The sequence below is a fragment of the Devosia nitrariae genome, from assembly GCF_030160115.1.
Classification (GTDB): Bacteria; Pseudomonadota; Alphaproteobacteria; order Rhizobiales; family Devosiaceae; genus Devosia; species Devosia nitrariae.
This window is the reverse complement of the sequence record NZ_BSNS01000007.1, coordinates 297501-408712: the sequence shown is the minus strand read 5'-3', so window position 1 is coordinate 408712 and position 111212 is coordinate 297501. Positions and strand designations below refer to the sequence as shown.

At 64.8% G+C, this 111212-nt stretch carries 108 protein-coding genes and 2 tRNA genes (2 of these 110 cut by a window edge); 59 read left to right on the top strand and 51 right to left on the bottom strand.

Going from position 1 to position 111212, the window contains the following annotated elements:
* Positions 1 to 588: the 5' portion of a tRNA glutamyl-Q(34) synthetase GluQRS gene (gene gluQRS / locus QQK18_RS07200; protein WP_284339619.1), read on the bottom strand. It extends 255 nt beyond the left edge of the window; only the first 588 of its 843 coding nucleotides appear in the window; it begins with the start codon at positions 586 to 588; its stop codon lies off the left edge, out of view.
* A gap of 134 nt (positions 589 to 722) precedes the next feature.
* Between gluQRS and QQK18_RS07195 the strand changes: the two genes are divergently transcribed.
* The 4 genes from QQK18_RS07195 to QQK18_RS07180 all read left to right on the top strand — a co-directional run bounded on the left by QQK18_RS07195 (position 723) and on the right by QQK18_RS07180 (position 3029).
* Positions 723 to 1382, top strand: a complete 660-nt coding sequence (locus QQK18_RS07195; RefSeq protein ID WP_284339618.1) for a DNA-3-methyladenine glycosylase family protein — start codon at positions 723 to 725, stop codon at positions 1380 to 1382.
* A complete protein-coding gene (locus QQK18_RS07190) occupies positions 1379 to 2041 on the top strand; it encodes an alpha/beta hydrolase (protein ID WP_284339617.1) in 663 nt (220 codons plus the stop codon). The genes QQK18_RS07195 and QQK18_RS07190 overlap by 4 nt, the downstream gene beginning before the upstream one ends.
* A gap of 101 nt (positions 2042 to 2142) precedes the next feature.
* The gene (locus QQK18_RS07185) at positions 2143 to 2700 is read left to right on the top strand and encodes an HNH endonuclease (protein WP_284339616.1); all 558 of its coding nucleotides are present in this window, start codon (positions 2143 to 2145) and stop codon (positions 2698 to 2700) included.
* Positions 2701 to 2774: 74 nt separating this feature from the next.
* Positions 2775 to 3029 (top strand): type II toxin-antitoxin system ParD family antitoxin, encoded by a 255-nt coding sequence (locus QQK18_RS07180; RefSeq protein WP_284339615.1) that lies wholly within the window; start codon positions 2775 to 2777, stop codon positions 3027 to 3029.
* Between the two features lie 270 nt (positions 3030 to 3299).
* Here the strand turns inward: QQK18_RS07180 and QQK18_RS07175 are convergent, their stop codons facing one another.
* Entirely contained in the window at positions 3300 to 3812 is a 513-nt protein-coding gene (locus QQK18_RS07175) for a disulfide bond formation protein B (protein WP_284339614.1), read from the bottom strand.
* Positions 3813 to 3965: 153 nt separating this feature from the next.
* Between QQK18_RS07175 and QQK18_RS07170 the strand changes: the two genes are divergently transcribed.
* Positions 3966 to 4050, top strand: a tRNA-Leu gene (locus tag QQK18_RS07170).
* A gap of 47 nt (positions 4051 to 4097) precedes the next feature.
* Here QQK18_RS07170 and QQK18_RS07165 read toward each other — a convergent pair.
* The 5 genes from QQK18_RS07165 to QQK18_RS07145 all read right to left on the bottom strand — a co-directional run bounded on the left by QQK18_RS07165 (position 4098) and on the right by QQK18_RS07145 (position 8441).
* Positions 4098 to 6065 carry a putative bifunctional diguanylate cyclase/phosphodiesterase gene (locus QQK18_RS07165; RefSeq protein WP_284339613.1) on the bottom strand — a complete coding sequence of 656 codons (1968 nt, stop codon included), beginning with the start codon at positions 6063 to 6065 and terminating at the stop codon, positions 4098 to 4100.
* A gap of 16 nt (positions 6066 to 6081) precedes the next feature.
* Positions 6082 to 6612: a putative pterin-binding protein gene (locus tag QQK18_RS07160; protein ID WP_284339612.1), complete on the bottom strand. Its 531-nt coding sequence runs from the start codon at positions 6610 to 6612 to the stop codon at positions 6082 to 6084.
* A gap of 160 nt (positions 6613 to 6772) precedes the next feature.
* Positions 6773 to 7075: an AzlD domain-containing protein gene (locus QQK18_RS07155; protein ID WP_284339611.1), complete on the bottom strand. Its 303-nt coding sequence runs from the start codon at positions 7073 to 7075 to the stop codon at positions 6773 to 6775.
* The gene (locus QQK18_RS07150; protein WP_284339610.1) at positions 7059 to 7802 is read right to left on the bottom strand and encodes an AzlC family ABC transporter permease; all 744 of its coding nucleotides are present in this window, start codon (positions 7800 to 7802) and stop codon (positions 7059 to 7061) included. Before QQK18_RS07150 ends, QQK18_RS07155 begins: the two co-directional genes overlap by 17 nt.
* An 81-nt stretch (positions 7803 to 7883) precedes the next feature.
* A complete protein-coding gene (locus QQK18_RS07145; protein WP_284339609.1) occupies positions 7884 to 8441 on the bottom strand; it encodes a TetR/AcrR family transcriptional regulator in 558 nt (185 codons plus the stop codon).
* A 157-nt stretch (positions 8442 to 8598) separates the two neighbouring features.
* Between QQK18_RS07145 and QQK18_RS07140 the strand changes: the two genes are divergently transcribed.
* A complete protein-coding gene (locus QQK18_RS07140; protein WP_284339608.1) occupies positions 8599 to 9348 on the top strand; it encodes an SDR family NAD(P)-dependent oxidoreductase in 750 nt (249 codons plus the stop codon).
* On the opposite strand, the gene aac(3) is transcribed toward QQK18_RS07140, so the two are convergent.
* From aac(3) to QQK18_RS07125, 3 genes are all read right to left on the bottom strand, one after another.
* A complete protein-coding gene (aac(3), locus tag QQK18_RS07135; protein WP_284339607.1) occupies positions 9349 to 10137 on the bottom strand; it encodes an aminoglycoside 3-N-acetyltransferase in 789 nt (262 codons plus the stop codon). It abuts the gene before it with no gap.
* A 91-nt stretch (positions 10138 to 10228) separates the two neighbouring features.
* A complete protein-coding gene (locus tag QQK18_RS07130; protein ID WP_284339606.1) occupies positions 10229 to 10645 on the bottom strand; it encodes a winged helix-turn-helix transcriptional regulator in 417 nt (138 codons plus the stop codon).
* Between the two features lie 60 nt (positions 10646 to 10705).
* Positions 10706 to 11224 carry an anthrone oxygenase family protein gene (locus QQK18_RS07125; RefSeq protein ID WP_284339605.1) on the bottom strand — a complete coding sequence of 173 codons (519 nt, stop codon included), beginning with the start codon at positions 11222 to 11224 and terminating at the stop codon, positions 10706 to 10708.
* 136 nt (positions 11225 to 11360) lie between these two features.
* Here QQK18_RS07125 and QQK18_RS07120 point away from each other — a divergent pair, with 136 nt between their 5' ends.
* Positions 11361 to 13784 (top strand): beta-glucosidase, encoded by a 2424-nt coding sequence (locus QQK18_RS07120; RefSeq protein ID WP_284339994.1) that lies wholly within the window; start codon positions 11361 to 11363, stop codon positions 13782 to 13784.
* Here QQK18_RS07120 and QQK18_RS07115 read toward each other — a convergent pair.
* Positions 13768 to 14349, bottom strand: a complete 582-nt coding sequence (locus tag QQK18_RS07115; protein ID WP_284339604.1) for a type 1 glutamine amidotransferase family protein — start codon at positions 14347 to 14349, stop codon at positions 13768 to 13770. The genes QQK18_RS07120 and QQK18_RS07115 overlap by 17 nt on opposite strands.
* 74 nt (positions 14350 to 14423) lie before the next feature.
* Here QQK18_RS07115 and QQK18_RS07110 point away from each other — a divergent pair, with 74 nt between their 5' ends.
* Together QQK18_RS07110 and QQK18_RS07105 are read left to right on the top strand one after the other, a co-directional pair.
* Positions 14424 to 15119, top strand: a complete 696-nt coding sequence (locus QQK18_RS07110; RefSeq protein WP_284339603.1) for a helix-turn-helix transcriptional regulator — start codon at positions 14424 to 14426, stop codon at positions 15117 to 15119.
* A gap of 105 nt (positions 15120 to 15224) precedes the next feature.
* Positions 15225 to 16394, top strand: coding sequence for a D-alanyl-D-alanine carboxypeptidase family protein (locus QQK18_RS07105; protein WP_284339602.1), 1170 nt, complete (start codon positions 15225 to 15227; stop codon positions 16392 to 16394).
* Between the two features lie 19 nt (positions 16395 to 16413).
* Here QQK18_RS07105 and QQK18_RS07100 read toward each other — a convergent pair whose 3' ends face one another.
* The 3 genes from QQK18_RS07100 to QQK18_RS07090 all read right to left on the bottom strand — a co-directional run bounded on the left by QQK18_RS07100 (position 16414) and on the right by QQK18_RS07090 (position 17343).
* Complete coding sequence (locus QQK18_RS07100; protein ID WP_284339601.1) at positions 16414 to 16653, bottom strand: sulfurtransferase TusA family protein; 240 nt, start codon at positions 16651 to 16653, stop codon at positions 16414 to 16416.
* Complete coding sequence (locus QQK18_RS07095) at positions 16643 to 17146, bottom strand: CAP domain-containing protein (RefSeq protein ID WP_284339600.1); 504 nt, start codon at positions 17144 to 17146, stop codon at positions 16643 to 16645. The genes QQK18_RS07100 and QQK18_RS07095 overlap by 11 nt, the downstream gene beginning before the upstream one ends.
* A gap of 120 nt (positions 17147 to 17266) precedes the next feature.
* Positions 17267 to 17343: transfer RNA gene (locus tag QQK18_RS07090), tRNA-Arg, on the bottom strand.
* 177 nt (positions 17344 to 17520) lie between these two features.
* Here QQK18_RS07090 and QQK18_RS07085 point away from each other — a divergent pair.
* Both QQK18_RS07085 and QQK18_RS07080 read left to right on the top strand, forming a co-directional pair.
* Complete coding sequence (locus QQK18_RS07085; RefSeq protein ID WP_284339599.1) at positions 17521 to 17991, top strand: GNAT family N-acetyltransferase; 471 nt, start codon at positions 17521 to 17523, stop codon at positions 17989 to 17991.
* Positions 17992 to 18006: 15 nt separating this feature from the next.
* Positions 18007 to 18627 (top strand): GNAT family N-acetyltransferase, encoded by a 621-nt coding sequence (locus QQK18_RS07080; protein ID WP_284339598.1) that lies wholly within the window; start codon positions 18007 to 18009, stop codon positions 18625 to 18627.
* 31 nt (positions 18628 to 18658) lie between these two features.
* Here the strand turns inward: QQK18_RS07080 and QQK18_RS07075 are convergent, their stop codons facing one another.
* Positions 18659 to 19561, bottom strand: a complete 903-nt coding sequence (locus tag QQK18_RS07075; protein WP_284339597.1) for a LysR family transcriptional regulator — start codon at positions 19559 to 19561, stop codon at positions 18659 to 18661.
* 95 nt (positions 19562 to 19656) lie between these two features.
* On the opposite strand from QQK18_RS07075, the gene QQK18_RS07070 reads away from it, so the two are divergent.
* Positions 19657 to 20532, top strand: a complete 876-nt coding sequence (locus tag QQK18_RS07070) for an aldo/keto reductase family oxidoreductase (protein WP_284339596.1) — start codon at positions 19657 to 19659, stop codon at positions 20530 to 20532.
* Between the two features lie 158 nt (positions 20533 to 20690).
* Complete coding sequence (locus QQK18_RS07065) at positions 20691 to 20909, top strand: hypothetical protein (RefSeq protein WP_284339595.1); 219 nt, start codon at positions 20691 to 20693, stop codon at positions 20907 to 20909.
* A gap of 65 nt (positions 20910 to 20974) precedes the next feature.
* Here QQK18_RS07065 and QQK18_RS07060 read toward each other — a convergent pair whose 3' ends face one another.
* Both QQK18_RS07060 and QQK18_RS07055 read right to left on the bottom strand, forming a co-directional pair.
* The gene (locus QQK18_RS07060; protein ID WP_284339594.1) at positions 20975 to 22648 is read right to left on the bottom strand and encodes an alpha-amylase family protein; all 1674 of its coding nucleotides are present in this window, start codon (positions 22646 to 22648) and stop codon (positions 20975 to 20977) included.
* Positions 22649 to 22795: 147 nt separating this feature from the next.
* Positions 22796 to 22939, bottom strand: a complete 144-nt coding sequence (locus tag QQK18_RS07055) for a hypothetical protein (protein WP_284339593.1) — start codon at positions 22937 to 22939, stop codon at positions 22796 to 22798.
* A gap of 114 nt (positions 22940 to 23053) precedes the next feature.
* Between QQK18_RS07055 and QQK18_RS07050 the strand changes: the two genes are divergently transcribed.
* A complete protein-coding gene (locus QQK18_RS07050) occupies positions 23054 to 24559 on the top strand; it encodes an inorganic phosphate transporter (RefSeq protein WP_284339592.1) in 1506 nt (501 codons plus the stop codon).
* On the opposite strand, the gene QQK18_RS07045 is transcribed toward QQK18_RS07050, so the two are convergent.
* Positions 24526 to 25029 (bottom strand): NUDIX hydrolase, encoded by a 504-nt coding sequence (locus tag QQK18_RS07045; protein WP_284339591.1) that lies wholly within the window; start codon positions 25027 to 25029, stop codon positions 24526 to 24528. The two genes, QQK18_RS07050 and QQK18_RS07045, sit on opposite strands and share 34 nt — an antisense overlap.
* A 226-nt stretch (positions 25030 to 25255) precedes the next feature.
* On the opposite strand from QQK18_RS07045, the gene treZ reads away from it, so the two are divergent.
* The 10 genes from treZ to QQK18_RS06995 all read left to right on the top strand — a co-directional run bounded on the left by treZ (position 25256) and on the right by QQK18_RS06995 (position 40214).
* Positions 25256 to 26923: a malto-oligosyltrehalose trehalohydrolase gene (gene treZ, locus QQK18_RS07040; protein ID WP_284339590.1), complete on the top strand. Its 1668-nt coding sequence runs from the start codon at positions 25256 to 25258 to the stop codon at positions 26921 to 26923.
* Positions 26924 to 26937: 14 nt separating this feature from the next.
* A complete protein-coding gene (treY, locus tag QQK18_RS07035) occupies positions 26938 to 29169 on the top strand; it encodes a malto-oligosyltrehalose synthase (protein ID WP_284339589.1) in 2232 nt (743 codons plus the stop codon).
* Between the two features lie 97 nt (positions 29170 to 29266).
* Entirely contained in the window at positions 29267 to 31351 is a 2085-nt protein-coding gene (gene glgX, locus QQK18_RS07030) for a glycogen debranching protein GlgX (RefSeq protein ID WP_284339588.1), read from the top strand.
* Positions 31352 to 31454: 103 nt separating this feature from the next.
* On the top strand, positions 31455 to 33053 hold the full coding sequence (locus QQK18_RS07025; protein WP_284339587.1) for a sensor histidine kinase: 1599 nt from the start codon (positions 31455 to 31457) through the stop codon (positions 33051 to 33053).
* A 290-nt stretch (positions 33054 to 33343) separates the two neighbouring features.
* Positions 33344 to 35527, top strand: coding sequence for a PAS domain-containing sensor histidine kinase (locus QQK18_RS07020; protein WP_284339586.1), 2184 nt, complete (start codon positions 33344 to 33346; stop codon positions 35525 to 35527).
* The gene (locus tag QQK18_RS07015) at positions 35524 to 35904 is read left to right on the top strand and encodes a response regulator (protein ID WP_284339585.1); all 381 of its coding nucleotides are present in this window, start codon (positions 35524 to 35526) and stop codon (positions 35902 to 35904) included. Before QQK18_RS07020 ends, QQK18_RS07015 begins: the two co-directional genes overlap by 4 nt.
* A gap of 106 nt (positions 35905 to 36010) precedes the next feature.
* Positions 36011 to 36475, top strand: a complete 465-nt coding sequence (locus QQK18_RS07010) for a glutathione peroxidase (protein WP_284339584.1) — start codon at positions 36011 to 36013, stop codon at positions 36473 to 36475.
* A gap of 157 nt (positions 36476 to 36632) precedes the next feature.
* Positions 36633 to 37784, top strand: coding sequence for a GGDEF domain-containing protein (locus tag QQK18_RS07005; RefSeq protein ID WP_284339583.1), 1152 nt, complete (start codon positions 36633 to 36635; stop codon positions 37782 to 37784).
* Between the two features lie 145 nt (positions 37785 to 37929).
* A complete protein-coding gene (locus QQK18_RS07000) occupies positions 37930 to 38742 on the top strand; it encodes a thermonuclease family protein (RefSeq protein ID WP_284339582.1) in 813 nt (270 codons plus the stop codon).
* Positions 38739 to 40214, top strand: coding sequence for a M48 family metalloprotease (locus QQK18_RS06995; protein WP_284339581.1), 1476 nt, complete (start codon positions 38739 to 38741; stop codon positions 40212 to 40214). The genes QQK18_RS07000 and QQK18_RS06995 overlap by 4 nt, the downstream gene beginning before the upstream one ends.
* A gap of 69 nt (positions 40215 to 40283) precedes the next feature.
* On the opposite strand, the gene QQK18_RS06990 is transcribed toward QQK18_RS06995, so the two are convergent.
* The 7 genes from QQK18_RS06990 to QQK18_RS06960 form a co-directional block, all read right to left on the bottom strand.
* Positions 40284 to 40916, bottom strand: a complete 633-nt coding sequence (locus QQK18_RS06990) for a histidine phosphatase family protein (protein WP_284339580.1) — start codon at positions 40914 to 40916, stop codon at positions 40284 to 40286.
* Positions 40917 to 41031: 115 nt separating this feature from the next.
* Complete coding sequence (locus tag QQK18_RS06985) at positions 41032 to 41595, bottom strand: CarD family transcriptional regulator (RefSeq protein ID WP_284339579.1); 564 nt, start codon at positions 41593 to 41595, stop codon at positions 41032 to 41034.
* A gap of 486 nt (positions 41596 to 42081) precedes the next feature.
* Positions 42082 to 42420 (bottom strand): ferredoxin FdxA, encoded by a 339-nt coding sequence (fdxA, locus tag QQK18_RS06980; protein ID WP_284339578.1) that lies wholly within the window; start codon positions 42418 to 42420, stop codon positions 42082 to 42084.
* A gap of 153 nt (positions 42421 to 42573) precedes the next feature.
* Positions 42574 to 42903 (bottom strand): RNA-binding S4 domain-containing protein, encoded by a 330-nt coding sequence (locus tag QQK18_RS06975; RefSeq protein WP_284339577.1) that lies wholly within the window; start codon positions 42901 to 42903, stop codon positions 42574 to 42576.
* Positions 42904 to 42906: 3 nt separating this feature from the next.
* The gene (locus QQK18_RS06970; protein ID WP_284339576.1) at positions 42907 to 45987 is read right to left on the bottom strand and encodes a helicase-related protein; all 3081 of its coding nucleotides are present in this window, start codon (positions 45985 to 45987) and stop codon (positions 42907 to 42909) included.
* Positions 45988 to 46126: 139 nt separating this feature from the next.
* A complete protein-coding gene (locus QQK18_RS06965) occupies positions 46127 to 46438 on the bottom strand; it encodes a hypothetical protein (protein WP_284339575.1) in 312 nt (103 codons plus the stop codon).
* Between the two features lie 268 nt (positions 46439 to 46706).
* Complete coding sequence (locus tag QQK18_RS06960; protein WP_284339574.1) at positions 46707 to 47504, bottom strand: DUF3108 domain-containing protein; 798 nt, start codon at positions 47502 to 47504, stop codon at positions 46707 to 46709.
* A gap of 240 nt (positions 47505 to 47744) precedes the next feature.
* Between QQK18_RS06960 and rpmB the strand changes: the two genes are divergently transcribed.
* A complete protein-coding gene (gene rpmB, locus QQK18_RS06955) occupies positions 47745 to 48029 on the top strand; it encodes a 50S ribosomal protein L28 (protein ID WP_284339573.1) in 285 nt (94 codons plus the stop codon).
* 281 nt (positions 48030 to 48310) lie between these two features.
* Positions 48311 to 48949 carry a queuosine precursor transporter gene (locus tag QQK18_RS06950; RefSeq protein ID WP_284339572.1) on the top strand — a complete coding sequence of 213 codons (639 nt, stop codon included), beginning with the start codon at positions 48311 to 48313 and terminating at the stop codon, positions 48947 to 48949.
* A gap of 163 nt (positions 48950 to 49112) precedes the next feature.
* On the opposite strand, the gene QQK18_RS06945 is transcribed toward QQK18_RS06950, so the two are convergent.
* The 5 genes from QQK18_RS06945 to QQK18_RS06925 all read right to left on the bottom strand — a co-directional run bounded on the left by QQK18_RS06945 (position 49113) and on the right by QQK18_RS06925 (position 54681).
* A complete protein-coding gene (locus tag QQK18_RS06945) occupies positions 49113 to 50117 on the bottom strand; it encodes an esterase-like activity of phytase family protein (RefSeq protein ID WP_284339571.1) in 1005 nt (334 codons plus the stop codon).
* On the bottom strand, positions 50117 to 52003 hold the full coding sequence (gene cobT / locus QQK18_RS06940) for a cobaltochelatase subunit CobT (RefSeq protein ID WP_284339570.1): 1887 nt from the start codon (positions 52001 to 52003) through the stop codon (positions 50117 to 50119). Before cobT ends, QQK18_RS06945 begins: the two co-directional genes overlap by 1 nt.
* A 3-nt stretch (positions 52004 to 52006) precedes the next feature.
* On the bottom strand, positions 52007 to 52765 hold the full coding sequence (locus QQK18_RS06935) for a class I SAM-dependent methyltransferase (RefSeq protein ID WP_284339569.1): 759 nt from the start codon (positions 52763 to 52765) through the stop codon (positions 52007 to 52009).
* 195 nt (positions 52766 to 52960) lie between these two features.
* Positions 52961 to 53941, bottom strand: coding sequence for a cobaltochelatase subunit CobS (gene cobS / locus QQK18_RS06930; protein ID WP_284339568.1), 981 nt, complete (start codon positions 53939 to 53941; stop codon positions 52961 to 52963).
* 110 nt (positions 53942 to 54051) lie between these two features.
* Positions 54052 to 54681 (bottom strand): J domain-containing protein, encoded by a 630-nt coding sequence (locus QQK18_RS06925; protein WP_284339567.1) that lies wholly within the window; start codon positions 54679 to 54681, stop codon positions 54052 to 54054.
* A 58-nt stretch (positions 54682 to 54739) separates the two neighbouring features.
* Between QQK18_RS06925 and QQK18_RS06920 the strand changes: the two genes are divergently transcribed.
* Both QQK18_RS06920 and QQK18_RS06915 read left to right on the top strand, forming a co-directional pair.
* Positions 54740 to 55030 (top strand): BolA family protein, encoded by a 291-nt coding sequence (locus QQK18_RS06920; protein WP_284339566.1) that lies wholly within the window; start codon positions 54740 to 54742, stop codon positions 55028 to 55030.
* A 91-nt stretch (positions 55031 to 55121) separates the two neighbouring features.
* On the top strand, positions 55122 to 56009 hold the full coding sequence (locus tag QQK18_RS06915) for a phosphotransferase (RefSeq protein ID WP_284339565.1): 888 nt from the start codon (positions 55122 to 55124) through the stop codon (positions 56007 to 56009).
* A gap of 87 nt (positions 56010 to 56096) precedes the next feature.
* Here the strand turns inward: QQK18_RS06915 and QQK18_RS06910 are convergent, their stop codons facing one another.
* From QQK18_RS06910 to QQK18_RS06895, 4 genes are all read right to left on the bottom strand, one after another.
* Positions 56097 to 57365: an HlyC/CorC family transporter gene (locus QQK18_RS06910; RefSeq protein ID WP_284339564.1), complete on the bottom strand. Its 1269-nt coding sequence runs from the start codon at positions 57363 to 57365 to the stop codon at positions 56097 to 56099.
* Positions 57362 to 58477: a 3-dehydroquinate synthase gene (gene aroB, locus QQK18_RS06905; RefSeq protein ID WP_284339563.1), complete on the bottom strand. Its 1116-nt coding sequence runs from the start codon at positions 58475 to 58477 to the stop codon at positions 57362 to 57364. Before aroB ends, QQK18_RS06910 begins: the two co-directional genes overlap by 4 nt.
* Positions 58467 to 59081: a shikimate kinase gene (locus QQK18_RS06900; RefSeq protein ID WP_284339562.1), complete on the bottom strand. Its 615-nt coding sequence runs from the start codon at positions 59079 to 59081 to the stop codon at positions 58467 to 58469. Before QQK18_RS06900 ends, aroB begins: the two co-directional genes overlap by 11 nt.
* An 82-nt stretch (positions 59082 to 59163) precedes the next feature.
* Positions 59164 to 59847: a class I SAM-dependent methyltransferase gene (locus tag QQK18_RS06895; RefSeq protein WP_284339561.1), complete on the bottom strand. Its 684-nt coding sequence runs from the start codon at positions 59845 to 59847 to the stop codon at positions 59164 to 59166.
* 121 nt (positions 59848 to 59968) lie between these two features.
* On the opposite strand from QQK18_RS06895, the gene QQK18_RS06890 reads away from it, so the two are divergent.
* The 5 genes from QQK18_RS06890 to QQK18_RS06870 all read left to right on the top strand — a co-directional run bounded on the left by QQK18_RS06890 (position 59969) and on the right by QQK18_RS06870 (position 64378).
* On the top strand, positions 59969 to 60175 hold the full coding sequence (locus QQK18_RS06890; protein ID WP_284339560.1) for a histidine kinase: 207 nt from the start codon (positions 59969 to 59971) through the stop codon (positions 60173 to 60175).
* Positions 60172 to 61089 carry a site-specific tyrosine recombinase XerD gene (locus QQK18_RS06885; protein WP_284339559.1) on the top strand — a complete coding sequence of 306 codons (918 nt, stop codon included), beginning with the start codon at positions 60172 to 60174 and terminating at the stop codon, positions 61087 to 61089. Before QQK18_RS06890 ends, QQK18_RS06885 begins: the two co-directional genes overlap by 4 nt.
* A 169-nt stretch (positions 61090 to 61258) precedes the next feature.
* Complete coding sequence (locus tag QQK18_RS06880) at positions 61259 to 62215, top strand: acetyl-CoA carboxylase carboxyltransferase subunit alpha (protein WP_284339558.1); 957 nt, start codon at positions 61259 to 61261, stop codon at positions 62213 to 62215.
* 393 nt (positions 62216 to 62608) lie between these two features.
* Positions 62609 to 63541: a L,D-transpeptidase family protein gene (locus QQK18_RS06875; RefSeq protein WP_284339557.1), complete on the top strand. Its 933-nt coding sequence runs from the start codon at positions 62609 to 62611 to the stop codon at positions 63539 to 63541.
* A gap of 174 nt (positions 63542 to 63715) precedes the next feature.
* Positions 63716 to 64378, top strand: a complete 663-nt coding sequence (locus tag QQK18_RS06870; protein WP_284339556.1) for a hypothetical protein — start codon at positions 63716 to 63718, stop codon at positions 64376 to 64378.
* Here the strand turns inward: QQK18_RS06870 and QQK18_RS06865 are convergent.
* The 3 genes from QQK18_RS06865 to secA all read right to left on the bottom strand — a co-directional run bounded on the left by QQK18_RS06865 (position 64351) and on the right by secA (position 67867).
* Positions 64351 to 64764, bottom strand: coding sequence for a type II toxin-antitoxin system VapC family toxin (locus tag QQK18_RS06865; RefSeq protein ID WP_284339555.1), 414 nt, complete (start codon positions 64762 to 64764; stop codon positions 64351 to 64353). The two genes, QQK18_RS06870 and QQK18_RS06865, sit on opposite strands and share 28 nt — an antisense overlap.
* Positions 64761 to 65018 (bottom strand): type II toxin-antitoxin system Phd/YefM family antitoxin, encoded by a 258-nt coding sequence (locus QQK18_RS06860; protein WP_284339554.1) that lies wholly within the window; start codon positions 65016 to 65018, stop codon positions 64761 to 64763. The genes QQK18_RS06865 and QQK18_RS06860 overlap by 4 nt, the downstream gene beginning before the upstream one ends.
* 74 nt (positions 65019 to 65092) lie before the next feature.
* Positions 65093 to 67867: a preprotein translocase subunit SecA gene (gene secA / locus QQK18_RS06855; protein ID WP_284339553.1), complete on the bottom strand. Its 2775-nt coding sequence runs from the start codon at positions 67865 to 67867 to the stop codon at positions 65093 to 65095.
* Positions 67868 to 68315: 448 nt separating this feature from the next.
* Between secA and QQK18_RS06850 the strand changes: the two genes are divergently transcribed.
* Complete coding sequence (locus QQK18_RS06850; protein ID WP_284339552.1) at positions 68316 to 69311, top strand: peptidylprolyl isomerase; 996 nt, start codon at positions 68316 to 68318, stop codon at positions 69309 to 69311.
* A gap of 317 nt (positions 69312 to 69628) precedes the next feature.
* Here the strand turns inward: QQK18_RS06850 and QQK18_RS06845 are convergent, their stop codons facing one another.
* Positions 69629 to 70228, bottom strand: a complete 600-nt coding sequence (locus QQK18_RS06845) for a TetR/AcrR family transcriptional regulator (RefSeq protein ID WP_284339551.1) — start codon at positions 70226 to 70228, stop codon at positions 69629 to 69631.
* Between the two features lie 99 nt (positions 70229 to 70327).
* On the opposite strand from QQK18_RS06845, the gene QQK18_RS06840 reads away from it, so the two are divergent.
* The 4 genes from QQK18_RS06840 to QQK18_RS06825 all read left to right on the top strand — a co-directional run bounded on the left by QQK18_RS06840 (position 70328) and on the right by QQK18_RS06825 (position 73195).
* Positions 70328 to 70591, top strand: a complete 264-nt coding sequence (locus QQK18_RS06840) for a putative antibiotic biosynthesis monooxygenase (protein ID WP_284339550.1) — start codon at positions 70328 to 70330, stop codon at positions 70589 to 70591.
* A 70-nt stretch (positions 70592 to 70661) separates the two neighbouring features.
* On the top strand, positions 70662 to 71897 hold the full coding sequence (gene argJ / locus QQK18_RS06835) for a bifunctional glutamate N-acetyltransferase/amino-acid acetyltransferase ArgJ (protein ID WP_284339549.1): 1236 nt from the start codon (positions 70662 to 70664) through the stop codon (positions 71895 to 71897).
* A 111-nt stretch (positions 71898 to 72008) separates the two neighbouring features.
* Positions 72009 to 72800 carry a GNAT family N-acetyltransferase gene (locus tag QQK18_RS06830; RefSeq protein ID WP_284339548.1) on the top strand — a complete coding sequence of 264 codons (792 nt, stop codon included), beginning with the start codon at positions 72009 to 72011 and terminating at the stop codon, positions 72798 to 72800.
* Positions 72797 to 73195 carry a (deoxy)nucleoside triphosphate pyrophosphohydrolase gene (locus QQK18_RS06825; RefSeq protein ID WP_284339547.1) on the top strand — a complete coding sequence of 133 codons (399 nt, stop codon included), beginning with the start codon at positions 72797 to 72799 and terminating at the stop codon, positions 73193 to 73195. Before QQK18_RS06830 ends, QQK18_RS06825 begins: the two co-directional genes overlap by 4 nt.
* 141 nt (positions 73196 to 73336) lie before the next feature.
* Here the strand turns inward: QQK18_RS06825 and QQK18_RS06820 are convergent, their stop codons facing one another.
* Positions 73337 to 74188, bottom strand: a complete 852-nt coding sequence (locus QQK18_RS06820) for an SAM-dependent methyltransferase (protein WP_284339546.1) — start codon at positions 74186 to 74188, stop codon at positions 73337 to 73339.
* Between the two features lie 168 nt (positions 74189 to 74356).
* Here QQK18_RS06820 and QQK18_RS06815 point away from each other — a divergent pair, with 168 nt between their 5' ends.
* The 5 genes from QQK18_RS06815 to QQK18_RS06795 all read left to right on the top strand — a co-directional run bounded on the left by QQK18_RS06815 (position 74357) and on the right by QQK18_RS06795 (position 77784).
* Complete coding sequence (locus QQK18_RS06815; RefSeq protein ID WP_284339545.1) at positions 74357 to 75154, top strand: ComF family protein; 798 nt, start codon at positions 74357 to 74359, stop codon at positions 75152 to 75154.
* A 26-nt stretch (positions 75155 to 75180) separates the two neighbouring features.
* Positions 75181 to 75438, top strand: a complete 258-nt coding sequence (grxC, locus tag QQK18_RS06810) for a glutaredoxin 3 (RefSeq protein WP_284339544.1) — start codon at positions 75181 to 75183, stop codon at positions 75436 to 75438.
* 5 nt (positions 75439 to 75443) lie between these two features.
* Positions 75444 to 76283, top strand: coding sequence for a carbon-nitrogen hydrolase family protein (locus tag QQK18_RS06805; protein ID WP_348523213.1), 840 nt, complete (start codon positions 75444 to 75446; stop codon positions 76281 to 76283).
* A 55-nt stretch (positions 76284 to 76338) separates the two neighbouring features.
* The gene (locus QQK18_RS06800; RefSeq protein ID WP_284339543.1) at positions 76339 to 76764 is read left to right on the top strand and encodes a DUF1178 family protein; all 426 of its coding nucleotides are present in this window, start codon (positions 76339 to 76341) and stop codon (positions 76762 to 76764) included.
* 147 nt (positions 76765 to 76911) lie between these two features.
* Positions 76912 to 77784 (top strand): aldo/keto reductase, encoded by an 873-nt coding sequence (locus QQK18_RS06795; RefSeq protein ID WP_284339542.1) that lies wholly within the window; start codon positions 76912 to 76914, stop codon positions 77782 to 77784.
* A 56-nt stretch (positions 77785 to 77840) separates the two neighbouring features.
* Here the strand turns inward: QQK18_RS06795 and ilvD are convergent, their stop codons facing one another.
* Positions 77841 to 79682 (bottom strand): dihydroxy-acid dehydratase, encoded by a 1842-nt coding sequence (ilvD, locus tag QQK18_RS06790; protein WP_284339541.1) that lies wholly within the window; start codon positions 79680 to 79682, stop codon positions 77841 to 77843.
* Between the two features lie 367 nt (positions 79683 to 80049).
* Here ilvD and QQK18_RS06785 point away from each other — a divergent pair, with 367 nt between their 5' ends.
* From QQK18_RS06785 to QQK18_RS06775, 3 genes are read left to right on the top strand one after another with little or no spacing between them, the layout of a single operon-like run.
* Positions 80050 to 81567 carry a DUF4153 domain-containing protein gene (locus tag QQK18_RS06785; RefSeq protein WP_284339540.1) on the top strand — a complete coding sequence of 506 codons (1518 nt, stop codon included), beginning with the start codon at positions 80050 to 80052 and terminating at the stop codon, positions 81565 to 81567.
* A gap of 24 nt (positions 81568 to 81591) precedes the next feature.
* Positions 81592 to 82290, top strand: coding sequence for a response regulator transcription factor (locus QQK18_RS06780; protein WP_284339539.1), 699 nt, complete (start codon positions 81592 to 81594; stop codon positions 82288 to 82290).
* Positions 82260 to 83318 carry a HAMP domain-containing sensor histidine kinase gene (locus tag QQK18_RS06775; RefSeq protein WP_379993985.1) on the top strand — a complete coding sequence of 353 codons (1059 nt, stop codon included), beginning with the start codon at positions 82260 to 82262 and terminating at the stop codon, positions 83316 to 83318. Before QQK18_RS06780 ends, QQK18_RS06775 begins: the two co-directional genes overlap by 31 nt.
* A gap of 14 nt (positions 83319 to 83332) precedes the next feature.
* On the opposite strand, the gene QQK18_RS06770 is transcribed toward QQK18_RS06775, so the two are convergent.
* The 6 genes from QQK18_RS06770 to QQK18_RS06745 all read right to left on the bottom strand — a co-directional run bounded on the left by QQK18_RS06770 (position 83333) and on the right by QQK18_RS06745 (position 90808).
* A complete protein-coding gene (locus QQK18_RS06770) occupies positions 83333 to 85543 on the bottom strand; it encodes an amylo-alpha-1,6-glucosidase (protein ID WP_284339537.1) in 2211 nt (736 codons plus the stop codon).
* Between the two features lie 75 nt (positions 85544 to 85618).
* Complete coding sequence (locus tag QQK18_RS06765; RefSeq protein ID WP_284339536.1) at positions 85619 to 86713, bottom strand: glycosyltransferase family 4 protein; 1095 nt, start codon at positions 86711 to 86713, stop codon at positions 85619 to 85621.
* Positions 86714 to 87045: 332 nt separating this feature from the next.
* Positions 87046 to 88674, bottom strand: coding sequence for a chaperonin GroEL (groL, locus tag QQK18_RS06760; RefSeq protein WP_284339535.1), 1629 nt, complete (start codon positions 88672 to 88674; stop codon positions 87046 to 87048).
* 35 nt (positions 88675 to 88709) lie between these two features.
* Positions 88710 to 89024 (bottom strand): co-chaperone GroES, encoded by a 315-nt coding sequence (gene groES / locus QQK18_RS06755; protein ID WP_284339534.1) that lies wholly within the window; start codon positions 89022 to 89024, stop codon positions 88710 to 88712.
* A 239-nt stretch (positions 89025 to 89263) separates the two neighbouring features.
* A complete protein-coding gene (locus tag QQK18_RS06750) occupies positions 89264 to 90178 on the bottom strand; it encodes an alpha/beta fold hydrolase (RefSeq protein WP_284339533.1) in 915 nt (304 codons plus the stop codon).
* A 129-nt stretch (positions 90179 to 90307) separates the two neighbouring features.
* Positions 90308 to 90808: a hypothetical protein gene (locus QQK18_RS06745; RefSeq protein WP_284339532.1), complete on the bottom strand. Its 501-nt coding sequence runs from the start codon at positions 90806 to 90808 to the stop codon at positions 90308 to 90310.
* A 149-nt stretch (positions 90809 to 90957) separates the two neighbouring features.
* On the opposite strand from QQK18_RS06745, the gene QQK18_RS06740 reads away from it, so the two are divergent.
* The gene (locus QQK18_RS06740) at positions 90958 to 91332 is read left to right on the top strand and encodes a hypothetical protein (protein WP_284339531.1); all 375 of its coding nucleotides are present in this window, start codon (positions 90958 to 90960) and stop codon (positions 91330 to 91332) included.
* 164 nt (positions 91333 to 91496) lie between these two features.
* On the opposite strand, the gene efp is transcribed toward QQK18_RS06740, so the two are convergent.
* Positions 91497 to 92066 carry an elongation factor P gene (gene efp, locus QQK18_RS06735; RefSeq protein WP_284339530.1) on the bottom strand — a complete coding sequence of 190 codons (570 nt, stop codon included), beginning with the start codon at positions 92064 to 92066 and terminating at the stop codon, positions 91497 to 91499.
* Positions 92067 to 92222: 156 nt separating this feature from the next.
* On the opposite strand from efp, the gene epmA reads away from it, so the two are divergent.
* Entirely contained in the window at positions 92223 to 93275 is a 1053-nt protein-coding gene (gene epmA, locus QQK18_RS06730) for an EF-P lysine aminoacylase EpmA (RefSeq protein WP_284339992.1), read from the top strand.
* Positions 93272 to 94333: a lysine-2,3-aminomutase-like protein gene (locus QQK18_RS06725; protein ID WP_284339529.1), complete on the top strand. Its 1062-nt coding sequence runs from the start codon at positions 93272 to 93274 to the stop codon at positions 94331 to 94333. The genes epmA and QQK18_RS06725 overlap by 4 nt, the downstream gene beginning before the upstream one ends.
* Before the next feature lie 27 nt (positions 94334 to 94360).
* On the opposite strand, the gene ubiG is transcribed toward QQK18_RS06725, so the two are convergent.
* Entirely contained in the window at positions 94361 to 95104 is a 744-nt protein-coding gene (gene ubiG / locus QQK18_RS06720; protein ID WP_284339528.1) for a bifunctional 2-polyprenyl-6-hydroxyphenol methylase/3-demethylubiquinol 3-O-methyltransferase UbiG, read from the bottom strand.
* Between the two features lie 119 nt (positions 95105 to 95223).
* Positions 95224 to 95676, bottom strand: coding sequence for a VOC family protein (locus tag QQK18_RS06715; protein WP_284339527.1), 453 nt, complete (start codon positions 95674 to 95676; stop codon positions 95224 to 95226).
* A gap of 184 nt (positions 95677 to 95860) precedes the next feature.
* Between QQK18_RS06715 and QQK18_RS06710 the strand changes: the two genes are divergently transcribed.
* From QQK18_RS06710 to clpB, 7 genes are all read left to right on the top strand, one after another.
* Positions 95861 to 97126: an aspartate kinase gene (locus QQK18_RS06710; protein WP_284339526.1), complete on the top strand. Its 1266-nt coding sequence runs from the start codon at positions 95861 to 95863 to the stop codon at positions 97124 to 97126.
* Positions 97127 to 97189: 63 nt separating this feature from the next.
* The gene (gene ptsP, locus QQK18_RS06705) at positions 97190 to 99454 is read left to right on the top strand and encodes a phosphoenolpyruvate--protein phosphotransferase (RefSeq protein ID WP_284339525.1); all 2265 of its coding nucleotides are present in this window, start codon (positions 97190 to 97192) and stop codon (positions 99452 to 99454) included.
* A 117-nt stretch (positions 99455 to 99571) separates the two neighbouring features.
* Positions 99572 to 100087, top strand: coding sequence for a hypothetical protein (locus tag QQK18_RS06700; protein ID WP_284339524.1), 516 nt, complete (start codon positions 99572 to 99574; stop codon positions 100085 to 100087).
* Positions 100088 to 100290: 203 nt separating this feature from the next.
* The gene (gene prfA, locus QQK18_RS06695) at positions 100291 to 101367 is read left to right on the top strand and encodes a peptide chain release factor 1 (protein WP_284339523.1); all 1077 of its coding nucleotides are present in this window, start codon (positions 100291 to 100293) and stop codon (positions 101365 to 101367) included.
* A complete protein-coding gene (locus QQK18_RS06690; protein WP_284339991.1) occupies positions 101364 to 102530 on the top strand; it encodes a N5-glutamine methyltransferase family protein in 1167 nt (388 codons plus the stop codon). Before prfA ends, QQK18_RS06690 begins: the two co-directional genes overlap by 4 nt.
* A gap of 338 nt (positions 102531 to 102868) precedes the next feature.
* Positions 102869 to 103501 carry a DUF4167 domain-containing protein gene (locus QQK18_RS27385; RefSeq protein WP_348523212.1) on the top strand — a complete coding sequence of 211 codons (633 nt, stop codon included), beginning with the start codon at positions 102869 to 102871 and terminating at the stop codon, positions 103499 to 103501.
* A 184-nt stretch (positions 103502 to 103685) separates the two neighbouring features.
* Positions 103686 to 106307 carry an ATP-dependent chaperone ClpB gene (gene clpB / locus QQK18_RS06680; RefSeq protein WP_284339522.1) on the top strand — a complete coding sequence of 874 codons (2622 nt, stop codon included), beginning with the start codon at positions 103686 to 103688 and terminating at the stop codon, positions 106305 to 106307.
* A 56-nt stretch (positions 106308 to 106363) separates the two neighbouring features.
* Here the strand turns inward: clpB and QQK18_RS06675 are convergent, their stop codons facing one another.
* On the bottom strand, positions 106364 to 107266 hold the full coding sequence (locus QQK18_RS06675; protein WP_284339521.1) for a transglutaminase-like domain-containing protein: 903 nt from the start codon (positions 107264 to 107266) through the stop codon (positions 106364 to 106366).
* 86 nt (positions 107267 to 107352) lie between these two features.
* Between QQK18_RS06675 and QQK18_RS06670 the strand changes: the two genes are divergently transcribed.
* The 3 genes from QQK18_RS06670 (at position 107353) to QQK18_RS06660 (ending at position 109918) form a co-directional block, all read left to right on the top strand.
* Positions 107353 to 107925, top strand: a complete 573-nt coding sequence (locus QQK18_RS06670; RefSeq protein ID WP_284339520.1) for a DUF6157 family protein — start codon at positions 107353 to 107355, stop codon at positions 107923 to 107925.
* A gap of 38 nt (positions 107926 to 107963) precedes the next feature.
* A complete protein-coding gene (locus QQK18_RS06665; protein ID WP_284339519.1) occupies positions 107964 to 108308 on the top strand; it encodes a VOC family protein in 345 nt (114 codons plus the stop codon).
* A gap of 92 nt (positions 108309 to 108400) precedes the next feature.
* Complete coding sequence (locus QQK18_RS06660) at positions 108401 to 109918, top strand: MFS transporter (protein ID WP_284339518.1); 1518 nt, start codon at positions 108401 to 108403, stop codon at positions 109916 to 109918.
* Between the two features lie 332 nt (positions 109919 to 110250).
* Here QQK18_RS06660 and QQK18_RS06655 read toward each other — a convergent pair whose 3' ends face one another.
* Positions 110251 to 111212, bottom strand: the final stretch of a protein-coding gene (locus QQK18_RS06655) for a M23 family metallopeptidase (protein WP_284339517.1). 1003 nt of this gene lie beyond the right edge of the window; only the last 962 of its 1965 coding nucleotides appear in the window; its start codon lies off the right edge, out of view; its stop codon occupies positions 110251 to 110253.

Genomic DNA, 111212 nt, shown 5'->3' with positions numbered 1-111212 from the left:
GTGGTAGCTCGTCGGAGTATCCTTGCGCACGATCACCGCGTCGCCCCAATCCTGCGGCCTGACCTGCCGTTCGGACCGCTCTCCCGTGAGATCGAAGCTCGTCATCGTCAGCGGACCGGCCAGGGCCAGCGCCTCGTTCGTGCGCAGCCGCCATTGATGGGGATGTCCTTGCGCCATCAAGTCCGCCCGCTTCTCAGGCGAGAGATTGCGGCAGGTGCCGGGGTAGAGCGGCTTCCCGTCCGGATCGACACCAGCCGCCCGTTCCGCCACTTCCTTGCGCGTGCAGAAGCAGGGATAAAGCAGGCCAGTTGCCTTCAGCCTGTCGGCGGCTGCCGCATAGGCGGGAAAACGGCTCGACTGGCGCAGCACCGGCTCGGGCCAGGACAGCCCAAGCCATTGCAGGTCCTCGATGATTGCCGCGTCGAATTCGGGTTTACAGCGCGCGGTGTCGATGTCCTCGATGCGCAGCAGCGTCACCCCTCCCAGCGCTTCGGCGGCTGCCCAGGTAAAGAGCGCCGAATAAGCGTGGCCGAGGTGCAGCCGCCCGTTCGGGCTCGGCGCGAATCGCAAAACCGGACGCGATGCCATATAGGTTCCCTAGAGCTTTTACCGTTCCGATTTAATCGGAACGGGACCTCTAAGTCCTTGAAGTGTAGCGTTTTCGAACCGCAAAAGTGGCATCCACTTTTGCTGAAAACACTCTGGAGGAGGTTCTCCGTAGCATGCAGGCCAACGCATTGACAGATCGGCTGAATTCGGAGGCGGCGGTCGCGCGCCACCTCAATGCGCTCCTTGCGCGCGATCCGCGGCTCAGGGCCGTCAACGAGCGCGCCGGCCCGTTTCCGCCGCGCTCGGCGCCACGCGGGTTCGTAGGCCTCGCCAAGATTATCTGCGGGCAGCAATTGTCGGTTGCCAGCGCCAACGCCATCTGGTCCCGCTTCGAAGCGCTGCCCGGCGCGCTCGACCCGCAAACCTATCTCGGACTCGATGAATCCACTGTGCGCGCCACCGGCTTTTCGGCTGGAAAGTACCGCACCGTACGAGTCATTGCCGAAGCAGTGGTTTCGGGCGAGCTCGATTTTACCCTTGTCGAAGGGCTCGCCGCCGAGGAGGCGGTCGCGTATCTTACCGCCCACAAGGGCATAGGCCCCTGGACGGCAGAGATTTACCTTATGTTCTGCGCCGGGCATCCGGATGTCTTCCCGGCCGGCGACCTTGCCTTACAAAAGGCGGTCGGCCATGCCTTCGGCCTTGACGCGTCGCCTTCGGTCAAGCAGTTGGTGTCGATGGCGCTCGACTGGTCGCCGCACCGCGCCACCGCCGCGCTGCTCTTCTGGCGCTACTACGCGGCGATCCGCGACAGGGAAGGGATCATTCTTTGACCGCAACGCTCTCCGGTCCGATGCTGGCGCCTCGATCGGGCGGCGCACCCCGCCAGGCGGTGGTGCTGCTGCACGGATATGGGTCGGACGGCAACGATCTCATCTCGCTTGCGCCCCATTGGCAGCCGGTGCTGCCCGAGGCGCTGTTCCTGGCGCCCAATGCGCCCGAGCCTTGTAGACATTTGGATGTCGGCCATCAGTGGTTCGACGTCGAATTCGATGGCGATCGGCTGGCAAGCCGGCAAGCGGGCGTGGCGCTCGCCCGGCCGGTTCTCGTGCGGTTCCTGGAGGATCTGTGGGCGCAGACGGGGCTTTCGGCCAGCGATACCATCCTTGCCGGTTTCAGCCAAGGCGCGATGATGGCGCTGCATGCCGGGCTTTCGCTGCCCGAACCGCTGATGGGGATCGTCGCCTTCTCGGGAGCCTTCGTGCCACCGGAAGGGTTCGGTCCGACGTCGATCAAACCGCCGGTCTGCCTCGTCCATGGCGACCTCGACACGGTTGTCGATGCGCACCTCAGTGCCGAGGCTGAGCAGGCCCTGGCTGCTGCCGGCATCAGCGTGCGCCACCACGTCTCGCACGGCGTCGGCCACGGTATCGCGCCCGATGGCCTCGCCTTTGCCACTGCGTTTGTCCGGGAGATTTCCGGCAGCGATTGATCGCCGCCACAGCGCTGCTTTGCCCGCTTCACAGCCATGTCACAAACGGCTTAGTATAAGGGCGCTATGGACTTGACTGATTCCCGCTTCGGGAGGCTCAAGTGACAATCCATGTGTCGCCTGAGGGCTGTCCCGCACTCGTGCTGAATGCCGACTTCCGTCCGCTCAGCTATTACCCTCTCTCGCTTTGGTCCTGGCAGGATGCGATCAAGGCGGTGTGCCTGGACCGGGTCAATATCGTTTCCGAATACGATACCGCCATCCACAGCCCGTCCCTCGAGATGAAGCTGCCGAGCGTTGTCTCGCTCAAGGAATATGTGAAGCCCGCCAAGCACCCGGCCTTTACCCGCTTCAACGTGTTCCTGCGCGACCGCTTCCTGTGCCAGTATTGCGGATCGAAGGAAGACCTGACGTTCGACCATGTCGTCCCGCGCTCCAAGGGCGGGCGCACGACCTGGGAGAACGTGGTGGCGGCCTGCGCGCCCTGCAACCTCAAGAAGGCCAATCGCATGCCGTGGGAAATCAACATGTTCCCGCGCCAGAAGCCGTATCACCCGACGGTCTTCGACCTGCACAACAACGGCCGTGCCTTCCCGCCCAACCATTTGCACCAGAGCTGGCTTGATTATCTCTACTGGGATATCGAACTGGAGCCGTAAGCCGCTGCCACACTGTGCGCGTTGTCTTAAGCACGCCAATAACTATTATTGATTGGCAACGCGGAGAACGGGCTATGGCGATCAGCGCGGAACTGGGTGAAACCCTCGAGAAGGTGGTGAACGATCTCGTCGCCACAGGCCGGTACAATTCCAAGAGCGAGGTATTGCGCGAGGGCGTGCGCCTGGTGCAGGAGCGCGAAGCGCGGTTACGTGCAGCGCTCGAGCGCGGCCTCAAGGACGTCGAGGAGGGACGGGTCAAACCGCTCGATGAAGTTGCCGAGCGGCTGATCGCGAAATATCGGAAGATGGCCGAGATGTCGCGTCGATGACGGTTACGATTTCTGAGGAGGCGCAGGAAGATTTAGCATCCATCGCCTACTATATCGAATGGAGAACGGTAACGGGCCGCGACCTTTATCGAGGAACTGGTGGCTCACTGCCACAAGCTCATTGATCAGCCCTTGCGGTATCCGTTGGTGTCCGATTTCAAGCATCGCAACCTGCGGCGCATGCCCTATCGTTGATACTCGATCTTCTATCAAGTTACCACGAGGATGTCGTCGTCATCCATATCTTGAGCGACGCGAGGGACTATCGCTCTATTCTCCAGGGTTAGTCTTGCGCCACTGGAACAGCGCTGCCAGCCCCAGCAGTCCGACGACCGCTACCGAGATCAGGGCGTTGTAGCCGGCAAGCGAGAGCCCGAGGAAGCGGAACTGTACCTGGTCGCAGGGCACGATGCGGGCCGAGTTGAGGTCGGCGAGCGCATCGAAGCCGACCGCATCACCGACTCCCGTGCAGGAGGTAGGGCCGGGCCAGAAGCCCCACTCGACCCCGGCATGATAAGTGCCCAAATAAGCGCCCCAGACGAAGAGCGCGGCAACGATGGCGATCGCCAGATACCAGACGGCAATCGGCAGCCGGTTCCACAGCACCAGGATGACGGCGAGCAGTGGCAGGCCCCAATAATAGGCGAGACGCTGCTCGAGGCAGAGTTCGCACGGCACCAGGCCGCCGATATATTGCGAGCCGAGTGCGCCCATGATCGCGGCAAGGCCAAGAAGGAACGCCGCGCCGGCGGCGAGCTTGTCGAGGGGAGCGGTTCGGGTCATGCGGATCTCGCAAAGGACTCTGGACGAGGCTCGTTAACGGGCGCCGGCCGAAAACGCCAGCGTCATGGCACGCTTGTGATCACGCCAATTGACGGAGCGCAGCTTTCGGGCTAGTCGGCTGTCATCCTACCGATGGCGCTTGTCGCCAAAGCTGCGGGCGTGGCGGAACTGGTAGACGCGCCGGACTCAAAATCCGGTTCCGAAAGGAGTGTCGGTTCGATTCCGACCGCCCGCACCATCATCCTCCAGAAGTGCGGTACCGAACACACTCCTCGCCCTGCCAAATCAGGCGGCGAGGATTCGTTTGGCGCCCTCAATCAACTCGGGGGTGACCCGGTTCTTGCTGGCCAGGAGCCCTGTCAGTTCATCCGGGCTGATCGGGCGCGACAACAGGAAGCCCTGCGCGTAGCGGCATCCGAGCTGCATCAGGAAGGCGGTCTGCTCGGGCGTCTCGACGCCTTCGGCGACGATGTCGAGATCGAGAGAATGGGCGAGCGCCATGATCGACTGCACGACGTTGCGCTTTCCGGTCGACACCATCACGTTGGAGATGAAGGATCGGTCGATCTTCAGGCGTGTTACGTCGAGATCGATGAGGTAGCTCAGCGACGAATAGCCTGTGCCGAAATCGTCAAGGGCAAAACGCACGCCAAAGGCTTGCAACTGCGAGAGCACCTTGAGCGCCGCCTGCTTGTTCTCGATGAACGCACTTTCGGTGATCTCCAGCTCCAGGCGGCCAGGTTCCAGCCCTGTCTCGCTGAGCGTCTTGCGGACGAACTCGGGCAAATCCGGACGCTGCATGTGCTTGGCGGAGATGTTGACGCTGAAGGTGAAGTCGCCGGGGACTTCGGCGCGCCATGCGACGGCCTGTTGGCAGGCTTTGGTCAACACGAATCTGTCGATGTCGAGGATGAGTTCGCTTCCCTCGGCCGCGGGTATGAATTCGGCCGCAGGGACAGTCCTTCCGGTTGTCGGGTCGTGCCAGCTCACCAAAGCCTCAGCTCCGCTGAGTCTCCCGGTTGTGAGTTCGTATTGTGGTTGCCAGTTGAGGAACAGTTCATCGGCGGCAATCGCACTGCGGATCGCCGCGTCCAGGCGGTGCTGGTTTTCCATCCGGTGTGCGGCCTCGGGAGAAAACAGCACGTCGTACCCACCACCGCGGGCCTTTGCCGAATAGAGCGCATAGTCGGCACACCGCAACAGGGCGCCGAGATCGGCTGCGTGCTCGGGAAAGCGCGCCACACCTATGCTTGCGCTCATGCGCGTTTCAATACCGTCGAGGTCGAGCCGCGTGTTGAGACCTTCGCGCAGCTCATCAGTGACGCGCTGGAGGATCGAGCGGGAAGCTATTGGCAGCAACAGGGCGAATTCGTCTCCGCCGAGCCGAACAGCGTGGCCCGCGCATCTCTTCTCCACATCGAGGAGCAGGCGCCCGACTGCCTTGAGCAGCGCGTCGCCGGCTGCATGCCCAAACGTGTCGTTCACTTCCTTGAAGCGATCGACGTCGATAAGGAGAAGGGCAACGCTACGATTGGCGCCTGTGGCTCTGCGCAGGACGCCCTCGGCATTGGTCAGCAGCCAGGCACGATTCTTCAGTTCGGTCAGCGGATCGTGCCAGGCGAGATGCCGCATGAACCGAAGCGTGCGGTGCCGGTTGACCAAGAGAACGGCCACACCGATCGCCATTGCCGAGAACACGGAAAGAACGATTGCGGTCAGTACATTGAGTTGACCCAGGCGGATCTGGATTTCGGCAAGTTCTACGTTGGTTGCCTGGCCAAAGGCGTGGTAGGCGTCGGCCATGCCGTCTTTGGTCGCCGCCAGTTCCTCGCCGACCTGGGTAAGCACCAGGACCGAAAGGGGAGGGCCCCGGTCGAGAAGCCGGTCTAGCCTGGCGACAACCGCGCGGGCGCGAGTGACGGCAGGGCCGTATGTGGGGTACCCACGGATCGTGGACGCCTGATCCTGGCGGCCGAACCGGACGTAGACCAGGTCGTTGGCCTTCGAGATCAGGTCGATGCTCTCCTGCTGGTCCGGCGCAAGACGCGCCAGCGTGACCATGTCCTTGAGGTGCGCGACGTCGCGGATGGCGAGGTTCAACTCGCGCATCGAAAAGAAGCCGAAGTTGGGAAGCGAATTCTCGATCTCATTGAGCGTATTGTAGAAGCTGAAGATCGTGGCGGCGGACATCACTATGGCCACCAAGACCGATACCAGGAGCGCCAGCCGCGTGCGAATAAGGCGGATCAGCATCGGGTTTCCTCGGCGGCTACTCCACCGGATCCATGCTCTCGATGAGCCAAACCCATCGCCCATCGTGCACGGCAGAATCGTAGGCGGGATATTCGGAAAGCGGATAGACGACGCGCGTCGGCCCCTGCGTGCGTCGCGTCAACAGCTCGCCGTTCTGGCGCGTCGCGAGGATCAGGGGTCTGTCGATCCAATCCTCGCGAGGGATCACCTGTGTGTAGCTGTCAAGGCCCCGTAATCGGATCGCATCCGCGTCACCGAGCCCGACATGTTCGACGACATCGCTGAAAAGTACGCCCTCGAAGACTAGTTCGCCCTTCTCCCACGGGCTCGTGGTCGTGACCCGATAAAGCCCCAGGGCCTCGAGTTCTCTGACCGTGACCGGAACTTCCCGGTCGCCATTGATCGCCTTGAACGCGACCGTGGCGCCAGCCTCGGGCAGGGTCACGGGCTCCAGCGCACCGGCAGCCGCTGAAAGAAGAAAGATTACCACGGCGGCGATCGTCGCTATTGGTGCTGTGGTAGGGGCGAATAGTCGTATGCTGCGCATCAGCAGCTCCTTTTCCGCACCTACTCTATTTACTGCTGACATTTTCCCGATGTTGGAATCCAAAGCCAGCACTAATATTCAAATTCTCGGAATTGCGGTAAGAATGCTATTGTATGTTGAGAGTTGTCCCTTGGCGTTTCCGACCGCAAAGTGGTGACCACTAGACGAAGAGCCGCGCGATATAGACGGCGACCACACCGGCAGCCATGGCCGGAAAGAGGCTCCTGGTCGCAATGAACACCAGGGCGGTGACGGCGGCGGCAACCGCTTCGGCAATGCTGCCCGAAGCGATCGCAGGAGCGACGAGCGCCGCGAGCACGGCGCCGGGAATGTGGCGGAGCCACGCGGCAACGAACCCCTCGCGCGGCAGTCGGTCGGCGAGCAGCAGACCGCCGACGCGGATGGCGTAGGTGGCAAGCGCCATGAGGGCGATGGCGCTGAGGGCTTCAGGCGAGACGGTCACGACGTGCCCTCGTCTCGAATACGGCACCGGCGAAGCTGCCGATAAGGCCGCCGACAAGGATGTACCAATTGCCCTCGATCAGCCGCGCGGCAATGAGCGCGGCACCGGCGCCGACCAGCCACGGCACGAGATCCCCTTTGCCGCGCCACATGCCGAGGAGGAGGGCAAGGAAGGTGGCGGTGAAGGCGAAGTCAAGGCCGAAGGCGGCGGGGTCGTCGATGGCCGCACCCAGCAGCCGGCCAATGGCGGTCGAGGCCAGCCAGCTGACGTAGATCATCAGTCCGCCGCCGACGAGGAAGGCGGCGCCGGTTGGGCGGCGGCGCATCTCGGCAACGGTCAGCGCCCAGTTCTCGTCAGTGGCAACGAAGATGGCGGCAAGGGCGCTGGGACGGAGTCGGGAGGCGAAGAGGGGCCGCAACGTCGCCGTCAGCAGCACGTAGCGCAAGTTGACGATGGCGACCGCGAGGACCAGCGCCCCGATCGGCAGAGCGGCGGGATTGCCGGTCCACAGGTCGAGCGCGACGAACTGCGAGGAACCGGCAAAGACCAGTCCGCTCATCAGCAGCACCTCGAGCACGGAGAGGCCCGCCTGGCCGGCCAGCACGCCCCAGACGAGGCCGTAGGCGGCAACCGAGATGCACACCGGCAGGCAGGCGCGCGCGCCGCGCGCCAGGTCCTGGTAAGCGCTTGGCTTTTCTGTCGTGACAGGACTGGCGGGTGAGCTCATCGGGCCAGCACCTTTGCAGATTCGCATGGGCCAGCCCAATGACAAGTGCTGATGCCCATGATCGACGGCGCTGATCGGCGATCACGAGGTTTTGCGGGCGCAGACCGCGTCCCAGGCGGCCATAGCGCCGTCGACGATGGCGTCGAGCAGCTCGCGCGGCGCGCCGTCGCGCGCCTGGATGGCGATGCCGTTGATGACGGTTGCATAGAACGAGGCGACGGCGCGGGCGTCGGTGCCGGCCGGCACGTCGCCGTCGGCGATGCCGCGCTCGATACGCCTTTCGAAGTGCTCGAGCGAGGCCTGGCGGCGTCGGGTGAGGTTGGCGCGCACCTCCACGTCCTGCGGAGGACCGACTGCGGCCGAGAGCACGATGAAGCAGCCGCGGGGCGTATGGGGATCGACGGCCGTCTCGGCGTTGCGGGAGAGCGTGCTTTCGATTGCCTCGCGGGCGGTTGCAAACCCGTCGAGCTCGTCGGGAGAGATGCAGCCATAGGTGCGCTCGTAAAGGTCGAGCGCATCATAAAAGAGCTGCTCCTTACAGCCGAAGGCGGCATAAAGGCTGGGCTTGCCGATGCCGAGCGTCTCGGCCAGGTCGCCGACCGAGGTGCCCTCGTAGCCGCGCTCCCAGAAGAGGCGCATGGCCCTGTCGAGGGCTTCGTCTCTGTCGAATTGTCTGGGGCGTCCTGCCAAAACCGGGTGTCCAAAGAGATTGTGTACCGATCATTATAAAATCGTTGACCGCGACGGACAAGTCGTGCAGCTATTATATACCGATCGTTACAGAATGGAGTGACCGATGCGATCCAAACCGCAACTCGAAGGACAGGTGGCGCTGGTGACTGGCGCCAGCCGGGGGATCGGTGCCGCCATCGCCGAGACGCTGGCGCGTAACGGCGCCGACGTCGCTTTCACCTTCGCCAGCAACGGGCGCGGCGCCGAGGAGACGGAGAACCGCATCAGGAGCTTCGGGCGCAAGTCGCTTGCCATCCAGGCGGATTCGGCCGATCCCGACGCGGTGACAGCCGCGGTAGAGCAGGTTGTCGAGGCATTCGGGCGCATCGATATCCTCGTCAACAATGCCGGTATCGCGCTCGGCGCGCCGTTCGAGGCGGCAACCCGCGAGGAGTTCGACCAGACCTTTGCCATCCATGTGCGCGCGCCCTTCTTTGCGGCGCAAGCGGCGGCCCGGCACATGGGCGAGGGCGGTCGGATCATCTCGATCGGCAGCAACCTGGCCGAGCGGGTGGCCCTGTCAGGCCTCAGCGTCTACACGGCGAGCAAATCGGCGCTGACGGGCATGACCCGGGCGCTGGCGCGCGAGCTGGGGCCGCGCGGCATCACCGTCAACCTCGTCCATCCTGGCTCGACCGACACCGACATGAACCCGGCCGACGGACCGTTCGCCGAGCCGCAGGTGGCATTGACCGCGCTCGGACGGTACGGGCAAGCAGAGGACGTGGCGGCAAGCGTATTACATCTTGCCGGTCCCGGCGGGCGCAGCATTACCGGCACCGCCATCCTCGTCGACAACGGCGCCAACGCCTGATCAGGTCTTGAATCGCGCCTCCAGCCAGTCGACGGCGAAGGCGACGATGGCCGGGGCATCGACCAATACCGAGGGCGCGGCACCGATGGTGCCGCGCTTTCCCCTGCCGCTGGCAAGAAACGCTTCGACGATAGTGGCGAAGTAATCATCGGGCAGCCCTTCGACGATGGGGTCGCTGGTGTCGAATTCCTCGAACTGCCGCCAACCCGTCCCGCCATCGATCAGCATCGGCGCCTGGAAACGGCGCACCCGCTTGTTGGGAATGTCGGCGAGGTGCTCGGCATGGTGAAGCAGGGTCATGGTGTCGAGTGGCGCACCCAGCAGCAGCGTCTTGCCGCCGGTGGAAACCAGCTTGCCGAACGGCGATTGCGGGCCATAGCCATAGTCGAGGGCGTGGTCGGCGGTGAACCAGTCCGCCCGGCCGCCGAGAGCCGCGCAGGACGCGCCGGGGTTACCGCTGCGGCGTGCGCCCGGCCGCGTGCGCAGCAATTCGGGAAAAGCGCCGTTGTCGCGCGTTGCGCGTGAACGCGCCGGATCGAACGGGGGGACGTGCGGACGCAACGCGGGATCCGGAAGGTCGCGGTCGTCGTAGTCCCAGTCGCAATAGCCCAAGATGGTGCCGGCCGGGCCGACGGCATCGAGCAGCGCGTCGATCAGGGCGTCCGGACCGCCGAGGATCGGTCCGACCGAGCGAAGCCCCGCGTGGACCAGCATCGCATCGCCGGGCGCGAGGCCAAGTTCGGCCGCGTGACGGGCAAGTTCCGCCCGCGTCCAGAGTGTCGCCGTCATCGCGCTAGCTCTTTGTTGTCGTGGGATTCTTCGCGAAAAAACCGGTTCCCATCCCGGATCAAGTCCGGGATGGGCTTTTTCGCATTCCGCTCTAGCCGCGGGCGTAGGCGATCTTGCGGGTGTTCTCCTTGGCGATCGCGCCCTCGCGCGTATCGTAGACGGCGCGGGCCTCCAGAATAGCCTGGTGGTGATCGGACGACCAATCCCAGAGGCTCGAGATCGGACCGTCGAGGGTCTTACCCATCTTGGTCAGGCTATATTCAACGCGCGGCGGAACCTCGGGATAGATGGTGCGGGTGACGAGGCCATCGCGCTCGAGGTTGCGCAGGGTGAGGGTGAGCATGCGCTGGGAGATGCCGTTGATCATGCGCTTCAACTCGTTGAAGCGCAGCGTGCCGCTCTTGCCGAGGATGCCGACCACCATCACGCTCCATTTGTCGCCGATGCGGTTGAGGACGTCCGACATGGCCAGGCAATTGGCGGATTTGCTGGTGTCTGTGATGGGCATGGATGCGCCTTTAGCTGTTGGTGCCTTAGGCACTAATATAGAGACGGTTACTGGTTGTGACTAGTGGCCCGCCTGCACCGCTTGATGCCGGCCGGCGACATAGAGCGCCAAGCCGATCAGCAGCAGGGCCGAGAGGCTCGCGGCGGTGCGCAGGTGGTTCCAGGCGGTCCATGCCGGCGAATAGTCCTGCCAGATGCGGTGCGCCGCCTCGACGTCGTCGGGTATGGCGGTCGCGCCTAGAGCTTCGTTCATGGGCACGTTGACCACGACCGTGACGCCGAAGGCGCCGACTGCATAGGCGAGGAAGGCGAGAAGAGCGAGGAGGCCGGACGTCCGCATCCGCGCCAGGAAGAACAGCCCGCTCGTCAGCAGCAGCGCGATCGGCGTGCCGAAGAAGCCGGGCGCAAAGACCGGGTTGACGATCAATCGGTTGATCGCCTGCATGGCTTCGATGGCGTGGCGCGGGTCGATGGCATCGAGCCCAAGCATGGTCGAGCATGACCAGGCATAAAAGAAACCGGCGATGGCGCCGGTCAAAAGCATGGCGACAAAGGCGGCGATGGTGGCTAGAAGGCTCATCCTATGCTCCGGTCGTTTCTAGATGTGCTGGGGCGGGATTAGCGCCATCGCGTTACAGATCGGTGATGGCTGACCGAACTGGCCGAGAAGGATGCTTGCCGTGACCGAGACTGAACTGGAAGACCTCGTCGATGCCATGACGCTCGAAGAGCAGGTGTCGATCCTTTCCGGCGAGGATTTCTGGTCGGTGCCGGCGGTGCCGCGGCTGGGCGTCGGCAAGCTCAGGGTCACCGACGGGCCGAACGGCGCGCGCGGCGGCGGCTCGCTGATTGGCGGGGTCAAGTCGGCGAGCTTTCCGGTCGGCATCGCGCTCGGGGCGACGTGGAGTGTTGCTCTAGTGGGCGAGATTGGCGCGGCGCTCGCCGACGAGGTCAAGTCCAAAGGGGCGCACATGCTGCTGGCCCCGACGGTCAACATCCACCGGTCGGTGACCAACGGGCGCAATTTCGAATGCTATTCGGAGGATCCGATCCTGACGGCGGAGCTGGCCTCGGCCTACGTCACGGGCCTGCAGGGGCAGTGGATCGCCGCCACCATCAAGCACTTTGCCGGCAATGAATCCGAAATCGAGCGTACCACCATCTCGTCGGAGATCGACGAACGGAGCTTGCGCGAGATCTATCTCGTCGCCTTCGAGCGGGCGGTGAAGGTCGCCGGCACCTGGGGGGTGATGAGTTCCTACAACAAGCTCAACGGTACCTATACCTCTGAGCACAACTGGCTGCTGACGACGGTCCTGCGCAACGAGTGGGGCTATGATGGCATCGTCATGTCGGACTGGTTTGGCTCACATTCGACCGCCGAGACGGTCAATGCCGGGCTCGACCTCGAGATGCCGGGCCGGACCCGCGATCGGGGCGACAAGCTCGTTGCGGCGGTGAGGGAAGGTACGGTCAAGGCGCCGACGGTGCGCGAGCGCGCCCTCAATATGCTGCGCCTCATGGACCGTACCGGGGCCCTCACCGACACGCGTCCGTTCGCCGAGCGGGCCGACGACCGGCCTGAGCACCGGTCGCTCATCCGCCGCGCCGGCGCGGAGGCGGCGGTGCTTCTCAAGAATAACAACGTGCTACCGCTGACCGGCGCCGGCAAGATCGCCGTCATCGGCCCCAATGCCAGAATAGCGCAGATCATGGGTGGCGGCAGCGCGCAGCTCAACGCGCATTATCGCGTCAGCCCGTGGGAGGGACTGGTTGCCGCGCTTGGCGAGGCGCAGCTCACCCACGCACCCGGCTGCACCAACCATCGCTTCGAGCCGCTGCTCAAGGGCCAGTTCAAGGTGGAGTACTTTGCCAACGAGACGCTTTCCGGCGAGCCGGCGCATGTCGGCGAGCAGGAGGACGCCCAGGCGTTCTGGATCGGTGAGGTGGCCGAGGGCAAGGTTGACCCGCTGCAATTCTCTGCCCGGCTGACCGGCAGCTACACGGCAAAGGAAAGCGGCGAACATCGCGTCGGCGTCCATAGCGCCGGTTTTGCCAAGGTCTATGTCGACGGCCGACTCGTTGCCGATGCCTGGACCAACTGGACCAAGGGCCGCACGTTCTTCGAGGAAGGGTGCGATGAGGTCGTTGGTGTCGTCGTGCTCGAGGCCGGACGGTCCTATGAGATCACCATCGAGTTCGCCACCAAGGACTTCGCCACCCTCGGACTTGCGGCCTTTGCCGTCGGCATCGGCTTCCCGCTCGGCGATAAGGCCATTGCCGAGGCGGCGCGGGTCGCGGCCGAGGCCGAGATCGCCATCGTCTTCATCGGACGCAATGGCGAATGGGATACCGAGGGCAGCGACCTCTCCGGAATAGTGCTCCCCGGCCGGCAGAACGAGCTCGTTGCGGCGGTTGCCGGCGCCAACCCGCGCACCATCGTGGTGCTGCAGACAGGCGGACCGGTGGAGATGCCATGGCTCGACGACGTCGCCGCGGTGCTCCAGGCCTGGTATCCGGGCCAGGAGGCGGGCAATGCGATCGCCGACGTGCTGACGGGTGCCGCCGAGCCCGGCGGACGGCTGCCGCAGACGTTTCCGGTCAAATGGACGGATAACCCGACCAACAGCCAGGACGTGGAAGTCTATCCTGGGCTCGACGGCAAGGTGCGCTACGAGGAGGGGGTGTTCGTCGGCTACCGGCACTACGACAAGCACGGCATCGCACCGCTGTTTCCGTTCGGCTACGGGCTCTCCTATACCAGCTTTGCCTTGTCGGACTTGGCCGTCGACGATGGCCAATTCGAGGCGGACGGATCGGTCACGGTGTCGGTGACACTTGCCAATACCGGCGAGCGTCCCGGCGTCTGCGTCGTGCAGCTTTATGTCACCGACGACATCGCCTCACTCGACCGGCCGCATAAGGAACTCAAGGCCTTCGCCAAGGCGAGCCTTAAGCCCGGCGAGAGCCGCAGGCTCGACTTGCGGCTCGATGCACGCGCCTTCGCCTTCTATTCCACCTCGGCCCGCCATTGGCTGGTCGAGGCGGGCGACTTTACGCTCAGGGTCGGCACATCGTCGGCCGACCTGCCGCTGTCGGCCAAGGTCAGCCGTTCGACGACGCTCATGCTGCCGGTCTAATCGCCTTGTGCTCGGCCGCATGCATGCCGAGATAGAAGTCGAGGTTGGCGTCCTTGAGGCCCAACTGGTCGAGAATGGCGGCCATGAAGCTGACCGGGGCGGTGCCGGGCGCGGTCACGATCCTGCCGTCGGTAACGGCATGCGGAACGTCCTCATAAAGGCTTTCGCCCTTGTAGCCGGAGGGTGGCAGGTTTTCCGGCGAGTTGGAGGTATGACGCACGCCATCGAGCACGCCGGTGCGGGCGAGAGCCAGGGTGCCGTCGCAGATGCCGCCGACGATCTTGCCGGCCGCGACCGCGTCCTGCGCGAGCTTTGAAATGTCGGGCGCGCCGGGCACGGCCCAGGCCGTACCGCCATTGACGAGCAGCACGTCGACAGTTTCAAGGTCGATGTCCTCGATGGCCATGTCCGGGGTGACCCTGAGGCCGCCCGCCGAGGTCACCGGCATGCCGCCGGGGGTCGCAAAGTGTGTCTCGACGCCATAGTAGCCCTTTGCCACGGCATTGAGCAGGGCAGTTTCCCAATCGGCATAGTCGTTGGTCAGGATGGTGACGAAGGTTGTCATTGCCGTCTCCTCGTGTCTGATGGCAAAGAGGATAAGCCAGCAGGCGACCATTTTTTGTCAGCAGCGCATGAGTTATGGCCAAGCGTTCCGAACGCCTTCTTGCCCTGATGCAGGCGCTGCGGCGCCGGCGGCGGCCGGCCACCGGCCAGGTGCTGGCCGAGGAGACGGGCGTATCGCTGCGCTCGCTCTACCGCGACATCGAGACGCTCAAATCCATGGGTGCGGCCATCGACGGAGAGGCCGGGCTCGGCTTCCAGCTGCGCGCCGATTATTTCCTGCCGCCGCTGATGTTTTCCAACGAGGAGATCGAGGCGCTGGTTCTTGGCCTGCGCACGCAGATCTATGGGCGCGATGCCGAGATGGGTGCGGCGGCCCGCGATGCGCTCGCCAAGGTCTCGGCCATCCTGCCTGAGAGCCGGCGCGACGAGATGGAGGCGATAGGGCTCTTCGCCCTGCCGCCGCGGGGTGGGGAAGGGCAGGACGCGCGCCTTGCAGACCTGCGCCGGGCGCTGCGCGCCGAGCGGCAGGTGGAGATCGCCTATTGCGACCTCAAGGGCGTTGCCAGCCGGCGCGTCGTCTATCCCGTGGCGCTCGGCTATTATGAGGAGCGGCAGGTGCTGGTGGCCTGGTGCACCCTGCGGCAGGACTACCGGCGGTTCCGCATCGACGGGATGGGAACAGTCGTCGTGCTCGCCGACCCGCTGCCCGAGCCGCGCCGGACGCTCTTCCATCGCTGGCGCACGGCGCTTGGCCTGCCGGAACTAACTTGAGCTGTTCAAAAATGCCTGTCGCGGACAGCCCGCCACATTGAGGCCGCGTTCATCGGCTGGTAAGACTTCCGCTCGTCCCCTCTTGCCATTCGGAGACCCAGACTCGTGCATTTCGCCCGGCGCCTCGGCCTCGCCTTCCTCTTTGCCCTTATTTCGTTCGCCGGTCTCGTGCCGGCCGCCTCGGCCAATCCGCTGCTGCTCGTCGACATGGAGACGCTCGAGGTCCTGGAGGCGCAGGATGCCGGCCAGCCCTGGCATCCGGCGTCGCTGACCAAGCTGATGACGGCGTTCGTCGTCTTCGAGCAGATCGGTCTCGGCACCGTCACCCTCGACACACCCGTCGTTCTCTCGGGGAATGCGGTCAACCAGCCGCCAAGCAAATCGGGCCTGCTGGTCGACAGCGCCGTCTCTTTGAAGGACGCGCTCTATATCCTCCTCGTCAAGTCGGCCAACGACATGGCGGTGGCCGTCGCCGAGACGGTCGGCGGATCGGAGGCCGAGTTCGTAACCCTGATGAACGACGCAGCCCGACGCATGGGGCTTTCGGCGACGCATTTCGTCAACCCGCACGGATTACACCATGCCGCCCAGGTCACCTCGGCGCGGGACCTTGCCGTCCTCTCGCTCTATATCCAGCAGTCCTATCCGCAGTATGGGCCGATCTTCGCCACCGAGGAGGTCACCGTCGGTAAACACGTCTATGAGTCGCAGAACGAGCTCCTGACCAAGTTCGTCGGCACCACCGGTATGAAGACCGGCTATGTGTGTTCGTCGGGCCTCAATATCGTCGCGACCGTCGAGCGCAACGGCCGGCGGCTGCTGGCGGTGGTGCTTGGCGCCTCCTCGGCGCGCGAGCGTAACGAGCGTACCGCGGAACTGGTGCTGCGTGGGCTTTCGGGCAACGCGGCACGCACCGGGCAGAACCTGCTGGCGCTCACCAACCGGACGGGTGCGGTTCCTGTCGACATGCGCCCGATGATCTGCGGGGCACGGGCCAAGGACTATGTTGCCGCCCAGGAGGCCGCCTTTCCCATGGGACTCGATGGCCAGCCGAGCTACCTCACCGACGCTGTTACCGCGCACAGCTATGCGGCGGTCGACCTCGGGCGGTTGCGCACGGGTATTCCCCTGCCACGTCCGCGTCCCGAGCACATGCCGATGACCATCGCCACGGGCGTGCCCGCCGAGGTTGCCGAGGCGGAGCTGCGGCCGGGGCTTTCGGCAACGCCTGCGACCGCAGGCATTCCGTTTCCGCGCCCGCGACCCAACTTCTAAACAGCTGCAAGAGTGCAAGCTACCGCTCCGCGCCATTCCTGACGATGGCGAAGCGCATGACGCCCGCCTCCTCGGCGAGCGTCACGGCGTGGCCGTTCTGCCGGCAATAGAGGGGGATGTCGATCTTGGCGATGGGGTCGGTGGCGAGTACGACAAGCTCAGCGCCCGGAGCGAGCACTGTCAGGCGCTTTTCCATGCGCAGCACCGGCAGGGGGCATTTCTGCCCCCTGGCATCGAGAATCTCCGGATCACTGACCAAGCACCAGCACCCAGTGGACACCATATGTCGAGGCGGGGTTGGCGGCAACGGCGATGCCGGCCCGCTGTGCATTGGCCGTGGCGAGCGCGGCAGCGTCCGGCGGGCTGTTGCGCCAGCCCGAAAAGGTCTCGGCGAAGGTTGCATAGCCGGCACTGGTGCGCATCGCCGCCAGGCCCTGGGGCGTACGCGGCGTGCTGCCGCTCGCGGCATACTGGTTGGCGAGCTCCTGCGCCTGCGCATCGAGGGCGGCATCGGCGGTGAGCGCCGGGGCGCCGACGGTGGCGCGATAGGCGTTGACGAGGCCGAGCGCCTGCGCCCGGTCGAGGCTGGCGCCGGGCTGGTCCATGCGGGCCGAGAGTCCCACAGGCAGCGCCTCCGGCGTCCCGCCGCCCGAAAAGGCGCTGCAGGCGGCAAGAACCGCCGAGAGCGCGGCCGCGGCGGCGATGGCCGACAGCGGGCGAATGGCGCGGCGGGTGAAGTTGGGGTCGGTCATTCGTCTTCCTTTAAAGGTTGGCACAGCGAACTCGGCCCCCGCAGTCGACCTATAGCGCATCCCTCAAGAAAAGCTGAATCCCCGCCCACTCGGGTGCTTTGCAGAGCGTTTGGTGGGGAGTGGTGATCCCGACGCGATTCGAACGCGTGACCCCAGGATTAGGAATCCTGTGCTCTATCCAGCTGAGCTACGGGACCACGCTGTGGCAAATAGCAAAATTGCCGCCTCTGGCAAAGCCACTATTCGCGCATCAGCGCTTTCCACTCACTCTTGTGCTCGAAGGTGGTGGGTGAAAGTCTCCGGGAGCCCGAGCCAAGTTTGGAAGACACATTTCGATGATGCCGACGGAACAAACAGGCAGACCAGCCCCGACAGTGTTGATTGTCGCCGCAACAGCCGAGGACAAGCCGGTCGTCGCCAATCTCATCCAGCTCTATCTCTACGACATGACCGCGGAGTTGCCGTTTCCGGTCGGGCGGGACGGGAAATTTGAATATGATTATCTCGACCGCTTCTGGCAGTACCCTTACCTGGTCTTGGTCGATGACGAGCTTGCCGGGTTTGCGCTGGTCATCGACTCCTGCCCGGTCACATCGGCCGCGCCGTGCTTCTTCATGGCGGAGTTCTTCGTGCTCAAGGCCTATCGTGGCCAGGGTGTCGGAAGGGCAGCATTTGCGGATATCCTGCGCCGGCACCATGGACGATGGCATATCGGGGTGATCGATAGGAACGAGGGCGCCAACGCGTTCTGGGCCAGGGCGCTGGCTGACCGCGACGCGGCGACATTCAACCGGCAGTTCGACGGGGAGAACTGGCTGGTCTACGAATTCAGCTCAAATGCGTGATCTACGCGGACCGGGATGACACCAGCTCACACCAGCCAAAACCAGCCAGGCGTTATGCGAGAAGGCCCGGTAGAAGGTCTTCCGGCAGTCGACCTGCTCCACACCTGGCAGCTGTCGAAGGAGACGCTGTTCACGATCCGCAGGCTTCTCGAAGAAACGTTCGACGGGCAGTTCAGCGAAGAGGACTGGGACCATACCCTCGGTGGCGTGCACGCTCTCGTCTGGGAGGATGGCCAGCTCATCGGCCACGGCTCGCTGGTGCAGCGTCGGCTTATCCACACATGGCGGGCAGCGGGCGGTCCGACCGAGCCGCTTGCGTTACGGACAGGTTACCTCGAAGCCATGGCGGTACGCGCCGACCGGCGCCGGCAAGGCATCGGTGGGGCGATCATCCGAGCCTTGGGCGACGTCGTGCAGGGTGCCTACGCGCTTGGCGCTCTCAGTGCATCGGACGACGGTCTGAGATTTTATGCGGCGCATGGTTGGCAGCGCTGGCAGGGGCGCACATTCGCGTTGACGCCTTTTGGCGTCGAGCGGACGCAGGAGGAGGATGCGGGTATTTTTGTTCTTCCGGTTGTCGAGGTCGACCTTTTCGGCGACCTCACCTGCGATTGGCGCGACGGGGATGTGTGGTAACGCAGTGCGATCAGGCGTGCCCTTTCCGAATTCAGCCGGGATGGGCCTGGATAAAATCGATGAACGCCCGCAGCGGAGCGGGAACGAGGCGGCGGCCGGGGTAGTAGAGGAAGGGTCCTGAGAAGCGCTCCCACCAGGGTTCGACCACCGGCTCCAGGGCGCCGCTGTCGAAATGCGGGCGCAGCCAATCCTCGAACAGGCCGACGACACCGAGGCCGGCGATGGCCGCATCGACGGCGAGGTCGGTTGCACCGCCCGCGGTGACGATCAGCGGGCCGTTGACGTCAATCCGCAGCACCTCGCCGTCGCGCGAGAATTCCCATGGCGGCATCACCCCGCTCGGAAAGCGGTGGCGCAGGCACGCGTGGTGGAGGAGGTCACGCGGGTGCTCGGGGCGGCCGTTTCGGTCAAGGTAAACGGGTGAAGCGCCCAAGGCGTAGCTTTGCACGCGCGGCCCGATCGGCACGGCGATCATATCCTGCTCCAGCCGCTCCTCGTAACGGATCCCGGCATCGCACCCGGCGGCGACGACGTCGACGAAGCTCTCGTCGGTCGCTACTTCCAGCCGGATATCGGGATAGGCGGCAAGGAATGGCGGGACGATGCGCGGCAGCACCAGCCGCGCTGCACTCACCGGAACGTTGAGCCGGAGCGTCCCGACGGGCCTCTCGCGAAAGCTGTTGACCACATCGAGGGCGGCTTCCACCTCGATCAAAGCTGGTTGGAGCTGCTCGAGCAGACGCGCGCCCGCTTCCGTCGGCACGACGCTGCGGGTGGTGCGGTTGAGAAGCCTCACCCCGAGCTGAGTTTCCAGGCGCCGCACCGCCTCGCTCAGGCCTGACGCGCTGAGGCTTGCCTGGCGCGCCGCGTCGCGAAAGCCGCGCGCCCGCGCCACTGCCACGAAGGCATTCAGATCGCCAAGATCTGCTTTCATTGTCCGGAAATCCGCACAGTCTGTTCGAATTGTATCCGGTTATCCCCAAATCGAGCAACGCCTATTTTTGCCGCGTTTGGAAAAGGGGAAAGATCATGACCAGCATCGACAAGGCCGGAACCTTCAAGCTCGGCGACCGCACCGTGAAGCGCCTGGGCTATGGCGCCATGCAGCTTGCCGGGCCCGGCGTCTTCGGCCCGCCCAAGGATCACGAGGCGGCACTGGCAGTGCTGCGCGAAGCAGTGGCGGCGGGCGTCAACCATATCGACACCAGCGACTTCTACGGCCCGCACGTCACCAACCGGCTGATCCGTGAGGCACTGGCGCCCTATCCCGACGATCTCGTGATCGTCACCAAGATCGGCGCGCGGCGCGGCGCGGACGGGTCATGGCTTCCCGCCTTCGCACCCGAGGAACTGTCGAGCGCCGTCCACGACAACCTCGGGAATCTCGGGGTCGATGTCATCGACGTGGTCAATCTGCGCATCATGTTCGACACGCATGGCCCGGCGGAAGGGTCGATCGAGGCACCGCTGACAGCGCTTGCGGATCTGCAGCGGCAGGGCCTGGTGCGTCACATCGGGCTCAGCAATGTGACGCCGATACAGGTCGCCGAAGCGCGGCGGATCTGCGAGGTCGTGTGCGTCCAGAACCACTATAACCTCGTACATCGTGCCGACGATACGCTGATCGACGATCTCGCCCGCGACGGGATCGCCTATGTGCCGTTCTTCCCGCTGGGAGGCTTCACGCCGCTGCAGTCGGCAACCCTCTCCGATATCGCCGCAAGGCTTGGGGCGACGCCGATGCAGGTCGCGCTCGCCTGGCTGCTCAACCGTTCACCCAACATCCTCTTGATACCGGGCACTTCGTCTCCCGCGCACCTGCGAGAGAACCTTGCGGCGGCAGAGATCGAACTGCCGGACGACATGACGATGGAGTTGAGCAAGGGGTTGGTAAACCCTGCATGATCACAGGCGTGCGCCTGTGGTCGGCGGTTGCACCATGTTTGATCCAGGTTAAGCCGCGCATGTTTTGATCGGCCAAAGCCGGACAAAACCTTTCCCCCGCGTGTTCGCGCACCTATCTTGAGACGACCCCAGGTGCACAACGGCAAGGGAGAAGGACAGTGCGACTGGACGAAATCACTTCTATCCTCGGTCCAACCGATGAAGTGCTCGCTGCACAGATCAGCCGGACCGGGGCAACCGAAGAGGACCTGGCTGAGGCATGGGCCTGGTTCAGCGCCGATGAGGCGCTGGTCAACGAGGGGCGTGCGATGCCGTCCGGACGAGTGGCGGAACTCATCTCCGTGCTGGAGGCGGCCGAACTCGACACGGAGGAGTGAGGGCCGTCTGTCGCGAGCAAGGGCTCAGCCTCTATCGCCGCTGAACCCTTGCTCGCGACAACAGATCACTGATGCATGCGTGCGTCGTCACGCCGAATACGCAGCCATCGACACCCATAACGATCGAGTGTCAGAGAAGCCGATCCGTCGCTGCTCACGGAAATGCCGTCCCCGCCAAACAGGTCGATCAGGTCGCCTTTCTCGAGGGTATGGCCCAACCTGAACAAGATCCTCTGAGGCTTGCCCGCCAGGTTGTGCAGAACAATGGAGCTTTGCCCATTCCAGTCATAGCGCAGTGCCAGGATGGCCGGTTCGGAGACCGGGACAAGGCTCCAGTCGCCAAAGACGATCTCGGGCGTCTCCCGCCGGTGTCGAATTAGGCGCTCCATCCAGCTCAGTAGAGAGTCAGGATCACGTTTCTGATCGGCAACATTGACTGCGGCAGGCCCCCACTTCCTCGCGTCGACAACGCGCCGGCACAACTGCTCGGGCGGAGCCTTGGAGAATCCGCCATTTGGCTCGTTGGACCATTGCATGGGTGCACGTACGCTCAAACGGCCGGGAATGTTCAGGTTTTCCGCCATGCCAATCTCCTCGCCATAGAAAAGAACCGGCGCGCCGGGAAGGGAAAAGGTCAGGCTATAGGCCAAGCGAATCCGAGCCGGATCGCCGTCGACCATCGTCGGCAGCCGGCGGCGCAGGCCGCGGCCAAAGAGCTGCATCTCGGGCTTGGGCCCAAAGACGCCGAAGATTTCCTGCCGCTCCGCCTCGGTTAGCTTGTCGAGCGACCACTCGTCGTGATTGCGCACGAAGTTGGCCCAGGCGGCATCGCGCGGCAGGCTGGGCATGGCGCGCAGGCTATGGACCAGCGCCCCGGCGTCCTCGCGCACCATCGCCAGGGCAAAAGCCTGGTTGAGGTTGAAGTTGAGGCACATATGCAGTTCATCGCCGCCCGCGCCGCCGTAGAAGCGGCGCACCTCCTCATATTCGAGATTCACCTCTCCCAGGAGCATCGCGTCGCCGCGCCTGCGCCCGAGAAAACTGCGCAATTCGCGCAGCCAGTCGTGCGGGGCGATGTTCATTTCACTGGTTATGCCCACGGTCTCGAGCAGAAAGGGCACCGCGTCGACGCGGAAGCCGGAAAGTCCGATTTCCAGCCAAAAGCCGACGATCCTGCGGATCTCCTCGCGCACCTTTGGATGGGCGATGTTGACATCGGGCTGGTGCTTATAGAAGCGGTGAAGGTAGTACTGCCCGGCTGCCTCATCCCATTCCCAATTGCTGTCTTCCTTGTCCGGAAAGACGAGGCCATCGGTGCCACCCTTCGGCACCTCGTCGCGCCAGACATACCAGTCGCGGTACGGCGAGTTACGGTCCTGACGCGCTGCCTGAAACCAAGGATGCTCGCGCGAGGTGTGGTTGACGACCAGATCGGCGATCACCCGGATGCCGCGGTCACGTGCGGTGCGCACGAACTCGACGAAATCGCCTAGCGTGCCGAGCCGCGGATCCACCGCATAGTAGTCGATGATATCATAGCCATCGTCGTGGTTCTTGCTCGGGTAGAAAGGCATCAGCCAGATGCAGGTCACGCCCAGCCCTGCCAGATAGTCGATCTGCTGCGCCAGACCGACGAAATCGCCGATCCCGTCACCGTTGCCGTCACGATACGTCTCGACATCCAGGCAGTAGAACACGGCGTTCTTCCACCAAACGTCGCTGGTTCTGCTGATATCCATGGCGATCAACTCCGAGCCGGCTCCAGGACTGGCGGCTAACCAACCGTTTTAATAGGTCCTTTCCGCACAGCTCCCTATGACGCGCGCCGGCAGGTTGCGCATCTGGATAAGGCAGTCGCCTCAAGGAAGGACCGGTGTGATGCTTGGTCACGAGAACGGGGCGAGCTCTGTGGGGTTCCCTGAGGCCGCACTTTGCGGAAATTCGCCGGTCGCTATCTGCATGCCCAGGGAAACGCCTTCTCCGTCGACCACGGCCAACAGCAGAACCGCGGCGGCGCCGAGCCGATTCATTGCTGATTCCCGTGGATAAACCCAATTGCGCATCCAGGCGTTGGCCAGTTGCTGGCCTTGCCAGCGGAAATCGCTATGAGCTGACGCACCGCATCGAAACAAAAGCCCGTTTTCATGAACAAGAGCGTGCTCGACAAGGACCTCAAGAAGGTCGTCCGCCTGGAAACGGCGATGCACGACCTTTCACTGAAGCTCGCAGCGCCGGGGCTTGCCGCCCTGTTCATCCTGGCCGTGCTGATGGCGGTGCTGTTCTCCATACCGGGCGGGCCGTTCTCCTACCTCGTCGTCATCGCCGCGGTGATCTCGGCCTATATGGCGCTCAATGTCGGCGCCAACGACGTGGCCAACAATATGGGCCCGGCGGTCGGCGGTAGGGCGTTGACCATGGCCGGTGCGCTGATCATTGCCGCCATTTGCGAGGCGGCAGGCGCATTGCTGGCGGGTGGCGACGTGGTCACGACCGTGTCGAGCAAATTGCTTTCGTCGGACCTCGACATCAGCACACGCGATTTCATCCTGGTGATGAGTGCGGCGTCGCTGGCTTCAGCCATGTGGATCCATATCGCCACGGTCCTCAATGCGCCGGTTTCCACCACGCATTCGGTGGTTGGCGGCGTCGTGGGCGCGGGCATTGCCGCAGCGGGCTTTTCGGTGGTGGCCTGGCCGGTGATCGGCACGATCGTGCTGTCCTGGATCGTATCTCCAATGATGGGTGGCGTGCTCGCTTCGGCGCTGCTGGCGGTTGCCCATTTCACCATTCTCGACAAGGCGGACAAGCTCGGGGCCGCGCGGCGATGGGTGCCGATCTTCGTTGCCCTGATGACCGGCGTCTTTGCCATGTACCTGGCCGCCAAAGGCCTTTCGCGCGTGTGGAAGCCGGACCTGCCGATGGTTGTCGGCCTCGGCGTAGTGGCCGGCGTTGCCGGCTATGCGGCGGCCGTCCCGTGGGTCGGCCGGCGAGTGCCCGGACTCGAGAACCGCGTCAAGCACGTCAGCGGGCTCTTCCGTCTGCCGCTAATCCTGGCCACCGCTCTCCTCTCCTTCGCGCATGGGGCCAATGACGTGGCCAATGCCGTCGGGCCGCTGGCCGCCATCGTGGCGGCAGCGAATGCGGGCGTGGCCAGCCCCGATCAGGTGCCGCTGCCGCTCTGGGTCCTAGGCATCGGCGCCATAGGTATTGCCGTGGGCCTTGCGCTGTTCGGGCCGCGTCTCATCCGCGTGGTGGGCGAGAAGATCACCAAGATGAACGAGGTGCGCGCCTATTGTGTCGCCCTCTCCGCAGCCGTCACCGTGCTCATCGCTTCGGCGCTGGGTCTGCCGATCTCCTCGACCCATGTAGCGGTCGGGGCGATCTTCGGCGTGGGCCTGCTGCGCGAGTACCACTCCAACGAAATTATCCGGAATCCGCCCCTCAAGGTGAAGGTCGCCGAAGCGCGTAGCGATCAGTTCAACCGGACTGCCGAAGAGGCCGTCAAACAGCTCAAGGGGCGCGACAAACGCAGGCTCGTGCGCCGCCGGCACGCCCTGACCATCGGCACGGCCTGGATCATCACCGTGCCGGCTTCCGCGCTGGTGGCGGGGCTGCTCTATGCGCTGATGCGGCTGCTTCCCGGCGGATAGCTACTCACAACGATGCGTCGGTGGAGGTCGCTTGCGACCCTTGCGGCCTCCTTGCTGGCGAGCAGACGCCGGACCTGCGGGAGCAGGGCCCAGTGGCGGAAGCGCTGCGGCTCCTCGCGCCAGTCATCGAGCTGCTCGGTCACCAGGAGCGGGTAGAGCTCGATCCTGACGAGGCCGGAGGGATCGTCGTTGCGCGGGTGCAGATAGCTGCCGACGGGCTCGGGCTCGATCTCTCCGCGCACGCCAGCTTCCTCGAAGGCTTCCTCGGCCGCTGTCTCCCACGGCGTCAGGCCCTTCATCGCCGATCCCTTGGGGAACACCCAGTTGGCGCTGCGCCGCGAGGTGATCATCAGGAAGACGACATGGCCATCGACGATCCGGTAGGGGATAGCGCCGAACTGCGTGCCGCTGGGCTCAGTTGCGGCAGCGGAGGGCAGCAGGAGCTTTCTGGCAATGCGAACTAGGAACATGGAGCTATCCGGCCGAACACACTCCGGTAAATAAGCCTTTCATGTCCCGTGGTCAAAGACGCGCCTACCCGCGCCACCCGATAAAGTTCCAGATGCTGCTGCATGTCGTGCCGCCGCGCCTTACGGAACGGGCATCGCATCTTCCTCGTTCAGCAGCATTCACTGGGCGAGCTAGGTGATGGAATTTCATTGGGGGGCCCGACCGACCGGGCCGGAGAGCTGGTCAATGGGCATGTGGGCACCTGGGGCCAAGCATGTTGCGATCGAGCTTGGTCAGCAGCAGATCGCGCTTCAGAAAGAGCAACGAGGCTTTTGGACGGGCAGGTTGGAGGCGCCCGCCGGAACGCCCTACTCCATCCATGTCGATGGTGACCGAATCCCCGACCCAGCAAGCCGCCTGCAACACGACGATGTCCATGGCCCGTCCGTCCTCGTCGACCACGACACCTACGCCTGGGGCGTGCCCTGGACCGGCCGACCCTGGCACGAGGCCGTGATCTACGAGATGCATGTGGGGACCTTCACGGCCGAGGGCACCTTTGCCGCGGCAGCGGCAAAGCTCGACCGGCTCGCCGAGCTCGGCATCACGGCGCTCGAGATCATGCCCGTCGGCCAGTGGTCGGGAAGGCGGGGATGGGGCTATGACGGCGTGCTGCCCTTCGCCCCGCATCCGGCCTATGGCACGCCGGACGATTTCAAGGCGTTCGTCGAACGCGCGCACGAGCTTGGCCTGATGGTGCTGCTCGACGTGGTTATGAACCATTTCGGCCCCGACGGCGCCTACATCCACCGGCTGGCGCCCGAGTTCTTCGACGACGACCGCCACACGCCCTGGGGCGCGGCAATCAATTTCAACCGGGAGGCGGTGCGCAGATTCTGGATCGACTGCGCGCTGATGTGGATCGAGGACTATCGTCTCGACGGCCTGCGGCTCGACGCCGTGCACCAGATCACCGGCCCCGGCTCGGACCGGTTCTTTGATGAGTTGTCGCACGCGGTGCGCGGTCTCGATGCCGGCCGTCCCCTTCATCTCGTGGTCGAGGACGAGCGCAACGAGCCTGGGCTGCGCGAAAGCGGCAAGTACGACGCGAGCTGGAACGATGATTTTCACCACGCCGTGCACACCGCACTGACCGGTGAGTCCGGGGGGTATTATGCAAGCTTTGCGGTCGATCCTATCGGCGACCTTTGCCTTGCCCTCGAGCGCGGACACATCGAGGAAGGCCAGGATCGACCGCGGCGCAAGAGTGCGCGCGGGGCGCCATCCAGTCACCTTGCCCCCACCGCCTTCGTCAACGCGACCCAGACCCACGATCAGGTCGGCAACCGGGCCCTTGGCGAGAGGCTGGTCTCGCTTGCCGATCCCGCGGCCGTTGAGATCGCCTTCGCTCTGCTCCTGGTCTGCCCCTATATCCCGATGATCTTCATGGGCGAGGAGCAGGGGGCGCGCACCCCGTTCCTGTTCTTTGCCGACTACGGGGGGGAACTGGGCGAAATGGTGCGCAAGGGCAGGGCCGAGGAGTTCGCCGAAATTGCCGCGTTGGCCGGCAAGGTGCCGGACCCGATTGCCCTGGAGACGTTCGAGGCTTCGAAGCTGACCTGGGGCGACACTCCCGACGCGCGGCACTGGCGCGAGACCACGCGGGCGTGCCTTGCCTTTCGCGCTGAGCATACGACGCCGCTCGTCGCCAGCGGGCGCGAGGATGTGAAAGTCAGCCGCACGGGCGACAGGGCGCTCTATGCGCGCTGGACCTTCGCTGCCGGTACGCTCGATCTTTATCTCAATTTCGGCGGTGTCGGCCGCTTCGAGACCAGGCCGGATGCGCCGCAGCTGGCGTTCAACGTGCTCGAGACCGACCCCTATGCCCTTTCAATAGAGGCCCGTGCCAAATGATCGCGGAGATTCCTTTGGCGACCTACCGGATCCAGCTTCGCGATGGGGTGGGGTTCGCGGAGGTCGAGGCCCGGCTCGACTATCTGCACGATCTCGGCATCTCCCATCTTTATCTCTCCCCGATCATGACGGCGGCCAGCGGATCGAAGCATGGGTATGACATCATCGATCCGACGCGGATCGATCCGGTGCTGGGCGGCCGGGAGGGATACGAGCGGCTGGCCCGGGCGGCGATCGGAAAGGACATCGGCATCATCCTCGATATCGTGCCCAACCATACCGCTTTCTCGCTTGAAAATCCCTGGCTGCGGGACGTGCTGATCAAGGGGCCCAAATCCCGCTGGGCGAATCATTTCGACATCGACTGGCGCGGGGGATATCTGGTTCTGCCGATCCTGCCTGAACCCTTCGAAAAGATGCTTGGAGATGGCCGCTTTGCCATCGAAGGCGGAGAATGGGTATTCGACGACACCCGGGTGCCGCTCAGCCCTGCCGGGGAACCGGTAGCAAACAATACGGACTCGCTCCGGCAGCTGCACGAGGCCCAGCACTGGCGGCTGCGCCACTGGGAGAGCGAACGCGACACCATCAACCACCGCCGGTTCTTCAACGTCACCAGCCTCATCGGCATGAGGGTTGAAGACCGGAAGGTGTTCGAAGACACGCACCGTCTGATCTTCGACCTCGTCCGGCAGGGGCTGGTACACGGGCTGCGCGTGGACCACGTCGATGGGCTTGCCGACCCCAAAGGCTATCTGGCCTGGCTGGCCGAAGCGCTTCCCGATACCCCCGTGTGGGTTGAGAAGATTCTGGTGGGCCAGGAGGAGCTCCCACGCGACTGGAACACGGTCGGAACGACAGGCTATGAAGCGGCGCGGCTGATCGCACGGCTGCTGACCTCATCACCTGGGCTGGCCCGAGTCGATGCGGAGTGGCGGCGGCAGACGGGTATTGCCGACAGCTTCGAGCAGGCACTGGGCAAGGCGAAGCGCGAGGTTCTAGAGAACGAGCTGGCGGCCGAGCTCAATCAACTAGTGGCACTGGCGCACGAGGCGACCCGCCGCTCCCCGCGTTCCGAGCCGGGGCCGGAATCGCTGCGTGAGGCGATCTTGGCTCTGCTTGAGGGCATGGCGCGCTATCGCACGTATGTCGATGCGGATGGCGCCAGCCAATCGGACCGCGAGCTGATCGCCGAGGTGGTAAGAGGCGCACGAGCAAGGCTGCGTTCGACCCGAGTGACCGAGCACTTGGCGGACATCCTTACCGGGCCGGCCATCGATGCGGAACGCGCTTTGGCCACCCGATTCCAGCAAGTGTCGGGCGCGCTCCTCGCCAAAGCCCAAGAGGATACTGTCGGGTTCCGCTGGACGCGATACATTGCCGCCAATGAGGTTGGCGCCGTACCTGAGGAGGCAGTCATCGGTGATGCCGAGGCTAACTGGTTCCTCGCCCTGCGGCGCCCGTCCGACATGACGTTGACTTCGAGCCACGATACGAAGCGTTCCGAGGATGCACGTATGCGGCTCGTCGCCATCAGCCATCATCCGGATGCCTTCGCTACCCTCGTCGCCGATGCCGGCGAGTTGCCCGATGCCGCCGGCGTCGAGCCGAAATGGCGCTGGTATGTCGTACAGTCCGCGCTGGCCATCTGGGGCGATGCGGGCGACGCGGTCAGCCCGCGACTGGTCGAGCATCTGCGCAAGGCAATGCGCGAAGCCAAGGAGACAACGTTCTGGACCCGACCCGTCGATGCGGTGGAAGGGCCTGCATTCCGGTTCGCGCAAGCTCTCTGCGCACGCTGGGCCGAAACCAGTCCCGGCGAGCTTGCAACGCTCATCGCCTGCGGCGAGACGCTGAGCCTCATGCAGCTCGCGCTCAAATGTCTGATGCCGGGCTTTCCCGATTTCTACCGCGGCGCGGAAGGGTCCTTCTATGCGCTGACCGATCCCGACAACCGCCTGCCGGTCGACTGGACAGCCCTTTCGGACTTGGCTTCGGGTGAAGGGTTCGCCGGCGAGAAGTTCCGCCTCACCCGACGCCTTCTGGCGCTGCGCCGGGAGGAGCGGGCCTTCTTCGATCAGGCCGGGGCGGAGCTTTCCATTGCCGGCAATCAACTGACCCTGTCGCGGGCCGGCATAGGTCGCCGCCTGACGCTGCGTTTCGGCCCATCGTTACCGACGCCTCCGGGAGCGCTCTGGAAGACGGAGCGGGCGGATAACGGCATCGCGATCTTCTGGGAGAGCTGAGGTGCCGCGCGAGCGCAGGGAACGCCCCACGACCGGCGTACGTTCTAGAGCGCCTGCGGGCACGACGCCGCTACGCGGTGCTGGAGAAAGTTATCAGATGCTCAAGGCTGCAGACTCCCCAAGCTTCGATCGCAGCGCTGGTCGGGCCGACGTCATCGGGACCGGCTTCGACGGGCAAGGCACCAATTTTGCCCTTTATTCGGAGCATGCAACGCGGGTGGAGCTCTGCCTTTTTGACGAGACCGGTCAGAACGAACTCTATCGGCTAGACCTGCCCGATATGGAAGGCGGCGTCTGGTTCGGCTATCTGCCGGGGATCAGGCCGGGACAGGTTTACGGCTACCGCGTTCACGGACCCTACGAACCCGGGGCCGGCCATCGGTTCAACCCCAACAAGCTCCTGCTCGATCCATACGCCCGGGAACTCAGAGGCGAGATCATCTGGAACGATGCACTCCACGGCTATACGATCGGCGAAGACGATCTCTCGTTCGACGAGCGCGACAGCGCGCCGTTCGTGCCCAAGGCGGTGGTGGCGGATCCCGATTTCGACTGGGAGTCCGAGAAGGCGTTGCGTACCCGTTGGGAGGATACGTTTATCTATGAGGCCCATGTGAAGGGGCTGACCGTCACACACCCGGCCGTGCCCGAGGAACTGCGGGGCACGTTCTCGGGTCTGGCGAACGAGGCGATCATCAAGCACCTGCACGACATCGGGGCCACGGCAGTGGAACTGATGCCAGTTCACGCGTTCGCCAACGACCGCTATCTCGTCGACAAGGGCCTCTCCAACTATTGGGGCTATTCGACCCTCTCCTTCTTTGCCCCGCACGCCCACTACCTGCGCACCGGCCAAATCCGCGAGGTCAAGCAAGCGGTCCGCAAATTCCATGCGGCTGGCATCGAGGTGATCCTCGACGTCGTCTTCAACCACACCTGCGAGGGCAACGAGCTCGGCCCCACCCTCTCGTTCCGAGGGATCGACAACGCCTCCTACTATCTCCTTTCGCCCGAAGATCCGCGCCACAGCTTCGACACGACGGGCACCGGCAACACCCTGAACGTCTCAAACCCCATGGTGTTGAGACTGGTACTGGACAGCCTGCGATACTGGGTGCAGGCGATGCACGTCGATGGCTTCCGCTTTGATCTCGCCTCAACGCTCGGCCGGGAGGCGGCGGGCTTCGAGCGCGACGGCTCCTTCTTCAACGCCCTCCGCCAGGATCCCATCCTTGCCGGGGTCAAGCTTGTCGCCGAGCCTTGGGACGTCGGGGACGGAGGCTATCAGGTCGGCGGCTATCGTTGGCCCTTTCGCGAGTGGAACGACAAGTTTCGCGACGACTGCCGGGCCTTCTGGCGCAAGGATCCAGGTCTCTTACCAGCGATGTCCGAGCGCCTTGTCGGCTCACCGGTGCAGTTCAACCACAGCCACCGCCCTGCCACCTCCAGCGTGAATTTCGTCGCGGCGCATGATGGTTTCACGCTCTGGGACACGGTGAGCTTTGCTGAAAAGCACAACGAGGCGAATGGCGAAGACAACAAGGACGGTCACGACAACAATCTCAGCGACAACCTTGGAGAAGAGGGCGACACGGACAACCCCGACATTATCGCCGCTCGTGTCCGCCGCGTCCGGGGCATGCTAGCGAGCGTCTTTCTGAGTCAGGGTGTCCCTATGATCCTGGCCGGTGACGAGCTCGGCAACAGCCAGGGCGGCAATAACAACGCTTATTGCCAGGACAACGACATTTCATGGCTCGACTGGTCGGCGGCGCGAGACGAGCTTATCACGGCGGTGCGCGCTCTCAGCGCGTTCCGCAAGGAGACGGCGCTATCGGACGGGCGCTTCGCGGTGGCCGAGCCCGATGAGCTCGAGCTGCGGCCGGTGGCAGCCTGGCTGCACCCGCGCGGCGAGGCAATGGGGGTCGAGGACTGGGACGATGCCGAACTTTCCTGCCTGGGGCTCCTCATGCGCACGGCCGTTGGCGGCGAGGTGCTGATCCTCGTGAATGCCGGAGACGACGTGCAGTTCGAACTGCCCGCCGGGGAATGGGAAAAGCGGATCGACACCTCGACCGGCGAGGTCGCCTGCAAGGAGCCCGCAAGCGGCACCATCACCGTCCCGTGGCAGACCGTCCTTGCCCTGACTGCACAACAGCGTGCCGGTGAGGAGAGCGGCTGAACACGCGACTTTTGGTTGAAGACACCTCCGTCGCAGCGCTTCCGTCTGGACCGCCGCAGGGCCGGGCTATAGCATCTGTTTTCTTTTCATGCAGCGCAGCCCATTGTCCAGTTTCGCGCCCAAACGCTTAAAGGACATCCCCGCCATCCCGGTGGCGGTCGCGCTCATGGTTGTGGCCCTGGTGTCGTTTCTCGCCATTTTCGCGTTTTTCGTCGCGCAAGGCATCGAGCAGACCTCCCGGCGCCTGGAAGAGCGCGCGCATAACAGCGTCCAGATTGTCTCGACCAATGCGCGCTGGCTGAGGGAGGTGGCGCAGCAGACGTTGCGGCGAATCGACCTGGCGCTGGGGCCGGCGATGCTGAGCACACCGGAGCAACTGGTGCCGGTGCTCGAAGGAATACCCCCCGGCGCGGAAATCTATATTGTCGACGCCGAGGCGCGCACGCTCTATTCTTCCGTTCCGGAAGCCGACGACGTCTCGGTGACAGACCGCCAATATTTCACCGAGCTGCGCGAGGACGCCAAGTTCCACGTCTCCTCGCTGCTGATCAGCCGGCTCACCGGCGACCAGATCTTTGTCTTCAGCAAGCGGGTCGAACGCGAAGGCCAGTTCGCCGGAGCGATCATGATCTCGTTCAGTACTTCGATACTGGCAGATTTCTGGGCTACTCTTCAGGTGGAAGGGGCTTCAACTATCAGCCTGCTGCGCAGCGACGGCATGCTGATCGCTCGCTATCCGCCGACGGATGGGCCGCTCGACCTCAGTGATTATGTGCTGTTCACCGATTACCTGCCGCAGGCGAATTCGGGTATCTACCCGGCCACATCTCCCGTCGACGATGTCGAACGGATCGTGAGCTACCAGCACATTCCGGGTACGGAGATCGTGGCCATCGCCTCGGTCGACGCAGGGGCGGCGTGGGAGGCTTTCCGACGCAACGTGCTGATCGTCTTCCTCATCGTTTCGCCAATCATCGTCGGCCTTGCCGTCGGCAGTATCTGGATCGTGCGGCTACTCTACCGGGATGCGGCGCGCCAGCACGAGCTCGAGGCGTCGCTGGCCGAAAATGTCCTGCTTTTCCGCGAGATCCACCACCGGGTCAAAAACAACCTGCAGTCCGTGCAATCGCTGGTGCGCATGCAGAACATTCCCGAGAGCACCAAGCTCGACCTGCAGAGCCGGTTTGCCGCGATGGCGGCGATGCATGAGCACATCTACAAGCGCGATGCCTATGCCGACATCGTGGCGAGCGAATTCGTACCCTCGGTCGTGGAACCCGTGCTTGCCACCTATGGCAGCTTTGCAAAGCTCGATTACGATGTCGATCCGGTGCGCATCGACCGGGACCACGGCACGCCGTTTGCCCTGTTGCTCAGCGAACTCATCACCAATGCCCTCAAATATGCCTTTCCCGGCGGACGGGCCGGGCGGATTCGGATCGAGCTGAAGGCGCTCGACAATGAGCGTTGCCGGCTGGTGGTCGAGGATGACGGCATCGGCTTTTCGCCCGCCGGGGCGACATCCAGCATGGGCATGCGCCTCATCAAGGCCATCGTCGCGCAGCTCAACGGCACCTACCGGTTCGCCGAGCACGCCGGCACCCGTTTCGAAGCCGATCTCGCATTGCAGCACGCGGCAAGGCTTGATTTTTCCGAGCATGGTCCGGCGCCGGCCTCCGCATCGACCGTATCACCGGGCTGATACCCCCGCCCGCCGGTGCTCCTCGGGCGAGGGATGCACGATCGGCATAGTGCAGGCCGCGAATTTTTTGTCTTGGCAGTAAGCGATTATTTTGTCTTGGCAGTAAGTTGTGTCGCCGGAATTCAGGGCAGCTTAACTGCTGCAATAGCGGGAACTCTTGGCTGCGCCCCGACGTTACTGACGATCGTGCTCGGGGAGAGGGCTTCTGTGACTCAGGCAGGCTTGGCATTTCATCAGACTCATTTCCGGCTGGACTGGTCCTGCAACGCCGGCAGCGAGTTCTGGTGACCATGACGAATGTAGAAGAATTTCCGCTGGCGGCGCGGAAGCTGACCGAGTACGAGGCGTTGGTGGCCGCGTCACCGAGCGTGCTCGATGCCATTCCGGGCGCCGTCTATCTCTGCGATCATGACGGGTGGCTGGTGCGATACAACGCCGAGGCTGCTGAACTCTGGGCTCGGTCACCGTCGCTCGTGGAAAATCCGGAGCGCTTCTGCGGCTCCCACCGGCTGTTTCTCCCGGACGGCACGGCGCTGGCGCATGAAGAGTGCCCAATGGCCATGGCGGTAACGTCCGGGGTGACGACGCGCAACGCGGAGATCGTTATCGAACGGCCAGACGGCTCCCGCGTCGTGGCGCTTGTCAACATCCGACCGCTCATGGACGCGCACGGCAACATCCAGGGCGCTATCAATTGCTTTCAGGACGTCTCCGCCCAGAAGGCCATAGCTGACGAGGCGCGCCGCAAAACCGCCGACCTCGAGGATTTTTTCGAGAACAGCGCCATCGCGCTCCATGTGGTGAGCGGCGAAGGGATCATCCAGCGCGCCAACAAGGCAGAGCTTGCTCTCCTCGGCTACAGTGCCGAGGAGTATGTGGGACGGCATATCGCAGAGTTCCACGTCGATGCGCCGGTGATCGGCGAGATCCTGCACAAGCTGTCGTGCGGGGACCGGGTCGACCGTCATCCAGCCCGCCTTCAGGCCAAGGACGGCTCCATAAGGCACGTGCTGATTACCTCGAACAGCCGCTTCGAGGATGGCAAATTCGTCAATACAAGGTGCTTCACCACTGACGTGACGGACCTGCGTTACGCCGAGGCCGCGCGCCGCGAGAGCGAGGATCGGCTGGCGGCAACCTATGAGGCTGCCACGATCGGGATCGCCGAAGCCGGTGCCGACGGTCGTCTGCTGCGCGTTAACGACGCGATATGCAAGATGCTCGGGCGCTCGCGCGAGGAACTGCTCAACATGGCTTTCCTCGACTATACGCACGAAGGCGAGCGCGAAAAGGACGCGGCTCTCTATGCCCGTCAGGTCGAGGGAGAACTCGATAGCTATGTGCTGCGCAAGCGGGCGAGGAAGCCTGACGGAGCCATCATTTACCTCGACATCCACAGCTCGTCGGTTCGGGACGCGGCCGGCAAGTTCCTCTACGGCGTGCGCGTGATCCAAGACGTCACCGAAACCAAACGGATGGAGGACCAGATCCGGGGGAGCGAGCGGCGCATGCGCGATCTGCTCGAGGCGATGCCCGCCGCGATCTACACGACCGATGCGGCAGGCCGCATCACCTTCTACAACAAGGCGGCAGTCGATATGTCCGGACGCACGCCCCAGCCGGGAGACATGTGGTGCGTAACCTGGCGCCTCTACCATCCGGACGGCAACCCGTTGCCGCACGATCAATGCCCCATGGCAGTGGCCTTGAAGGAGAAACGTCCGATCCGGGGGGTCGAGGCGATCGCCGAACGACCCGACGGCACGCGTATACCCTTCATGCCCTACCCGACGCCCCTTTTCGACAGCGACGGCAACCTGGTCGGCGCCATCAACATGCTCGTCGACATCAGTGAGCGCAAACAGGCCGAGATGAGGCAGAAGGTGCTGATCGACGAGCTCAATCACCGGGTCAAGAACACGCTCGCGACGGTCCAGTCCCTTGCAGCGCAAACGGCCCGGCACGCCGAGACACTGGACGACTTCCGCCCGCGCTTCGAAGAGCGGCTGCAGGGTCTGGCACGGGCGCACGATCTGCTGACGCGGCGGCACTGGGAGAGCGCTCCGCTCGATGCCCTGGCACGCGAGATCCTGGTGCCTCTGGCTGGAGACGTCGGTGGACGTATCGCCATCGAAGGGCCGTCGGTCGATCTCAATCCGCGAGCTGCCTTGAGCTTTACCATGGCGCTCAACGAACTTCTCACCAATGCCGTCAAATATGGCGCGCTCTGCACGGACGCGGGGTGCATTTCAGTCGTCTGGTGCCTGGAGAAGAACGCGGAGCCTCCAACCCTCATCCTCGAGTGGCGCGAGCAAGGCGGGCCGCCCGTCAGCCCGCCCGCACGCCGCGGGGTCGGCTCGCGATTGATAGAGCTGTGCATAGAGCGGGACCTTGGCGGTCAGCTCGAGCTTGCCTTCAACCCCGAGGGCGTTGCTTGTGACGTTTGTGTGTCCCTCGAACGGATTGAGGCATGAGTGAGTTGGCGGGCCTTAGAGTTCTCGTGGTGGAGGACGAGGTCGCCGTCGCTCTGATGATCGAGGGCATGTTGCAGGATCTGGGCTGCGAGATTGCCGCGTCGGTGGCACGACTGCCCGATGCCAGGGAAGCCGCCGCCGCGGCGCAGATCGACCTGGCAGTGCTGGACGTGAACCTGCATGGACAAATGGTGTTTCCGGTTGCGCAGATCCTCAGCGATCGCGGCATACCGTTCGTCTTCAGCACCGGCTACGGGGCCAGCGGCTTGCCGCCGGAAATGGCCACCCGTCCCGTCCTCAGCAAGCCCTACTTCGCCAGAGAGCTCGAGACGGCGATCCTGACGGCGATACGCGATGGCGCGGGCGCCGCTCGCTAGCGCGAGATGCGATTTGTCGGGATAAAAATTGCGCTCTCCCACTGTTCCGCTCCATTGCATAACGCGTGCCGCTCCCCACGTTCTTTGCCTTTGAAGGATTTGCCTGATGACCACGCTTGCCGATTTCAACCTGCCGTCGCTCACGGGCGAAGCTCAGCCGCTCTCCGCTTATGCCGGCAAGCTCGTGCTCATCGTCAACACCGCCAGCAAATGCGGATTGACCCCGCAATATGAAGGGCTGGAGGCGCTTTACCGCCGGTACGGCCCGCGGGGTTTCGTCGTGCTCGGCTTCCCCTGCAACCAGTTCAAGGGGCAGGAGCCGGGCAGTGCCGAGGACATCGCCGAGTTCTGCTCGGTCAACTACGACGTGAGCTTTCCCCTCTTTGGCAAGATCGACGTCAATGGTCCCGACGAGAGCCCGCTTTACACATGGCTCAAGGCCGGGCATCCGGGCGATATCGAATGGAACTTTGCCAAGTTCCTCGTCGGCCGGGACGGCCAGGTCGCCGAACGGTTCGCGCCTGCGGTCGTCCCCGCCGATATCGCCCCGGCCATCGCGGCGCGGCTGTAGAAGAGCGGGGCCGAGGTCGCACCGCCGGTGTGCCGTGTGATACTGCAATTTCCCTCACTTCGTGCGGGCCTTGGTAAGGGTTTGCACACTGCAGTGCCCTAAGGCTTGCGCATCGCGCCGGTATCGACCGGTCGATAGCTCACGCAGGGGGCGCGGGATGCTGCTCGATCAGGCCTCCCTGATGCTGGCCATCGGATTCTCCGGGGCCGCTCTCGGGGTAACTTTGTTCATCGCATGGCTGTCGGCGCGCAACGAGCTGTTCCTTTTCCGGCTAGTCGTCGGCGTCCTGTTCCTCGTCCTGGGCGCGGCCGTGTTCAGCACCTATCGCGAGAGCTATACGGTTGCCCGCCATTTCGCCGGTTTCGCGCTCCTGCTCGTCGGCTTCGGCATCGCCTGGAACAGCGCACGGCAGTTCCGTACAGGCTCGGCCCCTCTGGCGCCGATGTTTGCCTGGACCTTCGCGGCCGTTGCGGCGTGCGGGGTGCCGTTCGGCCTCGGCCTCGACGGGCTCGGAGCGATCGTCGCCAACATCGCGTCGGCAGCGCTGCTGTTTGCGACGGCGGCCGAATATTGGCGCAGCCGAGCTGAGGCGCCGGTGCCGATCCTGTTGACGAGCGTGCTCTATGCGGTCACCGCCACCTCGTTTTCCCTCTGCGCGCTGGCACTGCTGCTCGATGGCGATCTGGCACTGGCGGGCGCGCCCGACAACTGGGCCGAGGAGATCAACGCGGTTGTCGCGATCTTCACGCTGACCGGCATTGGGGCGCTGTCGCTGTCGCTGCATCTGTCGCGGCAGGCGCGCCTGCACAAGTCCGCCGCGATGACCGATCCACTGACGGGGCTGCTCAACCGCCGGGCGCTCTTCGACCGCTTTGGCAGCGAATCACTTGCCGGGCCTGTGGCGGTGCTGCTTGCCGATCTCGATCACTTCAAGCTGATCAACGACAAGCACGGCCATGCGGCCGGCGACGACGTGCTGCGACAGTTCGCGGCGACCATGCGCCAGCTGGTGGGATCGCAAGGCGTGCCAGCGCGGCTCGGCGGCGAGGAGTTCGCCGTGGTCCTGCCCGGCGCCGGTGCAGTAGAGGCAGAGACATTGGGCGAGTGCATCCGCGCAGCGTTCGCCGCCAAAGGCCTCGAGACCCTGGCCGGGCCGCTCGCCTGCACCGTCAGCATCGGCGTTGCGGTCTGCGACGGGCCGGGCGAGGGCTTCGAGGTGCTGTTGAGCCAGGCGGACGACGCCCTCTATGCCGCCAAGCGCGACGGGCGCAACCGCATCTGCGTGCACAACCTGCAGCTCGTCGCCTGACCAGCGCGCCACAGTGCTGCATAATGGCAACGGATGGCCGCTTCCTGCCACATGGTTGCCGGAAAGTGACCGCAAGGGAAGCGCCGCCGATGATTTTTTGCCGTATTCTGCTGCACGGTAGACGACATCTTCCTCGGGGCTCGATTTGCTTAGGACCCATGTGACCAGCGTTGCGTTCTTCGCGGCTGCCGCGGCGATGACCGCGCCCGTGCCCGCCTGCGAGGCGCTGCGGCCGGGGCCGGCCGGCGTTGTGACAGAGGTGGTCGATGGCGACGCGGTACTGCTCGACACCGGGCTGGTCGTGCGCCTCATCGGCATGCAGGCGCCGAAGCTCCCGCTTGGGCGCGAAGGGTTCGAAGCCTGGCCGATGGCGGAGGAGGCCAAGGAGGCGCTCTCGGCCATGGCGCTCGGCAAGCGGGTACGGCTGGGCTATGGCGGCGAGGAAACCGACCGCTACGCGCGCACGCTTGCCCACGCCTTCATTGCCGGGGAGGACGGGGCCGAGACTTGGGCGCAGCGGGACATGATTTCGAGGGGCCTCGCCCGCGTCTATTCGTTCCCCGACAATCGCAGTTGTCTTGCCGAGCTCTACGCAGCCGAGACCGAGGCGCGGGTCAAGCGGCTTGGCATCTGGACCGATCCCTATTACAGCGTGCGTGCGGCGGACCGGCCGGGGGAGATTCTCCGGCGGGCGGGAAATTACGAACTTGTCGAAGGCCGTGTGCTCACCGCCGATGAGGCGGGCGGACGCGTCTATCTCAATTTCGGCCGCTACTGGAAGGAAGACTTCACGGTGGTGATCGAAGGAGCGGCGCTCCGGTTGTTTGCTACGGAAGGGCTCGATCCGCTGGTGCTCGAGCAGGCATTCATCCGGGTGCGCGGCTGGATCGACGACCGGGACGGGCCGCGCGTGGCGGTCACCCATCCCGAGCAGATCGAGGTGTTGGCGGTACGATGATCGGATCTTGGCGTTTCATCGAGGGTGCGCGCAAGGGTGGCATGGCAGTGGCGCTGGTAGCGCTTGCCGGCTGCACGGCGTTGACGGGCACCAACGTGGCGGTCAACCGGACCGGCGACAACCCTGCGCCCGCCGTCGAGCCGCAGGCCGGTTCCGATGAAGAGGCGATCGGCGCGCGCGAGCATCCGCGCATCATCGCCGCGTTCGGCGGGGTCTATTCGGACCGGCAGGCCGAGATCATGATCGCGCGGATCGTGTCGCGGCTGCTGGCGGCGGCCGACCAGCCCAATGCCCAGTTCCAGGTGACGATCCTCGATTCCCCCGAGGTCAACGCCTTCGCCTTGCCCGGCGGCTATATCTATGTGACGCGCGGCATCCTGGCGCTCGCCTCCGACACCAGCGAGCTTGCCGCGGTCCTGGCCCACGAGATCGCGCATGTGACGCTGCGTCATGCGCGAGCACGCACCGACCGCAACCGCACCACGGCTATCGTTGACCGGGTGATCACCGCCGTTTTTGGAGGCGACGCCTCGACTGACGCGGCCGCCAGCCGCTCGCGCATGTCGATGGCGGCGTTCAACCAGAACCAGGAGCTCGAGGCCGATCGCGAGGGCATCGAGATCGCCGGCAAGGCCGGCTACGACCCGCACGCGGCGGCGCGGTTCCTGGGCGTGATGGGACGCTTCGCCGCTTTCTCGGCCGGCAGCGACACGGGCGCCGGTTTTCTCTCCTCGCACCCGTCGACCCCCGACCGCATCCAGAAGGCGGCGGACACTGCGCGCAGGATCTTCGGCGCGCCTGGCGTCGGTGAGACCGACCGCAAAGGCTATATGGACGGCATTGGTGGCCTGACCTTCGGCGATAGCCCGTCACAGGGCTCGATCGTCGGGCGGCAGTTCATTCATCCGGGCGCCCGGTTCACCTTCACGGTGCCGCAGGGCTACACGCTGCAGACCTCGCAGAACGCGGTGGTCGGCGTTGCCGGGGACGGGGAGGCGGTGCGCTTCGATTCGACCAGCGTGCCGGCGGGACAGTCGCTGACCGACTATCTGAAATCCGGCTGGATCGCCGGCCTCAAGGCCGAGACCGTCAAGGCCGAGAGCCACAACGGCATCGAGATGGCAACGGGCCTGGCCGAAACCGACCAGTGGCACTTTCGGGTATCGGTGGCGCGGCTCGATGGCAGCGTCTACCGCTTCATCTTCGCGGCCAAGTCCGACAGCCGGCGGTTCGCGCAGGGGGCCGAGCAGACGCTCGCCAGCTTCCGGCGGACAACTAGCGCGGATCTCTCTGGAATTCGCAAGGTGGCGCTGCGTATCGTCACGGCTCGTCCGGGCGACACGGCCGACACCCTTGCCCGGCAGATGGCGGGTCTCGCCCGCGGCCCCGAGCTCTTCTACATCATCAACAACCTTTATCCTGGGGATCCGGTGACGCCGGGACAGGACTACAAGATGGTGGTGCTGCAGTAGGCACAGGATAGCCTGATCGAGGCTTGCTATCAGGGCTCGGAGACGGAACCGTGCCTTCGGTGATCTGTGCTATTTTGGTCCGGTCTTCAGATGGGAAATATCGGCCAAACTGACGACCGAACGGTCCTTCCAGAAATCATCCTGGCGCAGGTGCGTGATGCTCCCCGATCGGGCGTGAAAAAACACGTGACCCGCGGCATCGATGGGCATCTTGATCCACGCCGCGATGACAAATGTCAAAGCAACGCCATGCGTCACGATGATCTGTGTTCCGCACGCGCGGCTGACGATTTCGTCCAGACATCGATAGATACGCGTTGCGATCTCTCTGCGGGTTTCCGCATCTTCGATGCCGCCACGATGGTCCATCCGATTGTCGTCGGAGGGTGGTATCTCACGTTCGTGAAGCCACTCTTGTGGCTTTCCTCCCGCTGAGCCGCGGCTCATCTCGCGCAGATCGCTCATCTCGACGATCGGGCGGTTCAGGCGCCCTGCAATGATTGCCGCTGTCTGAGATGCACGTAGCAGGTCGGAGCTGAAAATCTCGACATCGTCGTCCCCGGCCAGTGTGGCGAGCCGTTCAGCCGTCGCCTCGGCATCGGTCTGACCTCGGGGCGTCAATCCGGTATCGTACCAGCCGCCGACCCTCTTCTCTGTGTGGTGGATGGACTGGGTATGCGTCACGACAAACAAGGTTTTCATGGCAATCCAGCGAGGATGACAGCGTTGGGGTGATATGGTGGTACAAAAGCAGCAGCCCTCCAAAGAAAAAGGCCGGCGTTGCCGCCGGCCTTGATGTTTGGCTCGAACGACTGCCTTACGCGGCAGCTTCCTCGTCGGCTTCGGCCTCGGCGTTCTTGCCGCGGCGCGGGCTCTTGGCGAGGTTCTTTTCGATCAGCTGCACCGCCTCGGTCAGGGTTAGCCTGTTGACGGCGGCGATCTCGCGGCTCATGCGGTCCATGGCCTGCTCGAAGAGCTGACGCTCGGAGTAGGACTGCTCGGGCTGGTCGTCGGACCGGTAGAGGTCGCGCACGACTTCCGAGATGGCGATGAGGTCGCCCGAGTTGATCTTGGCCTCGTACTCCTGGGCGCGGCGCGACCACATGGTGCGCTTGACGCGGGCACGGCCGGTGACGGTGTCGAGCGCCTTGGCCACGAGATCCTCCTCGGCAAGCTTGCGCATGCCGACAGATTTGATCTTGGCCACGGGGACGCGGAGGGTGAGCTTGTCCTGCTCGAAGCTGATCACGAACAGCTCCAGCGTCAACCCGGCGACTTCCTGTTCTTCGATGGCGACGATCATGCCGACGCCATGCGCCGGATAAACGATGTACTCGCCGGTCTTGAACCCAAGCCGCTGCACTGACTTCTTGGCTACCATAGAAAACTCCTTGTTGACGCCCCACATGAACGGTTCCGTGCGGGTCGGACCGTTCACGCGTACTCTTCACATCGCCCCTCGGAGGGGCATCAAGCGCAGCCGAAGGCGCAAACGACCCGGTCCGCTTCCCGGGGGGTGCGCATCAGTTCTCGGATCCTGTCAAAAAAAATGTGCCCTTGTGGCACAGGCTCGATATGACCGGCTTGACTGCATGTTCCAAGAACATAGCACAAAAAATCAGCAAAATCAAAAATATCGAATCAGCACGCCCAAACGGGGCTGATGGCCCGGCGCACAAGTGCGTCAGCGATGCTGCCAGAAGGGGCAAAGGCGGCGTATGGGATTGCCCGCCAGAGATTTTCCCTTCTGACGGCATCAGAATGGAGCACCACGGTGTCAGGTTGCGCGCTTTCGAACCGCAAAGGCGGTATCAATCCCCGATCAAGTCCGGGACAGGCTTTTTGCTGAAAACGCGCCAGCCGGCGCCTAGTCGCCCTCGCCCGGGGCCTCGGAGAAGTACTTCTCGAACTTGCCTTCCTCGCCGTCGAACTCCTTGGCGTCGGCAGGAGGCTCTTTCTTCTCGGTGATGTTGGGCCAGGCGGAAGCATACTTAGTGTTGATCCCGAGCCATGTGTCGAGCCCGCTTTCGGTATCCGGCTTGATGGCTTCGGCCGGGCACTCGGGCTCGCAGACCCCGCAGTCGATGCATTCGTCGGGGTGGATGACGAGCATGTTCTCGCCTTCATAGAAGCAGTCGACGGGGCAAACCTCGACGCAGTCCATGTACTTGCACTTGATGCAGTTGTCGGTGACGATATAGGTCATAGGCTGAGCAAATCCTGCCCGAAGTACTCATGTTTGGGCGTGCCGGGAGGGAGCGTCCCGGCGTTTTCCCGGTGCTAAACGCTTTTCCGACCGACTGCAATAGCGCTTGCGGGTAGGGTTTTGCTGGAACCGGGCAAAGCGCGCCAAGCGGTTTCACTGCCGCGTTCGGACGGGGTCGTTGTCTGGTCTGTCGGGCGCGGGCGGGGAAATGTCTTGGTAAAGTGTCTGTGCTTCGCTCGCCGGCCCCCGGCGCGTGCCGGGGTCGAGGATGCGCCAGACGAGGATACGGCCGCGTAACTGCATGGTCAGCACGTCGCCGGCGCCGACCTTGCGGTCGCTGGAGGTGGTGCGCTCGGAATTGACGCGCACGGCCCCGGTCTCGATGAGCTTTTGGGCGAGGGTGCGCGATTTGACGGCGCGGGCAAAGAACAGGAACCGGTCGAGCCGCTCGCGGCGGTTGGTTCCGTTCTCGCCCGCGCCCACCAATCAGTCCGTCTTCTTGGCCTTCAGCGCAGCGAGCGCTGCAAAGGGCGAGTCAGGATCGAACACCGGCTCGCGCTTCTCTCGCGGGGGCGTGTTGAACTTGGGTCGATCGCCACGGGGCTTGTCGAAGCGCTGGCCGCTCTTCTTGTTACGGTTGTCGAACCGCGCCTTGCCGTTAGGCGCGCTGGCGGGCGCGCTTGCGCCGTTTGCAGCCTCGTCACGGCGTGGACCGCGCTGAGGCCGCGCCTGCTGTGCGTCGCCCTCATGGCGCGTGTGCTGGCGGCGGCGGTCGCCGCGGCGCTCGTCGCGGTGATCGTGCCGCCGGCCAGGGAACCAGACCTCGTCGAACTCAGGCTCGGCGGGCTTTTCCGGCTCGGCCTCGGCGGCAAGGTCGATGATCTCGCTGGAAACGCTCGGCACGGGTTCGGCCAACGCCGCCTCGGCGACGGCCGCCGGGTCGGCAAGGGCGATTTCGGCCGCGCCGGCCGGCGATGCGTTGGCTTCGAGGGCCGCCTCGGCCAGCGCTTCGGCGGGAGCCGGCGCATCCGCTTGCGCCACATCCGCCTGAGCTGCATCAATCTGCGCCGCGTCGGCCTGAGCTGCATCGACCTGAGCCACATCGGCCTGCGGCGCGGGTTCGGACTGAGGCTTAGGCGTGCGGCGCACCCGATAGCCGAGCGAGGTCAGGATAGAGGAGAAATCCTCGCCCGAGCAGCCAAGAAGCGAGGTCATCTCGACCGTTACGCGGAAGCCATTGCCTTCGGCAGCGCCGGCCGGCAACTCGCCTTCGTGACGGCTTGCGTCTAGCGCGACGAGCGGGCGGATGAGATCGGCCAGGCGCTCGAGAATGTCGACGCGCACGGCGCGCTTGCCGGCGACCTTGAAGCCGGCGATCTCGTAGAGCTTGGGGGCCACTTCCGGATCGATCTCGAAAGAGGTGCGGCCGGAAAGGACGATATGCGGCAGATCGGAGACGCCCGGCTGGCGCACGCCCCCGTTCTTGAGCGCATAAAGGATGAGCGCCAGCTCGCGGGGCGCGGGTTTGAGGCTCAGGGGCAGGTAAATGTGGTAGGCGCCGAACTTGACGCCGAGCTTGCGGAGCTTTCCGCGTACGTCCTGGTCGAGGCTCTTGACCTCCTCGGCTACCTCCTGGCGCGGGATGAGCCCCAGATGCTCGTGGAGGCGGAAGGCGATGCCGCGGGCAGTGCCTTCTAGATCTGCCGGCGCCTCGAGGGTCATCACCTGCTCGAGCACGGTATTGATATGGTGGCGCAGCCAGAGATTGAGCCGGTCCTGCACCTTTTCGAGGTCAGGTCCGGTCAGCGCCTCGTCGGACAGCACAAGGATACGGGGCCGCAGGAGCGCGTCGCCCTCCAAGAGCTCGGCGACGATCTCGCCCTTCCAGCGCAGGCGCCCGTCGGTTGCCAGCACGAACTCTTCGTTCGGAGCACCGGCGAGCCTGTCGGCGCGGTTGCGGATCTCTGGGGCGACGGCCTGGTCGGCGGCCGAGCGCAGCGCCTTGGCGTCGATATCGCCGTCGGCGCGCGCAAGGGTGAAGCGGAAGCCTTCGAGAGTGCCGATCAGGTGCCCCTCGAGGCTCACTTCACCGCGGTCGTTGATTTCAGGAGATGCCATGCGTCTGTCTTTCAGGTGACGAATAAGAACGCTCGTCCGCCGGTCCACGAATCGTTGGGTCAACTTTTCGTGTAACGCGTCGCTCAAGCGGTCCTCTATGTCACGGGTCTTTTCACGCCAGTGTGTCGGATCTGTGAGCCAGTTCTTGCGATTGGCGACGAACGTCCAGGTACGAACCTGCCTGATACGATTGGAAAGGGTATCGATGTCGCCGGAAACATTGTCGCAGAAGCGCACCTGCTCGGCAATCCAGTCGCTGTCGACCGCATCAAATCGCATCAAATCCGAATAAATGCGCGTGACGATCTCGCCATGGGCGGCCGGGGAGATGCCGTGATAGTCCGGCGTCTGGCACACCTGCCATAAAAGACGTACGGAATCCGGGCGTTGTGCGAGGTGCGCGGCCTCGTTGCGGGCGATGAATTCCAAGGCGGTCTGGTCGGTGGCCGTGGGCACGCGGGTCAGCGCCCTGTGCCTGGGGGGTGCATCGAGGCTGTCGCGCAGCGCGGCAATAGAAGAAAAATCCAGCGCATTGTTGCGCCATTGCAGCACTTTGACCGGATCGAAGTCGTGGGTTTCGAGGGCAACGACCAGGTCTTCCTCGAAGGGTTCGGTGCCCGCTGTCACCCCGAAGGTGCCGTTGCGCATGTGCCGGCCGGCTCGTCCCGCGATCTGGCCGAACTCGGCCGGGGTCAGCGGTCGGGTCTGGCGGCCGTCGAATTTGGTGTCGTCGGCAAAGGCGACGTGGTGGATGTCGAGGTTGAGCCCCATGCCGATGGCGTCGGTCGCGACCAGGAAATCGACGTCGCCATTCTGATAGAGCTCGACCTGCGCGTTGCGGGTGCGAGGGGAAAGCGCGCCCATCACCACTGCCGCGCCGCCACGTTCGCGCCGCATCAGTTCGGCGATAGCGTAGACCTGGGCGGCCGAGAAGGCGACGACGGCCGAGCGGGCTGGCTGGCGAGACAATTTCCTGGAGCCCGCGTAAGTCAATTGCGAGAAGCGCGGCCGGTGGATGATCTCGGCGTATGGCAGCAAAGCCCTGATGATCGGGGCCATGGTGGCCGAACCCAGGAGCAGGGTTTCGCTCATGCCGCGGGCGTTGAGGATGCGGTCGGTAAAAACGTGGCCGCGATCGAAGTCGATGGCTGTCTGGATCTCGTCGACAGCGAGACACTCCACCGGCAGGTCGACCGGCATTGCCTCCACCGTCGCCACCCAATAGCGCGGGTTCGGCGGTACGATGCGCTCTTCGCCCGTCACCAGCGCCACCGCCCCGGCGCCGACGCGCTCGACGCAGCGCTGATAGACTTCGCGCGCCAGAAGCCGCAGAGGCAGGCCGATCATGCCCGAGGCATGGGCGAGCATGCGTTCGATGGCAAAATAGGTTTTGCCGGTATTGGTGGGGCCGAGGATGGCCTTGATCGACTGCGAGGGGAAAGACGTCATCGATGCCCAATGTAGGCCCTTGATGTGGCAGTTTCGAGTGTCCCACGAAAGGACAGTTCATGCGACCTTTTCGGCGGTAGTGTTAACAAGGGAAACGAAGGGGGAACAAAATCAGACCGAATCGGCGCGAATCGCTGAATCACCGTTTGTTCCCTACAGCATGTGGTGGGTCGAATTCGTGATTCGCCACAAGCGGATAGAGGAGGGACGTTTCGAGGCGACCAGCGAGGGGATTGCCGTTGAGCTTGGTTGCCAAAGAATGAAAATCGACCGCCGAAAGCCCTTTCGAATCGAGGTGTGAAGCGAAGGTAAATGCTTCCATTTCAAATCTTTTTTGCCGGTTGACGAACGGGGCGCGGCCGCAGGCGGGGTTGCTGGCCGCACATTGGCAAAAAGACCTGTTGACCGTGTCGATTCGGGACACGCGTGGCGTTAGGGATTGATTAAGCATGACTTTTCGGTTGCGCCCCTATTGCGGCCGAAGCAGCGGTTTTCGCACCGCCTTCTCCTTCATGGCTACGGGTGGCTTCGCGCCCGAGGACAGGCTCCGTACCGAATGAGGGGATAGGGCTCTGGAGCCTTGTGAGAGGTCGCGCCGGCCGTCCCTGGGGATGGCCTCACTATTGTAGCGCACCTCGAAGAAATGCGCCGGCAGCAGGACGCCAGGATAGCTGTGCTCCAGGTCAGCGCCCGGCACCGGCCGCCCGTCCCGCCTTACCCTATAGCCGCAGCCCGGTCAGGACCATCGACAGGTCCCCGGCATTGGTGCCGACCACGGCGCGGTAAGGGATGAAGTAGCCGGTCGCGCCGAGCGGAGCATACCAGATGAGAATGCGGCTTTGCTCGGCGAGATAGCTGGTGATGTCGGAATCGGTAAAGTGCCCGGAAATTGGCGTGTAGCGGAGGGTACAGGCGACCACCGGTCCCTGGTAGCCGGTGCGTGGCGAGGTCGCCTCGTCGGCGGCACCGAATGACATGGTCAGGTCGAAGCGCTCGAGCCCGGTGAAGATGCGCATGCGCCGCTGGCAGAGCTCGGGACCGAGCGATCCGCCCTTGATCAGGAACGCGGCCATCATGTCACTGACCCCGGTCAGGTGGCTGCGCTCGATGGGCACGCGCTGGTATTCGTCGGTCATCGGCGGGGCGACGCGGAATGCCGAGACGTTGCGGCCGCGATAGGAGATGTCGATGTTGAAGTCTTCGCCGCCGGCATGGGTTTGAAGGTCGAATTCCTCGGCGGTCAGGGCCGGGATGGTCGCTTGGCCACTGGAGGAGGCGCTGGCCGTGCCGCTGGTGACGAGGTTGCCGAGGCCGGCGACCCTGGCAGACAAGTCAATGTTGTAGCGATGCCCGTCATCGGAGAGGCCGACATCGACATTTGCGATGTTGATGCCGCCCAGCGTGACCACATAGCTGGCGCGCGCGTCAACCTGCGCCAATGCGGCCTGCGGGAGGAGGGCCAGAAGGCCGATGCCAAGGCCGCTGGCGAAGCGGCGGATGAGCAAACGCTTGGGCAACTGCACGGACTTCCTCGGGCACTCGGGGCGTGGCCGGCCGCCGGCGGGCGAATCAGCCGTTCTCGTCAGGTTACGGCAGAAAGCGGCATTTACAAGCCGCACACCCCCCTCGAGCACGCTCTGCGCTTGACGTGGACGGCGCTTTTGACTATCACGCGCTCGGATTTCAAGAACACCTCAGGCCCGCTGCGGGGCTCGTCCCGCCGGCAGGGCCGTTTTGCTAGAACAAGGACAACACCAATGGCACGGCGCTGCGAACTGACCGGCAAGGGCGTTATGACCGGCAATACCGTCAGCCACGCGGTCAACAAGACCCGTCGTCGGTTTCTGCCCAACCTCCTCAACGTGACGCTGATTTCGGATGCGCTTTCGCGTCCGGTCAAGCTGCGTATCTCGGCCGCGGCCCTGCGCACGGTCGAGCACCGCGGCGGGCTCGATGCCTTCCTCCTGAAGCAGGACGATGCGGACCTCTCCCCGCTCGCCCTCGGCCTCAAGAAGGAAGTGCGCGCAACCCTCGCTTCGTAAGGCGAAGCGCCAACGGCTTTGGCCGCGCGGCCCCGTCCGGGTTCGCGCGGTTTGTTTTTGGTCGGCTGCGTTCTCCGTGTGGGCCCCCTCCCAACCTCCCCCACAAGGGGGGAGGTGCCGGTCTGGTGGGTTTGGCAAGATTGTGCCACGAGCACCAAACCACACCTCCCGCCTTGTGGGGGAGGCTGGGAGGGGGGTATCTCCCGAGCGGGCACGAGCCCGCGTCCATCACCCCGCCCCGGTCTGATGCCGGCCAGCGGTCAGACAAGAGGTGCATTCTGATGCTTTCTCGTTTCCTGGTGGCGGTTGCCGCCATGGTCGCAGTTGTCGTGGCCTCCAACTACCTGGTGCAATTCCCGGTCGCGGCGCAGCTCGGCCCCATCAACCTTGCCGACATCCTTACCTGGGGCGCCTTTACCTATCCGGTCGCCTTTCTCGTCACCGACCTCACCAACCGGCATTTCGGCCCGGTGATCGCGCGCCGCGTGGTCTATGTCGGCTTTGCCATCGCCATTGTCTGGTCGGTAGCGGTGGCGAGCCCGCGCATCGCCATCGCTTCGGGCACGGCTTTCCTCCTCGCCCAGACCCTCGACGTCGTCATCTTCGATCGCCTGCGCGCCTCGCCGCATTGGTGGCGCGCGCCGCTCGCCTCCTCGCTCCTCGGCTCGGTGATCGATACTGTCCTCTTCTTCGGGGTCGCCTTTTCGGCAAGCTTTGCCGTCCTCGACACCGGCCTCGGGCGGTCGGACGGCTCGCTCGCGTTCCCCGTGCCGTTCCTCGGGGTCGGGGGCGAGGTGCCGCTCTGGGTGTCGCTGGCGGCGGGCGATTTCATCGTCAAGATGCTGGTGGCCCTGGCGCTGCTGGCGCCGTACAGGGTGCTGCGCAGTCTGATAGCCGACCGCAGCGCCGCACTCGCCTAGGGTGTGTTGCGGCGGAGGGAGCCAATTTCCACGGCGTCATTCCCGCGAGAAAGCGGGAACCTCCGTTTCCCCTGCCAGCCCCGCAAACAGAGGTCCCCACTTTCCGTGGGGATGACTCTATGCTTGTGAGACTATCGCGCGCCTTCCGACCTTCGAGCTCGCCCTATCGGGCCAGCGCGAACTCCAGCAGCAGGTTGCGCTGCCAGCCGTTGAAATTGTCGTCGGAGACGAGGGTGATGCGGGTTTCGCCGCCGGGTGCGGTGTGGACGGCGATCCCTTCCATGTTGTCGATGCCACTGCCCGCAGCGCTCAACAGCACCTCGCCTTCCATCAGCGTATCGGGCCGCACCTTAGTGGCGGGAACGCGCCGCAGGGCCATGGTGAAGCTCAGCATGCCCGTGCCGCGCTCGAGGACCAGCAGGTCGCCATTGGGCAGGAATGCGCAGTCGCTGGGGCTGAGATCGAGCGTGCCACGGAAGGTGACTGGACCTTTGTCGCGGTTGCCGAGGAACCAGCCGACATGGTCACCGTTCCGGTCCGTCACCCCTTCGGTCAACAGCAGCGTCGACCCGGCGATGGGGGAAGCTGGCGGGGCAATGCAGACCGATTCCAGCGACTGATTGGTGCGCGTGCCGGCCAGCCAGTCGGGAATGGGAATCTCGCGGGCCGGCCCGCCGGGCCGGTTGCCGGAGAGGGCGAAGTCGGCGACGCGCGTCAGGTTCTCGTAGCCGACGCGGAGCGCCGCCGGACGGCCATCGCGGTAGATGACGTCGAGCGCCTCGGCGTCGCGGCTGAAGGCGCGCGGCAGCGGGGCGCCCTGCGAGTTCTGGATGGCCTCGACCTCGACGCCGATAAGCGCCAACGGATGGCCGGCATCGTCGTAGATCAACTGCCCGGAAACAAAATTGCCGCGGTCCGAGACCATGACGAGATGGTGGGCGGGACTGACGAAGCCGATACCGGAAAAGCCGCCGAAGGCGTCGTCGCGGCTTATCATCTCGATGCCGCCGCGCCAGACGAGGCCGCCGATCTGCTCGCCGGCCGCAACCCCCTCGAACCGCTCGAGCTGGCGCGATTGCACGGCAACCTCGGCCGCCTCGAGACCGGCGGGGATAAGGAGAGCGGCGCAAGCGAGATGAACGAGGCGCCGCCGGCACCGATCCTGCATCAGATGCTGCTCCGGCGGCTGTAACCCGGGGGCGGTTCGTCGAAGAGAGCGGCCAACTCGTCGGTCAGCGCCCCAGCCAGCTCTTCAGCGTCGAGGAGCGTCACTGCGCGCCGGTAGTAGCGGGTGACGTCATGGCCGATGCCGACGGCGACCAGCTCGATGGGCGAGCGGGTCTCGATCTCCTCGATCACCTGACGCAGATGGGCTTCGAGGTAGTTGCCGGCATTGACCGACTGGGTCGAGTCGTCGACCGGCGCACCATCCGAAATAACCATCAGGATGCGGCGGTTCTCGGGGCGTCCCATCAGGCGCTTCTCGGCCCATTGCAGGGCCTCGCCGTCGATGTTTTCCTTGAGGAGCCCCTCGCGCATCATCAGGCCGAGGTTACGCCGCGCATGGCGCCAGGGCTCGTCGGCGGCCTTGTAGATGATGTGACGGACGTCGTTGACGCGTCCGGGGTTGGCCGGGCGGTTGGCCTCGAGCCAGGCTTCCCGGCTTTTGCCGCCCTTCCAGGCGCGGGTGGTAAAGCCGAGGATCTCGACCTTGACGCCGCAACGCTCGAGGGTCCTGGCCAGGATATCGCCGCAGATGGCCGCGATGGTGATCGGCCGGCCGCGCATCGAGCCGGAATTGTCGATGAGGAGCGTCACCACCGTGTCGCGGAAATCGGTGTCGTTCTCGACCTTGAAGGAGAGGGCGGCCAGGGGATCGATGATGACGCGGGTGAGGCGGGCGGTATCAAGCAGGCCCTCCTCGAGATCGAAGGTCCACGAGCGATTCTGCTTGGCCATGAGGCGGCGCTGCAGCTTGTTGGCAAGGCGCGCGACTGCCCCGGCCAGGTTCTCGAGTTGCTTGTCGAGGAGCCCCCGCAACTGGTCGAGCTCGTCGGCGGGACAGAGCTCGCTGGCCTTGACGATCTCGTCGAACTTGGTGGTGAAGACCTTGTACTGAAACTGGTTGGTGCCGCGCTCGCCGCCGTCCTTGGCCGGCGGAGGCATGGGGGCGTCCTCGCCGGCTTCGCTCGCCGCATCTTCGTCGATGTCGGCCATTTCGGCTTCCATGCCCTCGACGTCGCCGGTCTCCTGGCTCTCGCCCGAGGCATCGTCCTGGTCGGCGTCCTGGCTCTCGTTCTCGCCCTTGCCTTCCTCGGGCGCCTCTTCCGAGCCCTGGGCCTGATCGGGCTGCTGCTCGTCGCCCTCGCCCTCGTCGCCTTCCTCGTTGTCGAGCTCGCTGTCGGGCACGAGGTTGAGATCGCGCAGCAGGGCCCTTGCCGCCTTGGCGAACTCGTCCTGGTCCTCAAAACGGGTCAAAAGCGAGTCGAGCGAGCCCTGAGCCTTGTCCTCGACCTCGGCGCGCCAGAGATCGACCAGCGCATGGCCCGAGGGCGGCACGGGCAGGCCCGCGAGCCTTTCGCGCAGCATCAGGCCGAGCGCCTCGGCGATCGGCGCATCGCCCTTGTCGGAAACCTCGGCCATGTTGGCGCGAAAGAGCTTGTCCTCGAGCATCTCGCCGATATTGCCGGTCATGCCCGGCATGCGGATGCAGCCGAGGGCTTCGACGCGTGCCTGCTCGAGCGCATCGAACGCGGCGCGCGCGTCCGGATCGGCAGGCGCACGGCGGCGGTGGGTGTCGGGGTCGTGGCTCGCCAGCCGCATGGCCATGGCGTCGCCCTGACCGCGAGCGATTGCGATGTCGCGGCGCGTGGGCAGGCGCGGCAGGTTGGCGAGCCGGGCCTTGTCGGAGGTCAGCAGCGGCCGGTCGGCGGTGAAGGAAACCTCGAGGTCCGCCTTGCCGCCCACCGCACGCACCGTCGCGCCCACGGCTGATTTGAACGCCTGGGTGGTATCGGGTTTGTTGGGTTTGCTCGGCGGCAGTCGCTGGGCCATGGCTTACGGTCCGGGATCGATGGTTGCGGGCGCGACCGGACGCGCTGCAATAAGCAGCAGCATCGGCCGCACGATTTCGTCTGTAAGAGCGGGATTGGCGGCGAGCGCCACCTGATCGGGGCTCCACTCATCCATAGCATCGATGGCAAAGCCGCTGGCAAGAAGCGTCATGATCACCGTAGAGATCTTGCGGTGATATTTGACGATGCCATCGACGACCCAATTGGTCACCCTCTCGCCCTCGCGGGCATAGTCCCTAAGCGCAAAGACCCGCTCGCCACTGGCGTCGGTCATCCATTCGGGCTCGGCGCGCGCGGCAAAGATAGGGTGCTCCATGGAAAAGACCAGGCGCCCGTCGGGCGAGAGCGCCCTGCGCACCTTCCGACAGAACGCGCCGAAGTCGGCAAGGTAGTGTACCGCGAGCGAGGAGTAGACGAGGTCGTAGGTGTCCGCCTCGGGCTCAAAGGTCTCGAGGTCCGCCTCAATATAGTGGATCGGAAGGCCCGGACCGCGGTCTCTCGCCGCTGCGATCATCTTGCGCGAAAGGTCGACGCCGGTGACCTCGATGGCACCTTCCTCGACTGCCCAGCGGCAGAAGGCACCGAACCCGCTGCCGAGATCGAGCACGCGCTTGCCCCGCACGGGCGGGAGAATGGCCCTCAGCGCCGGCCATTCGGGTGCACCGGCTAAGCCCTCGCGCGAGCGCGGGAACTGGCTGTACCCTTCGAAAAAGGCCGCATCGTCGTAGATGTTCTGGGCCATGGCTGTTGCTCGTTGGGCGTTGACGGCTTTATGTCGGGCCGTCGTGGCTTTGGGATTACCCCCCTCCCGGCCTCCCCCACAAGGGGGGAGGTGAGCTGCGTGGATGTGGCTGGATCGCGCAGGGACCACCGGCTGGCACCTCCCCCTCGATGAGGGAGGTTGGGAGAGGGCGATCTAAGAGCGCTGCAATCTCGATCAGGCCGTCACCGCCAGATTGGCGGAGGATTCCGGCAAGTCCTCTCCGAAGACGCGCTGGTAGAATTCGGCCACCACCGGGCGCTCGAGCTCATCGCACTTGTTGAGGAAGGTCAGGCGGAAGGCAAAGCCGAGGTCGCCGAAAATCTCGGTATTCTCGGCCCAGGTGATCACCGTTCGCGGGCTCATCACCGTCGAGAGGTCGCCGTTGATGAAGGCCGAGCGGGTAAGATCCGCCATCCGCACCATGTTGGAGACGGTCTTTCTGCCCTTGTCGGTTGTCGCATAGCTCTTGGCCTTGGCCAGAACGATGCCGACTTCCTTGTCGTGCGCCAGGTAGTTGAGGGTGACGACAAGGCTCCAGCGGTCCATCTGGCCCTGGTTGATCTGCTGGGTGCCGTGATAGAGGCCGGAGGTATCGCCGAGGCCGATGGTGTTGGTGGTCGAGAACAGGCGGAAAGCCGGATGCGGCGTGATCACCCGGTTCTGGTCGAGCAGCGTCAGGCGTCCGGCGACCTCCAGCACGCGCTGGATGACGAACATCACGTCGGGGCGGCCGGCGTCGTATTCGTCGAAGACGAGCGCGATGTTGTTCTGCACAGCCCAGGGCAGGATGCCGTCGCGGAACTCGGTTATCTGCTGGCCGTCCTTGAGGACGATGGCGTCCTTGCCGACGAGGTCGATGCGGCTGACATGGCTGTCGAGGTTGACGCGTACCAGCGGCCAGTTGAGCCGGGCGGCGATCTGCTCGATGTGAGTGGATTTGCCGGTGCCGTGATAACCCTGCACCATCACGCGCCGGTTGAAGGCGAAGCCGGCAAGGACGGCGAGCGTGGTGTTGCGGTCGAAGAGGTAATCCGGATCGATCGGCGGCACGTGTTCGGTGGCTGCGGCATAACCGGGCACGACCATGTCGGTGTCGATGCCGAACAGGTCGCGGGCCTTGAACTGGGTGTCCGGCAGGTTGGTGAATTCAGTCATATCGGCAGGCTCTTGGGAAGGGACAGGCGGCAAATCCTAAAATGTCGCCGCGCTCTATAGCAGTATTGCTGTTGGGGGGATAGCGCCGGGCGCGGATGGGGCCCAAACGTTCATCGGGCGACGAAACCGGCTTTCTTCAAGTGCGAGTAGGCCGCAATGATGGCGCGCAGGCGATCCTCGGAGGCCCGGTTACCGCCATTGGCGTCCGGATGGTGCAGCTTGACGAGGGCCTTGTAGGCGGACTTGATCTCGTCGGACTTGGCCCGGCCGGTGATGCCGAGGGTTTCGAGCGCACGCCGGTCCGGCTCGTTGAGCGGCCGGACGCGCTCACTCGGTTCGGTCTTGCCCTGACGCCAGCGATAGCGGGCAAAGACCCCGAAGGGGTCGCCGAACTTGTCTCCCGGACGCATGCCGGCAGTGCGGGCCGTGCTCGAGGAACGCATCCCCGCTTGGCCGGTGGCAAAGCTCGGGCGGCCTTCCGGACGCGGCGGGGCATGCAGCGTTTCCTCCAGCTCCTCCTTGCTCATGCCGGCAAAGAAGTTGAACGCGGTGTTGTAGTGGCGCACGTGCTCGAGGCAGAAATTATGGTACTGGCCTTCGGCGCGGTGGCCCTTAGGGGCCTTGTAGAGCCCGGGCTGGTCGCAGCCTTCCCAGGCGCAGCGCGGGGTCTCCACCCGCGGCTTCTCCTCGCGCCGGGGGCGGATGCGGATCCCATCGAAGAGCTTGGATTCGAACTTCATAGCGCCTAGTTACAGTCCAGTTGGTTCAAAAGTCACAAACACTCAATTCAGGCCAGTCATGACCGTGCGCGACACCATTATCGAAAAGCTTTCCGGCCGTTTCCAGCCCGACCATCTCGAAGTGATCGACGAATCCAGCCGGCACTTCGGCCATGCCGGCTGGCGTGAAGGTGGTGAAACCCATTTCCGTGTCAGAATCGCGACCCGCCATTTTGCGGGTTCGAGCCGCGTTGCGCAACACCGCGAGGTGATGGAAACGCTCGATGCCGAATTGAAAGGGCGCGTGCACGCCCTGGCGATCGAGGTGCTGCCGCCGGGCGGGCCCTATGAATTGCCGGATCGCGTGTGATTTGGGATCACCGTACCCCGAATGCAAGAGGCATTGAAACCCCGGTTGGCGCAACCGGGGCATCCCCTACAGCCGCGTATGAGCTGCCGCCATGAGCGACGAACCGTTCATCCTCTCGATCAAGGCCCGCGTCGGCGCGATCCTCGGCTGGGAGCCGGAGTCTTGGCGCGAGATCAGGGGAGGCTATACGCCGGCGGCGCGATATGTTGTCGCTCGTGGCGGGCGCTCGGCATTCGTCAAGGCCGGCACCACGGCGCTGACCGCGCGGCTCCTCAACCGGGAGATCAACGCCTATCAGCAGATTTCCGCGCCGTTCATGCCCGGGTTTGTCGGCTGCGACACGGATGACGAGCGCCCGCTTCTCGTCACCGAGGACCTCAGCGGGGCGACATGGCCGCCGCCTTGGACGAGGCGGACGATCGACATCGCCCTCGATACGATCGCGTCCATGCATCAGACACCGGCCGACCTGCCGGCCGGCGGCCTGCTCACCGGACGGGAGGCGGGCTGGCCGACGGTCGCGGCCGATCCGGCGCCCTTCCTTGCCCTTGGGCTGGTCTCGGCGGACTGGCTAGAGGCCGCGTTGCCGACACTCATGGCAGCCGAGGCGTCGTGCGAGCTCGCCGGCAGCGCCCTGACCCATCTTGACCTGCGCAGCGACAACATGTGCTTTGTCGGTGGGCGCGCCAAGCTCGTCGACTGGGCCGAGGCTTGCCTTTCCAACCGCCAAGTCGATCTCGGCTTCTGGCTGCCCAGCCTTGCCTATGAGGGCGGTCCGGCGCCGGAAGAGATCCTGCCCGATGCGCCGGCGATCGCGGCGACCGTTGCCGGCTTCTTTGCCGCCCGCGCGGGCCTGCCGATCATTCCCGATGCGCCCAATGTGCGCCGCGTGCAACGCGAGCAGCTATCCACAGCGCTGCCCTGGGCGCAGCGTGCTCTTGGGCTGCCGTCGCTCGATGAGGGTAATATGCGGCGTTAGGATCTCGGTGAGGGTGGCGGCGAAAAGGGTCGAGTGCGGGCAAGGACGCCAGCACCGAATCGTGACATCCGAACGCCTTCGTCCGGCTCACCCCAGCGGCGTGACCTTGACCCGTGTCACCCGCTGCCGTTCGCGACCCAACACCTTGAATCGGAACCCGTGCGCCTCGAACTCCTCGCCGACAGTGGGGATGATCTTGGCGGCGTTGATGACGAGCCCGGCAACGGTATTGGCGTCCTCGTCGGGAAGCTGCCAGTCGAGGGCGCGGTTGATGTCGCGGATGGGGATCGAGGCGTCCATGACGTAGCTGCCGTCCGGCTGGCGCTTGACCCCGTGCATGGCCTCGTCGTCCGGCTCGTCGTGCTCGTCGGAGATGTCGCCGACGATCTCCTCGATGATGTCCTCGAGAGTGACGAGGCCCTCGACGACGCCGTATTCGTCGAGCACCAGCGCCATGTGCATGTGGCGCTTGAGGAACTGGGCGAGCTGGGTCTGGACGGGCATGGATTCGGGCACGTACCAGGGCTTGGTCATGATCTCGCGGACGTCGAGGCCCGTCGGATCGCCCTTGGCCCGCAGGATCGCGCGCAGCACGTCCTTGGCGTGGAGAACGCCGATGATGTTCTCCTGTTCGCCGTCATAGACGGGAATGCGCGTATAGGCGCTCTCGAGCACCTCGCGCACCAGTTCGGGCGGCGGCAGGTTGGCGTCGAGCGTCATCATCTGCGTGCGGTGCACCATCACATCGCTGACCGCCAGCTCCTTGAGGTCGAGGATGCCTCCCAGCATGTCGCGGTCGCCTTTGACCACCTCTCCTTCTGAATGCAGCAGGTCGACAGTGCCACGGATCTCGTCGTGCCCGGAAATGGCGCTGGCCTTGTCGGCATCGAGCCCGAAGCCCTTGAGGATGGTGTTGACGATCGCCTGCACGGCGAGCGTTATCGGGGCGAAGACGATGACGATGATGCGGATCACCGGGGCGACGGTGACCGCGAAGGCATCGGGGCGCATCAGCGCCAGGGTCTTGGGTAGCACCTCCGAGAAGATGACGACTGCGGCGGTCATGACCAGCGTTGCATAGGCGATGCCGGCGTCGCCGAAGATCTGGATCAAAACGCTCGCCGCCAGCGCCGAGGCGAGGATGTTGACGATGTTGTTGCCGAGCAGCAGCGAGCCGATCAGCCGTTCCTTCTCGATCGAGAGCGTCTCGACGATGCCGGCCCGCCGGTCGCCGGCGCGCGCGAGCTGATGCATGCGCACCCGCGAGGCGGCGGTCAGCGCCGTTTCCGAGCCGGAAAAGAAAAAGCTTACGGCCAGGAGCAGGACGATAGCGATTGAAGACAGCCAGAGGTTCATTTGGTCCGCACCTCCTCGAGGAATTGCGTGACGGAATGTGGATCGACGTTCTTTTCGATGAACGCCCTGCCGATGCCCCGGGTCAGGATGAAGGTCAAAGCGCCGCGCTCGACCTTCTTGTCCTGGGCGATGGCGGCCATCAGCGCATCGGTCGAGCCGATGCCGCCCGCGATATCGGCAAGCTGCGTCGGCAGGCCGGCGGACTTGAGGTGGGCGCCGATGCGGCCGGTGTCCTGCGAGGGCGCAAGCCCCAGCCGTGCGGAGAAGGCGTGGGCGAGCATCATGCCGATGGCGACGCCCTCGCCGTGCAGCAGACGGTCGGAAAAGCCGGTGTCTTTTTCCAGCGCATGGCCGAAGGTGTGGCCGAGATTGAGCAGGGCGCGCACGCCCGTCTCCTTCTCGTCGGCCAGAACGAAACGGGTCTTGGCGGCGCAGGCGCGAGCGACCGCCTCGGCGCGCGCCGGACCGCCGGAAAAGATCTCGGCGCGGTTGGCTTCAAGCCAGAAGAAATAGTCCTCGTCGTCGATGAGGCCGTACTTGACGACTTCCGCATAGCCGGCGGCGAACTGGCGGGGCGAGAGGGTGTCGAGCGCCGAAAGGTCGGCAAGGACAAGCCTTGGCTGATGAAAGGCGCCGACCAGGTTCTTGCCGTGCGGGGAATTGATGCCGGTTTTGCCGCCGACCGAGGAATCGACCTGGGCCAGAAGGCTGGTCGGCATCTGGACGAAGTCCATGCCGCGCCGGGTGATGGCGGCGGCAAAGCCGGCAAGATCGCCGATGACCCCACCGCCGAACGCGATAACGAGGTCGCGCCGTTCCAGCCGTGCCGCCAGCAGGCCTTCGACGACCGTCTGCAGGCTCGCCCACGACTTGGTGGCCTCGCCCTCCGGCAGCACGATTTCGGTATGGGCGATGCCGGCGGCACCCAGCGAGGCTGTGAGCCGCGGCAGTTGGACGCCCGCAACCGTCTCGTCGGTGACGATGCCGTAGCGGCGGCCGGGGAAGCGGTCGTTGAGGATGGCGCCGGCTTGGTCGATGAGGCGCTCGCCGATGAGGATATCGTAGGCGCGCTCGCCCAACGGCACGTGGACGGTCTGGGGGTCATCGGGCATCGGCGCTCGCCTGGTCCTGTCTCGAGAAATGGGCGATGACCGCTTCGACGAGGTCGCTGGCCACCGCCTCGTGCGGCATGTCGCGCGAGACCACTGTTACATCGGCTTGCTCGTAGACGGGGTAGCGCTCCGCGATCAGCTTCCTCAGCGTTTCGCGCGGGTTGGCGGTCTTGAGCAGCGGGCGGTTGGAGCGGCGCGACACGCGGGCAAAGAGCAGCTCGAAATCGGCCTTGATCCACACCGAAACCGCCACCGACTTGATGAGGGCGCGGGTCTCGGCGTTGACGAAGGCGCCGCCACCGGTGGCGAGCACGATGTCGCTATCCCTAAGGATGCGGGCGATGACCCGTGTCTCGCCCGAGCGAAACTCGGTCTCGCCGAGTTCGGCGAACATCTCCGGGATCGACATCTGCGCGGCCTTCTCGATCTCTTCGTCGCTGTCGAGGAACTGGCGGCCGAGCCGGGCGGCGAGGCGCCGGCCGACCGTGGTCTTGCCGGCACCCATCATGCCGACCAGCACCAGTGGGCGCCCGTCAAGCAGGTGCAGGAGCTTTTGCGTGCGCTCAGCGCGCCCGGCCCTGTCGGTGCGCGTCACCTTCGCCACTCGGTTTCGGTTGCAGTTGCTGGCAAATCGTACGTTTGCAAATCGTCCATGGGCCGGTATCAAGCGGTCGGGCGGTAGCTTGTCAAGCAGCGCGTCCGGCAGTCTCGGGCTCGAAGGCATAGACGGCGCTCGCGCCGGCCGGTCCCCGCACGGCATCGCCGAAATCGGGCACGGCATATTCCGCGATGCGCCGCAGCCGCGCATGGGGCAGGTGCGCCCGGCCCGGATCGCCGATCAGAACCTCGATCCCGGCCGTGAGGCACCGGTCGAGAAAGGCGGTGACGGCAAGGGCAAGGTCGCGCGCATAGAAGAGATCGCCGACCGCCACCAGGTCGACATCGGGCGGCTCGTTCGCGGTCAGATCCTTCCCGGTGACAGCAAGGCAAACGCCGTTGGCGGCGGCATTGAGGCCGATGGCGACGCACCCGTTGCCGTCGATCTCGGCGGCAAGCGCGCTCGCGGCACCCGCCTTGATGGCGGCGATGCCGACAACGCCCGAGCCGGCGCCGAGATCGAGCACGCGGCGGCCGGCAACGGTCTGCGGCCGGTCGAGAAAATGGCGGGCAAGCACGGTTCCGCCGGCCCAGTGATAGGCCCAGTAGGGCGGGTGCTCGGCCGCGCCGGCGGGCCCCGCCTCGACGAGCCGCCGCAGCCGGCTGCCGGAATGGGCCGCATAGAGGCGAATCTCTGGCAGGGCCGGGGCCGGCTGCAGCTTGAGGTTCTTTTCGATGAAGGCTGCCGGGTCGAGAGGGGCGGGAATGGTCATGTTCACATCGGGACAGTCGCGGCAACGTCATATATCACGAAGCGCGGCGGCGCCTACGGGATCGAAACTATTTAGCTACAATAATAGTATCGGATTGCATCGACTGTCATTGTGGGCGCCCATGCCAACCCTTATCCGCCTCGTCATCGTCCTGTTGTTCCTTGCCGGCCTCGTCTATGGCGGCATGATCGTCCTCGTCTCGATGGTGGAGCCGACGCAGAAAGAAGTGCGGGTGCGCATCCCGACGCGAGATCTCCTTGCCGAACCCCAGCGGGAGTCGGGCGGTGGCCTGCCGGACCTCGCCCCGAATGTTGGAGGCGGGGATTGACCGCCCGCGACCTCCATCTCGTCGAAGCCTTCCTCGAGATGATGAGTGCCGAGCGGGGCGCGGCGCCCAATACCATCGAGAGCTATCGGCGCGACCTTACCGACTATGCCGGCTATCTTGCCCGCAAGGGCACGGGCCTCAAGGGTGCTGGGCGCGAGCACGTCACCGCCTATCTTGCCGCGCTCGAGGCGGAGGGCCTTGCCGCCTCCTCGAGCGCGCGCCGGCTCTCGGCGATCAGGCAATTCCACAAGTTCCTTGCGTCCGACGGGATGCGACCCGACGATCCGACCCGGATCGTTCCTTCGCCGAAAGCGCGCCGGGGCCTGCCCAAGGTGCTCTCGCGTGGCGAAGTCGACCGGCTGCTGGCACTGGCCGAGCAGGAGGCCGGCGCGCCGGAGCTGTCGCTGGCCAAACGCCGGGCGGCGCTGCGGCTCTACGTACTGCTCGAGCTCGCCTATGCGACGGGCATGCGCGTGACCGAGCTCGTCACGCTCAAGCGCACGGCGGTGATGCGGGATGCCACGTTCCTCACCGTCATCGGCAAGGGCAGAAAGGAGCGGGTGGTGCCGATCAATGATCGGGCGCGCGATGCGGTGCGAGCCTATGTCGAGACGCTCACGCCCGGCCCGCTGCTGTTTCCTGCCAATGGCGAGGAGGGGCATCTCAGTCGTCAGGTGTTCGGACGCGACCTCAAGGGGCTGGCCGGGCGCGCCGGCATCGCGGCCGAGCGGGTGACGCCCCATGTCCTGCGCCATGCCTTCGCCAGCCATCTGCTTGCCGGCGGGGCGGACTTGCGCGTGGTGCAGACGCTGCTCGGCCATGCCGACATCGCCACCACGCAGATCTATACCCATGTCCTCGACGAGAAGCTGCGCGAACTGGTCGAGAGCCACCATCCGCTCGCCGATAGTTAGATGCAGCCATGTGTTTGCCTGCTGCGTTAACCGCCAGCCTTGACTTGCTGTTGCCGGCCCGCCACTTTCCGGCCACTTTAGGGCGCTTGTAGATCGCCGCGCCGGCAAGCGGCGTGGACGCGAAGGTTTAGCGCCCACGCGCAAACAAGTCCCCAAACGGGCAGGTGGAATGCAGACTTATCTCGATTTTGAAAAGCCGGTCGCCGATCTCGAGGGCAAGATCGCGGAACTGAAGTCGCTTGCTACGACAGACCAGGCCGTCTCGATCGACGAGGAAGTCACGCGCCTCTCCGCCCGCGCCGAGGAGGCGCTCTCCGATATCTACAAGCGCCTGACGCCGTGGCAGCGCACGCAGGTCGCGCGCCACCCGCAGCGTCCGCACTTTTCCGACTATGCCAGGACGCTCCTGACCGAATGGACGCCGCTCGCGGGTGACCGCAAATTCGCCGAGGATCCGGCCGTGCAGACCGGGTTCGCGCGCTTTGCCGGTCAGCCGGTGGCGGTCCTGGGCCAGGAGAAGGGCAATTCGACTGAAACGCGGTTGAAGCATAACTTCGGCATGGCTCGGCCCGAGGGCTACCGCAAGGCAGTGCGCATCATGGATATGGCGGACCGCTTCAACATCCCGCTGATCTCGTTCGTCGATACGGCCGGGGCCTATCCCGGGATCGGCGCCGAGGAGCGCGGCCAGGCCGAGGCCATCGCCCGCTCGACCGAAAAGTGCCTGGAACTGGGCGTGCCCAACCTTGCCGTCATCATCGGCGAGGGCGGCTCGGGCGGGGCCATCGCCATTGCCACGGCCAACCGGGTGCTGATGCTCGAGAACGCCATCTATTCGGTGATCTCGCCGGAGGCCGGCGCCTCCATCCTCTGGCGCGACGCCGGCAAGGCGCAGGACGCTGCCAACAACATGAAGATCACCGCGCCCGACCTTCTGAGCTTCGGGGTCATCGACGGCGTCATCCCCGAGCCGCCGGGCGGCGCCCACCGCCACGCCCAGGAGGTGATGGAAGAGACCGGCAAGGCCATCGGCCAGTTCCTGAAGGATTTCGAAGGACGCGGTCGGCTGGAGCTGCGCGAGCATCGCCGCGAGAAGTTCATCGCCATAGGGCAGAGCCTGGGCTGAGCGGGTGTATTGATATTCAGGTGATGCCGGTCTGCAAATGCCCGTTTTCTGCGCTTCCGGTGCTCACGTACCCCAAGGTACGCTGCGCTCCGGTTCTCGAAAACGACCATTTTCGCCTCGGCCTGACCTGAATCTCAACACACCCTGGTCCGCGAAGGGTTTCCCCTCACGCCGTCGTGATGACGCAACCGCCATCTTCCGGCGCTCCATAGGCCATGTTAAGGAACCGTTCACCGTGAGTTCTTACGGTCCCGTAACCAACCGGGCGTTAGGGTAAAGAAAGTCACACCTTTTCTGTCCGGTTTTCCCTTGCATTCGTCCTTATTGCGCAAAATCTCGTCGGTTGTCGTCCTCGTCTGGGTCGCTCTGTCGCTGGCAGCTTGCGGCGGGTTCATGTCCGGCGACAACCGCCACAATGTGCCGCTGTCGAGCACCATGCATGCCGCGCTCAAGGGCATCGGCTCGGCGCCCGGCGAAGCCATGCTGATCCGCATGTTCAAGCAGGAGCGGCAGCTCGAGGTGTGGAAGCGTTCGACGGCCACTGGCCAGTATCGTCTGCTCAAGACCTACGAAATCTGTGCGTATTCGGGCGACCTCGGCCCCAAGTTTAGGGAAGGCGACCGGCAGAGCCCGGAAGGGTTCTATACGATCACACCGGGGCTGATGAACCCGAGATCCAACTATCACCTGGCGTTCAACACCGGCTTTCCCAACAAGTTCGACCGCGCCTACGGACGTACCGGATCGGACCTGATGGTGCATGGCGACTGCTCGTCGCGCGGGTGCTACGCCATGACCGACGAGGGCATATCGGAGATTTACGCGCTGGCCCGCGAGACCTTCAAGGGTGGCAATCCCAGCTTTCAGCTGCAGATCCTCCCCTTCCGGATGACGGCGCAGAACATCGCTGCCAATCACGACAACCAGCACATGGCGTTCTGGAAGAACCTCAAGGAAGGGTACGACCTCTTCGAGATCAACCGCACGCCACCGGTCTGGGATGTGTGTGAGCGGCAATACGTGTTCAACGTCGCCGCCAACGCCCCGCTCAATGCCGCAGGGCCGTGCCCCTCCCTCAATAGATCGGCGGCGCTCGTTGCCAAAACGCAGGCGGACGAGGTCAAGGTCGCCAATATCCTTGCCGGCCGCGACAAGGCCGAGGCCGAAAGGGTCGCCATCGCCCAACGGGGCGAAGCGGTGAGCACGGCGGTCAACGGTTTTTTCGGCGGCATCGGCAGCATCTTCGGCGGCAAGGACGCCGGCATCGTGCCGGTGATGACCGGCAAGGCCCCGCCAATTCCCATGCCGCGGTTGAACCGCGGCTAGGGGTGTGTGGCGCGGATTTTTCGCGAAAACCGGTTCCCATTCCGGATCAAGTCCGGGACAGGCTTTTTTCGTATCATGCTCTAGCGATACCCATCATTATTCTGGCGCAGTCGCGCTATTAGGGTGGCCAGCCGCGCTTTCCTGGCGCGTCCGCCAAACACGGGGGTATGTTGCGTGGAGGACAAGTCGGTTATCGGGGGCGTCAGTCGGGACGACGATCCCCCTGCGGCCGTGGAGCCGGCCGGACCTCCGCTCGCTGCCGCCCGCCCTTCGCGCACGCCGGCGGTCATCGTCTTCGTCGTCGGACTGGTGGCGGTGGCGGCCATCGCGGCGGCCGCCTGGGTTTATACCGAAACGCAGCGCGACATGCGGCGGATGGCTGCCGACATCGCCCAGATCAAGCTCAGCCTCGAGCTCTTCGGCCGCCAGCAGGTGAGCGCGTCGCCGGCGCCGGCCGATACGGGCGCGGACACCTCCGTGCTCGAGGCGCTGGAGAACCGGCTAGCGATCCTCGAAGAGAGCTGGCGGGCGGGAAGCACACCGGCAGCGGCTGTGCCGGCCGAGGCGGCGACGGACGCCAGCGCCGGGCCGCTGACCGATTGCGTGCCGCAGGATACGCGGTTCCTCGTCACCGCCGGCGACGACTATGCGGTCTGCGGCACCGAGAGCCGGGTCACGGTCGCGGGCGTCGGCCAGTCCGAGATCACCTTTGCCGGCGACAGGGCCATTGTTGTGGGCGGTTCGATGGCGCTCGAGGGCACCAGCTGCATCGTCGCGGTGCTCTCAGCCAATGCCGACGGGCTTTCGGGCTATGGAGAAGTGCGGGTTAGTTGTTGAGGGCTAGATAGCCGCCTCGATGTCGTTCTGGAAAAATCGTTGCCGACAACGAGAAGGGCGCAGTTGCGCTCCTTGGCGAGGGCGTAGGCAAAGCAATCTCCCAGATTCAACTTGGCGCTGTCTCTACCCTTACCCCACCGCGAATAGGCCTGTTGCACGAGGTCGGCCGTAGAATCGGTCACCGGCACGACCTCGAGTCCCAGCGCTTTGATGAGTTCGCTCGTATCGTCCAGAAGATCGCGGAGTGTGGCGACAACCAGCACTTCGGCCAGAGTGCCTGCGGAGATGACAAGAGATGTTTCACGCTCCAGGATCGCGCGCAACCGAGCTGCCTCCTCCTCGCCCTGGATAATGGCGATGCGGGCGGACGTATCGACAACGATCATTCAGGCAGGCCGTTCTCGTTATAGAGAAAGTCCTGACTACGCGCCGCGCTTACGTCGGACTTCGGACGCTTGGCTGCCTTGGCGAGTATACGATCGATAGCAGCGCGCTTTTCTTCTGCCGTCGGCACAGGTTTGACCGGCACGAAACGCAATACCGGCTGTCCATGCCGCGTCAGCACAACGTCCTCGCCCGCCTCGGCGCGACGGACAAGTTCGGTCAGCTGGGCTTTGGCGGCGGTTACCGAAATCTGCATGGTTTCACCACTTGGCTACGGTGAATATGGACCATTCAATGGTCCATATTCAAAGAGCCGATGACTCCGCCGAGCTAGAAGGCCCCGTGGCAGTGCTTGAACTTCTTGCCCGAGCCGCAAGGGCAGGGGGCGTTGCGCGAGACGCCGACAAGGAGCTTGGGGTCGATGGGCTTCAATGCCGCTGCACCGACCGCGCCGGCGGCGGTTGCGCCCGCTGCTGGCCGGGCGGCAAGGGTTGCGCCGGCCGCTTCGGTCTCCGGCTCGTTCTCGCCGGTCTGCGGGTCGATATGCACTTCGCGCAGCTTGGAGAGATCCGGGGTCGGCGGCGGGGGCGGGGCGCGGAACTGCAATTCGATATGGCTCAGTTGCGTCGTCACCAGCTCGCGCAGGCTCGTCAGCAGGCCCTGGAAGAGTTCGTAGGCCTCCTGCTTGTATTCGTTCAGGGGATCGCGCTGGGCGACGCCGCGCCAGCCGATGACCTTGGAGAGGTGGTCGAGGGTCGCCAGGTGCTCGCGCCAAAGGCTGTCGATCGACTGCAGCAGGACCTGCTTTTCCACCTGGCGCATGATCGTGGGATTGGTCTGGCCAGCCTCTTCCATGGCCTTGAGGGTGCGGGCTTCCTTTTCGGCCATGTAGTCGTCGGCGACCTTGCGCAACCGCTCCTCGACAGTCTCGGGGTCGATGCCCTCTTCCTCGAACCAGTCCTTAGCCGGCACAGTGACATTGAGGAAGGTCCTGGCGGCGGCCTCGAGCTGCTCGGCGTCCCAGGTCTCGGGATAGGAGCGCGGCGGAATGGCCTTGGCAACGATCGACTGCACCACATCGTGGCGCATGTCGGTGGTCGTCTCGCTCACATCCTCGGCGTCCATGAATTCCAGACGCTGTTCGAAGATCGCCTTGCGCTGATCGTTCATCACGTCGTCGTATTTGAGGATGTTCTTACGAATGTCGAAGTTGCGCGCCTCGACCTTGCCCTGGGCGCGCTCGATGGCTTTGGTCACCCACGGATGAGTGATGCTCTCGCCTTCCTCGAGCCCGAGGCGCGAGAGCATGGTATCCATGGATTCCACCGGGAAGATGCGCATCAAATCGTCCTGCAGCGACAGGAAGAACTTGGAGTGCCCGGGGTCGCCCTGGCGGCCGGAGCGGCCGCGCAGCTGATTGTCGATGCGTCGGCTCTCGTGGCGCTCGGTGCCGATGACCATCAGACCGCCGGCGGCCAGCGCTTTTTCCTTGTCCAGAGCGATCTGAGCCTTGATCTCGGCGATCATGGCCTCGCGCGCCTCGCCTTCTAGCCCCTCGCATTCGCGCGCGATGCGCATGTCGAGGTTACCGCCGAGCTGGATGTCGGTACCGCGGCCGGCCATGTTGGTGGCGATGGTGATGGCGCCGGAGACGCCTGCATCGGCGACGATAAAGGCTTCCTGCTCATGGTAGCGGGCGTTGAGGACCTGCAGGTCCCCGACGTTCTTCTGACGCAGGAGTGCCGCCAGCATCTCGGATTTCTCGATCGAGGTGGTGCCGACCAGCACCGGCTGACCGCGGTCGCGGCATTCCTTGATGAGATCGGCGATGGCCTCGAATTTCTCGGACGCGGTCCTATAGATGGCGTCATCCTCATCGAGGCGCTGCACCGGCACGTTGGTCGGTACGGTCACCACTTCGAGGCGGTAGATGTCGGCGAATTCCTCGGCCTCGGTCAGAGCCGTGCCGGTCATGCCAGCGAGCTTGTCGTAGAGACGGAAGTAATTCTGGAAGGTGATCGAGGCCAGCGTCTGGTTCTCGGGCTGGATCTTGACCTGCTCCTTGGCTTCCAATGCCTGGTGCAGACCTTCCGAATAGCGCCGGCCCGGCATCATGCGGCCGGTGAACTCGTCGATGATCACCACTTCGTCGTTGCGGACGATGTAGTCCTTGTCCTTGGAGAAAAGCTTGTGGGCGCGCAGCGCCGAGTTGAGGTGATGGACGAGAGCGACGTTCTCGACGTCGTAGAGCGAGCCGCTTTTCAGCAGGCCATCGGTGGTGAGCCTTTCCTCGAGCTTCTCGATGCCCTGGTCGGTGAAGGTCGCGGCGCGGTGCTTCTCGTCGACCTCGAAATCCCCCTCCTCGACGATCGGCATCAGGGCGTCGATTTTCTGGTAGAGCTCAGAGCGGTCCTCGGTCGGGCCCGAGATGATGAGCGGGGTCCTCGCTTCGTCGATCAGGATCGAGTCCACTTCGTCGACGATGGCATAGGCATGACCGCGCTGGACCATTTGGGCGCGGCTATACTTCATGTTGTCGCGCAGGTAGTCGAAGCCGAACTCGTTATTGGTGCCGTAGGTGATGTCGCAGGCATAGGCCGCCTTGCGCTCGGCATCGTTGAGGCCGTGGACGATGATGCCGGTGGTCATGCCAAGGAAGCTGTAGATCTCACCCATCCAGGCCGCGTCGCGGCGGGCGAGATAGTCGTTGACTGTCACCACGTGCACGCCCCTGCCGGTCAGGGCGTTGAGATAGACGGCAAGGGTCGCCACCAGAGTCTTGCCTTCACCGGTGCGCATCTCGGCGATGGCGCGGTCGTTGAGGACCATGCCGCCGATCAGCTGTACGTCGAAGTGACGCATGCCGAGGGTGCGCTTGCTCGCCTCGCGGACGGTCGCGAAGGCCGGCACGATCAGGTCCTCAAGCTTGGCGCCCTTTTCGAGCTGTTCGCGGAAGGCCTGCGTCCTCAAGCGCAGGTCCTCGTCCGAGAGCTTTTCGAGTTCGGGCTCGAGCGCATTGATCTCGTGCACCTTGCCTGCAAACCGCTTGACGACGCGGTCCGAAGGTGACCCGAAAATCTTCCGGGCGAGCGCTGCTAGAGCCATGTAAGTTTGTCCTTTTTCAACTTCACCGCGACCGGCGGGGCCGAACTGCGCGGGTCGGGTAGGCATTCGGGCACAGGAGGGCCCGGTCTTGCCGCCCGCGTCAGCGCCCTTGCCGGGCCTCAGGTGATGACCGCACGACCTGCCGGATAAAGCCTCTTCGGCGCCGGTCGGGCCATGCTCATGAAAAGCGCCGAAGATGTAAGAGTGCGCCGGTGCCTTGTCAACGCCGCCGAAATGGGCGACACCAGCGGGACCCCGTCCCGGCCGCAACTTGCCGCGATCGTGAACGCCGCGCCGGTCGGCGGGCATACTTTGGCCCCGTTGTCATGACAGGGCAGGCCGCAAGGGCCACGAGCCCGGACGAGCCATCGTCAGAGATCCAGGTCTTTTTCAAGACCCCCATCGTCTCCGGCGCTAGAACGCGTGCCGGTTAAGGAGAATTCCCTTTATGTTCAAAGTCTCCAAGCGTTTCGCGCCCGTCGCCGGTGCGCTGGTCATCGCGCTTCTGGGATCCGCAGTCGCCCCGCAACTCATGGCGCAGGACGCCGCGCCAGCGCAGGCACCGGCAGATGCCGCCGGGCAGCCGGCCGGTGCTGCCCAGGCCGACCCGGCGGCGGTCGTTGCTACGGTCGACGGCGATGAGATCACCGAGGCGGACCTGTCTTTTGCCGCCGAGGACCTCGCCCAGGAACTGCAGCAGATGCCTCCCGAGGAGCGCCGGGCATTCCTCGTGCGCGTCCTTATCGACATGAAGGTCATGGCAGGCGCGGCCAAGGCCGAGGGCATGGACCAGGAGCCGCTCTTCCAGCAGCGCCTCGCCTATCTCGAGGACCAGGCCCTGCGCCGGGATTATTTCGCCGACGTCATCGCCGCGCAGGTCACGCCCGAGGCGGTGCAGGCGCTCTATGACGAGTACGTCGCCGAGTTCCAGTCGCAGGAGGAGATCCACGCTCGCCACATCCTCGTCGAGACCGAGGAGGAGGCCCGCCAGCTCAAGGGCGAGATCGACGGCGGCGCCGACTTCGCCGCGCTTGCCGAAGAGCATTCCATCGATCCGGGCAGCGCTTCCAAGGGCGGCGACCTCGGCTTCTTTACCAGCGACAGGATGGTCAAGCCCTTCGCGGACGCGGCGTCCGCGCTGACCGAAGCCGGCCAGGTTTCCGAGCCGGTGCAGTCAGACTTCGGCTGGCACCTCATCAAGCTCGAGGAAAAGCGTCAGTCGAGCCCGCCCTCGATGCAGCAACTCGGCCAGCAACTGCAGCAGCAAGCGATGATCCGCGCCTTCAGTTCGACGGTCGATACGCTGATGAACAATGCCACGGTCGAGATCGCCGATCCCGAACTCGCCGCCGCCGTCGAGGCGCAGAAGGCCCTCGAGGACGGGGCGACCGAGGGTGAGGCGGCCCCCGCCGAGGAAGCGCCTGCCGAGGCGCCTGCCCAATAAGGGTTGGAGTTCGAAAGACTCAAGATTACAGAGCGCCCGTTCCGATTATCGGAACGGGCGTTCTGGTTTCTGCGTGCGGGTCACCCGGGGCATGATGGCACACTTCTTCCCCAACCACCGGGTCATCCCCGCGAAAGCGGGGACCTCTGTTGGCGATGGCGGCAATGGGAAACGGAGGTTCCCGCTTTCGCGGGAATGACCCGAGTTGGTGATGCTTTCGTCGCTCGCACGCGCATCTTGCGGCCGCGAAATATTCAGGATCACCTGTCGCTGGCATGACATCAGGGTTGGGCGCTGGGGAGGAGGTATTGGGTTCTCTAGTCCGACACCTTCAGCCCCCGCACCACCTGCCGGGCGACCGTTTTCGCCTCGTTCCGGTCGATGGCGAGTCGGTCGGTCAGCAGCCGGTGCCAGGCGAGCGCTGCGAGCATCTCGGCGGCCAGCAGCGAATCGGTATCGGGCGAGATCTCGCCGCGCGCGATGGCGCGCTCGAACATGGCCGCGGTCTGCCGGCGCCGCCCGGCCGCATAGGTGCGCAGGGCCTCGGCGCAGGCCACGTCGCGCTGGGCTTCAGCGACGACAACGCGGAATACCTGGCCCGCGCCTCCCTTCCAATACTCGAGCAAGCGTTCGATGAAGAGCGTCACGTCCTCTTCGAGAGAGCCGGTATCGGCATGGATCACGGCAGGCTTCTGGCGGTGGTAGATGTCGAGGAGCAGCGTGCCGCGGGTCGGCCACCAGCGATAGATCGTCGGCTTGCCGGCGCGGGCCCGCCGGGCGACGGCCTCGATCGAGAACGCGGCCGCGCCATCTTCGATGAGGATAGCCTCGGCGGCATCGAGGATCGCCTCCTGAGCCTCCGGATTGCGGCGCGCGCCGATCGAACGGCGGCGTTCGTCGTATTCACTGTCTGTCATGCGACACAAGATAGCGCAGCCAAGCGCGAAAAAACAGACTTGAACGAAACGGATCGTTTCGTTATATAACGACACGTTCCGTTCATATGGAGAACCGACATGCAACCGTCCCTTGCTTCACGCCTGCGCCTCGCCCTGCTGCTGGTGTTCGGCGTCTATCCAGTCATCACCCTCTATCTTTATGCGCTCTTCCCGTTCACCGAGGGCTGGGCACTCTGGCAGCGCACCGTGGTGCTGGTACCGCTGATGGTCTTGACCATCGTCTTCGTCGTCATGCCTGTCATCCAGAAGCGCTTCGGCGGCTTCATTGCCGGCAAGCGTCCGGCTCCGGTCGCGCAGCCGACCGCACAGCCGGCCGAGTAACACGCCGGCCCTTGCGAACGGGCGGGCTTTGAGGCACACCGGGGCGGCAGTCCCGTCCCAAGGTCTCCTCATGGCCCACCCCGTTTCCCCCCTCGCGCCCAAGTTCTATCCGGAGCTTCCCGCCATTGCGGGCGTGGCCTTCGCCACCGCCGAGGCCGGCATTAAATACAAGAACCGCACCGACGTGTTGCTGGTCTCGTTCGCGCCGGAAACAAGCGTTGCCGGGGTGCTAACCCGCTCCAAATGCCCCTCGGCCGCCGTCGACTGGTGCCGGGACAATCTTGCCGGCGGCACGGCGCGGGCGCTCGTCGTCAATTCGGGCAACGCCAATGCCTTTACCGGCCTTAAAGGCCGCGAGAGCGTGCGGATCACCGCCGGCATTGCCGCTGGAGCCGTCGGCTGCACGCCGGCCGAGGTGTTCCTTGCCTCGACCGGGGTCATCGGCGAACCGCTCGATGCCGGCAAGTTCGCCGGCGTCCTCGAGACAATGGCCGGGCGCCTTGCCGATGCGCCCTGGCTGGAGCCGGCCAAGGCGATCATGACCACCGACACCTTCCCCAAGCTTGCCGGCGCCACTGCCGACATCGATGGACACGTCATCAACATCGCCGGCATCGCCAAGGGCTCAGGCATGATCGCGCCTGATATGGCCACCATGCTCTCCTTCGTCTTTACCGATGCGCCCGTCGCCGCGCCAGTGTTGCAGGCGCTCGTCGCAAGGCACGTCAAGACGACCTTCAATGCCGTCACCGTCGACAGCGACACCTCGACCTCCGACACACTCCTGGCCTTTGCCACCGGCAAGGCCGAGGGCGTCGAGCCGATCACCGACATCGAAGATCCACGCGCGGAGGTGTTCGGCGCCGCCCTTGCCGATGTGCTTTTCGAGCTTGCCATTCAGGTGGTGCGCGACGGGGAAGGGGCGACAAAGCAGGTGACGGTCAATATCGAGGGCGCGGTCTCGGACGAGAGCGCTTTCCGCATCGCCAAGTCGGTCGCAGACTCCCCGCTGGTCAAGACCGCAATTGCCGGCGAAGACGCCAATTGGGGGCGTGTGGTCATGGCCGTCGGCAAGGCCGGGGAGCCGGCCGACCGCGACAGGCTCTCGATCCGCTTCGGTGATATCCTCGTTGCCCGGGACGGCGAGCGCGCCGGCAGCTACGACGAGGCGGCGGTCAGCGCCTATATGAAGGGCGACGAACTGGAAGTGACAGTCGGCATAGGGCTCGGCGAGGGAAGGGCCACGGTCTATACCTGCGACCTCACCCACGGCTATATCGCCATCAACGGCGACTACCGCAGCTAGGTGTACTAATATTCAGGTGATGCCGGTCTGCAAATGCCTCGACCTGAATCCCAGCACACCCAGGAGCGCCACAGCGGCCGCGGCTTGACCGGGCGACCTCCGCCGTGCTCGGTGTCACCTCCCATCCTGAGACCCGCCAATCTCGTCATGCCCGATCTTTCTACCGTCCTCGCCATAGAAACCGCGTACCTTGCCGCCTGGCCGGCGCTCGAGACCATCGAGCAGCAGAGTTGGAAGGCGCGTTTTTCGCGCGGCTACACCAAGCGGGCCAATTCCATCCACGCCTTCGATCCGGCCGACGAGGCCGACGCCGGATCGCGCCTTGCAGAGCTCGCCGAAGCCTATCGGGCACGTAACCTGCGGCCGACCTTCCGGGTCAATCCGCTCACCGGACCTGCCATCACCGCCGAGCTCGATGCGCAGGGTTGGGACGTCTACGAGCCGAGCCTCGTTCTTTTCATGCCAGAGCCGGGGAAGCTGCGTGCGGTCGCGGCGGTCAGCCAGACGCTTCCCCCCACCGATCAGGCCTGGGCAGAGGCGCAGGCCCGCATGGCCGACTATTCGCAGGAAACGCAGGACGTCTTTGCCCTGGTGCGGGCGCGCCTGCCCGAAAAGGCGGCCGGCATCCTCGTTTACGACGAGGCGCAGCAGCCGGTCGGCGCTGCGCTTTCGATGATCGCCGACGGCATCGCGGTCTATAACAACGTGGTGGTCGACGCTGCAGCGCGCGGCAAGGGCTATGGAAGGGCGCTGATGCATGCGGCGCTCAACTGGGCCGTGCAGAACGGCGCGCACCGGCACGCCATCCAGGTACTCGCCAATAACGAACGGGCGGTGCCGCTCTACAAATCCCTCGGCTTTGAAGAGATCTATGGCTACCACTACCGGCGGGCGCCGTTATGAGCATTCTCCTCGTCGTTGCATGCGCGCTGGTCGATGCCGACCGGCGAGTGCTGATCGCCCAGCGGCCCGAGGGTAAGGCACTGGCCGGCATGTGGGAGTTCCCCGGCGGCAAGCTCGAGCCAGGCGAGAGCCCGGAGGACGCGCTGATACGTGAGCTCGAGGAGGAGCTCGGCGTCTCGACGAAGACTGCGTGCCTTGCCCCGCTGACCTTTGCCAGCCACGCCTATGACAGCTTTCACCTCCTGATGCCGCTCTATGTCTGCCGCAAATGGCAGGGCCTGCCGCAGCCGCGCGAGCACGCCGCGCTCAAGTGGGTGCGCCCGCAAAAGCTGCGCGACTATCCGATGCCGCCTGCCGACGAACCGCTGATCGCCCCGCTGTGTGATTTGCTCTAGGGATGGTGGGCACCTCTCCCAACCTCACCCACAGGGTCATCCTCGCGAAAGTGAGGACCTCTGTTTAGAGCGTCGGTAAAGGAAACGGAGGTTTCCGCTTTCGCGAGGATGACCCTGTGGTAATTACAAGGTCCCGGGCTTTCACTCCTCCGTCTTGTCGCCAAGAACCTTCGTCAGGCTCACCTTGGCACTGCCGGGACGCAGGGGTTTCTGCTGGCTTTCATGTGGGGCCCAGCCGGAAAGCCACAGGATCTCGAGAGTGGCGCGCACTCGTCCGTCGTGGTCGCCGGCGACCATTGAATAGGCCTCACAGGCTGCGGCGAGAAGGTGTCTGGTGACCATGCGGCCGGGCCGGTCGAAGAGCGGATTGGCGGCGCCCAGGGACTTGAGCTCGCGCATCAGTGCCAGCGGACTTGAATAGCGCACCACATGCGTTTCGATGTCGGCGACGGGCAGCGCGAGCCCCGCGCGCTGCAGGAGGCCGCCCCCGTCGCGCAGCGGGATGAACGGGGCGACCCGCGCATAGGCGCCGCCGGTTATCTCGGTGTCGGCGGTGAGGAATGCGTTGCGCAGTTCCGTCAGGCTCTCGCCGCCAAGGGCCGCCGCCAGCAGCAGGCCGTCGGGAGCGAGCGCACGCGTCAGCTGCGCCAGATATCCGGGCACGTCATTGACCACCTGCAGGTCGAGCAGCGAGACGATGAGGTCGTAGCCGCTGTCGGGGAGTTGGGGTGGTTCGCGGCCGTCGGTCGCCTTGGGGCTGAGGGTTGCGAGGCGCTTGAAGCTGAACGGCGCGACGGCGGTGCGGCCATGGGCGGGCAACGCCTCAAGATCAGGCCCCAGCACGAGCGCCTTGCCGATCTTTCGGCTCAAGGTGGCGAGACGCTCTTCGAGATCGGTCACCACCAATCGGGTGACGAAGTCGTCGCGTTCCTCCGGCCGCCGTGCAAGGTTGCGGGCGATCAGCGTGCGGTCGAAGATCTGCGGAACGGTCATGGGCGTTCTGTGCCTCTGAGCTTTGCGCTTTTGCTCTTGGGGCTTACCCCCCTCCCAGCCTCCCCCACAAGGGGGGAGGTGCCGGTCCGGTGAAAACCAGCGCTTTCACCCTCGACAACCCGCCGCACTTCGGCGACGCTCGCTCATCCGGGCATGGGGGCTGGGATTGTGAGCGACACATCGGGCGCCGAGCAGGGCGGCAGACTCTGGCGGGCGACTGCCCGCTGGCCGCGGGCGGTCGGGCGCTGGCTGCTCGACAGCCTCTATCCGCCGGTGTGCCTCGCCTGCGAGCGGCCGGTTGCCGATGCCGATACGCTCTGCCCCGACTGCTTTGGCAAACTGCGGCCGATCACTGCGCCCTATTGCCCGCGGCTGGGGTTGCCGTTCACCGTCTCGATCGGGCCGGATGCACTCTCGGCGGAGGCGCTGGCCGATCCGCCGCCGTTCGAGCGGGCACGAGCGGCGGTCGTCTACAACGACATCGCCCGCACGCTGGTGTCGCGGCTGAAATATGGCGACCGTACCGAGCTCGCGCTGCTTTTGGGGCGGCTGATGGTGCTGGCTGGCGCCGAGCTCTGGACCGCAAGGCCCGTGCTCGTGCCGGTGCCGCTGCATGCGATGCGGCATCTGCGCCGCCGCTACAATCAGTCGGGCGAGCTTGCCCGCGCTATCGGCCGACTCTCGGGGCTTGCCGTCGACCCGGCGCTCCTGAAGCGCGTGCGCCGTACGCGGCAGCAGGTTGGCCTCACCCGCGATGCGCGGGCGCGCAATGTGGCCGGGGCGTTCCAGCCTCATCCCGAGCTGCTGCGGCGCCTCGCCGGCCGGCCGGTGGTGCTGGTCGACGACGTCTATACCACCGGCGCCACGATCAAGGCGGCGACCCGGGCCTTGAAGCGGGCCGGTGCGGGATCTGTCGACGTCGTGACCTTCGCCCGCGTTGTCACAAACGGCGAAATACCCATATAAGGTGCAAACTTCACCGGAGTTTTCCGATGGCCAAGATCGAGATCTATACAACACCGACCTGCCCCTATTGCCATGCCGCCAAACACCTGCTCGAGGACAAAGGCGCCGACTATACCGAGATCACTGTGCTCGACCCGGAGTTGCGCGCCGTCATGACCCAGCGCGCCCATGGACGGCGCACCGTGCCGCAGATCTTCATCGGCGAGACGCATGTGGGCGGCTATGACGACATGGCCGCACTCGAGCGCCAGGGTAAGCTCGACCCGCTACTGACCAACGCCTGATCCCCATGAAGATCGCCGCTCTGCAAATGCGTTCGGGGGTAGAGCCCGAGGCCAATATGGATGCGCTCGAGGCGCTCGCCGAAGAGGCGGCCGAGCAGGGCGCGACCTACTTGCTCTCGCCCGAGGTGACCGTGGTCTTTGCCGAGAACCGCGAGCAGTTGGCAGAGATCGCCGGCCCTTACGAAGGCAATCCGCACCTTGCCCGCGCTGCCGGCATCGCCCGGCGCTTGGGCGTCCACCTCCATATCGGCTCACTCGCCACGGCCCTGCCGGACGGGCGCTTCGCCAACCGCTCGGTGCTCTTCGGCCCCGACGGTGTGGTCAAGGCGACCTACGACAAGATCCACCTCTTCGATGCCACGCTTTCTGGCCTCCGCGATTATCGCGAGAGCGCGACCTACAGGGGTGGCGACCGGGCCGTGACGGCGCCGGTCGGCGACTTCACCCTGGGACTTGCCATCTGTTACGACATGCGCTTCCCGCTTCTCTTCAACGCGCTGGCCAAGAACGGGGCGCAGGTGATCGCGGTGCCGGCGGCGTTCACCGTGCCGACAGGCGAGGCGCACTGGCATGTGCTATTGCGGGCGCGCGCCATCGAGACGGGTTCCTACGTCATCGCCGCCGCTCAGGGCGGGCAGCATGCCAATGGACGGGCGACCTTTGGCCACTCGCTCATCATCGACCCCTGGGGGCGGATCGTTGCCGAGATCGACGGCGATGCGCCTGGCGTTGCGATCGCCGAGGTCGACCTCACAAAGGTCACCGATGCGCGCACGCGCATACCGGTATTGGCCAATGAGCGCGAGTTCGCCGCCCATCCGGTTTTGCCGCAAGCGGCGATTTAAGATAACCCTTAACCAAAGTGGTCCAAACTGGACCAACAAAGGAAGTACAGCCCCTGTGATCCAGTATTCGCTCCATTGTGAAAACGGTCACCAGTTCGACGCTTGGTTCAAGAGTGCTGCCGCCTATGACGAGCAGCATCAGCGCGGCATCGTCTTCTGCCCGGTGTGCGACAGCCGCAGCGTCGACAAGGCGCTGATGGCCCCCGCCGTCAGCCGCGCCAATTCCGAAAAGGTCGCGCTCTCCATCGGCCATCCCGAGCACGCCAAGATCCGCGAGGCGCTGAAGGCATTGCGCGAGAAGGTGACAAGCGAAGCCGACTATGTCGGCGACAAGTTCGCCGAGGAGGCGCGCAAGATCCATTTCGGAGAGGTCGATCCGCGCGGCATCTACGGCGAAGCCTCGCGTGAGGAGGTCAGCGGCCTCATCGAGGATGGCGTCGACTTCATGCCGCTCCCAGGTGCCCCGGACGAGCACAATTAGGGTGTGTTGCGTTTTTCAGCTGCCTTTTCGAATACTTAGGTTCGGTCGTGGGACTTGATCGCGCGCGCGGTTCTCACGATATGCCTGAACGTTCTCACCTCCGGGCCGCTCTCGATCCTTCCCGGCCCAGCCTCATCGGAGACCTTCATGGCAGAACTCAACGCGGCCCTCGCGGGCACATTCACTATTGGTGGCGACCTTACGGTCAACCGGCTCGGTTTCGGCGCCATGCGCATTACCGGTTCGGGGATATGGGGCGATCCTGCCGATCCGGCCGAGGCGCGCGCCACGCTTTCGCGCTTGCCCGAACTCAACGTCGATTTCGTCGACACCGCCGAGAGCTACGGTCCTTATGTCAGTGAGGAACTGATCGGCGAGGTGCTGGCGCCCTATTCGAAGGGTACGGTGATCGCAACCAAAGGCGGTCTTACCCGTACCGGCCCGGGGCAATGGCCCCCGAACGGCCGACCTGAATTCCTGCGCCAGGGGGTGCTGATGAGCCTGCGGCGCCTCAAGCTCGAGCGCATCGATCTCTGGCAACTGCACCGGATCGACGCCAACACGCCGCGCGCCGACCAATTCGGCGTCATCGCCGACATGCAGAAGGAAGGCCTCATCCGCCACGTAGGCCTCTCGGAAGTCAGCGTTGCCGACATCGAGGAGGCCAGCACCCACTTCAAGGTCACGACGGTGCAGAACCACTACAACCTCACCCATCGTGTCAGCGAAGCGGTGCTCGACTATTGCGCGGCAAACGGCATCGGCTTCATTCCGTGGTACCCGCTGGCGGGCGGCGAACTCGCCAAGACCAACGAGGCGTTTGGCCAGATCGTTGCCAAATACGGCGCAACGCCGAGTCAGATCGCCTTGGCATGGGTGCTCAAGCGCTCGCCGGTGATGCTGCCCATTCCCGGAACGGGCAAGGTCGCGCATCTGGAGGAAAACGTGGCGGCCGCTGCGCTCGATCTCTCGGACGAGGACTTTGCCACGCTCGATGCGATCGGACGCGCCGGCGCCTGAGGACGGTGGATGGAGCGCGCGTTCCGATCCAGCCGAGCGCGCGCTCAGAGCGTCGATTATCCCAGATCGCCCAAGTCGCGCACGGCACCGCGTGCGGCACTGGTCGCGAAGGCCGCATAGGCCTTGAGAGCCGTCGTCACATTGCGCTTCCTTGGATGCTCGGGCTTCCAGCCCTTGGTCTCCTGCTCGGCGCGGCGCTTCTCCAGCTCCCCTTCGGCCACTCTGAGGTTGATGGTACGGCCGGGGATGTCGATCTCGACGATATCGCCCTCGCGCACAAGCCCGATCAGGCCGCCCTCGGCGGCTTCCGGGGAGACGTGGCCGATGGAGAGCCCCGAGGTACCGCCCGAGAAGCGCCCGTCGGTGACGAGGGCGCAGGCCTTTCCGAGGCCCTTCGATTTGAGGTAGCTCGTCGGGTAGAGCATTTCCTGCATGCCCGGTCCGCCGCGCGGACCCTCATAGCGGATGACGATGACGTCGCCTTCGCGGATCTCGTTGGAGAGGATCGCCTTGACCGTGGCGTCCTGGCTCTCGAACACGCGCGCGGGTCCGGTGAACTTGAGGATCGATTCATCGACCCCGGCAGTCTTGACGATGCAGCCGTCGACGGCAAGGTTGCCCTTGAGGACTGCCAGGCCCCCGTCGCGCGAGAAGGGATGCTCGGCCGAGCGGATGACGCCGTCCTTGCGGTCGAGGTCGAGCTCGGCCCAGCGGTTGGACTGGCTGAAGGCCTGCGTGGTCCTGACGCCCCCCGGAGCGGCCATATAGAACTGGCGCACGCTTTCCGAATTGGTGCGGGAAATGTCCCAGCGGTCGAGCGCGTCGCCGATGGTCTTGGTGTGCACCGTCGGCACGTCGCGGTTGAGGAGATTCGCCCGGTCGAGCTGGCCGAGGATGGCCATGATGCCGCCGGCCCGGTGCACGTCCTCCATATGGACGTCGGCCTTGGCCGGCGCGACCTTGGAGAGCACCGGCACCCGGCGCGAGAGCGCGTTGATGTCGTCCATGGTGAAGTCGACGCCGGCCTCGTGGGCGGCGGCGAGGATATGCAGCACCGTGTTGGTCGAGCCGCCCATGGCGATGTCGAGGGTCATGGCGTTCTCGAAGGCGGCTTTCGTCGCGATATTGCGCGGCAGAGCGGTTTCGTCGTCCTCCTCGTACCAGCGGCGGGCGAGATCGACGATCAGGTGCCCGGCCTCCTGGAAGAGGCGCTTGCGGTCGGAGTGGGTGGCAAGGGTCGATCCGTTCCCTGGCAGCGACAGGCCCAAGGCTTCGGTCAGGCAATTCATCGAATTGGCGGTGAACATGCCCGAGCACGAGCCGCAGGTCGGGCAGGCGTTCTCCTCGAAGGCCTGCACCTCGGCGTCGCTATAGTGCTCGTCGGCGGCGACGACCATGGCATCGACGAGGTCGACGGCCTGCAGTTTGCCCTGGTGCACGACCTTGCCGGCTTCCATCGGCCCGCCCGAAACGAAGACTACCGGGATATTGATGCGCATGGCCGCCATCAACATGCCGGGAGTGATCTTGTCGCAGTTGGAGATGCACACCATCGCGTCGGCGCAATGGGCGTTGACCATATATTCGACGCTGTCGGCGATGAGATCTCGGCTTGGCAAGGAATAGAGCATGCCGTCATGACCCATGGCGATGCCGTCGTCGACCGCGATGGTGTTGAACTCCTTGGCAACGCCCCCAGCCGCCTCGATCTCGCGCGCCACCAGCTGTCCGAGGTCCTTCAAGTGTACGTGCCCCGGCACGAACTGGGTGAAGGAGTTGACCACAGCGATGATCGGCTTGCCGAAATCGGTGTCCTTCATCCCCGTCGCCCGCCAAAGCCCTCTCGCGCCCGCCATGTTGCGGCCATGGGTGGTGGTACGGGAACGATATGCTGGCATGGTGTCCTCGGGTGTTTTCGCAACGGCATCACGGCCTAAGCGGCCGGCGCGGGTGTTTTGAGGGTCCTGTTTAGACCCAATCCGGGAGCGAGGCAAGGAAAACCGTACCGTAACGTACGGTACGATAGCGTGCGTCTTCCAGCCTGAAATGTTCCTGATGTCCTGCACAGAAACTGCAAGCGGCTGGACCAGCTTGTCTGCATGCGCAACATCGAACAGCCCCGTCGCTCCCGCTTCGTAGAAATTCCTACCCGCATTCGCGAGGACGGCTGGTGGCTTATCGAGAGTGGTGAAGAACGCCTCCCACCGCCGCGGCAGCGGCGTTGCGACCTGCAATTGATCACGGGCGGTCTCAGAGAGGGCAAGCATGAGCCAGACGGAAAATCAGGACGCAATTCCCGCTGAGCAGGTCCCGTTTGGCGCCGCGACAACCGTAGCGTTCGGGGTCCTTGCGGTCGCCGCCAGCGATTATCTGCTCTTCGTTCAACGACCCGGGATCAACCTCTTCATCTGGACGCTGGTGGTCGCGGCTTGCATCGTTGGTTCGTGCGGGCGTTCCGTCGGCCCGCAACGGCTCTTCTGGCCGGCTGCCGGAGTCCTTGTGGCCGCCTTGCCGCTGGTCGAGGCGCCGAGTCTACCCGGCTGGTTGTCGGCACTGTTCGGTCTCTCGATCCTGGCGCTGGCGTGCGGCGATCTGTTGCCCGGCAGGTTGACCGGACTGCCGGAGATCCTGTTGCGCTACGGGCTGCTTGCGCCGGTGCGCCTGCTCCAGGATGTGGCCCGCGCCTTCAGATCGCAATGGTGGGTAGGCGTCATGCCCCGGGCCATGCAGGGCATCGTGGTCTGGCTGGTACCGGTGTTGTTCGGCATCGTGTTCCTATCGCTCTTCGGCATGGCCAATCCGGTGATCGAGCAGACACTGCGGCGGTTCACGCCGGAAACGGCGCTCGCCTTGCTCGATCCAGGGCGGATGTTTTTCTGGCTCTTTGCCGCTGCCCTTGTCTGGCCGCTGCTTGCGCCCAGGCTCCTGCGTCGTTCTCAACTGGCAGCGGTCACTTCCAAACCTGCCGAGCAGAAAGCCAGCGTCCTCTTCGGCGAGGCGGCGATCACGCGCTCCCTCATCGTCTTCAACGCGCTCTTTGCCGTGCAGACCCTGCTCGATGTTGCCTATCTCTGGGGCGGCATGGCCCTGCCCGAGGGCATGACCTATGCCGAATATGCCCATCGTGGCGCCTATCCGCTGGTGGCAACGGCGTTGCTGGCCGCCGGCTTCGTGCTGGCTGCGATGCGCGAGGGTGGACCCGGCGAGAAGAGCGGCCTCATCCGCGTGCTGGTGTATGCCTGGATCGGCCAGAACGTCCTGCTCTGCCTCTCCTCAATGCTGCGCTTGAAGCTTTATGTCGAAACTTACCTGCTGACGGAAATGCGCATCGCGGCAGGTTTGTGGATGGCGCTCGTCGCCCTCGGCCTCATCCTCATCCTTGTGCGCATCCTCCAGCATCGGTCGAACGCCTGGCTCGTGACCGCCAATCTCACAGCCCTCGGGATAGTGCTCTATGTATGCGCGTTTGTTGATTTTGCCGCCGTCATTGCCCGTTACAATGTCGAGCAGAGTGCGGAATTGGGCGGCGGCGGTGTCGCGCTTGATCTCGATTATGTCTGGCGCCTCGGTCCCGACGCCATTCCTGCCCTCGATGTCTATATCGCCCGGGTTGAGGGGGCGGAGGCGAGGATGGAGGCTGCCCGGACGCGAGCTCACCTCGCCACCTCCTTTGCAAGAAGGTCCGATGGCTGGCGCGGCTGGTCGTTCCGTGACGCGCGTCTACAGGATTATCTATTGCAGCACCCACAGGTTGCAACGTCTCCGCAGTCCGATAACAACTAGCGGGCAACCATCGCAGGCTGGATCATGGCCCAGAGCATACTGGTCGTCGATGACGAACCGCATATCAGGGAAGTCGTCACTTTCGCGCTGGAGCGTGCCGGCCTCGTCACGACCACGGCGCGCAATGGCGCCGAGGCACTGGTCGCATTGCGCCGCAACAGGATCGATCTCATCGTTCTCGATATCGGCATGCCGGAGATGGATGGCCTGGAAGTATGCCGTCAGGTCCGCAAGACGTCGCAGGTCCCCATTCTCTTCCTCTCGGCCCGCGACGAGGAGGTGGACCGTGTAGTTGGTCTCGAGATCGGCGGCGATGACTATGTGACCAAGCCCTTCAGCCCGCGTGAACTCGTTGCCCGGGTGCGCGCGATCCTCAAGCGGATGGCGGGAGGTGGTGGCGCGACGCCCGCCGCACTCGAACACGGCAGGATAAGGCTCGACCGGCAGAGCCACAGCGTTGCAGCCGGTGGGGTGCCGATTGAGCTTACGGCGCGTGAATTCAATCTGCTTGCAGCGCTGCTCGCCCGGCCGGAGAACGTATTCAGCCGTGAACAGCTGATGGACATAACCTACGGCCCGGGGGTCTACGTGTCCGAACGTACCATCGACAGCCATATCCGCAACATCCGCGCCAAGTTCGCGGCCGCAGGCTATTCCGGTGTTGTCACCACGGTGCATGGTGTCGGCTTCAAATGCGGTCCGGCTTCGGAGGGCAGCCTATAGTGACGCTTGCACCGAAGATCGCGCCCAAATGGCGCCCGTCGCTGGGTCTCATCGTCGTTTCGGTGTTGCTCAGCGTCCTGGGCTTACCGGTGGCACTCGTCGTCTGGTTCCGCGCGCTTGAAGGGCCGGGCAGAAGCCTTGCTCCCCTGGAAATCGGGGCGCTGGCGGGTGCGTTCGCGCTCACCCTGGTGATCGCCTATGTGCTGACGCGCACTATCACGCGCCCGATCGATGCACTGGTGGCGCGGGCCGAGGCGATCGGCAGGGGAGGGCGCACGGCCATCCGGCCGCTCGACCGCTACGGCACCCGGGAAACGGCGCTACTCGCGCAGAGCCTGCTCGGGCTGGCCAGCCGGCTGGTCGACCGCACCGAATACGTGCAATCCTTTGCTGCCCATGTCTCGCACGAGCTCAAATCCCCGCTGACCTCAATCAAGGGGGCCGCCGAGCTGCTGCTCGATGCCGAAGAGGGCCAGGCGCTCAATGAGGAGGAGCGCCGGCGTTTTCTCGACCACATCATAGCTGATGTAGATCGGCTGACTGCGCTGCTCGATCGCCTGCGCGAGCTGGCGCGCGCCGATACCCCGGCGACGGGAGCCCCGGCGTCGCTCATCGCGATCGCCGACGCGCTGGAGGGCCGGTTCACGCAACTCGAGCTGCGCCTCTCGGGAGCCACCGAACCTGCGCTCGCACTTCCCATCGAGGCGGGCCAGGTCGTCTTCGGGCACCTCGCCGAGAACGCCGCGCGCCACGGCGCCTCCAGGCTCGAGATCGGTGCGCAGGTCAGCGAGGGCATAGCCACGATCGTCGTCGCCGACGATGGCAGCGGTATCTCACCAGGCAACCGCAACCTGGTGTTCCAGCCGTTCTTCACGACGCGGCGGGAAGAGGGCGGAACCGGCATGGGGCTTGAGATCGTGCGCACCATGCTCGGCGCCTATGGCGGCTCGATCCGTTTGCTGGACACCCAGACCGGGGCGGCGTTCGAGGTCGTCGTTCCACTGGCGGCGGAATCGCGCCTAGTCTGACTGGAGAACTCCCCTCACCCGATCGAAATCACCCGCATTTCGCCCGTGCGGTTGAGGACGTCAACGACGACCTGCGATCCGGAACGGCGCAGCGCTATGTCGGCGCTTTCGCTTCCGATGCGCAGATTGCGCAGGAAAACCTCATCGAGAAAGGCCGGCATGCTCGGATGCTCGAAGACGATCTGGCGGCGCTCGGCATCGAACCCGAGGCCGAGGCAGGATTGCAGCAGCAGGAGCGGAGTGGCGGCTGCCCAGGCCTGGGGCGAGCAGGCGACGGGATAGAAGGTCGGGCCCTGGGTGCCCTGGCGGGAAAAACCGCAGAAGAGCTCGGGCAGACGGCGCATGTCGATATAGGTCGAGGCGGCGAACAGCCCCTCGAAGATGCGCGCCGCCTCGCGGCGAAAGCCGTAGCGGGCAAAGCCCGCGGCGATGAGGGCGTTGTCGTGCGGCCAGAGCGATCCATTGTGGTAGCTCATCGGATTGTAGCGCTTCTCGCCCGAGGCCAGGGTGCGGATGCCCCAGCCGCAGAACGATTCGTTGGACAACAGGGTGCGCACTACCGCGCCGGAGCGCTCGGGGTAGGCAATGCCGGTCATCAGCGCATGACCGGCATTGGAGGCGCGCACCCGGCAGGGATTCTTGTTTCCGTCGAGGGCCAGCACATAGGTGCCGAGCGCCTCGTCGAAGAACTTCTCGTCGAACGCCTGACGGAGCTTCTCGGCGCGCTGCCGGTAAGTCGCGGCGCGCTCCACATCGCCCAGGGCCGCGATGATCTCGGCGGCCGCCTCCCAGGCGCCATAGGCATAGGCCTGCACCTCGACGAGGGCGATCGGTCCGCGCGCCAGGGTGCCGTCGGCGTGCGAGATGGAATCGTGGCTGTCCTTCCAGCCCTGGTTGACGAGGCCCTCGGAGGTCAGGCGTCCATATTCGAGGAAACCGTCGCGGTCGCGGTCGCCGTGGACGTCCATCCACTCGAGCGCCGCCTCGATGTTGGGCCAGAGATGGCTGACGGTGTCGCGGTCGCCGGTGCGGCGCATATATGCGCCCGCCAGCATGACGAAGAGGGGCGTCGAGTCGACACTGCCGTAATAGCGGCGGAAGGGCACCTCGCCGAGTTCGGCCATCTCGCCATGGCGCACTTCATGCAGGATCTTGCCGGGCTCGGCGTCCGAGGCCGGATCGACATGCGTTGCCTGGTTGGCGGCCAGGTGCCTGAGGACGCCGCGGGCGATGGCCGGGTCGAGCCAGAGCGTTTCGAGTGCGGTGATCAGTGCGTCGCGCCCGAATACGGTGCTGAACCAGGGGATGCCCGCATAGGGGTAGGGACCCTCGGGCGTGTCGGTGATCAGCATATAGAGGTCCGAGACGCTGCGGCGCAGGGCTTCGTTGAAGATTTCATTGGAGGTGACGATCGAGGAGGCGCGCGAGGAGGAGATGCGCAAGGCCCGGCGCGCATCGCGCATGGCAATGAAGAAGGCGCGCCGGGGGTTGGTCTCCGGGGGTTCGGCGGCGCAGGCGATGCGCAGGAACAGCGAGGTCGAGCCCTGCGGCGGCAGATAGATATCAAAGCTCGCGTGGCTGCCGGTGAGCACGGCCGGGGCCGGATCGAAGCTTAGATGTGTCTTGCGGTGCTGGCCGTCGAGGCCGGTATAATGCAGGAGCACCGAACTCGCGTCCCCCACCGGGTCATGCACCTCACCGCGCCTCTCCCGCCGGCTGCCGCGGACCTCGAAGAGGTCAGCAAAGTCCGCCTGGAAATGCAGCGCCACCGAAGTGGTGTGCGCCTTGTCGTCGAAATTGCGCACCCAGATGCGCTCGAAGCACATCCCCTGCCAGAGGAATCGCGAGCGGCGCAGGTGGATGAGGTCGTGATCGAGGATCCTGCGGCCCTCGACATCGGAGATGTCGGGGTTGGTGAGATCGCAGGTGAGCGTCGCGTTATCGTCGCGAAGGGTCGAGCTCAAAAGGATCGGGCGCAGGTCCTGGATAGTCAGGTAGAAGTGCGAGAGATAGCGGGTGTCGCGATAATAGACGCCTTCGGGGCTGCCCGGCCCCGAAAGCGCATCGCCATTGTGGTCGAACACGGCGAAGGTATCGCCGTGTTTTAGCGTACGCGGGCGCCGCTCCTGCAGCGAGGCGGTCGCCGGGATGAAGAACTGGGCAGCCGGCTTGCCGGCGACGGGGTTTTCCGTCGCCGCCGCAACCGAGGGGAACGCCGGCGCCATCATACTTCCCGCTCTAACTTTTGTTGCCGCGGGATTCTTCGCGAGAAGCGTTTCCCACTTTTTCGCCTTTCGCTTCTAGGCCACTGCATGGATGTCCAACTTCTGTCCGGGGGCGATGCCGCGCAAGTCGTTAGTGGTATCGGTGCCGGTCAGCCGCTCATAGATCGCGACATAGTCGCGCGCCATGCGCTCGACGCTGAAGCGCGTTTCGAAGGTGGCGCGCACCAGACGGCGGTCGAGCGAGCCAACGTGTCCGACGGCGGCCACAGCCTCGTCGAGGCTCGAGACGATGAGGCCGGAAACGCCATGGTCGACGACCTCGGGAACCGAGCCGCAATCAAAAGCGATGACCGGCGTGCCGCAGGCCATGGCCTCGATGCTGGCGAGGCCGAAAGGCTCCGGCCAGTCGATCGGGAAGACCAGGGCGAGGGCGTTGCCGAGGAACTGGCCCTTCTGGCTGTCGTCGATCTCGCCGATGTACTCGACATTCGGGTGACGGGCGATCATCGGCGCGATGGTCTCGTTCCAGTAGTCCTGGTCGACCTTGTCGACCTTGGCGGCGATCTTGAGCTTCATGCCGCTGCGCGCCGCGATCTCGATAGCGCGGTCGGGGCGCTTTTCGGGTGAGATACGACCGAGGAACGCCAGGTATCCTTCGCCCGGCTCGGCCGAAAACGGCAACAGGTCCTTGGGCAGGCCGTGGTAGACCGTCCCCATCCAGTTGACCGGTGGCATGGGTTTGCGCTGATCGTTAGAGATCGACACCAGCGGAAATTCCGGGAAGGCCCGGTAGAAGGGCTTGAGGTCGGGAAGGTCCAATCGCCCGTGCAGAGTGGTAAGGGTGCGATCGGCGAAGTCACGCACCAGCGGGAAGTGCACCAGGTCGATGTGGAAGTGCAGCACGTCGAACTCGTCGGCGCGCTGGCGCACCTGCTCGAGCATCATGACCTGATAGGGAACGTGATTCCTGACCTGGGGATTGAGCCGCAGCGCCACATGCGAACAGGGTACAAGCCGGGCGGTGGAGCGCGAGTCACCGCTGGCAAAGAGGGTCACGTCGTGACCCTGCCGGACGAGCTCTTCGGTGAGATAGGAAACGATGCGTTCGCTGCCCCCGTAGAGCCGAGGGGGAACGCGTTCAGTGAGCGGAGCGATCTGGGCAATTTTCATCGGCAAGACCTCTGGTTGTGAAGCATCGACAATGAATGTGCCGCCCGGGCGCTGCTGCCCGGAACCGGCAACTGCGCCCGCCGGACCGTGTCCGCCGGGCGGCCTGCTGGAGCGCTTCGCATTCCAAGGGCATCGCAACGGGCGCTGCTAAACGCTCCAGGATCTTTTTAGTCGCGTTCCCGAACTTCACAATTGCGATCCACCGTCTGAGAACGCTGGTGTTCGTGGCGGTTGCGTTCTCGAACCGCGAAAGTGGTGTTCGCTTTGCTGGGAATGTCGGGTTTGTCGCATTCTGGCCCGGCCCACTCGTCAGACGGGCCGGGCGCCACATGCTAGAAGTCCATGCCGGCGCTGGCGGGAGCCGGCTGGGCGGCTTCCTTTTTCGGCAGTTCGGCCACGAGGGCTTCGGTGGTGATGAGGAGCGAAGCGATGGACGCGGCGTCCTCTAGCGCAATGCGCACTACCTTGAGCGGGTCGACGACGCCGGCCGTGACCAAGTCTTCGTAGTTGCCGGTCGCGGCGTTGTAGCCCCAGTTGTATTCGTTGCCTTCCAGGATCTTGCCGGCGACCACCGAGCCGTCCTCGCCCGCGTTTATGACGATCTGCTTGGCCGGCATCTGGATGGCGCGCCGCACGATGTCGACGCCCGCCCTCTGGTCGGGATTGTCCGGCTTGACGTTGTCGAGGGCCCTGACAGCGCGCAGCAGAGGAATGCCGCCGCCGGGCAGGATGCCTTCCTCGACGGCCGCACGGGTTGCGTGCAACGCGTCATCGACCCGGTCCTTGCGCTCCTTGACCTCGATTTCGGTGGCGCCGCCGACGCGGATCACCGCCACGCCGCCGGCAAGCTTGGCCAGCCGTTCCTGAAGCTTTTCGCGATCGTAGTCGGAGGTGGTCTCCTCGATCTGCACACGGATCTGGGCGACGCGCGCGTCGATGTCGCTCCTGGCACCGGCGCCGTCGATGATGGTGGTGTTCTCCTTGTCGATCGACACCCGCTTGGCCCGCCCGAGCATGTCGATGGTGACGTTCTCGAGCTTGATGCCGAGCTCTTCGGAGATCACCTGTCCGCCGGTCAAAACGGCGATGTCCTGCAACATCGCCTTGCGGCGGTCACCGAACCCAGGGGCCTTGACGGCGGCGACCTTGAGCCCGCCACGCAGGCGGTTGACGACGAGTGTGGCCAGCGCCTCGCCCTCGATGTCCTCGGCAACGATCAGCAGCGGACGGCCGCTCTGTATCACCGCCTCGAGCAGCGGCACCAGCGGCTGCAAGCCCGAGAGTTTCTTCTCGTGCAGGAGGACATAGGGATCCTCGAGCTCGGCGCGCATCTTTTCGGTGTCGGTCACGAAATAGGGCGACACGTATCCGCGGTCGAACTGCATGCCTTCGACCACTTCGAGCTCGGTTTCGAGGCTTTTGGCTTCCTCGACGGTGATGACGCCCTCGTTGCCGACCTTGTCCATCGCCTTGGCGAGATAGTCGCCGATATCGGCATCGCCATTGGCCGAAACCGTAGCGATCTGGGCAATTTCAGAGTTGGCGGTCACCTTCTTGGCGTGGGCCTCGAGATCGGCAATGACGGCGGCGACGGCCTGGTCGATGCCGCGCTTCAAGTCCATCGGGTTCATGCCCGCGGCGACGGCCTTGGCCCCTTCCTTGACGATCGACTGGGCAAGGACGGTGGCGGTGGTGGTGCCATCACCGGCGATGTCGGCGGTCTTGGATGCCACTTCGCGCACCATCTGGGCGCCCATGTTCTCGAACCTGTCTTCGAGCTCGATCTCCTTGGCGACGGTCACGCCGTCCTTGGTGATGCGCGGAGCTCCGAACGACTTCTCCATGACGACATTGCGGCCCTTGGGGCCGAGCGTCACTTTGACGGCATTGGCGAGCGTGTCGATGCCGCGCAGCATCTTGGCGCGCGCTTCGGTTGAAAAACGGACTTCCTTGGCAGCCATTTTCTTCTTTCTGCTCCTCCAAAAAGAAAAGCGCCTTACGCGGCCTGCTGAGCCGGTTCGGCGCTCTCAACCACACCCAGGATGTCGGACTCCTTCATGATGAGGAGATCCTGCCCATCGATGCGAACCTCGGTGCCGCTCGATTTGCCGAACAGCACGCGGTCACCGGACTTGACGTCGAGGGCGACAAGCTCGCCCTTCTCGTCACGAGCGCCCGGCCCAACGGCGATGACCTCGCCCTCCTGGGGTTTTTCCTTGGCAGTGTCGGGAATGATGATGCCGCCAGCCGTTTTCTCATCGGCTTCGATGCGGCGCACGAGCACGCGATCATGCAAGGGACGGAAAGCCATCCCATCCTCCATATCGAATGGTGATGTCGGTCCTCCCGGCATCCCCGGGAGGAAGCACTAGATCAGGTAGGGCGGAAGAAAACGGCTTCAAGAGGAGGAGAAAGATTTTTTAGCACTCGGCGGGAGGGAGTGCCAAAGCGCGGCAGGCGCGCGGGGACTCAACGAGTTGCGAGTGGGTGGTGGGGTGACGCGCTGCCGTTGCAGGTCCTGCGCAACCGTCCCCACCACTCTCGCGCCACTTACGTGGCCGGCTTTTCCTCGCGGTCGAGGAAGGCGGGGATGATGGCGAGGAGCACTTCGCTCTGGAACGGCGCGGTGACGTGCGAGGCGCCGGGCAGGATCGCGAGCTGGGATCTCGGCAAGCCGGCGGGGGTGTCGCCGAAGATGCCGCCGCCGAGAAGCCGGAAGAATTTGGCGAGGTGCTCGATGGTCGGGAGGTCGGAGTCGCCTGCGATCAGCAGCACCGGTTGTGTGAGGCCGCTGATCTCCTCGTCCGGGATGTCCTTGATGCCCTTGTCCATCTCGGTTTTCTTGGCAAAGAGCCGGTCGAAATCAGGCTCCGGGTTGAGCTCGAGATAGTTGCTGTGCCAGGGCGAGCCGTACATCATCGAGGCGTCCATCTCGCCGAGCCCTTCCATCAGGCCCGGATGGATGCCGTCGAGGCGATAGGTCGCCGACATCGGAATGAGCTTTCTCACCTGTTCCGGATGGGCGATGGCGATGCGCAGCGCAATGGCGGCGCCGGTCGAATAGCCGAGGACATCTGCCTTATCGATCCCCAGTTCGTCGAGCGCGGCAACGATGTCTGCGGCAATCGCCTCGATGCTCATCGGCCGATCGATGTCGGCGGTGCGCCCGTGGCCCTGATAGTCGAAACCAATCACCCGGCGGGTCGCGGCAAGGCCTTCGATGATGGTGCCGAACGAGTTGTAGATCGAAGAAAAGGCGCCGTGCAGCAGCACCAGCGGCGTGCCGCCCTCGCCGTGACTCTCGTAGTACATGTGAGCGCCGTTTACATCGACATGGCCGGTGGTCGGGGCAGGGCTCATGGGTCTCTCCTCGGTGCTCGGTGCCTGGGTCTGGGCCTGGGTTTCAGCAAGGCCCGGCGCTACGACGGTCGCGGTCGCGGCGGCAATGAAAGTTCTTCTGCGCATCTGGTCGGTTCCTCTCGAATGCGAGGGCCCGCTGCCCTCGCCTTGCCCGTACGACGAGCCCAGAGAGGAGGAATCGACATGCCCTTCGAGCCAAACCTGCGCAGCCGCGTGAAGCCGGCCATAAACGCCCTACCGGCGCGTCATCTGGATATCGGTCATGCGCACCGTCTGGCCGCCGGGCTGGTCGAGGTCGTCGACGGCGAAGTGGAAGCCGCTGCCGGTTGCGGTGATGGTCATGGTGGCCGAGGTGTCGCCGTTGACCGCCTCCGGCCAGGTGATCTCGAGGGTCACGGTGTTGCCCGAGCGGGTGCCCGAAAGGGCGGCGGGACCGATGGTCGAGCCGATATAGGTGCCGGTATAGCGCCCGTTGCCGTCGATCTGGATCTGGGCGCCGACCCGGCGCGAAAAGATCAACGCCGTGCGGCAGCGTCCGTCGAAGGAGAGGGCGCTCTCGGATGCCTGCCCGGTCATGTCGCAATCGACGTTCCAGGGGTTGCCATCGGCCTCGGTGCGCACCTGCCCGCCGCCGGAAAATGCGCCATTGAACTGGGCAACGAAATCGCCCTGGGCAAAGGCCGGGACGGAAAAGAGTGCGAGGCCGGCGAAGGCGAGCGGGGCGATGATGCGCATTGGCTGAAACTCCCTTGAAACGATTGCGCCGATCTTACCCGGCAGGCACTCGTTTGCCAGCGCTCACGGGAACGCGGCGGGACTGTTTCCCGTTCCTTAGTCAGCCGGGGCGGCGCAAGGGCCGCCGCGAAGCAATGAGGAGGTAAACCATGCACACCCTGCCAGAAACCCTGCACAAGGGCATGAAGGTCTACGACAGCACCAATGACGAGATTGGCGTCGTCGAGGACTTCAAGTTCAGCGATGAGGATCCGTCGACCCCAGGCCTCGAGCAGACGGACGTCAATCCGACGGATGTCGATCGCGACGACGATCTCGTCACCATCATGGCCCGCGCCTTTGCCGGCGAGGACAATCTATCGGACGAGCTCAAGGAAAAACTATTGCGCGAGGGGTTCGTGCGCCTCGATGCCGAGGGGCTGTTCGCGGCCGACCGCTACATCACGCCCGACCAGATCGAGGGCGCGGACGGCGACCGGTTGTTGCTCAGCGTGCCCAAATCGGCGCTGATGAAGACGCATTGAGGGGTGCAGTCCTGCGCTTGTTCCCAACCATTCACAGGGTCATTCCCGCGGAAAGCGGGAACCTCTGTTGCTCTTGCGCAGGCCCAAACGGAGGTCCCCGCTTTCGCGGGGATGACCCGGTGGAACCGATGAAGTGATGCGAGAGGTGCGAGCCGCGCCGAGGATCAGTCCTTGGCGCGCTCGACGTAGGAGTTGTCGGCGGTGAGCACGACGATGCGGGTGCCGGTGCCGATATGGGGCGGCACCATGGTCTTGACGCCGTTCTCGAGCACGGCCGGTTTATAGGACGAGGCCGCAGTCTGGCCCTTGACCACCGGCTCGGTGTCAACCACCTCGAGGCTGACGCGCTGCGGCAGCTCGATGGCGATGGCAACGCCGTTGTAGGTCGAAACCATCAGGCTCATGCCTTCCTGGAGATAAGGCTTCTGATCGCCGATGACGTCGGGCGAGACGACCATCTGCTCATAATTCTCCGGGTTCATGATGTGGAAGCCTTCGGCATCCTCATAGAGGAAAGTGTAGTCGCGATCGTCTACTTCGGCGCGCTCGACCTGCTCGGTGGTCCGCCAGCGCTCCGTCACCTTTACGCCGTCGGAGATGCGGCGCATATCGACGTTGGTGACCGAGTTGCCCTTGCCCGGGTGGACGTTCTCGGCGGTGAGCACGACATAGAGCTTGCCGTCCTGCTCGACGACATTGCCCTTACGCAGGGACGATGCGATGACCTTGACCATGAATTCTTCCTTGTTCGCGTGTCGGCGGCGGCTTAAACCTGCGGCAAGACCGGCCGGCCGCACGCAAGTCGATTGCGTGTTCGGTGCCGCCCGATAGCGCAATTTGCCGAAATCCGCCAGTCCCGAAAGACGACGCTCTTGTCTGCCAGCTCCAACATGCCGCCTGTCTCAGCCTGGTGGTCGCCCTCCGTCCATGCCGACCGCCGGCCGGTCCTTCTGGCGCGCAACCGCATCGAAGCGGCCGTGCGCGGGTATCTCGCGCAGGAGGGCTTTATCCTCGTCGATCCGCCCGGGTTGCAGCGCTCGCCGGGCAACGAAGCGCACCTGCATGCTTTTTCCACCACGGCCATCGGCAATGACGGCATTGGCCACCCCTTCTACCTCCACACCTCGCCGGAATTCTCGATGAAGAAGCTACTGGCGGCCGGCGAGGCGCGGATCGCGAGCCTTGGTCATGTTTGGCGCAACCGCGAGCGCGGTGCGCTGCATCACCCCGAATTCACCATGCTCGAATGGTATCGCGTCCAAGAGCGTTACGAGGCAGTGATGGATGACTGCATCGCCATGCTCCGCCTTGCTGCGACAACGACGGGCGTATCGGCATTCCGCTGGCGGGGACGCGAATGCGATCCGTTGGCCGAACCCGAGCGATTGAGCGTTGCCGAGGCCTTCTCGCGCTATGCGGGCATAGATTTGCTCGCGACCATGACCGAGGCGGGGAGAACCGATGCGGCAGCGCTGGTGCGGCAGATGGAAGCCGCGGGGATCGCCGTGCCGGCGGAACATGACTGGTCCTATCTCTTCACCCGCGTCCTCACCGAAAAGATTGAGCTGCATCTGGGGCAGGGGCGGGTCACCATCCTCGACCGCTATCCGGCGAGCGAAGCGGCGCTGGCGCGGCGCGCGCCGGACGATGCGCGTGTCGCCGAGCGGTTCGAGGTCTATGCGTGCGGCGTCGAGCTTGCCAACGGCTTCGGCGAGCTGACGGACGCGGCTGAGCAGCGCGTCCGGTTCGAAGCCGAGATGGCGGAAAAACAGCGGCTCTATGGCGAGCGCTATCCGCTCGACGAGGATTTCCTGGCAGCGCTTGAAGTGATGCCGGCGGCGAGCGGCATCGCCATGGGCTTCGATCGGCTGGTGATGCTGGCGACGGGCGCGACGCGCATCGAGCAGGTGATCTGGGTGCCGGTCGCCGAGGGGGCGGCATGAGCGTCGATCGTGGGCTGAAATCGGCGGCCGACCTCGTTGACGCCGCGCTGGTGCCGGCGGAACGGCTTGCCGGAATCGCCCGGGTCGCCGAGCGCTATGCGGTCGCGGTAACGCCGGCGATGGCTGCGCTCATCGATCCGGCCGATCCCGCCGACCCAATCGCGCGCCAGTTCGTGCCGGACCCGGCTGAGCTGGCCATCCTGCCGGAAGAGCGCGCCGACCCGATCGGGGACTTCGCCCATTCGCCGGTCGAGGGCATCGTCCATCGTTATCCCGACCGGGTGCTGCTGAAGGCCGTGCACGTGTGTCCGGTCTATTGCCGCTTCTGCTTCCGCCGCGAGATGGTGGGACCGGCAGGGCTCGGCACGCCGTCGCCGCAGGCGCTCGACGATGCCTTTGCCTATATCGCCGCCCATGAGGAGATCTGGGAGGTGATCCTCACCGGCGGCGATCCGCTGGTGCTTTCGGTCCGGCGCCTCGCCGAACTGATGGCGCGGTTGGCCGGGATCGCGCACGTCAAGGTGGTGCGCTTCCACACCCGCATACCGGTGGTCGAGCCGGAGCGGATCGATGCCGGGCTCGTCGCCGCACTCAAATCCTGCGGCAAGGCCGTCTATGTGGCGCTCCATGCCAACCATCCACGCGAGCTGACCTCCGCCGCCCGCGACGCCTGCACGCTGCTCGTCGACAACGGCATCGTCATGGTCAGCCAGTCGGTCCTGTTGAAGGGCGTCAACGACGACCCGGAAACGCTGGCCGCGCTGATGCGCGCGTTCGTCGAAGCCCGCATCAAGCCCTATTACCTGCACCATCCGGATCTTGCCCCCGGCACCAGCCATTTCCGCCTTTCGATCGCCGAAGGGCAGGCGCTGGTCGCTGGGCTACGGGGCCGCATCTCGGGCCTCTGCCAGCCGACCTATGTGCTCGACATCCCCGGCGGCCATGGCAAGGCCGACATCGGCGCCTCCTCCATCCGGCCGATGGAGGAGGGCTGCTACTCGGTCGCCGACTACCGCGGCGAGGAGCATCGCTATCCGCCGGTTGGGGGCGAAGGGTAGAGCGGTCGGAGGAGCACCGAGCCGCCCCTAATTCACCTTCGGCTTTTCGGCCAGCACCATATAATTGACCCCCATGTCGGAGGACTTGCGCCATTCGTCGGCGAGCGGGTGGTAGACGACGCCGGTCTCGTCGATAGGGTGGAGGCCGAAGCGCCGCACGAGGGCGGTGATCTCCTCGGGGGTCAGGAACTTCTTCCAGTCATGGGTGCCCTTGGGCAGCCAGCGCAGGACATATTCGGCCCCGACAATGGCCAGCGCATAGGCGCGGGCGGTGCGGTTGAGGGTTGCGGTGAACATCAGCCCGCCCGGGGCGACGAGGTCGGCGCAGCTCTTCATATAGAGCGGCACGTTGTCGACATGCTCGACCACTTCCATGTTGAGCACCACGTCGAAGCGGGCGCCGGCCGCGGCCAGCTCTTCGCTGGTCGTTGCGCGATAGTCGACCTGGAGTTCCGATTGCTCGGCATGGAGGCTGGCGATCCGGATATTGCGTTCGGCGGCGTCGATGCCGGTGACGGTTGCGCCGAGCCGCGCCAGGGGCTCGCAGAGCAGCCCCCCGCCGCAGCCGACATCGAGCACCGTCAGCCCCGCGAACGGGCGAAGCAGCGTGCCGTCGCGGCCGAAATGGGCAATCAAATGCTCACGGATGTAGCCGAGCCGCACCGGCTGGAACTTGTGCAGGGGCCGGAATTTCCCCTTCGGGTCCCACCATTCCTCGGCCATTGCTGTGAATTTGGCGATCTCTTCGTCATTGACGGTGGTGGCGGTCATGAGAGCAACTCCTGTCGCTCCATTAGACCGCGAAGGTTCCCTCGTCGGCAAGGGCTGCGAGGTCGCATGGAACGCGTCGCGTTCTCGAACTGGAGTTGCCTTTGCTGAAAGCGCTCCCCTCACGCTGGCGGCGCGTCGCCCGGTTCCTGCGCCACCCACGGATCATAGGTACCGAAGGTCCATATGTTTCCCTCCGGATCGCGCACCGAATATTCGCGCTCACCATAGAACACGTCACGCAACTCCATGACGATGTCGAAGCCGGCCTCGACGGATTTTGCATGGTGGGCGTCGGGATCGGCGACGATGACGTAAAGGGCGCCGGTCACGCCGCCGGCCTCTCGCGGCTCCCGCATTAAGCGGCCGAAGGCCGTACCGTCTACCGGGCCGATCATGATCATGCCGTTGCCGAAGGACAACTCGGCGTGCTGCACCTCGCCGTCCTCGCCGCGGTAGACGGTGTGCTCGGCAAAGCCGAAGATGTCGGTCAGAAACTTCAGCGCCGCGTCGGCATCGCGATAGCGCATGACCGCGATGATGGTGGCGCGCGTGTCCTTGGCCGTTGCGTTCATGAGGCCCTCCTCTTGTGATGGGGTGGCAGAATGTTCTCACTTTGTTCCGGAGTCAAGTGGGGCGGGCCCGGGTATGTGTCGTCCCTCGGCCACGCCGCTTGCCTTGCCGGGCCGCTTGTGGCATTGCCAGCGCCCGAACAGCAAGCCTGACGCCGGGATCAACCGGCACCTGCCGGGGAGTTACATGGCCCGCATAGTCGTCAAGTTCGGCGGCACTTCCGTCGCCACGGTCGAACGCATCCGTCAGGCGGCTGCCCATGTCAAACGCGAGGTCGATGCGGGCAACGAGGTGGCGGTGGTGGTTTCGGCCATGGCCGGCAAGACCAATGAGCTCGTCGGGTGGGTCGAGGAGGCCTCCCCCTTCCATGACGCGCGCGAGTACGATGCGATCGTGGCCTCGGGCGAACAGGTCACCGCCGGGCTGATGGCGATCGTGCTTTCACACATGGGCATCGAGTCGCGCTCGTTCGCCGGCTGGCAGGTGCCCATCAAGACCGACGACGCCCACGGGGCGGCGCGCATCACCGAGATCGACCCGAGCGAGCTCGATAAACGGATGAAGGCCCGCTGGGTGCCGGTCATCACCGGGTTTCAAGGTGTTGCGCCGAGCGGGCGCATCACCACGCTCGGGCGCGGCGGATCGGACACCAGCGCCGTGGCGGTCGCTGCCGCCGTCCGGGCTGACCGCTGCGACATCTATACCGATGTCGACGGCGTTTATACTACGGACCCGCGTATCGTGCCGCGTGCCCGGCGGCTATCCAAGGTCTCGTTCGAGGAGATGCTGGAGATGGCCTCGCTCGGGGCAAAGGTCTTGATGATCCGGTCGGTCGAGATGGCCATGGCCCATGGGGTGCGGCTGTGCGTGCGCTCGACGTTCGACGATGCGGGTGCGCCGCAACTTGCCCCGGACGGAACGCCGGGCGTGCCCGGGACGCTCGTTTGCGATGAGGAAGAGATCATGGAAAAGCAGATCGTTTCGGGCATCACGCTGGCGCGTGGCGAAGCCAAGATCACGCTGCGCGGCGTTACGGACAAGCCGGGGGTCGCCGCCTCGGTCTTCGGGACGCTCGCCGACCAGAACATCGTCGTCGATATGATCGTCCAGAACATCTCGGAAGACGGCGGCACCACCGACATCACCTTCACCGTGCCCGACAGCGAATACGACAAAGCCATCCGCGCCATAGAAGGGGCGCGCGGTACCATCGCCTTCGAGAGGCTCTCGGGCTCGAAGGGCGGGGCCAAGATCTCGGTGATCGGAGTCGGCATGCGCAGCCATGCAGGCGTTGCGTCCTCGATGTTCAAGGCCTTGGCCGACAAGGGCATCAACATCCAGCTCATCACCACGTCGGAGATCAGGACCTCGGTTCTCATCGACGACGAGTATGCCGAGCTTGCGGTTCGCGCGCTCCATACGTATTACGGTCTGGACAAGAAGGACTCCTGAGCGGAAAGCCGGTAGCGGCCGCGCCCGGGAAGCGGGGGGCGGCTTCGGGCCGCCGGGAAACGAATGGCCACCACAATTGGCGGGCCTCGCGTCTTGCTGCGGCAACTGCGCGAGACCATGGCGGAGCCCTTGGCGAGCCAGGAACGCCTCGACAAGATCGTCAACGTCATTGCCGAGAACATGCGGGCGGATGTCTGCTCGTTCTACGTGCTGCGCGACGACGGCGCGCTCGAGCTCTTTGCGACCAAAGGCCTCGACCGCGAGGCCGTGCACATGACCACGCTGCGGCTCGGCGAAGGACTTGTCGGCCTCATCGCCGCGGAAGCGGAACCCTTAAGCCTCGAGAACGCGCCCTCGCACCCGGGCTTCGCCTACCGGCCCGAAACGGGCGAGGAGCGCTACAACGCCTTCCTCGGCGTGCCGGTGCTGCGGGCCGGCCAGACCCTCGGGGTCCTGGTGGTGCAGAATGCCGAGCGGCGGCATTTCGGCGAGGATGAGACCGAGGCCCTCCTCACTACGGCCACGATCCTTGCCGAGATGATCGCCACCTCGGACTTCGACAACCTGATCAAGCCCGGCTCCGACATCGACCTCAGGCGTCCGCGCATGTTCACAGGCGTCAGCCTTACCGACGGCATTGCTCTGGGTACGGTCGTGCTCCACGACCCGCGCGTGGTGGTGACCAATTTCATCGCCGAGGACGTCGAGCAGGAAAAGCTCCGGCTCGATGCTGCGCTCGAGAAGATGCGGGTCGGGATCGATGCCATGCTCGACCACGGCGACATGCAGTCCTCCACGGACCACCGCGAGATCCTCGAGACCTACCGCATGTTCGCCCACGACCGGGGCTGGGTGCACAGGCTCACCGAAGCCATCGAGAACGGGCTGACGGCCGAGGCCGCCGTTGAGCGCGTGCAGAACGACACGCGCGCCCGCATGCTCCGCCAGACCGATCCCTATATCCGCGAGCGCCTGCACGACCTCGACGACCTCGCCAACCGGCTGCTGCGGATGCTGACCGGCGACCACCAGGGCATCGGACGGAACCTGCCCGACAATGCCGTCATCGTTGCCCGCAACATGGGCCCGGCCGAGCTTCTCGAATACGACCGGACGAAGCTGCGCGGCGTCGTGCTCGAAGAAGGCGGCACCACCTCGCACGTCGCGATCGTTGCGCGTTCGCTGGGGCTGGTGGCGGTCGGCCAGGCCGATTCCATCGTCTCGATCTGCGAGACGGGCGACGACATCATCGTCGACGGACCGGCGGGCACCGTGCATATCAGGCCGACCCCCGATGTCGAGCAGACCTATATCGACAAGGTGCGGATCAGCGCCCGGCGCCGGGCTCATTACGCGGCCCTCAAGGACAAGCCTTCGGTCACCCGCGACGGTGTCGACATCACGCTCCTGCATAATTCCGGGCTGGTTGCGGACCTGCCCATGCTCGAGGACACGGGCGCGGCCGGGGTCGGACTCTTCCGCACCGAGCTGCAGTTCATGATCGCGTCGCGCCTGCCGCGCCTCGCCGAACAGATCGATCTCTATGCCGAAGCGATGCGGCTTGCGGGCGACCGGCCGATCGTCTTCCGCCTCCTCGACATCGGCGGCGACAAGGTGGTGCCGTATCTGCGCTCGATGGCCGAGGAGAACCCGGCCATGGGCTATCGCTCCATCCGCTTGGGGCTCGACCGGCCGGGGCTGCTACGCACGCAGGTGCGCGCGCTGCTTATGGCCGCGCGCGGCCGTCCGCTCAAGATCCTGGTGCCCATGGTCACCGAGACCTTCGAGTTCCAGCAGACCAAGCTCGTGATACGGCGCGAGGTCGAACGCCTGAAGCGCTCCGGCGACCCGGTCCCGGTCGAGCTCGAGATCGGCGCCATGGTCGAGGTGCCTTCGCTGCTCTTCGAGCTCGATCAGCTGCTGCCCGAGGCCGATTTCGTCTCGATCGGCTCGAACGACCTGGTGCAGTTCCTGACCGCTGCCGACAGGGCGAATCCGCGCGTTTCGGCGTCCTACGACCCGATCGCCTTGCCGCGGCTGCGGGCCATCAAGCTCGTCGTCGACGCGGCCAGGCGCTATGGGTTGCCGATCACCATGTGCGGGGAGCTCGCCGGCCGGCCGACCGAAGCCCTGGCGCTGATGGCCATCGGCATGAACCGGCTCTCCATGGGTCCGGCCTCGATCGGGCCGATCAAGGAACTGATCCTCAACCTCGAGCTCGAGCCGATCAAGCGCTCGGTCGCCGCCGCCATGAGCGACGGGGCAGAGAGCGTGACGATCCGCGAGCTTCTCAAGGACTGGATCGACCGGCAGAACCTGCCTGTGTGAGATCAGCCCCATAAACCGGGACCACGTCACGCCAAGGTGAAAGCCGCCCCAGGAACGGGCGGTCCGCTTCTCCGTTTGAATGTTTGATGGAGAACCGGAGTTGGGAAGGATTCCGCCATGGCTGTTCTGCATGAAACACATGTTCCCGTCACCCGCGCCGAAGTCCCGTGGGCACTGACCCAGGGCGTGATCGGCGGCATTATTGCCGGCATCGTCTTTGCCGCGTTCGAGATGATCGCCAGCGCGGCGATGATGGGTCCGGAGGCCTTCTTTATGCCGCTGCGCATGATCGGTGCCATTGCTTTGGGACCGGCAGCGCTCGAGCCGACCTATAACCTCTTGGGTGTGGGTCTCGCGGGGGTCATCGTCCATGTGGTGCTCGCCGTCATCTATGGGGCGGTGTTCGCGCTGGTCTTTGGTGGCCTCAGATCGCCTGCCGTCGATATCTCGGTCGGCGGCGCCTATGGTCTGGGACTGTGGCTGGTCAACTTCTACGTGATCGCGCCGACGATGTTCCCCTGGTTCACCGAGGCGAACCCGATGATCCAGTTCATCGCCCACACCTTCTTCTTCGGTGCGGTGCTCGGCTGGTACATGTGGTCGGCCCGGCATCGGGCTGAAGAAGTCGAATAGCAGCGACTGACCTCGATCGGCGGCAAATGTCGCCGATCTCGCCATCCCTCCTATTTGGAGGTGGTTTTGGCTGCGCCGATCGTCCTTCTCGACCTGCCCCACTCAGATTGCACGTGCGCGCTCCCGAGCGCAGGCTCTTGCAGAGAGGCGCACGAGGGGGGTAAGTGCGGGCCGACCAGTACTGCAAGGCGCATTCAGGATTCATGGCTTCACTACCCCAGGACAAGCTCGACGCCCTCGAGACGCGTTTCCAATATGTAGAAGCAGCGCTTTCGGGGGGCGCGGCGCCCGACGAGTTCGTCAAGCTCAGTAAAGAGCATGCCGAGCTCGCGCCGATCGTTGCGCCGATCAGCGCCTATAAGAAAGCCGTCAGGGACCTCGACGACGCCCGTGGGCTCGCCGGTTCCGGAGATCCGGAACTGCGCGAGATGGCGCAGGCCGAGATCGAGGAGCTGACGGAAAAGATCGAAGCGCTCTCTGGCGAGATCCGCATCCTGCTGCTGCCCAGGGACGAGGCGGACGAGAAGTCGATCATCCTCGAGATCCGCGGCGGCACGGGCGGCGACGAGGCGGCGCTGTTCGCCGGCGACCTCTTTCGCATGTACGAGCGCTATGCGGCCCATCACGGCTGGAAGGTGACCATCATGGAGGAAAGCCCCGGCGAGGCCGGCGGCTTCAAGGAGGTCATCGCCAACGTCACCGGAAGGGGCGTTTATGCGCGCATGAAGTTCGAATCCGGCGTGCACCGGGTGCAGCGGGTGCCAGAGACCGAGGCATCGGGGCGCATCCACACCTCGGCGGCGACCGTTGCGGTGCTGCCCGAGGTCGAGGACATCGATATCGAAATCAAGCCCGAAGACATCCGCATCGACACCATGCGCGCCTCGGGGGCGGGCGGCCAGCACGTCAACACCACCGATTCGGCAGTGCGCATCACCCATATGCCAAGCGGCATCGTGGTGACCTCGGCCTTGAAGAGCCAGCACCAGAACCGGGCGACCGCCATGCAGGTGCTGCGCGCCCGGCTCTACGACCAGCAGCGCGAAGCGCGCGATTCGGCGCGGGCCGAGACGCGTTCGGCCCAAGTCGGCTCGGGTGACCGCAGCGAGCGCATCCGCACCTATAATTTTCCGCAGGGACGCGTCACTGACCACCGCATCAACCTGACGCTCTACAAGCTCGACAAGGTGATGGAGGGCGAGGCGCTCGACGAGATCGTCGAGGCCCTGATCACCGAGGCACAGGCGGCCCAGCTCGCCGCCATGGAGGCGGGCAACTGAGCGGCGCCCCAACCCTTGGGCAATCCTGGCGCGCCGCGCGCGACAAGCTCGCAGCCGCTGGCATCGGAGGCGCGGCGCTGGATGCGCGGCTGTTGGCGGAGAAGGCCTTCGGCCTTAGCCGCCTTGAGCTTGCAACCCATGAAAGTCATACGGCCGGCGGAGAAGCGGTTGCCGCCCTCGATGCGCTCATTGCCCGCCGCCTTGCCCGCGAGCCGGTGGCGCGCATCCTCGGCGAGAAGGAGTTCTACGGCCTTTCGTTCGTCCTCAACGAGGCAACGCTGGTGCCGCGTCCGGAGACCGAGTTGATCGTCGACAAGGCTCTCGCCGTCCTTAAGGGCCGCGTCGGGGCCACTATCCTCGATCTCGGAACCGGCACCGGATGTCTGCCGATCGCGGTTCTTGCCAACGCGCCGGGGGTGGCGGCGGTCGCAACGGACCTTAGCGAGCGGGCACTGGCGGCGGCGCGCGAGAACGCGCAGCGGCATGGGGTGGCGGAGCGGATCGCGTTTGCTCAAGGGTCGTGGTTCGAGGCGCTGTCGCCCCCCTCATCCGTCTCGGCCTCCGGCCGATCCACCTTCTCCCACGAGGGAAGAAGGGAAGGGGGGCAATCCTTGGCTCGGTGCGAGGAGGGCTCCTCCCACCTTCTCCCCTCGTGGGAGAAGGTGCCCGAAGGGCGGATGAGGGGGGCGGCGACTGAGCAGGACACTAGTGCGGACCGAGAGTCACCCCCCTCCCGGCCTCCCCCATCAAGGGGGAGGTGGGACGCTGGTGGTTCTGGCGAGATGCTGCCAAATGTACCGGGCAACACCTCCCCCTTGATGGGGGAGGCCGGGAGGGGGTGTGCCACCGAAGGACCGTTCGTCCTCATCGTCTCCAACCCTCCCTATATCGAATCGGACGCCATCGCCGGCCTCAGCTCTGAGGTGCGCGAGTACGATCCCCGCCTGGCGCTCGATGGCGGACCGGATGGGCTCGATCCCTATCGCACCATCGCAAAGCAAGCGCCGCGTTACCTCAAGCCCGGCGGCTGGCTGATGGTCGAGATCGGCTCGGGGCAGGGGGCTGCGGTCGCCGGTCTGCTTGATGCAGCGGGTTTTTCCGGGGTTTCGGTAGATAAAGACCTTGCGGGTCTTGACCGTGTTGTATCGGGGCACCATGTTTAGGCCCGAAAGCGCATATCGCTGCAGACGCGAAATTTGTGCTTGGAAACCCAAGCCGAACAATATAGTTTGCCGGTGCTGTCAACGGCGCATCATGGGCGCCACGGTGATGGCCACCCGATCATCATGAAGCTGCATGGCGCAGCGCGGCTCCGGCGCAGACCGGCCCACGCGTTTGATGAATCCGGAGCCAGTGGCGGTCCCGCCAGACAGTTCTAGGTCTTCATGAAGCCAGACTGCGACCGATACGCGGCCGAGTGCCGCTCGGCCATGGCCCGACATGGCATTTGCCTGTCCGCCAGTGATGTGACGCTTACTTTTCAGAGTTACAAAGCGACCAGATGAGACCCAACAGCCAAAACAAGAACCGCTCGCGCAACCGCAACGGTGGACGCAAGCATACCAATCCGCTTTCGCGTAATTACGAGAGCAACGGTCCGGACGTGAAGGTGCGTGGCAACGCCGCCCACATCGCCGAGAAATATACGCAACTGGCGCGCGACGCCCAGTCCTCGGGCGACTCGGTCATGGCTGAGAACTATCTCCAGCACGCCGAGCACTACTATCGCATCGTCATGGCAGCCCAGCCGCAGAACATCCGGCCCGACAACAGCCAGGACAGCGACGACGATTTCGAGGGCGATGAGGATCGGGGCGACCGCTTCGCCTCCCGCTCCGAGCGTGTGCCCGAGCGCCAGGAAGCCGAGAGCGAGGCCGAACCGGCACCTGCCAACGCCAGTGCGAACGCCAGCGTCAACGCTGACGCCAGCAGCGACGCGGCGCCTGCCGAGACCGCCGACGCCCAGTCGGCCGGCGAAGGCGATGCCGACCAGCCGCGCAAGCGCGAGCGGCGGCCGCGTCGTCGCCGGGCCGCCGCTGGCGAGAACGGGGCGGATCCTGCCAATGCGCCCCAGCCGGAAGTGGGTGAACTGCCCGCTTTCATTACGGCCGGCGGCACCACGCCTGCCGAGTAAAGCAGGCTGAACTTGATTTTCCTCAAGGCCGGGCATCGCCCGGCCTTTTAGTTTTTCATGCGCTGCCTATATCCGTTATCGAAACGGAAACGTGCCATACCTTTGGGCGTTTCAGACCCAACGCTTCCGACGTGGGATCAGGCGCTTGTTGAAGGCCTGTCCGCGGGCGAAACAGGAGAGTTGCATGAATATCGAGAAATACACCGAGCGCGCGCGCGGCTTCATCCAAAGCGCGCAGACCATTGCGCTGGGCAAAGGCCACCAGCAGTTCCTGCCCCTGCATCTCTTGAAGGTGCTGATCGACGACGACCAAGGCATGGCCAACGGCCTTATTGAGCGGGCCGGGGGTGATCCCAAGCTCGTGCGCGCCGAAACCGAGGCCAGCCTTGCCAAGGTGCCGAGTGTTTCGGGGAGCGGTGCCAGCCAGCTCTATCTCAGCCGCGAGCTCGCGCGCGCCTTCGACACTGCCGAAAGCGCTGCGCAGAAGGCGGGTGATTCCTTCGTCACCGTCGAGCGGCTGCTGCTGGCGCTTGCGGTCGAAAAAGACAGCGATGCGGGCAAGATCCTCTCTTCGGCAGGCGTGACGCCGCAGGCGCTCAACCAGGCGATCGAGGAGATCCGCAAGGGCCGCACGGCCGATTCCGCTTCAGCCGAGAACGCCTATGACGCGTTGAAGAAATATGCGCGCGACCTCACCGCGGATGTACGCGCCGGCAAGCTCGATCCCGTCATCGGGCGCGACGAGGAGATCCGCCGCACCATCCAGGTGCTCTCGCGCCGTACCAAGAACAATCCGGTGCTGATCGGTGAGCCGGGCGTCGGCAAGACCGCCATCGCCGAGGGCCTTGCCATCCGCATCGTCAATGGCGACGTGCCGGAATCGCTCAGGAACAAGTCGCTGCTCGCCCTCGACATGGGCGCGCTGATTGCGGGCGCCAAATATCGCGGCGAGTTCGAAGAGCGCCTGAAGGCCGTGCTCTCAGAGATCACCGCGGCCGAAGGCCAGATCATCCTCTTCATCGACGAGATGCACACACTTGTCGGCGCCGGCAAGGCGGACGGGGCGATGGATGCCTCCAACCTCCTAAAGCCTGCCCTGGCGCGCGGCGAACTGCATTGCGTGGGCGCAACGACACTCGACGAATACCGCAAGCATGTCGAGAAGGACGCCGCGCTCGCCCGCCGGTTCCAGCCAGTGTTCGTCGACGAGCCGACGGTCGAGGACACCATCTCGATCCTGCGCGGCCTCAAGGAAAAGTACGAGCTGCATCACGGCATCCGCATCTCCGACTCGGCGCTGGTCTCGGCGGCAACGCTTTCCAACCGCTACATCACCGACCGCTTCCTGCCCGACAAGGCCATCGACCTGATGGACGAGGCGGCGGCGCGGTTGCGCATGGCCGTCGATTCCAAGCCCGAGGCGCTCGATGAGCTCGACCGGCGCATCATGCAGCTGAAGATCGAGCGCGAGGCCCTGCGCAAGGAAACCGATGACGCTTCCAAGCAGCGGCTCGACAGGCTCGAAGCCGACCTTGCCGAGCTCGAGGAGGAAGCCCAGCGGCTCTCGGCCAAGTGGCTCTCGGAAAAGGAGCGCCTCTCGGGCAGCCAGAAGCTCAAGGAAGAGCTGGATAAAGCCCGCAGCGAACTCGAGATCGCGCAGCGCAAGGGAGATCTGGCGCGGGCGGGCGAGCTGGCCTATGGCGTCATCCCCGACCTCGAAAAGCGCATCAAGTCTGCCGAAGCCACCGATGGCGATGGCACTGCCGATGCGCCTTCGATGGTCGAAGAGGTGGTGACCCCGAGCCACATCGCCCAGGTCGTCTCGCGCTGGACCGGCATCCCGGTCGACCGCATGCTCGAAGGCGAGCGCGAAAAGCTCATGCACATGGAAGCAACCCTTGGCGCACGCGTCGTCGGCCAGGCGGAGGCGGTGGCCGCCGTCTCCAAGGCCGTGCGGCGTTCCCGCGCGGGCCTGCAGGACCCGAACCGGCCGATCGGCTCGTTCATGTTCCTCGGGCCGACGGGCGTCGGCAAGACGGAGCTGACCAAGACCCTCGCCCAATTCCTGTTCGACGATGAGACGGCGATGGTCCGCCTCGACATGTCCGAGTTCATGGAAAAGCATTCGGTCGCCCGCCTCATCGGCGCACCTCCGGGCTATGTCGGCTATGACGAGGGCGGTGTCCTGACCGAGGCGGTGCGTCGCAGGCCCTACCAGGTGATCCTGTTCGATGAGATCGAGAAGGCGCATCCGGATGTGTTCAACATCCTCTTGCAGGTACTCGACGACGGGCGGCTGACCGACGGCCAGGGCCGCACGGTCGACTTCCGCAACACCGTCGTGATCCTCACCTCCAATCTCGGGTCCGAGTTCCTGGTCGAGCTTAGGGAAGGCGAGCCGGTGGAGCTGGCGCGCGGCAAGGTGCTCGATATGGTCAAGGCCGCCTTCCGGCCCGAATTCCTCAACCGGATCGACGAGATCCTGCTCTTCCACCGGCTCGACCGGGCGCATATGGGCGATATCGTCGACATCCAGTTCGGGCGCCTGAAGCACCTGCTCGAGGACCGCGACATCGAGCTGACGCTCACCGCACGTGGACGCGAGTGGTTGGCCAATGAAGGGTACGACCCCGCCTATGGCGCACGTCCCCTCAAGCGGGTCATCCAGCGTGAAGTGCAGGACAAGCTTGCCGATGAGATCCTCTCGGGTCGCATCTCCGACGGCTCGGCCGTCACGGTCGATGCGGGCGACGAGGGCCTGGTGCTGCGGCCCGCGGGCGAAGCGGTGCACGACGCAGCGGCTTAAAGCGCGAAAAATCCGATCGAAACGAAAAAGGCCGGTCGGCAGACCGGCCTTTTTTGTCACGCCGCGTTGCTGTCCAGCACGGCGTGCATAACCTGGCGCGGCCCCTGGGCCGGGCTCAGGCTGGTCACGGTTTGGGGCACGCGCATCCGCTCGTCCAGGAAGATCTCCTTGATCCCGGCGAAACCGGCCTCGACGTCGGTATCGGCGGAGAGTGAAGCAGCCCTGTCGAGAAGGGCGAGATCGTCGGCGCTGTTCTGGTGTTCGATCTCACCGATCCCCCACACATCCCAGAGCAGCGTCTCGCACCTGTTCAGCATGGCGATATCGACGAGCAGCGCCACCCGGATCTCGGGCAGACCGTGAAGTTCGGGCGATACGCCAAAGTCGGCTTCTTTGGCCTGGCCGCTCCGGACCAGATGCCAGGCCATGCCGGCGGTGAGATATGGGCCGCGTTGTATGTCGAGCGGGCTGAACGCTGTGCCCCCGAACGCGATCTCGGGTCCCGCCTGTTCGGCATCGGCGAGGAGCCAGCGCGTTCCATTCCAATATTCGACCACCGCATGGTCGCCGTTGAAGCGGTTGGTGCTGAGGTATGGCGCAAAGCCATAGCGTATGCGCGCCGGAACACCCTTGTGGCGCAACATCGAGCAGAGGAGGAGTGAAGCGTCCCGGCAGCAGCCGATGACACGTTGGGTCGGCGCACGCGGCTCGGCGAGCGGGCGCGCGTCGAGCGCGATGATCCGCTCGAGCATCAGTTCACAAAAGCGGGTGTCGATCTCGGCGAGCCGCTCCTTGGGGATGTCGAAGCCGACCCGCGGGCCGGCGCGGTAGTGCAGAGTGATGTTGCGCACCACGGCGCAGAGCACCGCGATATCGTCCGGCAGCGCGTCGAACAGAGGCGCATACCGCCCGGGATCGGTCCAGGTGCTCTGGGCGGTGTAGAAGCTGGCGACGTTCATGAGGGACCTCCTTGTGGTTGGCGGCTCGTTGCTAGCACGATCGGTTCGGCGGGATTTGACGGGTCTTGCGGGGGACACCTGCGTGAGTGGAATCGGCGGCGGTCGAGCACCCAGCGAGCCCCACTACCGAATGTCACCCAACGAAGGGCGGGCCCATTCGTCGGGGTGACATTCAGACACCACTCGATCCGTTGCTCTACGCGCTTGACTCGATCGAGCATCTCGCTAATTTAGAACAAATAGAGAACATTGATCCGATGCACACGACCAACTACGTCAACACCTTCATCCTCGTCTCGCCCGACTGCCCGGTCGATGTTGCGCGCGTGCCGGAGAAGCCCGGCACCATCGCAACCCTGCAATATGAAAAGCTCGTCGGTGCGCCCTACGCGATGACCAGCAATGACCTGATCTTTGCCGTTTTTAGTGAGCGTAATGGCATTGCCGAGGCCGAGAAGCCCGCGGCGCGGGCAAAGTTCTTCTCAAAGGGGCAGCCGTGCCTGCGCTCTTCGCCGCTGGTCAAGACTTTCGGTTGGGGCGTCCATCACGACGAGGAAGGCCGCATCGCGCTCTATGGCCTCGATACGCCTGAATATCGCGTGTTCGCCGCGCGCGAGGATCTCGCCAGGGTTCCGGGCATGCGCTCGAAACGGGGATAGTCACGACCACCAGATAACCACGACGCAAGAGGAGAAGGATGATGAGCGACCTTAGGATCAACTACGTCGAATTCGCCAGCCCCGACATCGCGGCCAGCAAACAGTTCTTTGCCAACGCCTTCGGCTGGGGATTCGACGACTACGGCCCGGAGTATCAGGCCTTCGCCGACGCCGGGATCGACGGCGGCATCGACGGGACGAGCAATGGGCCGGCGCGGGCGCCGCTCGTCATCCTCAAGGCCGACGATCTCGAGGCGGCACTGAAGCGGGTGGAGGACGCGGGTGGGGTCGTCACCAAGCCGATTTTCAACTTCCCGGGCGGGCGGCGGTTCGAGTTCCGGGAGCCGGGCGGCAATGAGCTGGCGGTCTGGAGCGAGGCCTAAAGCGGGAACCGGTTTTGGCCGAAAATCCCGCAGCGGCAAAAGATTGAGCGCGCCATCTATCCAAACAAAGGGACCAGGCCTATGGTCGCGCCATGACCGATCAATCGATTGCCGGGCCGGCGGCAGAGACCGGTGTACCCTCGCGCACATTCTGTCCCCGAGAGCGCCGGCGCTACGTGCTGGTCGCGGCCATCCTTGCTTCATCGATGGGGTTCATCGACGGTTCGGTGCTCTCGATCGCCATACCGGCGCTGCGGGCGGACCTGTCGGCAACGCTCGCCGACGCGCAGTGGGTCTCCAACAGCTATATGCTGTTTCTCGGCTCGCTGATCCTGATCGGCGGGGCGGCAGGCGACCGCTTCGGCCTCAAGCGCGTGTTCGGGATCGGCATTGGCCTCTTCGTTGCCGCGTCCCTCGTCTGCGCCGTGGCGCCGACCCCCCTCAGCCTCATCGTCGCGCGTGCGGTGCAGGGGGTCGGGGCGGCGCTGATGGTGCCGGGCAGCCTCGCCATCATCGCCAAGGCCTATCCCAAGGACGAGCGGGGCAAGGCTATCGGCATCTGGGCGGCGGCCTCGTCGCTGACCACCATTTTGGGCCCGGTCATCGGCGGGTTCGTGCTCACCATGCTCGGCGACTGGAGCTGGCGGCTGGTCTTTGCCATCAACCTGCCGCTGGGTGCCATCGCGCTCGCGCTCCTCTGGCTGCGGGTGCCGGCCGACGAGCCTGCCGGCACGCGGGCGCTCGACCTGCCGGGGGCGTTTCTTGCCAGCCTCGGACTGATGCTCATCGCCTTCGGGCTCACCGGAGGCAGCAGCGAGAGCGTGCCGCCCGTCAGCCATATCCTCTCCTATGCCGGCACGGGCCTTCTCGTCTTCATCGGCTTCCTTTTCTGGGAATCGCGCAGCAAGGAGCCGATGCTGCCACTGCGGCTCTTTGCCAATATGGGTTTCTCGGGCGCCAATGCGCTGACCCTGACGCTCTATTTCGCGCTTTCGGCAGTGATGTTCTTTTTGCCCATGACCATGATCGCCGGCTGGGGCGTTTCGGCGGCGGAAGTGTCGATCTCCTTCCTGCCGCTGGGCATCGCACTCACCATCCTTTCCTCCTGGGCAGGGTCGCTTGCCGACCGCTTCGGGCCCGCGCCGCTCATTGCCGGTGGCGCAACGCTCGTCGGCTTCGCCTTTGCGGGCCTCGGCCTCACCGCGCCCTTGCAGAACGTCTGGGGAGTGGTGCTGCCGCTCATTGCGCTGATGGGGGTGGGGATGGGGCTCGTCGTCTCGCCGCTGTCGACGGCGGTGATGACTGCGGTCGAGGACGCCGATACCGGCACCGCCTCGGGTGTCAACAATGCGGTGGCGCGCGTCGCCGGTCTCCTTGCCGTTGCCACCATGGGGTTCGTTGCCGCCTTCGCCTTCAACCGGTTCCTCGGCGATGCTGCCGGCAGCGGCATGTTCTTCGGGCTAAAGCCGGAGGACACGCTGCCGCCGGAGGCGGAGGCAGCAAGGCTTGCCGCCACCAACGCAACCTTCGCGGTCATCGCCTATATCAACGCGGGCCTGTCGTTCGTCTCGGCGGTGATCGCCTGGCTGACGCTGGAGAAGAAGGGGTAAGAGGCTGGTGTTCCGAATTCCATCCTCGGTGTCGCTCCGGCGCTGGCGGGTTCGCTCCTTCCCTTCTCCCCTCGTGGGAGAAGGTGGCGCGCAGCGCCGGATGAGGGGGCTCTACCGAGCATCGTGTATGTCGCAGCATCGCCCCCCTCACCCTGCCTTTCCGCTGGACACGGAAAAGCGGTCCCTCTCCCACAAGAGGGGGTGTCAAGCCGATCTTCTCGTGCTCGTTGATGTGTTCAGAGTTGGGTCCGCGCGCCGCGATGGCAGCCGTTGGGTGGGACGGATGGGGTATCGGGGTCCCTTGACTCCCAACCACCTCGCACAGCCGCCAACTACTCGCTCGCAGCCACAGCGACCGGGGCGGGGTCTTTCTGCATCAGGTCGTTGATCTGGGCGACGACCTGGCCGAACTGGGACCGGTACTGGTCAGCCAGCGAGTTCTCGCGCGGCAGCTTGACGCTCAATGGATCGACGAGGTTGCCGTTGATCAGGATCTCGAAATGCAGGTGCGGGCCGGTCGAATAGCCGGTCGAGCCGACATAGCCGATGATCTGGCCCTGACGCACGCGCGTGCCCGGCTTGATGCCGTCGGCGAAGCGGCTCATGTGGCCGTAGGCGGTCTCGTAGCCGTTGACGTGCTGGACCTCGATCTTGTTGCCGTAACCCGACTGCCAGCCGACAAGCTGCACCACGCCGTCGCCGGCCGCGTAGATCGGTGTGCCGGTGCGCGCCGCAAGGTCGACGCCGGTATGGAGCTTCCTCGACTTGAAGATCGGATGGATGCGGTAGCCGAAGCGCGAACGCAGCGTGCCACCGCCCTCGAGCGGCCGGCGCACCAGGAAGCGCTTGCCGGTCTCGCCGCTCGGGTCATAGAAGTCGGCAACGCCGTCGGGGGTGACGAAGCGGTAGAGCTCGCGCTTGGTGCTGCCGAGCGTTAAGGCCACATAGAGCAGGTCCTGCCTGCCCTCGGCGTCGGGCGCCGTCTTGAGGATCTCGATGGCATCGCCGGGCGCAATGCGCTTGGTCATATCGAGGTCGTAGGCGAACATGCCGATGATGCGGGTAATGGTCTCGTCGGAGAGGTCATGTTTGCGCCCGGTCTCCCAGATCGAGCGGTAGATGCTGGGCAGGTTGGCGACGTTGACCTCCTCGGTGTCCTCCTCGGGGAACTCCATCTCTGGCGGGGCCATGGATACCACGTACTGGCCCTTGTCGGTCAGGGCAACCGTCACCGCATGAAGGTCGACATCGGTCTCTGAGTCATGGGCATAGATGCTCATGCGATAAGGAGAAA

What these genes read in the sequence shown, in the direction of transcription:
- QQK18_RS07195 (WP_284339618.1), top strand. Translation starts at nt 723, where the DNA reads ATGCAGGCCAACGCATTGACAGATCGGCTGAATTCGGAGGCGGCGGTC.
- QQK18_RS07180 (WP_284339615.1), top strand. Translation starts at nt 2,775, where the DNA reads ATGGCGATCAGCGCGGAACTGGGTGAAACCCTCGAGAAGGTGGTGAAC.
- QQK18_RS07175 (WP_284339614.1), bottom strand. Translation starts at nt 3,812, where the DNA reads ATGACCCGAACCGCTCCCCTCGACAAGCTCGCCGCCGGCGCGGCGTTC.
- QQK18_RS07165 (WP_284339613.1), bottom strand. Translation starts at nt 6,065, where the DNA reads ATGCTGATCCGCCTTATTCGCACGCGGCTGGCGCTCCTGGTATCGGTC.
- QQK18_RS07160 (WP_284339612.1), bottom strand. Translation starts at nt 6,612, where the DNA reads ATGCGCAGCATACGACTATTCGCCCCTACCACAGCACCAATAGCGACG.
- QQK18_RS07150 (WP_284339610.1), bottom strand. Translation starts at nt 7,802, where the DNA reads ATGAGCTCACCCGCCAGTCCTGTCACGACAGAAAAGCCAAGCGCTTAC.
- QQK18_RS07145 (WP_284339609.1), bottom strand. Translation starts at nt 8,441, where the DNA reads ATGCGCCTCTTCTGGGAGCGCGGCTACGAGGGCACCTCGGTCGGCGAC.
- QQK18_RS07140 (WP_284339608.1), top strand. Translation starts at nt 8,599, where the DNA reads ATGCGATCCAAACCGCAACTCGAAGGACAGGTGGCGCTGGTGACTGGC.
- QQK18_RS07130 (WP_284339606.1), bottom strand. Translation starts at nt 10,645, where the DNA reads ATGCCCATCACAGACACCAGCAAATCCGCCAATTGCCTGGCCATGTCG.
- QQK18_RS07125 (WP_284339605.1), bottom strand. Translation starts at nt 11,224, where the DNA reads ATGAGCCTTCTAGCCACCATCGCCGCCTTTGTCGCCATGCTTTTGACC.
- QQK18_RS07120 (WP_284339994.1), top strand. Translation starts at nt 11,361, where the DNA reads ATGACGCTCGAAGAGCAGGTGTCGATCCTTTCCGGCGAGGATTTCTGG.
- QQK18_RS07115 (WP_284339604.1), bottom strand. Translation starts at nt 14,349, where the DNA reads ATGACAACCTTCGTCACCATCCTGACCAACGACTATGCCGATTGGGAA.
- QQK18_RS07110 (WP_284339603.1), top strand. Translation starts at nt 14,424, where the DNA reads ATGGCCAAGCGTTCCGAACGCCTTCTTGCCCTGATGCAGGCGCTGCGG.
- QQK18_RS07095 (WP_284339600.1), bottom strand. Translation starts at nt 17,146, where the DNA reads ATGACCGACCCCAACTTCACCCGCCGCGCCATTCGCCCGCTGTCGGCC.
- QQK18_RS07080 (WP_284339598.1), top strand. Translation starts at nt 18,007, where the DNA reads ATGACACCAGCTCACACCAGCCAAAACCAGCCAGGCGTTATGCGAGAA.
- QQK18_RS07075 (WP_284339597.1), bottom strand. Translation starts at nt 19,561, where the DNA reads ATGAAAGCAGATCTTGGCGATCTGAATGCCTTCGTGGCAGTGGCGCGG.
- QQK18_RS07070 (WP_284339596.1), top strand. Translation starts at nt 19,657, where the DNA reads ATGACCAGCATCGACAAGGCCGGAACCTTCAAGCTCGGCGACCGCACC.
- QQK18_RS07060 (WP_284339594.1), bottom strand. Translation starts at nt 22,648, where the DNA reads ATGGATATCAGCAGAACCAGCGACGTTTGGTGGAAGAACGCCGTGTTC.
- QQK18_RS07055 (WP_284339593.1), bottom strand. Translation starts at nt 22,939, where the DNA reads ATGAATCGGCTCGGCGCCGCCGCGGTTCTGCTGTTGGCCGTGGTCGAC.
- QQK18_RS07050 (WP_284339592.1), top strand. Translation starts at nt 23,054, where the DNA reads ATGAACAAGAGCGTGCTCGACAAGGACCTCAAGAAGGTCGTCCGCCTG.
- QQK18_RS07045 (WP_284339591.1), bottom strand. Translation starts at nt 25,029, where the DNA reads ATGTTCCTAGTTCGCATTGCCAGAAAGCTCCTGCTGCCCTCCGCTGCC.
- treZ (WP_284339590.1), top strand. Translation starts at nt 25,256, where the DNA reads ATGGGCATGTGGGCACCTGGGGCCAAGCATGTTGCGATCGAGCTTGGT.
- glgX (WP_284339588.1), top strand. Translation starts at nt 29,267, where the DNA reads ATGCTCAAGGCTGCAGACTCCCCAAGCTTCGATCGCAGCGCTGGTCGG.
- QQK18_RS07020 (WP_284339586.1), top strand. Translation starts at nt 33,344, where the DNA reads ATGACGAATGTAGAAGAATTTCCGCTGGCGGCGCGGAAGCTGACCGAG.
- QQK18_RS07015 (WP_284339585.1), top strand. Translation starts at nt 35,524, where the DNA reads ATGAGTGAGTTGGCGGGCCTTAGAGTTCTCGTGGTGGAGGACGAGGTC.
- QQK18_RS07010 (WP_284339584.1), top strand. Translation starts at nt 36,011, where the DNA reads ATGACCACGCTTGCCGATTTCAACCTGCCGTCGCTCACGGGCGAAGCT.
- QQK18_RS07005 (WP_284339583.1), top strand. Translation starts at nt 36,633, where the DNA reads ATGCTGCTCGATCAGGCCTCCCTGATGCTGGCCATCGGATTCTCCGGG.
- QQK18_RS06995 (WP_284339581.1), top strand. Translation starts at nt 38,739, where the DNA reads ATGATCGGATCTTGGCGTTTCATCGAGGGTGCGCGCAAGGGTGGCATG.
- QQK18_RS06990 (WP_284339580.1), bottom strand. Translation starts at nt 40,916, where the DNA reads ATGAAAACCTTGTTTGTCGTGACGCATACCCAGTCCATCCACCACACA.
- QQK18_RS06985 (WP_284339579.1), bottom strand. Translation starts at nt 41,595, where the DNA reads ATGGTAGCCAAGAAGTCAGTGCAGCGGCTTGGGTTCAAGACCGGCGAG.
- fdxA (WP_284339578.1), bottom strand. Translation starts at nt 42,420, where the DNA reads ATGACCTATATCGTCACCGACAACTGCATCAAGTGCAAGTACATGGAC.
- QQK18_RS06970 (WP_284339576.1), bottom strand. Translation starts at nt 45,987, where the DNA reads ATGACGTCTTTCCCCTCGCAGTCGATCAAGGCCATCCTCGGCCCCACC.
- QQK18_RS06965 (WP_284339575.1), bottom strand. Translation starts at nt 46,438, where the DNA reads ATGCTTAATCAATCCCTAACGCCACGCGTGTCCCGAATCGACACGGTC.
- rpmB (WP_284339573.1), top strand. Translation starts at nt 47,745, where the DNA reads ATGGCACGGCGCTGCGAACTGACCGGCAAGGGCGTTATGACCGGCAAT.
- QQK18_RS06950 (WP_284339572.1), top strand. Translation starts at nt 48,311, where the DNA reads ATGCTTTCTCGTTTCCTGGTGGCGGTTGCCGCCATGGTCGCAGTTGTC.
- QQK18_RS06945 (WP_284339571.1), bottom strand. Translation starts at nt 50,117, where the DNA reads ATGCAGGATCGGTGCCGGCGGCGCCTCGTTCATCTCGCTTGCGCCGCT.
- cobT (WP_284339570.1), bottom strand. Translation starts at nt 52,003, where the DNA reads ATGGCCCAGCGACTGCCGCCGAGCAAACCCAACAAACCCGATACCACC.
- QQK18_RS06935 (WP_284339569.1), bottom strand. Translation starts at nt 52,765, where the DNA reads ATGGCCCAGAACATCTACGACGATGCGGCCTTTTTCGAAGGGTACAGC.
- cobS (WP_284339568.1), bottom strand. Translation starts at nt 53,941, where the DNA reads ATGACTGAATTCACCAACCTGCCGGACACCCAGTTCAAGGCCCGCGAC.
- QQK18_RS06925 (WP_284339567.1), bottom strand. Translation starts at nt 54,681, where the DNA reads ATGAAGTTCGAATCCAAGCTCTTCGATGGGATCCGCATCCGCCCCCGG.
- QQK18_RS06920 (WP_284339566.1), top strand. Translation starts at nt 54,740, where the DNA reads ATGACCGTGCGCGACACCATTATCGAAAAGCTTTCCGGCCGTTTCCAG.
- QQK18_RS06915 (WP_284339565.1), top strand. Translation starts at nt 55,122, where the DNA reads ATGAGCGACGAACCGTTCATCCTCTCGATCAAGGCCCGCGTCGGCGCG.
- QQK18_RS06910 (WP_284339564.1), bottom strand. Translation starts at nt 57,365, where the DNA reads ATGAACCTCTGGCTGTCTTCAATCGCTATCGTCCTGCTCCTGGCCGTA.
- aroB (WP_284339563.1), bottom strand. Translation starts at nt 58,477, where the DNA reads ATGCCCGATGACCCCCAGACCGTCCACGTGCCGTTGGGCGAGCGCGCC.
- QQK18_RS06895 (WP_284339561.1), bottom strand. Translation starts at nt 59,847, where the DNA reads ATGACCATTCCCGCCCCTCTCGACCCGGCAGCCTTCATCGAAAAGAAC.
- QQK18_RS06890 (WP_284339560.1), top strand. Translation starts at nt 59,969, where the DNA reads ATGCCAACCCTTATCCGCCTCGTCATCGTCCTGTTGTTCCTTGCCGGC.
- QQK18_RS06880 (WP_284339558.1), top strand. Translation starts at nt 61,259, where the DNA reads ATGCAGACTTATCTCGATTTTGAAAAGCCGGTCGCCGATCTCGAGGGC.
- QQK18_RS06875 (WP_284339557.1), top strand. Translation starts at nt 62,609, where the DNA reads ATGTCCGGCGACAACCGCCACAATGTGCCGCTGTCGAGCACCATGCAT.
- QQK18_RS06865 (WP_284339555.1), bottom strand. Translation starts at nt 64,764, where the DNA reads ATGATCGTTGTCGATACGTCCGCCCGCATCGCCATTATCCAGGGCGAG.
- QQK18_RS06860 (WP_284339554.1), bottom strand. Translation starts at nt 65,018, where the DNA reads ATGCAGATTTCGGTAACCGCCGCCAAAGCCCAGCTGACCGAACTTGTC.
- secA (WP_284339553.1), bottom strand. Translation starts at nt 67,867, where the DNA reads ATGGCTCTAGCAGCGCTCGCCCGGAAGATTTTCGGGTCACCTTCGGAC.
- QQK18_RS06850 (WP_284339552.1), top strand. Translation starts at nt 68,316, where the DNA reads ATGTTCAAAGTCTCCAAGCGTTTCGCGCCCGTCGCCGGTGCGCTGGTC.
- QQK18_RS06845 (WP_284339551.1), bottom strand. Translation starts at nt 70,228, where the DNA reads ATGACAGACAGTGAATACGACGAACGCCGCCGTTCGATCGGCGCGCGC.
- QQK18_RS06840 (WP_284339550.1), top strand. Translation starts at nt 70,328, where the DNA reads ATGCAACCGTCCCTTGCTTCACGCCTGCGCCTCGCCCTGCTGCTGGTG.
- argJ (WP_284339549.1), top strand. Translation starts at nt 70,662, where the DNA reads ATGGCCCACCCCGTTTCCCCCCTCGCGCCCAAGTTCTATCCGGAGCTT.
- QQK18_RS06825 (WP_284339547.1), top strand. Translation starts at nt 72,797, where the DNA reads ATGAGCATTCTCCTCGTCGTTGCATGCGCGCTGGTCGATGCCGACCGG.
- QQK18_RS06820 (WP_284339546.1), bottom strand. Translation starts at nt 74,188, where the DNA reads ATGACCGTTCCGCAGATCTTCGACCGCACGCTGATCGCCCGCAACCTT.
- grxC (WP_284339544.1), top strand. Translation starts at nt 75,181, where the DNA reads ATGGCCAAGATCGAGATCTATACAACACCGACCTGCCCCTATTGCCAT.
- QQK18_RS06805 (WP_348523213.1), top strand. Translation starts at nt 75,444, where the DNA reads ATGAAGATCGCCGCTCTGCAAATGCGTTCGGGGGTAGAGCCCGAGGCC.
- QQK18_RS06795 (WP_284339542.1), top strand. Translation starts at nt 76,912, where the DNA reads ATGGCAGAACTCAACGCGGCCCTCGCGGGCACATTCACTATTGGTGGC.
- ilvD (WP_284339541.1), bottom strand. Translation starts at nt 79,682, where the DNA reads ATGCCAGCATATCGTTCCCGTACCACCACCCATGGCCGCAACATGGCG.
- QQK18_RS06785 (WP_284339540.1), top strand. Translation starts at nt 80,050, where the DNA reads ATGAGCCAGACGGAAAATCAGGACGCAATTCCCGCTGAGCAGGTCCCG.
- QQK18_RS06780 (WP_284339539.1), top strand. Translation starts at nt 81,592, where the DNA reads ATGGCCCAGAGCATACTGGTCGTCGATGACGAACCGCATATCAGGGAA.
- QQK18_RS06775 (WP_379993985.1), top strand. Translation starts at nt 82,260, where the DNA reads ATGCGGTCCGGCTTCGGAGGGCAGCCTATAGTGACGCTTGCACCGAAG.
- QQK18_RS06770 (WP_284339537.1), bottom strand. Translation starts at nt 85,543, where the DNA reads ATGGCGCCGGCGTTCCCCTCGGTTGCGGCGGCGACGGAAAACCCCGTC.
- QQK18_RS06765 (WP_284339536.1), bottom strand. Translation starts at nt 86,713, where the DNA reads ATGAAAATTGCCCAGATCGCTCCGCTCACTGAACGCGTTCCCCCTCGG.
- groL (WP_284339535.1), bottom strand. Translation starts at nt 88,674, where the DNA reads ATGGCTGCCAAGGAAGTCCGTTTTTCAACCGAAGCGCGCGCCAAGATG.
- groES (WP_284339534.1), bottom strand. Translation starts at nt 89,024, where the DNA reads ATGGCTTTCCGTCCCTTGCATGATCGCGTGCTCGTGCGCCGCATCGAA.
- QQK18_RS06750 (WP_284339533.1), bottom strand. Translation starts at nt 90,178, where the DNA reads ATGCGCAGAAGAACTTTCATTGCCGCCGCGACCGCGACCGTCGTAGCG.
- QQK18_RS06745 (WP_284339532.1), bottom strand. Translation starts at nt 90,808, where the DNA reads ATGCGCATCATCGCCCCGCTCGCCTTCGCCGGCCTCGCACTCTTTTCC.
- QQK18_RS06740 (WP_284339531.1), top strand. Translation starts at nt 90,958, where the DNA reads ATGCACACCCTGCCAGAAACCCTGCACAAGGGCATGAAGGTCTACGAC.
- efp (WP_284339530.1), bottom strand. Translation starts at nt 92,066, where the DNA reads ATGGTCAAGGTCATCGCATCGTCCCTGCGTAAGGGCAATGTCGTCGAG.
- epmA (WP_284339992.1), top strand. Translation starts at nt 92,223, where the DNA reads ATGCCGCCTGTCTCAGCCTGGTGGTCGCCCTCCGTCCATGCCGACCGC.
- QQK18_RS06725 (WP_284339529.1), top strand. Translation starts at nt 93,272, where the DNA reads ATGAGCGTCGATCGTGGGCTGAAATCGGCGGCCGACCTCGTTGACGCC.
- ubiG (WP_284339528.1), bottom strand. Translation starts at nt 95,104, where the DNA reads ATGACCGCCACCACCGTCAATGACGAAGAGATCGCCAAATTCACAGCA.
- QQK18_RS06715 (WP_284339527.1), bottom strand. Translation starts at nt 95,676, where the DNA reads ATGAACGCAACGGCCAAGGACACGCGCGCCACCATCATCGCGGTCATG.
- QQK18_RS06710 (WP_284339526.1), top strand. Translation starts at nt 95,861, where the DNA reads ATGGCCCGCATAGTCGTCAAGTTCGGCGGCACTTCCGTCGCCACGGTC.
- ptsP (WP_284339525.1), top strand. Translation starts at nt 97,190, where the DNA reads ATGGCCACCACAATTGGCGGGCCTCGCGTCTTGCTGCGGCAACTGCGC.
- QQK18_RS06700 (WP_284339524.1), top strand. Translation starts at nt 99,572, where the DNA reads ATGGCTGTTCTGCATGAAACACATGTTCCCGTCACCCGCGCCGAAGTC.
- prfA (WP_284339523.1), top strand. Translation starts at nt 100,291, where the DNA reads ATGGCTTCACTACCCCAGGACAAGCTCGACGCCCTCGAGACGCGTTTC.
- QQK18_RS27385 (WP_348523212.1), top strand. Translation starts at nt 102,869, where the DNA reads ATGAGACCCAACAGCCAAAACAAGAACCGCTCGCGCAACCGCAACGGT.
- clpB (WP_284339522.1), top strand. Translation starts at nt 103,686, where the DNA reads ATGAATATCGAGAAATACACCGAGCGCGCGCGCGGCTTCATCCAAAGC.
- QQK18_RS06675 (WP_284339521.1), bottom strand. Translation starts at nt 107,266, where the DNA reads ATGAACGTCGCCAGCTTCTACACCGCCCAGAGCACCTGGACCGATCCC.
- QQK18_RS06665 (WP_284339519.1), top strand. Translation starts at nt 107,964, where the DNA reads ATGATGAGCGACCTTAGGATCAACTACGTCGAATTCGCCAGCCCCGAC.
- QQK18_RS06660 (WP_284339518.1), top strand. Translation starts at nt 108,401, where the DNA reads ATGACCGATCAATCGATTGCCGGGCCGGCGGCAGAGACCGGTGTACCC.